This is a genomic window from Stackebrandtia albiflava (assembly GCF_007994225.1).
Lineage (GTDB): Bacteria > Actinomycetota > Actinomycetes > Mycobacteriales > Micromonosporaceae > Stackebrandtia > Stackebrandtia albiflava.
In genome coordinates, this window is record NZ_VLLL01000006.1 from 1079338 (window position 1) to 1192959 (window position 113622).

The window sequence follows — 113622 nt, forward strand, 5'->3', positions numbered from 1 at the left end:
AATTGGGGCATTCCGTCACCCCGTGCCTGGAAGATCGCAGGGCCGTTTTGGTCGCCGCCCCTCTGGCTGATATTGTCCGTCCCGAAATGACAGGTAACCGGAAGCCCCAGCCCAGAGGTGCTTCTGGTGCTGATCAAGGCTGGGCCGTCATCGGTTACCTCCTCGCGGGAATGCTCGTGTGGGGTGGTCTCGGATGGCTGCTCGACGAATGGCTAGGTATCCCCAAGCACCTCGGCACCTTTGTCGGCGTCGTCATCGGCGCCGCCGCGGGCCTGTACCTGGTGATCAAGAGATTCGGCCAAATCGAGAACCCAAACGACAACCAAGGTGAAGGGCGAAAACGGTGACCGGAGCTCCCGTAATACGCGCGGAGGGATTTCCCCCGGGTATCGAGAACTTCAATTACCGCGACTGGATCCCGGCGCTGCCCGATCATTTCCTGACCACGATCACCTTCTCGGTGTTCCTCGCGGTCGGTATCCTGATCTGCTTTTTCCTGGTCTCCTACCGCAACCCCCAGTTGGTGCCGACCAAGAAGCAGTGGATCGCCGAGTCGATCTACGGGTTCGTCCGCGACGGCATCGCCCGTGACATCGTGGGACCCGAGGGGATCAGGTTCGCCCCCTACTTCACCACGCTGTTCTGCTTCATCGCGCTGACCAACGTCTTCGCGATCGTGCCGTTCATCCAGATTTCACCGAACGCGCACATCGCGTTCCCCGCCGTGCTGGGCATCCTGTCCTGGCTGATCTACAACGTCGTCGGCATCCGCAAGCACGGCCTGTGGGGCTACGTCAAGATGAACTCCGTGCCCTCGGGTACGCCCATCGCGCTGTACCCGATCATCATCCCGATCGAGTTCGTGTCGAACCTCATCCTGCGGCCGATCACCCTCTCGGTGCGGTTGTTCGCCAACATGTTCGCCGGCCACATGATCCTGCTGGTGTTCATCCTCGGCGGTGTGGCGCTCATCGAAGCCGGTGGCTGGTTCATGGCCGCCTCCCCGCTGGCGTTCATCATGGCGATCGTCATGACCTTCTTCGAGTTCTTCATCCAGTTGCTGCAGGCGTACGTGTTCGTCCTGCTGACGGCCGTGTACGTCCAGGGATCACTGGCCGAAGAACACTAAGACCCCTGGTCGGGCTCGGCTCGGCCATGGACGACCGTGCGCGTGACGGACACGCCACGCAATCAATGAGGAGATAGAAACAACATGACTGGAAGCCTGAGCGTCATCGGCTTCGGCCTCTCCGCCATCGGCGGCGCCATCGGTGTGGGTCTGATCTTCGCCGCGTGGATCAGCGCCACCGCCCGCCAGCCGGAGTCGGCCGGTCTGACCCGCCCGATGATGTTCGTCGGTGCCGCCCTCGCCGAGGCCCTCGCGCTGTTCGGCCTGCTGCTCGCCTTCATCTACAGCGGCGGCTGAAAGCGGCCATGCCGGTTCGCTTGACACTCTTAGGGAGCACCCATGTACATGGCAGCAGGAGATGGCACCGGGATCATCATCCCGGTCTGGCAGGAACTCGTCGTCGGAATCATCGCCTTCGGGCTGCTGTGCTTCGTGCTGATGAAGTTCGTCTTCCCCCGCATGGAGGAGATGTACCAGAAGCGCGTGGACGCCATCGAAGGTGGACTGCGCCGCGCCGAGGAAGCACAGAACGAGGCCAACGCGCTGCTGGAGCAGTACCGCCAGCAGCTGGCCGAGGCCCGTACCGAGGCCGCCGGCATCCGTGACGAGGCCCGTGCCGAGGCGATCGCCATCAAGGACGACATCCTCACCGAGGCACGCACCGAATCCGACCGGATCATCGCCGCCGGCCGGGACTCGCTGGCCGCGTCGCGGCAGCAGCTCCTCACCGAGCTGCGTGGTGAGGTCGGCAGCATCGCCGTCGACCTGGCCGGCCGTATCGTGGGCGAGTCGCTGGCAGACGAGGCCCGCCGCGCGGGCACCGTCGACCGGTTCCTGGCCGAACTCGACGAGGGTCGCAGCGCCGACGCGGCGGGAGCACGCTGATGGCGTTCGCCGGACAGGAATCGTTGCAGGCCGGTCAGGACGCGCTCGCCGCCTACGCGAAGCGCGTGAAGACCGACACCCTGTTGAAGGTCGCCGGTGAGATCCTCTCCGTCCGCGACGTGTTCGCCTCCGAACCCCGGCTGCGCCGGGCGTTGACCGACCCCGGCCGGGAGGGCGCCGACCGCGCCTCCCTGGCCGAGCAGGTGTTGACGGGCAAGGTGACACCCGGGACGTTGAAGATCGTGCTGGCACTGGTCAAGGGCCGGTGGGGCACTCCGGGCGAGTTGCTCGACGGGCTCGAGACGGTCGGCGTGGACGCCATGCTGACCGCGGGTTCCGCCGACGACGTCCTGTCCGACGTGGAGGACGAGCTCTTCCGCTTCCGGCGCCTCGTCGACGGTGACTTCGAGTTGGCGGGTGTGATCGGCAACACCAGCGCGGATCCCGCCGGCCGGGCCGAACTGGTGAACTCGCTGCTGTCCGGCAGGGCCAACCCCATCACGGTGCGACTGGCGGAACTGGCGGTGCGCGGATACGGCGGGCGCGGGTTCGACGCCGGCCTCGCCGCGTTGATCGACCGCACGGCCGCCAAGCGCGACCTTCAGGTCGCCTACATCACGGTGGCGGCCCCGCTACCGCAGGACCAGGAGAACCAGCTGGTAGAACGGCTGTCCCGGATTCAGGGACGCCGGCTGTCGGCGAAGGTGACCGTGGATCCGGAGATCGTGGGCGGCATTCGTGTCCAGATCGGACACGACCTCTACGACGGCACCGTTGCCCGGCGCCTGACCGAAGCCCGAAAGGCGCTGGCCGGCGGTCGCTGACCCGACCGGTACCAGCTGATCCAACGAGAAACCGAGGGACTGAACTTAAGATGGCTGAGCTGACCATCTCCTCAGACGAGATCCGTAGCGCGCTCGACGCCTACGTTTCGTCGTACCGGCCGGAGATCTCCCGAGAGGAGGTCGGTGTCGTCACCGAGGCCGGCGACGGTATCGCCATCGTGGAGGGCCTGCCCTCGACGATGTTCAACGAGATTCTGGAATTCGCCGACGGCACCATCGGTATCGCGCAGAACCTGAACCCGCGCGACATCGGTGTGGTCGTCCTGGGTGACTACGCCGGTATCGAGGAAGGCCAGCAGGTCAAGCGGACCGGCCAGGTCCTCTCCGTGCCGGTGGGCGACAAGTTCCTGGGCCGCGTCGTCGACGCGCTCGGGAACCCGATCGACGACCTGGGCGACATCGAGGCCGAGGGCCGCCGTGAGTTGGAGCTGCAGGCTCCCAACGTCATGGCCCGGCAGAGCGTCTTCGAGCCGCTCGAGACCGGGATCAAGGCCATCGACTCGATGACCGCGATCGGCCGTGGCCAGCGTCAGTTGATCATCGGCGACCGCAAGACCGGCAAGACGCAGGTCTGCATCGACACGATCATCAACCAGAAGAAGAACTGGGAGTCGGGCGACCCGAAGAAGCAGCTCCGCTGCATCTACGTGGCGATCGGCCAGAAGGCGTCCACCATCGCGAGCGTCAAGGGCATGCTCGAAGCCCACGGCGCCATGGAGTACACCACGATCGTGGCCGCTCCCGCGTCGGACCCGGCGGGCCTGAAGTACCTCGCCCCCTACACCGGTTCCTCCATCGGCCAGCACTGGATGTACAACGGCAAGCACGTGCTGATCGTGTTCGACGACCTCTCCAAGCAGGCCGAGGCGTACCGCGCGATCTCGCTGCTGCTGCGTCGCCCGCCGGGCCGTGAGGCGTTCCCCGGTGACGTGTTCTACCTGCACTCGCGTCTGCTGGAGCGTTGCGCGAAGCTGTCGGACGAGATGGGCGGCGGCTCGATGACGGGTCTGCCGATCATCGAGACCAAGGCCGGCGACATCTCGCAGTTCATCCCGACCAACGTGATCTCCATCACCGACGGTCAGGTCTTCCTGGAGGAGGGCCTGTTCAACTCGGGTGTCCGCCCCGCCATCAACGTCGGTACCTCGGTGTCGCGTGTCGGTGGTGCCGCGCAGCCCAAGGGCATGCGCAAGGTCGCGGGCTCGCTGCGGCTGGACCTGGCGCAGTTCCGTGAGCTGGAGGCGTTCTCCGCCTTCGCCTCGGACCTCGACGCCGCGTCCCGTGCGCAGCTCGACCGCGGTCAGCGACTCGTGGAACTGCTGAAGCAGGGTGTGGCGCAGCCCTACCCGATGGAGGAGGAGATCGTCTCGATCTGGTCGGGAACCACCGGCCGTATCGACGACATCCCCGTCGGTGAGGTGCGCCGCTTCGAGAACGAGTTCCTGGCCTACCTGCGCCACCAGCACAAGGACGTCCTGGCCGCCATCGCGGATTCCGGCAAGCTGGAGGACGACACCGTGGCCGCGCTGGAGAGCGCCATCGGCAAGTTCAAGGCCGGCTTCCTGGCCGCGGACGACACCGTGACGGTCAACGAGGCTCCCGCCGAGGCAATGGAAGGCGACGTGGAGGGCACCTCCGTGCAGCGCGTCGTCCCGAAGAAGGGCTAGTTCATGGGTGCGCAGCTACGTGTGCTGCGGCGGCGGATCAAATCCACTCAGTCCATCAAGAAGATCACCAAGGCGATGGAGCTGGTGGCCACCAGCCGGGTCGGCAAGGCGCAGACCCGGGTGGCGGCGTCGATGCCGTACGCCAACGCGATCACCGGTGTGATGACGGCGCTGGCGTCGACGGCGAACATCGACCATCCGTTGCTTCAGCCGCGCAAGACGGTCCGCCGTTCCGGCGTCCTGGTCGTGACCAGCGACAAGGGTCAGTGCGGTGGTTACAACACCAACGTGATCCGCACCGCCGAGCAGCTCATCTCCCGGCTCAACGAGGAGGGCAAGTCGACCGCCCTGTACGTCTCCGGACGTAAGGGCATCGGCTACTACACCTTCCGCAGTCGTCAACTGGCCGGCCAGTGGTCGGGTTTCTCGGACAAGCCGTCGGTGACGGACGCGGCCGAGATCACCAAGACGCTGCTGGCGGCGTTCGTCAACGGCGCCGACGACGAGGGTGACGCCCCCGGCGCCGACGGTATCCTCGGAGTGGACGAGCTCTACATCGTGCACACCAAGTTCGTCTCGCTGCTGACCCAGGCCCCTCAGGCGAGGCAGCTCGCGCCGATGGAGGTCGAGGACGTCGAGACCGGCGTGCTCCCGGCGTACGAGTTCGAACCGGAGCCGGACGCCCTGCTGGACGCGTTGTTGCCGAAGTACCTGACCACTCGGGTGTACGCGGCGCTCATCGACGCCTCGGCCGCGGAGTCGGCGGCACGGCGGCGCGCGATGAAGAGCGCCACGGACAATGCGGAAGAACTGATCAAGACCCTGACGCGGGAGCGCAACGCGGCACGTCAGGCCGAGATCACCCAAGAGATCAGCGAGATCGTCGGCGGCGCGAGCGCGCTGGCCGCGGCGGGAAGTGAGTAAAGGAATGTCGACCGCGGTAAGCAACGGAACGGGACGTGTCGTCCGGGTCATCGGCCCGGTCGTCGACGTGGAGTTTCCGCGCAACGCGATACCCGAGATCTACTTCGCCCTCAAGGTGGACGTGGAACTGTCCGAGGGCAAGAAGACCCTCACGATGGAGGTCGCGCAGCACCTGGGCGACAACACGGTGCGTGCGATCTGCATGCAGCCCACCGACGGCATGGTGCGTGGCACCGAGGTCCGCAACACCGGCGCGCCGATCAAGGTGCCGGTGGGCGACGGCATCAAGGGCCACGTCTTCAACACCATCGGTGAGTGCCTGAACCTGAAGCCGGGCGAGGAGATCCAGGCCGACGACTACTGGCAGATCCACCGCAAGCCGCCGGCGTTCGCGTCCCTGGAGCCCAAGACCGAGATGCTGGAGACCGGCATCAAGGTGCTCGACCTGCTCGCCCCCTACGTCAAGGGTGGCAAGATCGGTCTGTTCGGTGGTGCCGGTGTCGGTAAGACCGTTCTGATCCAGGAGATGGTCATCCGGGTGGCGAACAACTTCGGTGGTTCGTCGGTGTTCGCCGGTGTCGGTGAGCGCACCCGTGAGGGCAACGACATGATCGCCGAGATGGAGGAGTCCGGCGTTCTGGAGAAGACGGCCCTGGTGTACGGCCAGATGGACGAGCCGCCGGGCACCCGTCTGCGGGTGGCGCTGTCGGCGCTGACCATGGCGGAGTACTTCCGTGACGTGCAGAACCAGGAGGTGCTGTTGTTCATCGACAACATCTTCCGGTTCACGCAGGCCGGTTCGGAGGTTTCGACGCTGCTGGGCCGTATGCCGTCCGCGGTGGGTTACCAGCCGACCCTGGCCGACGAGATGGGTGAGCTGCAGGAGCGGATCACCTCCGTCCGGGGTAAGGCGATCACCTCGATGCAGGCGATCTACGTCCCCGCCGACGACTACACCGACCCCGCGCCGCACACCGCGTTCACCCACCTGGACGCGACCACGAACCTGGAGCGGAAGGTGTCCGACAAGGGCATCTACCCGGCGGTGGACCCGCTGGCCTCGTCCTCCCGGATCCTGGAGGCCGAGATCGTCGGTGACGAGCACTACCGGGTCGCCACCGAGGTGAAGCGGATCCTGCAGAAGTACAACGAGCTGCAGGACATCATCGCCATCCTCGGTATGGACGAGCTGTCCGAAGAGGACAAGCTCACGGTCGGCCGGGCTCGCCGGATCGAGCGGTTCCTGTCGCAGAACACCTACGCGGCCAAGCAGTTCACCGGCGTCGAGGGCTCGTTCGTCCCGGTGAAGGAGACCGTCGAGGCGTTCGACAAGATCGCCAAGGGCGAGTACGACCACTTCCCCGAGCAGGCGTTCTTCATGTGCGGTGGTCTCGAAGACCTGCACCGCAAGGAAGAGGAACTGCGCGCCTCGACCAGGTAGTCGGCACGTACGTCAGATGCCCCCGCCCGGATTCCCGGACGGGGGCATCGCCGTGTCCGGGGTGGGGACGATGCTACCGGTGGTAGCATGATCTCATGGCACCTCATGATGATTCCGACGCGATCTCCGTCGTTCGTAGTCGGCTCGGGCTCGCCGAGAACTCCCCGTTGCTCGGTAAGAACTCTGAGAAGTTGAGCATCTCGCTGCCCGCGGCGTTGGCGGAGTCGCTGCGCGACGAGCTGGACAAGGGCGAGATCAGCTCCTTCGTCGCTGAGGCGGTGGCTCTGCGGCTGGAGTGGAAACTCCTGGAGGACCTCGATCGCGAGATCGATGCACGCAGGGGCACTCCGATTCCTTCGGAGTACCTCGAGGAGGCGGAGACGGCATGGCCGGACGTCGACTGAACGCCGGCGGCACATTGTTCCTCGACTCTGAGGGCCTGGTGAAACTCGCGCGCGACGACGCGCGTGCGCAGGCGTACCTGCGTCGGGCACGAGCGCGGGCCGCTTCCGTGTGTCTCAGTGCCGTCACGTTGACCGAGACCCTGCGCGGACATCCTCGCGATGCCGAACTGCATCGAGTGCTACGCCGGATCAACGTCCTGTCGGTTAGTCCGGCGATCGCACGTGCCGCAGGGGAGCTTCTGGGGCACACCGGCTTGTCGGGGCACCGTTGTGCGATCGACGCGATCGTCGCCGCGACCGCCATGGCTTGTCTACGCCCGGTCGTCATACTCACCAGTGATCATGGTGATCTGGCCAAATTGGTTCAGGAGCCATCGGTGGCACGGGCGGAGGCCGTGGTGGTGCAGCGGATCTGAACTGCGCGTGGTGTGCGTTGTGGACGGTGGTGCTGTTCCCGGGAGGCGCGGCCGTTCGGCCGGTGACGGAAGGGACTCTCCGAGGCCGTCTTCGATCCTGCTGTTCTGCTGCGCGTCGCCCGGTCGGCGCCTCGCGGCGTTGTCGAAGGCAATGCTGCTGAGGCGTCCTGCGTACAACACCGGTACGCAGGACGCCCTTCGCCTTGCGAAGGCACTCGACCGGACACCGCTCGCGACGAATGAGGACCGAAGACGGCCTCTAAGGTGGAGTCCCACCGGCGAGGAGGTCCAGATGGCATCGGGTAACGACAGGGGCGACGACACCGACGATCTGGTCAGGCGCTGGGCGTCGGTGGTTCCCGGGATCGATCCGCGCGTGGAGGGCGTGGTGGACCGGCTGTTGATCTGCGCGCGTTACCTGGACCGGCTCGCCGCTACCCTGGCGGCGGAACACGACATCCAGTTCTCCGACTACGAGATCCTGGCGCGGCTGTTCTGGGTGGGGGAGCCGCACCGGTTGCGGCCCAGCCAGTTGGCGGCCGGGACCATGACGGCGGCGACCACGATCACCAGCCGCCTGGACCGGTTGCAGCGGCGGGGGTTGATCAGCCGGGTACCCGATCCCACCGACCGGCGGGCGATGGCCGCCGAGTTGACCGACGAGGGCGGGGAACTGTTCACGCGCATCGTGGAACGGCAGGCGGAGGCGGAGCGGCGGATCTTCGGGGACGTGAGCCCGGCCCGCCTGGACCGGTTGGCGGGCCTGCTCAGTGAGACGTTGACGGTTCTGGAACGCCACCTCGGACCGCCACCGCGTCGCGTCCGGCTGGCGTTGTCCGAGGACTGACGGCGACACCGGGACGTCACCGAGTGCGGATACGCCGGGCATCGGAGGGGCGGCGTGCCGGCTATGTGAGCGACGGGTAGTCGGTGTAACCGGTGGCGTCGCCCCCGTACATGGACACGTCCCGTCTGACCGGATTCAGTGGGGCGCCGGTCCGCAGCCGCGCGACCAGATCGGGGTTGGCCAGGAACGGACGCCCGAAGGAGATCAGGTCGGCGCCCGCCGCCAGCAGCTCCGCGGCGGCGCTCGTTCCACCATCGGCGGGAAGCGGCAGTCGGCGGCCGAGCACGGGATTGGCGATGAGGGGTGCGGGCCAGCGCCGCCGGAGTTCCCCGAACAGCGGTGCCGCCGGGTCGGCGTAGCCGACGTGGAGGTACGCCGGGCCGACGGGCGCGAGCGCGTCGAGCAACGCGGGGAAGAGCCGGTCGGCGTCGTCCATGGCGATCCCGTTGATGAGGTTGTCCGGTGAGATGCGCAGGCCGGTCCGGCCCGATCGCATCGGCCACCGCCTCGACCACTTCGACGACGAACCTGATGCGGCGCGGGACCGATCCGCCGTAGGCGTCGGTGCGGTGGTTGGTACTCGTGGCGAGGAACTGGTTGAGCAGGTATCCGTTGGCGGAGTGGACCTCGACCCCGGCGGCTCCCGCCCGGACGGCGAGCCGCGCCGCGGCGGCGAAGTCCGCCACCGTCTCGCGGATGTCGTCGGTGGTCATCTCGCGTGGCACCGGGGCGTCGCGTTGCCCACTCGGCGTCTGGACGGTGCCCGGCAGTGCGATCGGAGAGGGCGCCACCGGCACGAGCCCGCTGTTGTCGGGATGGCCGATGCGGCCCCCGTGTTCCATCTGCAGAAAGATCCGGCCGCCGGCGGCGGTGACCGCCTCGGCGACGTGACGCCACCCGGCGGTCTGGGCCTCGGTGAACAGGCCGGGGATGCCGGGATAGGTGTATCCGACCTGGTTCGGGGTACTCGCCTCGGCGATGATGAGCCCGGCGGTGGCGCGCTGCGCGTAGTACTCCGCCATGATCGGTGTGGGTACCCCGTCGGCGGTGGCACGGTGGCGGCTCATCGGTGCCATGACCAGCCGGTTCGGCAGGTCGAGTGAACCGAGGCGTGTGGGTGCGAAGAGGGGCGCTGTGGTGGAGGTGTCCGTCACGCGACTACCGTAGAACTTCACATCGGCGTCAGGTTCAAGGAAATGTGAGGCAGCCCATGCGTATCGGTGAGCTCGCTCGGCGGACCGGAGTGAGCACCCGTTCGTTGCGCTATTACGAGCAGCGTGGGCTGCTGGAATCCGCGCGCACGCCCGGCGGGCACCGCCAGTACGCGGAGTGGACGGTGGACCGGGTGATCCGCATTCAGACGTTGTTCGCGGCGGGGCTCCACAGCGACGTCATCGCCGGCCTCCTGCCGTGCATGCACGACCACGACGGCACTCCGAACGAACGGGCCACCCACACCCTGGCCGAGGAGCTGTCCGCCGAAGCCGAACGCATCGACCGTGCGATTGCCGACCTGACCCGTAGCCGGGCCGTCCTGGACGAGGTCATGACGACCGCCCGGCTCGGTCGCGACGACGGATCGTGAGGGCGGGACCTTGAGCGACGGCCGCACCTCCCGCCGGGACCCGGCGGCGGTGTTCCTCAAGTGGCCTTGCGGTTCGGCGCCCGGTGTCGCCGGTGTGGACGCCCGGTGCATCGCCGGCGAGTACATGGACGTGGACCGCCGGTTCGCCACCCACATGCCGCAGGTCACGGGGTTATCCACAATCCCCACGTCATCCACAGGCGTGCGGCTACGGGGATGACACCACCCTGGATCCGGTTCTACGCTCGAAGTATGGGGCGGAGGTTGGAGGCCCCCTGAGTCCAGCGGAGTTGCGGGGCGGGGACGGTGTGGGCGCTCGCTCCTACGGCCTTCTGATCGGGTCGGTGCCGATCGCCTGCCGCCTGCCCGTGCCGCCGCTTCGGCTGTCTGGTGCACCGGTGATGGTGACGGCGAACGGTCTTCTGTGACGTGTCGGCCGTCCGTCTCTGTCGGTGTGAACGCGGTGTTCCTTTGTCGTGCAACGAGAGCGCGTCGTCGGCCGCTCCATTACTACGATTTCGGATAGTACGAAATCGTGGTAACTTAATCCACGTTCGTCAATATATGGCTTCGTGCGCCCGGCCCACCCGAGTCGGGGCCGGCGATCCGGTAGCCCACCGACCGAGCCGACAAGGAGCGAGAATGACACGCACCCGAATACTGCGGCGGATCACCGCCGTCCCGATCATCCTGGCCGCGTTGTTCGCCGGCCTACTCGTATCGGCCTCCCCGGCACACGCCGACGCATACGCGACGGTGGGTAACACCGACGGCGACGGCCTGAACGTCCGGCAGGGTCCGAACACCTCCAGTGCGGTGGTGGGTTCGGTGGACACCGGTGACGCGGTGTGGATCGCCTGCCAGGCGTACGGCGAGTACGTGACGAACACGTACGGTTTCACCTCCAACATCTGGGACTACTCGACCGCGCTGGGCGGCTACCTCGCCGACGCGTACATGGCGACCGGCCACGACGGCCGCATCCCCGGCGTCCCACTCTGCGACGACGATCCGCCCTCCGACGGTGACATCGTTCCGATCCGGCAGAACCAGGGACAGTGGACCCAGTGGGAGGACTGCGGGCCGACCAGTGTGGTCACCGCGCTGCTCGCGATCGGCGTGACCCCGCACGGGTACAGCGCCGGGTACCCCGTCGAGGCGATCCACCGCGCCCGCGAGGACATGGGCCTGCAACGCGACGTCCGCACCGGCGGTACCAACGAGAACCAGGTCAACACGGCCTTCGCCTCCTACGGGCTCAGCAGCTACACGAGTTGGAACTTCGACAACTCCCTGGCGCACGTGCGAAACGGCGGTGCGGCCGTGATGGCCGGTAACACCCGTGGCCTGAACTGGCCGGTGAACGTCGCCGACCCGAACGGGGTGCCGCACTTCCTGACCGTCGCCGGATACGACTCCGGTTCGGGCTTGTACATCGTGCTCGACCCGATCGCGGTCAACAACACCGTCAAGTACGCCAGCGCGGCGACCCTGTGGGCGTACTGGGACAACTACCTGGGACGCGCGGCCGTCCTGGTCTGACCTTCCCCCTCGCCGGCGGCGCACCGTGCCGGGTGCGCCGCCGCCCCTGTCCCTTCGCGCCTGCGATCTCCGGCGGCCCGAGACCTTCCCGCGACGTCCCGGGACGAATAGCATCGGGTGGGCAAGGAGATCGCATCATGACCTCGATTGACCCCCTGGTGCCCCGAGTCGGGCTCATGCGCCGGATCCGCCGGATCCTCGCCGAGCGCCACCGCGTGGTGGTGTGCGGTCCCGCGGGCGTCGGCAAGTCGGTGATCCTGGAACAGACCGTGCCGCCGGGCGAGACCGCGCTGCGGGCGTTCCCCTCCGCGGACTCCGTACCGCTGGCGGGACTGGCGGAGCTGTTCGCCACCGTCGCCCCCGAACGGATCGCGGCCCTTCCGCCGCCTCGCAGGAACGCCGTAGAGGTGCTGCTGCGGACGCGCGACGGCGACTCGGATCCGACGGCGCTGCGGCTGGGCCTGCGTGACCTGTTGACCGGTCTGAGCGCCGACCGTCCCGTGTGGCTGGTCGTCGATGCGGCGGACCACTGCGACCCCGGGACGGTGGACTCGCTGTCGCAGCTACTCAGGCACCTGCCGCCGGAACGGGTCCGGGCGGTGTTCGCCGGTCGTGAACCCGGTCTGGCGCACCGCTTCGGCCTCCCCGCCGACCAGGAGGTCACCGTGCCGTTCTGGTCGCTGGCCGAGACCAGTGAACTGCTGGCCCGGTTCCGCCTTCCGAGCCGGATCGTCGCCGAGACACACCGCGCCAGCGGTGGGCTGCCGGGTTCGGCCCTGCGGATGACGACCGCCTCGACCGGGAACGTCGAGGCCGCCCCGCCGGCGTACCTCGCGGAGGAACAGTTGGCGACCCTGTCGCAACGCACCCGGTACACGCTGCTGACCGCCGCGTCGGCCCTCGATCCGACCGTGGAGTTGTTGCAGCGCGCCGGACGCACGCACGCACGCCGGGATCTGGTGGCCGCCGAACGTCTCGGGCTCGTCCACGTCGACGCGGCCGGCCGGATCGTCTTCCACGCCGAGGCCACGGTGGAGACGCTGCGCGACGGCGCGTCGACGCGCACGGCGTCGCGCGCGCATCGGGCGCTCGCGGGCGTCGTCGCCGACTCGGTGGCGGCGGTCCGGCATCTGGCCCTGGCGGGCGACGACGCGGTGTCGGCGGCCCGCCTGGACGAGGCCGCGTCGGAGGCGATCGGGCGGGGCGACCCGCTGCTGGCGGCCGAGTTGGCCTTGTTGGCGGCGGACCGTACCCCGGCCTCCGAGGACGCAGCGGTGGTCGCGCGGTTGTTGGTCGCGGCGCGGCACGCCAGTGCGGCCGGGCGACTGGGACTGGTGGAGCGGGCCGCGAAGTCGGTGTGCCGCAGGGCCACCGTCCCCGCGCAGCGGATGGAGGCGCTGCTGGCGATGATCAACGCCGTGGGTCAGCACTTCGACGGTGCGCAGTGGGCGTTCGCCGCGGCGGCGTTGGAGACCGAGACGGAACCGGCGTTGCGGGCCGAACTGCTGATGTGGCAGTGCTGGCGTGCGTACATAAGGGACGGTGACGTGGCGGGCGCGCTCGCCCTCGCCGAGCAGGCGTCGCGCGTGTGCGGTGACGCGGGAGAACCGCAGCAGCGCATGCAGATCCTTACCATGAAGGGCAGGATGCAGCGGTCGCTGGGGGACGTCGCCGCCGCCGAGTCGACCCTTTCGGAGGCACTGGAGGCGTCGGACGGCCCCGGTACCGAGATCGCGGCCTCGGCGCAGTTCGCGATCGCGCGGCACCGGTTGTTCGACGACCGGCTGACCGAGGCCCGCGATGACTTCACCGTGTTGCTGTCGGAGGCGCGGCGGGCGGGCGAGTTCAAGGGCCGCATCGAGGTGCTGCGCGGCCTCGCCGAGGTGGAGGCGCGACTCGGTGACTGCCGGGACGCGCGGGCGCACCTCGACGAGGCGTTGACCCTGCTGGCCGACGGCGACCTGTCGCCCGCGCCGGTGTGGTACCTGTCGGCCCTGGTGGACGTCGCGGCGGGCGACTTCGAGTCGGCGGTACGCGCCGCCGGGCGGGGGCTGCGGTCCGCCCGTGAGGAGCGGGACGTGCTGTTCACCGCGCGCGGGCTGTTCGCCACGGGAGTGGCGTTGTCGCGAGGCGGCGACCCGGCCGCGGCGGTGCCGCCGCTGCGGGAGGCGGGGGAGATCGAGACCGGAACCGGGACCGTCGATCCGTCGATCCTGTTGTGGCGGCCGGAACTGGTGGAGGCGTTGGCCGGCAGCGGTGAGGTGGAGCAGGCGCGGCGGGAGCTGTCGCGGGTCCGGGAGCTGGTGGCCCGGATGGGGCTGTCCAATGTGATACCGCGACTCGACGTGGCGGAGGCGGCGTGTCTGGCCGCCTCCGGTGAGACGGTGTCGGCCGTCGACCGGCTCGCCGTCGCCACGGAGGGTTTCGCCCGGTACGGCCTGCGGATCGACGTGGGCCGGTCCCTGTTGGCCGCCGCCCGGTTGGAGCGGCGCCGGCGCCGCAGGGCCGTGGCGCGCCGGCTGCTGGCCGAGGCGCGTCGGGCGTTCGAGGAGTGCGGCGCCGAGGGCTGGGCGGCGGTCGTCGACTCGGAACGGGACCGGGTGGATGCGGTATCCGGTGACCGGGTGGACGGGTTGACGCCGGGGGAGGCGCGGCTGGCGGAGCTGGTCGCCGACGGGGCGTCGAACCAACAGGCGGCCACGGCCCTGGGAGTGAGCGTGAAGACGGTGGAGGCGACGCTGACCAGGATCTACCGGAAGTTGGGCGTGCAGGCGCGGGTCCAGTTGGCGGGTCTGCGCGGCCGGCGCACCCGGGTGTAGGCGGCGGCCGTGGGGGGTGGCGCAAGGGTTTTCCCCACTAGCAGGCGTACACGGCGTTCTCGTAGCGTCGCGGCCACCAACCAGTTAACTGAGGCATTCAGATGTCTGACTGTCTCGGTCTTCGCCCGGAAGGTACCGATGACACCTCTACGCCCCCTCGCCGCGCTCGGCGCGCTGGCGGTCGGCACGGCACTGGCCGTGGCCACCGCCCCGGCGGCACACGCCGAACCCGCCACCGGCCCGATCCTCATGGCCGACGCCCCCGACCGCATCCCCGACGTGTACCTCGTCGACCTCGCCGACGACGCCGCCGTCGCCACCCGCGCATCCGTCACCGCGACCGCCGACCGGTTGACCGACGCCTACGGCGGGCAGCTGCGCTTCACCTACCACGCGGCGATGACCGGTTTCTCGCTGGAACTCGACGAGGCCGCCGCGAAACGGCTCGCCGCCGACCCGGCCGTGGAGTCGGTCGAGGCGGTCGGCATGGCCACGCTCGACGGCACCCAGACCGACGCGCCCTGGGGCCTCGACCGCGTCGACCAACGCGACCTGCCCCTGAACCAGACCTACGAGTACCCCGACAGCGCCGGAGAGGGCGTCACCGTCTACGTGCTGGACACCGGCAACCGGTTCAGCCACCGCGACTTCGGTGGCCGCGCCTCCGCCGGCCCCGACTTCATCACACCGGGCGGCGGTTCGACCGACTGCCACGGCCACGGCACCCACGTCGCCTCCACGGCGGTCGGCACCACGTACGGCGTCGCCAAGCGCGCCGAGACGGTGGCGCTGCGGGTCCTCGACTGTGGCGGCTCCGGCCCCTGGGACGGCATCATCGGGGCGGTCGACTGGGTGACCGACAACGGCGTCACACCGTCGGTGGTCAACATGAGCCTGGGCGGCAACGGACAGCAGCCCGCCCTGGAGCAGGCCGTCCGCAACTCCATCGCCGCCGGTTACCAGTACTCGCTGGCCGCCGGGAACGACAACGCCAACGCCTGCAACTTCACCCCGGCCAGGGTCGGGGAGGCGATCACCGTCGGCGCCACCTCCAGCAACGACGGCCGCGCGAGCTTCAGCAACTACGGCAGTTGCCTGGACGTCTTCGCGCCCGGCAACCAGATCACCGCGGCCTCTCACCGCGGTGACACCCTGACGACGACCATGAGCGGCACGTCGATGGCGGCGCCGCACGTCGCCGGGATCGCCGCGCTGTACCTGGCGGAGAACCCGTCGGCCTCGCCCGCGCAGGTCCGCAACGCCCTGGTGAACAACGGCAGCACCGGCAAGGTCGGCAATCCCGGATCCGGTTCCCCGAACGTGCTGGGCTACACCGGTTTCATCGACGGCGGCCCGCCGCCCACCGACGACTTCTCGGTCTCGTTGTCGCCCGCCTCGGGCGAGGTGGCACCGGGCGGCTCGGTCGGTGCGGACGTGTCGATGTCGGTGACCTCCGGTGCCGTACAGGACGTGACCCTGTCGGCGTCCGGCCTGCCTTCGGGAGCCACCGCCACCTTCGACCCCGCCGAGACCACCAGCGACGGCGACGCCCGGCTGACCATCGCGACCTCGACGGGCACGCCCGAGGGCGCCTACACCGTGACGGTGACCGCCACCGGCACCGAGGCCACCCGCACCGCGACCTTCCGGCTCCAGGTGGGCGACGGCGGCGGTGACGGCCCGACGGCCGCGTTCACGGTGAACTGCTTCCAGGGCATCGCGATCTGCATGTTCGACGCCGCAGGCTCGCAGGGCGACATCGCCTCCTACCGCTGGGCGTTCGGTGACGGGGCCACCGGCCAGGGCGTCTTCACGCACCACTGGTACGGGGCCGCCGGAACCTACCGGGTGACGTTGACCGTCACCGACACCTCCGGTGCCACACACACCACCACCCGCACCGTCACCGCCGGTTGACGGGGCGAAGGTGGCGGCCCCGGCTCCGTGCCGGGGCCGCCACGTGTTCGTGGACACTGGTTATCCTTTGAGAATGGCTGAATCCACCCCCATCGACCCGACGAGGCTGCGGGTCTCCGACGCCGACCGGGAGGCCGTCGTGGCCCGGCTGCAGGCCGCCGCGTCGGAGGGCAGGCTGACCCTGGGAGAGTTCAGCGAACGCGCCGACCAGGTCTACCAGTCCCGTACCCGGGGCGAGCTCGACCGGCTCACCGTGGACCTTCCCTCGGCCGCCGGTCCGGTGGCCGAGACCCACACCGGGTTCGGCCGTGGTGCCGAGGTGGCCCGCTCCGAGGAGAGCCGGGTGGTCCGCGCCATCATGGGCGACAACGAGGACCGGCTCGTCGGGCGGATCCCGGAACGGCTCCGCGTGCTGGCCGTCATGGGTGACGTGACCCTGGACCTGCGCGAGGCGGTGTTGACCGGCGGCGAGGTCGAGGTGACCGGGCACGTCGTCATGGGCAGTGTGCGGGTCATCGTCCCGAACGGGATCGAGGTCCGGCAGCACGGGTCCAATGTGATGGGTGACGTCCGGACCCGCCTGAGCCACAACGGAGGCGGCGCCGCGCCGGTGGTGCGCATCAAGCTGGTCAACGTGATGGGCGAGGTCAAGATCGTCGACGACGCGCACCACAAGCCGCTGCGGCGGCGACTGTCCCAGTGGTGGGGCCACGACTAGTTCCGAGGCGGATATCGCGTGGTCACCCGCCCGCCCGCCTGACACGATCTGACGATGGCCACGTTGTTCCTCATGGTCGGCCTGCCCGGTGCGGGCAAGACCACGCGCGCCCGGCGGATCGCCGCCGAGCACGGTGCGCTCCGCCTGACGCCCGACGATTGGATGATCCCGCTGTTCGGTGTACCCGAGCCGGAGGGGAGGCGGGACGTGCTGGAGGGGCGGATGCTGTGGCTCGCCCTGGAGGCCGTCCGGCTGGGTACCGACGTGGTGGTCGACTACGGCTGCTGGTCCCGCGACGAGCGGTCCGCCGTCCGGTGGCTCGCCGAGGCCGAGGGCGCGCGGTTCCACATGGTGTATCTGCCGGTGGACGCCGCCACCCAGCGTGCCCGGATCGCGCATCGCCAGGCGACGACCCCCGAGGAGACCCTGCCGATGACCGAGGCCGACATCCTGTCCGGGCGGGCGTCGTTCGAGGAGCCGGCCGGCGCGGAACTCGACGGGCTGCCGGTGGGCGGTCCGCCTGCCGGGTGGCCGGACTGGCGGGCCTGGGCGGCCGACCGGTGGCCGTCGTTCGGGTGACCGACTCGCCCGGTTCAGGGCGAGCGGCCGCGCCGGTCAGGGGGAGATGGCCTTTCGCAGGCTCGCCAGGCACTGGGTCAGCGCCTCGTGGCTGGAGGCGCCGTGCGACCTGCGGTACTCCCACCCGGCGTACAACATCGACCACAGTAGATTCGAGACCCATTCGGCCGTCATCGATCCGTCGATCTCGCCGTCCCGGATGCCGCGCCGGATCAGTTCCAGGATCTTCAGGTCGGACTCGGTGTCCTCGCTCCACGCGGGGTCGTTGATCAGTTCCGGATTGTTGAACAGCAGCATGAAGCCGTCGCTGAGCGCGAACCACTCCTGGCACACCCGGCCCAGTGCCTCCACGGCGGAACCCTCGTCGATGCGGGCCCGGTCCACGGCGTTGTGGACCTTCTCCAGCAGGTCGGCCGCGATGGCGTTGATCAGGTCGGAGCGCTCGGCGAAGTACCGGTGAACCGTCGTGCGCCCCACGCCGGCGGCCACGGCGATGTCGCCGACGGACGCGGTGGAGTCCCTGGCCAGGACCGCCACGGCGGCGTCGAGGATGGCGCGACGGGTACGGGAGCGGGTGTTCGATTCGGCGGGCACGGTCACGCTCCCATTGTACTGTGACTCGACCCATAACGGTATATCGCTTGTTAAAAATGGAACAATGATGTTCACTTGCGGAATAGCCGAGTTTCAGGAGGAATCATGACGGCACCGCAAGAGTCCCGAGAGAAGTCGCCCATCACATGGGAACGGTTGAGACTGCTGTGGACTTTCGCCAGACCCTTCAAGGGCAGCCTCGTGCTCGGCCTGGTCCTGGCGCTCGCCGGTTCCGCGATGAGCCTGGCGACCCCGATGGTCACCAAGTGGGTACTCGACTCGCTCGGGGCGTCGGCATCGCTGACCGGTCCGGTCATCGCCCTGGTGGTCCTGCTGGTGTTCGGGGCACTCATCTGGACGTGGCAGTGGATCCTGCTGGGGTCGGTGGGGGAGAAGGTGGTCCTGTCGGCCCGCACCTCGATGGTGCGCAGGCTGTTCGGCGCGAAGATCCCCGCCGTGACCGGCCGCTCCACCGGTGAACTCGTCGCACGGGTCACCTCCGACACCGTGCTGCTCCGAGAGGCCGCCGCCGCCAGCATCATCGGACTGCTCAACGGTGCGGTGATGCTAGTCGGCACCCTCGTGCTCATGGCGGTGCTGGACCTCGTCCTGCTCGCCACCACCGTCGCCGCCGTCGTGCTGGTCGGCGTGGCGTTCGCGATCCTCATGCCGCCGATCGCCAAGGCACAGGAACAGGCGCAGGAGCACGTCGGGCGGCTCGCGGGCGCCCTCGAATCGGCGATGCGGGCGATCCGCACCATCAAGGTCAGCCGTGCCGAGCGGCGGCAGGGCGACCGGATCATCGCCGAGGCGCGGGAGTCCACCCGCTACAGCATTGCCGCGGTGCGCCGTGAGGCGCTGGCCTGGACGATCTCCTGGTCGGGCATCCAACTGGCCATCATCATGATCCTCGGCATCGGCGCGTGGCGGGTCGGTGAGGGATGGCTCGCCGTGTCGAGCCTCATCGCGTTCCTGTTGTACGCGTTCCAGCTCATGGAACCGATCATGGAGTTGAGCCAGAACCTGACCGCCCTGCAGTCGGGGGTCGCCGCGGCGGGTCGCATCCGCGACGTGGAACGGATCCCGGTGGAGGACGACACGACCGCGCGGCGCGGGCGCGTCACACCGCCCGCGCCCGAGTCGCCGGTGCTGCGGTTGCGTGACGTCACCGCCTCGTACGGACCCGGACTGGAACCGGCGGTCCGGGAGGTGAACCTGGACGTCCCCCGGCGCGGGCACCTGGCGGTCGTGGGGCCGTCGGGCGCCGGGAAGACCACGCTGTTCTCACTGATCCTGCGGTTCCTCGAACCGCAGTCCGGGACCCTGGAACTGGACGGTCGTGAGTACCGCGATTACCGGCACGGCGAGGTGCGCGAACGGCTGGCCTATGTGGAGCAGGAGACGCCGGTGGTGCCCGGGACCATCCGGGAGAACCTGCTGCTGACCCATCCCGACGCCACCCCCGAGGAGATCGCGGTGGCACTGGAGGAGGTCAAGCTCACCGAGCTGGTCGCCGGGCTGCCCGACGGACTCGACACCTCGCTGACCTCCACGTCGGTGTCGGGCGGGCAGCGGCAGCGGATCGCGCTGGCCCGCGCCGTCCTGCGCACCCCGGAGGTGTTGCTGCTCGACGAGGCGACCGCGCAGGTCGACGGCATCACCGAGGCGGCCATCGCCGACTGCATCGCACGCCGATCCCGGCAGGGCGCGGTCGTGACGATCGCCCACCGGCTGTCCACCGTCATCGACGCCGACAGCATCGTCGTCATGGAGAACGGCCGGATCCGCCGCCAGGGCGACCACCACACCCTGCTGCGCCAGGACTCGCTGTACCGGGAACTGGTGGAGGCGTTGCGCATCGCCGAATCCGAACCGGTCACCGCCGAGCCCTGATCCGTTCCCTTCCCCGCTTGGTCCCCGCCCCGTTCCGCTTGGTCCCCGCAAGATTAAGACGAACGGCGCAGAAAGGCATATATCAGGCAAGTTCCGCCCCGGGGGGGCCACCGGGCGGGGACCAAGTGGTGGAGAGTGGTCACCGGGCGGGGACCAGGCGGCCGAACGTGGCGGCCGCAGTATCACCCGGTGGGCCACGGCATCACGGTGAGGCTCGGCCATTCCCGCCGCCACCGGGCCGCCTTGGTCCGGTAGACCTCCTCGGTCGCCAGTACCGGGTTGGGACGCACCACGAGGTTGAACACGTCGGACAGCCCGTGTGGGGCGTAGACCCGCCACGACCCGTCCGCCCTCAACCGCACCCCGAGGCAGCAGGTCGTCGCGGCGAAGCTGTCGATGGCGGCCTCGCTGGAGGTGTAGGGGGCCGCCGGAACGCCGAACCTCTCCTCGTACCAGAGGTGGACGCGCGCCTCGTTGCGGATCTCCACGGTCAGCCCCAGGTCGGCGCAGGCGGACTCGCCGGCCTTGATCACGCGGTCCTCCGCCTCCCACGACAGGTCGGTGTCGTCGAAGTAGAACACGTCGTAGTCGCGGATCCCGGCGGCGGGTTCCCGTCCCGTCGCGACGTTCCAGACGGTCTGGAACAGGCAGCCGGCCGTGAGGTACCAGCCCGGCAGATCCATTCCGGCCAGTCGGTCGAGTAGCGCGGGGATCGCGGGGTTGCGGCACAGTGTCTCGCGCAGCGCCGGCAGTTGCTCGTCGAGCGGAAGTCGTCCGATCACCTCGACTGCCTACCACGCGGACGCCGCCGGTGCGCCACGACCTCGGCAGCCGGCCGGCGGCGGGCACGCATACGGCTCCGCCCCCACTCGGGTGCCAGGGCCAGTAGTGGGGGCGGAGCCGTATGGGGAGCCGTGCGACTCAGGTCATGAACATCTTGGCGTTGGCGCTCTCGGTGGACACGTAGTCCTGCTTGGCGAGCCCCACGGTCTGGCCGATCTTGTTCAGCAGCATGTTGAGGTCGCGAACCGCGGTGTCCCACTCGGTGCGCTGCTGGAAGTAGGCGGCCTGGTCGCCACCGGTCCACTGCATGGCGTCGAGGCGCGCACGCAGGGTGTCGAGGATGGAGTCGAGTTCGGCCGAGGAGGACTGGATCTTGCCGGAGAACGCCTCGAGCTCGGCGGGCGACACCTTCAGTACGTCCATGAATTCACCTTCTTGATAAACGATGGGGAGGGGCGGATGTCGGTCAGGCGCTGCCGGTCAGCATGCCCATGAGGCTGTTCATGTTGCGGCCCTGCATCTCCTCGTTGTTCACGTGGTTGGCGGACGACTTGTCCACCAGCAGGGCGATGGTGTCCAGGACACCCTGGAGCTTGTTGGCCTTGGTGTCGTACTCGGTCATGAGGGTTCCGAAGGACGCGGCGGCCGAGCCGGACCAGAAGGCTGAAGACGCGGCGACCTCGCCCCGGATCTTGCTGAGCTGCGACCGGACCTGCTCGATCGAGTCGCGCATGTCGGCGGTCCCTTTGGCAAGGGACGCTTGATCGACGTGAAGGGGCACAACGGACATGTGTCGACCTTTCTTCTGCGAAAGATAGGAATACCCCTATATCCACATGCTCAGATACAGTAGAACCGGGTATACCTACTGTGGTAGTGCCGACACTAGCAAACCGTTTTGCAACTATCAATACCCCAGCACACGGATTATTTCCCGCCTCCCGGAACGCGAACGCGCCGCCCCCGACGGGGACGGCGCGTCACGGCGGCCGGGTATCACACCAACGGCGGCGCCCACGCGGTCTGGACCAACTCGTTTCCGCTGCGCCGCACCAGCATCCCCCGGCCCGGCGGGCGCGGGGTGGCGCGGACGTCGCCCAGCAGCAGGCCCTCCTCCTTGTTGCCCGACATCAACAGACCCGGCGACTGCAACTCACGCAACCGCTGGATCACCGGCTCGTACATCGCCCGCGACGCCCCACCCATCCTGCGGGTCAGGATCAGGTGCAGACCGACGTCCCGCGCCTGCGCCAGCAGGTCCAGGATCTCGCTGACCGGGTTGACCGAACCACCCGACACGATGTCGTAGTCGTCGACCAGGACGTACAGTTCCGGTCCCTGCCACCAACTCCGGGCCCGAAGCTGCTCCGGTGTGACCTCGGAACCGGGCAGCCGGGTGCGGATCGCCTCGTCGGCGTCCTTCAGCAGCTTCCGGCCGTCGGCCGCTCCGGCCGCGTACCCGGCCAGGTGGGATTCGGGGATCTCGCCCAGCAGACTGCGCCGGTAGTCCACCACCAGCAGCCTCGCCTGGTCGGGCGTGTAACGCCGCGCGATCTGCCGCGCGATCATCCGCAGCAGGTTCGACTTGCCGGACTCCACGTCACCGAAAGCCAGGAAGTGCGGTTCGGCCGTGAAGTCCAGGCCCACCGGCGCCAGGTGGCTCTCGTTCAGGCCGATCGGCACCACGTGCGAGGTCGGCTGCGGCGGCACCTGCGCGAGTTCCACGTTGTCGGGCAGCAGCCGCACCGGTGGCGCCACCGGGCCGCGCCAGGACTCGGCGACGGCCCCGACCAGCCGGGTCACGCCCTCGGTCAGGTCGTCCACGGTGCTGCGGTCGTCGATGCGGGGCAACGCGACCAGCATCTGCATGGCGTCGGGGGAGATGCCCCGTCCCGGTGCCCGTTCGGGGACGTTCTTGGCGGCCCGCCGGTTGATCTCCGACTCCGACGGGTCACCCAGCCGCAGCTCCAACCTGGTTCCCATGAGGTCCCGCAGCGCCGCCCGCATGTCCGTCCACCGGTTCGTGGCCAGCATCAGGTGCACGCCGAAGGCGAGTCCACGTTGCGCGATCGCCTGGATGTCGTCTTCGAGGTCCTCGAACTCGTTGCGGATCGTGGGCCAGCCGTCGATGACCAGGAACGCGTCACCGAACGGGTCGTCGGCGAACTCGCCGGCCGCCTTCCGACGCCGGTAACTGGCCATGTTGTCGATGCCGGCGGCGGCGAACCTGGCCTCGCGCTCGTCGAGCAGCGTCGACATCTCCGCGACCGTCCGCCGCACCTCGTCGACCTGCTTACGGCCGACGACGCCGCCCACGTGGGGCAGACCGGCGAGACCTCGCAGGCTGCCGCCTCCGAAGTCCAGGCAGTACATCTGGACCTCCACGGGCGTGTGGCTGATCGCCAGCGAACACATCACGGTCCGCAGCGTGTTGCTCTTGCCGGACTGGGTGCCGCCGACGACCAGGACGTTGCCGCCCGCGCCCGACAGGTCCAGTTCCAGCGAGTCGCGTCGCTGCTCGTAGGGCTTGTCGACGATGCCGGCCCGGACCTTCAACTTCCCGGGGCCGTTCCAGCCCATGGGGCGCAGGCCCCACTGGGCGTCGGCCAGCAGTCCCGGGTACAGGGTGGACAGAGCCGGGGAGTCCCCCAGCGGCGGCAGCCACACCTGGTGTGCCGGCGGTCCCTGGTTCTCCAGTCTGCGGGTCAGCACCGCCATCAGCGAGTTGTTGATGTCGTCGAGGGTCTCGGCCTCGCTCGACTGCTTCACCGGGGCGGCCGGGCGCGCCGGCGCGGGAAGGTACCCGGCCTGGAACGGCAGCATCCGGTCCCGCTGCACGACCTGGCCGTCGGCGTTGGTGCGCTGCCGGTACGGCCCCGACACGTAGGCGCTGCGGAACCGCAGCATCGTGGTCGTGTCGATCTTCAGGTACGCGTGGCCGGGCGAGTTGGGCAGTTCGTACGCGTCCGGAACACCCAGCACGACCCGGCTCTCCATGGCGGAGAACGTCCGCAGACCGATGCGGTACGACAGGTGGGTGTCGAGGCCGCGCAGCTTGCCCTCCTCCAGGCGTTGCGAGGCCAGCAGCAGGTGGACGCCCAGTGACCGGCCGAGCCGTCCGATCATGACGAACAACTCGATGAACTCCGGTTGCGCGCTGAGCAGTTCGGAGAACTCGTCGCAGATCACCAGGAGACTCGGCAGCGGATTCAACTCCGCCCCGGCGCGGCGCGCCTTCTCGTAGTCGCGCTGGGACACGAAGTTCCCCGACGCGCGCAGCAGTTCCTGCCGCCGCGTCATCTCGCCGCTGATGGCGTCCGCCATCCGGTCCACCAGGTGGAGCTCGTCCTCCAGGTTGGTGATGACGGCGCTGGTGTGGGGGAGGCGGTCGAGGGTGGCGAAGGTGGCGCCGCCCTTGAAGTCGACGAGGACGAAGTTCAACTCCTCCGAGGAGTGGGTGATGGCGAGACCCGTGACGATGGTGCGCAGCAGTTCGGACTTGCCGGAGCCGGTGGCGCCGATGATGAGGCCGTGCGGCCCCATCCCGCCCTGCGCGGACTCCTTGATGTCCAGGATGATCTTGCCGCCCTGCGGATCCAGGCCCAACGGGATGCTCAGCTTGTCGGCGGTGGGCCGGTTCGGCCGCCACACGTCGTGCGGGTTGAAGTGGGCGACGTCGCCGATCGCCAGCAGGTCCGGCAGTTCCGCGGACACAGCCATGGGTTCGCTGGCGCTGGTGACGGTCGCCGGCCGGTACCGGGCCATGCGGCGGGCGAACGAGGCGGCCTCCTCGGTGGAGAGCCGGTCGGGCGTTCCCAGCGGCGACCGGCGACCGCTCAACGTCATCGTGAGGGTGTCCTCCAGCGGGTCGGTCTCCAGTTGCAGCAGCCATTCCCGGGGGTAACGCGGCACGGTCCCGGACAGATCCAGGACGGTGACACCGGACAGGCCGGAACCGGCCAGGTCGCAGTCGGCGTCCACGTCTCCACCGTCCACTATCACCAGCACGTGCGGGCGGTCGTTGAACATGCCCTGTTCGTCGATGTTGCGGGACCGCTTCGCCAACTCGTCCGACAGCAGTCCCTCCAGCTCCGTCATGTCGGACAGGACGAGCCGCCGCGCGCCCAGGGCGTCGGTGTGCCGGTCGTGGCTGGCGTGCGGCAGCCACTTCAGCCAGTCCCAGTGCGGGAGCGTGTGATCGGCGACGACGGCCGCGACCAGCAGGTCGTCGGGGGAGTGGAAGGCCGCCGCCTGGCACAGCATCGCCCGGGCGAGCGCGCGGTTGGCGTCCTCGTCACCGGTGAACACCAGGCGCCGGAAGCCCCGCAGTTGCAGGGCCATCGGCATGTTCGGCAGGTTGGAGTGGGCGCGGACGAACCGGCGCAACGCCAGGGCGCTCATCGGTTCCAGGTCCTCGACGGGCTTGGTCTCGGGCGTGACCATCTTGACGGCGAGGCGCTGCCGTCCGACCGACACCCGGATCTCGCAGAAGTCCCGGTCGGTGTACCGGCGTTCCCACAACCTGGTGGAGCCGACTAGCGTCCACAGTGTCGCGGGCGCCGGGTGACGCCACTGCATCGCGGAACGCTGCTGACCGGCGGCGCGGCGCACCTGCCGCCGGGTCTGCGACAGGTAACGCATGTAGTCGCGGCGGGCGATGGTCTGTTCGCCCTTCTGGTCGCTGCCGCTGCTGGCGAACGTGCCGATGAACATTCCCAGCATCGCGACGCCGAACAGACCGCCGATGACCATGGTCATGACACCGCCGCCGCGACCGGCGTACATGAACACCATCGCGCCGACCATCGCGAGCATCGGCAGCATCATCAGAAGCTGCGCCATGCTGCGCTGACCGGGGATCGGCAGGTCGGGGGGCGGTTCGAGCATCAGGTCGCCGCCGGGCATCGACGGGCCCTTTCGGCGTGGTGGCCGGGTGAAGATGATCCTGCTCATGAGAGGGGTTCCTAGCGTGAGGGCCGACCGCTGCATCATATGCAAGACGATTTGGTACTAGATTGTCTGCAACGAAGAAATTTCGATTCGTCGTTGTCGTGATCGCGCCGGCCCGAGGAGAACCCACCCCCATGAGCGTCACCGACAGACTGTGCCGGGTCACGGTCGTGGCCCCCAACACCAGGATGGACGTCGCGCTGCCCGACCACGTCCGGCTGTGTGAACTCCAATCCGACCTGCTGCAGCACGCCGCCGACGGACCCGGCGGCGAAGACGTCGTCGAGGACGGCGCCAGCAACGGCGGCTGGGTCCTCACCCGGCTCGGCGGCGCGCCCCTGGACCCGAACCTCACCCCGGCGCAACACCACATCATGGACGGCGAGGAACTGTACTTCTCGCCCGTCGCCCAGGTGGGGCCGGAGGCGGTGTTCGACGACGTCATCGACGCCATGGCCACCGCCAGCGGCGATCGGGGCGGCAAGTGGCAGACCGCCACCAGCCAGGTTTTCGGCACCGTCGTCGGTACCGTCCTGCTGCTCGGCGCCGCCGCCGCGATCCTGTTCACCGGGACCGAGGCGGCCATGTGGACCGGGTACGGGATCGCCGCCGCGCTGCTGGCGGCCTCGGTCGTGTTCGCCCGGGCACTCGGCCGGATCGGTGAGGCCACCGTCGTCGGCCTGCTGTCGGTCGTGTACGGCTGGGTCGGCGGGGCGTTGTCGCTCGGGGAACTCCCGGCGATGGCGGACCTCAACGCGCCCCGGCTGATGGTGGCGGGGGCCGCCGCGGCGGTGTTCGCGGTCGTCGCCGGAATCGGCATCCCCATCTCGGCGCCGGTGTTCTCCTCCGCCGCGCTCGCGGCCGCCGGACTCACCGGGGCGGCCGCGTTGTGCACCTTCGTGGGCGCGACCCCCGCCGAGTCGGGCGCGGTGGTCTCCACCGTGTTCGTCGGACTCATCCCCGCGATGCCGATGTTGTCGTTCCGGGTGGCGCGGCTTCCCATGCCCACGATCCCCCGGTCACCGCAGCAACTCCGCTCCGACACGCTCAAAGTGGACAGTGAACTGGCGTTGCGGCGCAGCGAACGCGCCGACCAGCACCTCACCGGGATGCTCGCGGCGGCGGCGATCGTGACCGCCGGTTCCCTGGTGTTCCTGGCGATGGCGCCGAGCTGGCCGACCGTGCTCATGACGATCCTGTTGACCCTGCTGGTGCTGATGCGGGCCAGGATCTTCCTGACCGTGCGACAGCGGATGCCGTTCCTGCTGGCCGGTGTCGTCGGTATCGCCTCGCTCGCGACGTCGATGTGGGTGCACGCCGATCCCGCCGACCGGTTCCTGTACGTGGTAGCGGTGCTGGTGGGCCTGGCGGTGATCGCGCTCAGCTTCGTCCTGGGCATCGCCGGGAAGCGGGTCTCGCCGATCTGGGCGCGGATGGTGGACATCGTGGAGGTCATCCTGTTCATCACGATCGTGCCGCTGACCCTGTGGGTCTGGAACGCCTACTGGTGGGTCCGCACTGTCAACGGCTGACCCGGCCCCTCTGTTTCGCGGCTTGGTTGGCCGTACGACGATCGACATACCTCGAATAGGCCCGGATGTCCGATTTTTCACCGTCATATGACCAACCAAGCCGGCATTCTGACCAACCAAGCCGACAGGGGGATACCGCCCACCTCGATCCGGTGCGATGCTCGGCCTCCCGTTCACCGTCCGAAGGGGTACGTGGTGGAACACTCCACGCCGACGCGCCGAATCGGTGCGGCCCTGGCCGCCTGCCTCGCCGCAGTGTCGCTGACCGCCTGTGGCGCGGATCCGTCGGAGTCCGTACACGCACTGTCCTGGGCGTCGGAGGACACGTACTACTACCTGGACCGGCCCATCCTATGGGAACCCGGGTACCGGACGATCGAGGCCACGCCGGAGCTGTACCTCGCCTCGCCCGACGATCCCCGGCAGCCCGTGGACGACACCCTCGGCATACCGTGTGGACCGTCCAGTACGGTCCAGGTGTTGTCCGGTGACACGGTGTTCGTCTCCGGCTGGTGCTCATACCTGGAGAGCGACCGTTTCATCACCGCGCGCCTGGATGTGACGACCGGCCGCGCGGTACCGGTGTTCGACTGGGAGTACCGATACCGGGTGGTCACGACGTGGACCGGCGGCGACGGCGACGGCTGGGTGTCGTACGGCGAGGAGGACGGCTGCGCCGGTGTCGCCCGCGTCGAGGACGGCCGACTCGTCCCCTGGCACTGGGCCGGCGACCCGGACATGGTGGTCGCGGAGGAGCCCGGCACCGGTGAGTACGGCTGCTGGTACGGCGTCCGCGTCGGAGACGTCGCGGCCTCACACGACGGCACGGATGTCGTGTTCCTGGCCGAATCCGGGCTGTTGCACGCCGATGGAGCGCCCGACTCGGACGAGTGGTCGCTGTACCTCATAAGCGGAGACCTGGCCACGATCGAGTGGCCGCTCGGTGCGGTGTCCCCGTACGATCCGATGTGGTGCGACGACGTGGTGTTCATGATCGTTCGAGACGACACGGGGGAGTCCGCGCTGTGGCGACTGGACCCGGCCACCGGTGCGTTCGCGCGGTTCCGGGACGATGTCGGCTCGGCCGCGTGTTCCCCCTCCGGTGAACGGATCGCCGTGCAACCGGAGTCCGGTTCCATCGAGATCTTGTCGCTCACCGGCGAGTGAACGTGTCCGCCGACGTGCCCGCCCGTCCGAGTACCGGGAGACGACCTTGACCCGTCTCGTCCTGCCGTCGATCTGGTTCCTCGCCTCGTTCATCGTGCTCGTGCTTCAGGTATCGGTGTGGCTGCCTCGGCATTGGAACGGTGAACGGCGCGGTATGGACCTGCGGTTCCACCGCTACGATCGCGGGCCCGACGTCTTCGCCGCGGTGCGACGCCTCATGCCGTGCTCGGTACTGTCGGTCGTCGCGTCCCTGTCGTGGTCTGCGGCGGCGGTGTGGTCGGCCGCGCGCGGTGCGGGGGCCGGTGTCGACGTGGTGTCCGTCGCGCTGTGGATGGCCGGTTTCCTGGTGTTCATCGTGTTCTCCCTGTCCGCCTTGGCGGTGTTCTGTTTCAACCAGCCGAAATGGATGGTCGCTCCGAGTCATCGAGGGGATCGCGGTGTCCTCCAGGGTTGAGACCGGCGGTGGAGACGTCGACGGGACGCTCCGCCGGGCCGTCACCGTCCTCGCGGCCCGGCCGGGTGTCCGCCACCACCGGGACGTCATCGCCCCGGACGGGTTCCGGGACACGTTCTCGGGCGGCGGCTTGGAGGCGATCGTGATCTGGCAGCCCGGCCGGTGGCTGGGCCTGGACCTGTCGATACGGCTGCCCGGTGAACCGGTCGCGTACTACTGGATCGACACCGACCTGTACGACGTGTCCAAGCCCGAACAGGCCGACTTCCTGCGGGAGGTGGCAGCTGACATCGTGGCCCTGTTGGGGATGATCGCGCGCCGCACGCTGCCGGTCGGCCGGTGGCGGGGAAGACCCGCGTTCGTCGTACCCGACGGGGAGCGTTTCCGCCGGGTGGTGCGAGGCCGTATCGGTTGTGCGGCGGCCGGTTTCGACACCATGGCGGACGCCCTCGCCGGAGGGGACTGGTTCTGCCCCGACCTGTCGTCCCGAGGAGTGCGCCGATGACCCGCCGAGACGACATGAGGCGAGGGATCCCGGTGTTCCTGGCCGCGACCGGAACCGTCGTGGGCCTCAACCTCCTGGTCCTGTGCGCACTCGCACCCGGGCACGTCGCCTGGAACATCGTGCTGACCGCAGCGGTTCTGTTCGCGTTCCTTCCGGGCCGGCCGTTCGAGTCGTGGTGGGTGTCGCTGTGCCGACTGTCCGCGGTGGCGGGAGCGGCGATCGTCGCCACGAGCCTCATGAACGGCGCCACCACGTTCTACGGGGAACTCTTCGCGGGGCTCATGCTGAGTCCGTGTCTCGCGGTGGCGTGCCGGGAGATCAGGGCGATCCTCGAACGATCCGGCCGGCCCCGGGGCGGCGTCCTGCACTCGCTGCTTCGTCCGTCGCGCGAACCGAGATCCGGTGGCGGGAAAGGATTCGTCCGAAGGGTGTCGGCGCATCCCGACGACGAATGAGGCGGCCGGTCCTTCCACATCCCGTCCACAGGCGGGCGCGACACCGTATGGCGTGCTTATGGCCGTCGCCCAGACCATGAGGCCCCCGAATGAGGAAGGCCCGACATGAACCCGATGAGCAGGAGACGCGCCCTGGCGTTGGCCGGTGGTGCCGTACTCGGAGCCGCCGGACTCGCCGGAACCGCGGCGGCGACCGACTGGAAACGCCTCGTCGTGATAACCGCCAACATCGGCCGGAACAACCCAGGCCAACGGGAACGCGCGATCCGCGACGTCCGCCACGCCGTCAAGATCGACGGCAGGCTCACCAAGCCGCTCGTCGGGTGGCAGGAGATCCAGGGCGCCGACCCCGACGCGATGGAACCCCGCTGGATCAACCAGTACTTCGGTTCCTCCTACCGGAACATCTTCGAACATCACGACTCGCCCGCCCGGCAGATCCCCATATCGGTGCCGAAGGACTACGACGTCCTGGAGACCCGGGTGACGTTCTGCCACGGCGGGAAGGCGAAGGTGTCGCCGTCCCGGTACATCACACAGGCCTTGCTGGCCCACGCGAACGACCCGCGTCTGCGGTTCGTGTTCGCCAACACCCACTACGTCTCGGGCGCCTGGAACGGAAAGCAGGACTCGTACGAGCAGTGGCGGGTGGACAGTTGGCGCACCCACTTCCGCAAGCACCGTGACAACGTCCTCGCGTACTGGCGGGGCCGTGGCCTGCCGGTGATCTGGACCGGCGACGTCAACCGCAACCCGATGCCGCTGCTACTGCCGAACCACGAGAAGCGGGCGTTCGCACGGGGAATCGACCAGATCGGGTGGGTGCCCGGCAGCAACGGGACGCAGATCCGGTTGCGGTGGACCAAGACGGTGCCCATGTACGTCGACGGCCACGACGCCCGGGTCGCCGTCCTCCAGGTGCGCCGCGTCTGACCGGCCCGGCGGCGCCGGGGATCGCACCGGCGCCGCCCCGGGGTTCCGGTGGTCGCGTATTCCGGCGGGCCGTCGGCTGCGCGGGGACCGTTGCCGCTTCGGGGCGGGTCGGGTACCTTTCGAAAGCCAATGATCATCCCGGCACGGTGATCGCCGTGTGGAGTCCACCGTGTGTGGACTCGGTCGCTTCCGGGAATGACGATGTGCCCACCTCATGCCCCGCCAGTGCGTGGAGCCACGGCCCGATGTGCGATCGCGCGACCGGTCGTGCGGGCCACGGTGGCGCTACTCGCGGCATTGCTGGTCCTCACAGGCTGCCTCATCCCGGGTGAGAAGTTCTATCCCGTGGGTCTGGCGAAGGTGGGTGGCGTGTATGTGCTGTTCGCACCCATGTGCGAGGGCGAATCCCTGACCGAGATCGTCATCTCCTCGAACGTGGGGAACCCGGAGAATCCTTCCGAACCACGCGAGATCGACTGGTGGTCCGGCAACCGCCCCGCCGACGAGTCCACAGAGCGCGGCTGGGTGGTTCTGGGGGACGACAGCCGGTTCCTCGAAAGCGGCGGAAACGACGACGTGTCCGAATGGCCACGCGACCTGCGTGTGGAACTGGGGCACGACAGCCCGGGAGGCGGATTCCGGTCGATCACGGGCGCGATCCGAATCGACGACACCGTACCCGGATACGCCCCGGACGCCGACATCGAGGAGATCGAATACCTGTTCGGTGATCCAAGGACGGACGACCCGCTCGAACTGTGGACCCCGAACCGGATGCGCCTCGAAACCGGGTGCGCCGGCCAGTACCTGTGAGGAGGAACGGCGGTGGACGTATCGACATGCCGGCGCGGTTCGAGGCGATGCGCTCCGCGCCGACCCCGATCCGGACGCGCAGGTGGTGACCCGTCCGAGCTGGTTCGCGATCCTGTTCCCCACCTGAGAGGTTGTTTTTGATCCTGCTGTTCTGCTGCGCGTCGCCCGGTCGGCGCCTCGCGGCGTTGTCGAAGGGTCCTGCATACAACACCGGTATGCAGGACCTCCTCCGCCTTGCGAATGCACTCGACCGGAACACCGCTCGCGACGAACGAGGATCAAAGGCAGCCTCTTACGCTCCTGACGTTCGTCGCCGTCATCGTCATCATCGAGAACCGTTGACGGGCAACGCCAAGGCGGGTGTTCGGCGTGACTGAGAGCCCCCTTGCGGACTTGATCCTCAGTGCGTTCTGCTTCGTCGCGGGCTTCGTCGGCCTGGTCCTACTCATTTGTATTGTGGTCCCTCGGCACTGGGATGGCCGTGGGAAACACCACGACGACCATTGGGATGATCCTGACCGCTCCGTCGAGGTGGCTAACGCCATCAAGCGGCTCGTGCCGTTGTGGATTCCGGCGACCGTGTCGTTCGAGTTCCTCGCGACGGCCATGGTGTGGAGCAGTACTCGGGGCATCGACCTCGGCGAGGACGACGTGTCCGGCTTCCTCATGTTCCTGTCTCTCACGTTCCTGGCGCTGTTCACCGGCTTCGCCTGGCCGGTCTTCTATCTGAACCGGCCGAAGTTGGTCGTGGCGCCGCATTACCGGGAGCAACCCGGCGTCTTCCAGGCCCGGTGGCGGGAACGCCGCTTCTTCAAGTTCTTCGAGACCTTGGAATGGTTGGGCTGGACGGTGCTGTCGCTCGCGCTCGTCGGCATTCCCTTTCTGTATCTCGCGAAAGTGCTGGAGCTCCTATGACCACGAAGCAGGCGGAACGAGGCCGAAGACGCCGATCGATTCCGGTCGGTCTGGTGTGCGCCGTAGTCGCCGTGGTGCTGGCCCTCAATCTGGTCCTCGAGACGGTGTCGGGGCCGGAACCGGTCTTTCAGGCGGCGATCTCGGTCGGGTTGCTCACCCTGGTGTTTCCGGTGCGGGGCTTCACGTCTTGGCCGGTATCCGTGGTGCGTTGCGGTGCGGTGCTGGGATTGGCCGTCGTCGCGGTGGACCTGACTCTGGCGGCGGTGAGTCTCGGGGAAGGACTGTGCGCCGGCGCCGTCACAGGACTCGCCTGCGGCGCGGCATGGCGTGAGTTCACCGCCATTCGCGACCGATCCACGGCATGACGTCGACGGCCCGCATTCGTAGCGAACTACGCGATACGGACTCAGGGCGACGGAGTGTTGACGCCGTGAAACCGATCGGGTACCTTTCAGAGCCCATGATCATTCCGGCACGGTGATCACCACACGGGAGTGTCCACAGAAGTAGGACGCCGCCGTGTCCTGCCCACCGAGCTTCGGCTCCCCTCGCCCACGGGAATGACCATGCCCTCACCTCATGCGCCGCCCCCGACCCCCCGTCTCGCCCGCCGGACCACGGGCGTGCTGACGAGCCTGCTGCTGTCCGCCGGGCTCGTACTGACGCCGACGAGTGCGGTACACGCCGACCCGCTGGAACGGCCGAACCCGCCCGTCATCTCCTCCACCGACTACCCCGAGTGCACGACCGAGTCCTGTGAGGCAGCGGGCGGGACCGGCGTAGCCGGCACGTTCGTTCTCCAGGCGATGGACGACGACGTCGTCGCCTTCGACCACGGCTGGTCGGGGCCGCCGATCAACCGCGTCCCGGCGGTGAACGGGACCGCCACCCTCGAACTCACGCCACCTGGCTACGGTGGCTGGAGTCTGTACGCCCGCGCCGTCGATGCGGACGGGAATGTCAGCAGTACCGTCTACTACTCATTCGTCGTGGACCGCCTGTCGCCGCCTGTCGCCGGCTGGGATCTGGAATCCGGACCACACTCCGTGCCGCTTGCGAACATCGTGCCGAACGGCCCGGCACTGGTCCCCGGTGGTGAGACCGGCTGGGCGGCGGACGCCCGGCTGATCGGCGTGGACACCGCGGACCTCGACGGTGCGGGGCACTTCACCGCCGGTACCGGAGTGGTGGACACGACACGCTCGTTCAGCGTCGCCGCATGGGTGAACCTGTCGGACAAGAGCACGGACGGCAACGTCATCGGGGTCGACGGCGAGAACATGAGCGCCCTGTACGTCGGCTACCTCGCCGCACTCGACCGGTGGGTGCTGGGTGTTCCCCACACTGACACGCAACGGCACAGGTGGTCGTACGCCATCGCGCCGGAGGCGGTGACGGTCGGCCAATGGACCCACCTGACGGCATCGGTCGATCGGGAGACGGACACGGCCTCCCTCTACGTGAACGGCGAACTGTCCGCCCAGACGGCACTTCCCGAGGCGTGGGCCGCGACCGGCGAGTTCAGGGTCGGCAACGCGCTCTACCGTGGTGAACTCACCGCTCATTGGAACGGACGACTCGCCGCGGTGCGGGTCTACGACCGCGCTCTGATCGCGGAAGACATCGTGCGAGGCCGCGATGACAACAGGCCGCTCATGTGGCCCGCCTTGACGGGTCATTGGAACTTCGACAACGACTGTTGCGGCGAAGCCATCGACCTCAGTGGTTGGGACCGATGGCTCGCACTGCACAACGGCACATCCTTCGACGTGGGCCACGACTGGTCGGGCTACGGAATGGTCTTCGACGGAGTCGACGACTACGCGGCCACCGCCGGGCAGGTGCTCCGCACCGACAACTCGTTCACACTGTCGGCGTGGGCGCGCGTCGACGCGGACACCGACTTCGGTGTACTCGGCATCGAGGGGGCCGAACAATCGGCGATCTCAGTGGATTACGACGCCTAGACACGGCAATGGCGTGCCGTGATGTCGAGCGTCGACGGCGCCGAGCAGGTCGCGGCAGCGGCGACGGCACCGGTCGTCGGGGAGTGGTACCACCTGGCCGTCGTGTATGACGCACCGCAGAACACGCTTCGGCTCTACGTCGGCGGGAGTGCCGCCGCGACGGTCACGGGGCCACAGCAGCCGTGGCACGCGGACGGCCGACTCCTGGTGGGAGTGACCGGTGCCGACGCGCAGAACCGGACGTATGGACCCGGCGGCGTGGACGACGTCTTCGTGTACCACGGCGCGTTCGGACAGGAGCAGATCACCGACCTCGCGAGCGGAGTACTGCCGCATCCCCGGTGAGTCTCACTGACCGGTATGGCCGGGACCGCACCGTCGTCCCGGCCATACCGGTGCCCCTTCGTCAGAGATGAGGATCGTCGTGGACACGAGGAACCGAGTCGTCATCGACTTCGCCCGCCCGCCCGTCCTAGGCATCGCGGTGAAGGTCTTGGTCGCACTCGGCCTCTTCACGGTCGGTTGAGGGAGGAGGTGGTCATGTCCTCGGTGAAGAGAAGCAGATCGGGTGCCATCGGCATGGCGATCGGTCTGGTGACGTTCCTGTTGCTGACTTCGGCGTGCGGACGGTACTTCCCGACTCGGCACGTGCCGCCGGAGAGCCTCGGTGCGGAATCGGTCTGGGGTGTGTGGAGCGGGCCGGCCGGAGAACGCATGGAGTTCGAGCGGGACGGCACCTTCACCACGAACGGTTTCGACGACGACACCGGTGACCTCGTGGACGGCACTGGAACCTGGGACGTCTTCTATTCGACCGCTCCCAGCGGAGACCACATCCGGCTCCACTATGGCGATGAGCAGGCTCGTGACGACTTCGAGAAGCTCAATGTGGGAACCGATGACGAGGGTCTGTATCTCAATCTCATTGACGACCCCGACGCCGATGGCCTAGTGATTCTGCGGCAGGCGTGACGATGGCCCGGAACACCGAACCGACGCGATCGAGAGGGCGGCGCTCCGTCGAGGACCCCAGCCTGGACGCATTGCGCCGCCATCGCGGGTATCGGTTGATGTTGATCGGGGCGCGCATGGCCTTCGTGTCCATCGGATCGGTGATGACGACGGTGGCGATCTTCGGTGAGCCGTCGGCGCAGTACTTGTGGGTGCTGCGCATGACCGTGATGCTCCCGGCCGCCGGCGGCGTATTGATGCTGTACGGGGGATACATCGCGCACGATCTTTTCATGCGCCAGATCGGGGCACTCAGCGATCTCTATGTCGGGAGTCAGGAAGGGTCTCGCTTCTACGGCTTCATCGCCCAGTTCTGGAAGGACTTCCTGACATACCGGTGGAAGAAGGAAGGGCGGTGGGGCGAATGAAGAGTGAAGGAATCGCCGTGCGGCGTATCCGGGCGGCGTGGCGGGAAATCACCGATTCGTTCCTGTATCGATTCAGGGTGGCGCTGAGCATAGGATCATGCATCGCCTTGCTGGCGTTCGTGTCGCTTCCCTGGTGGGCATGTCTACTCGTATGGAACGGTGCCGCAGTCCTGCTCGTGCTGCTGCGTGTGATTCGCATCCTGTTCACGGCTCTGGTGCTGGGACAGGAGATGGAGATATCCGATGAAGCAACGTAGCGCGTCGAATGAACGTTTCACGGAATCGTATGGATGGCCGCACATTCTCTGGGCGGTTCGCTCATTCGTGTTCTTCCCGGTGTTGTACTGGGCGGGATTCGAGTATGTGGTGCCCACCGAACTCGATGGCGGACCTGCCGTCTTCGTCGGCGTCAACCTTCTCAACGTGTTGTGCGGATCGATCTCCGCAGTCCTGGGCGTCCGGCAATCGGGGCGCGATATACGTGACGGCTTCCGCCGGCGGGTCGGTCAATCCAGTCGCGGGAAGGCGGTCTGGTGGCTCATCGGCCTTCTTCTGAAAGGCGCGATCTTCGACTGGAGGCCGCCGACCGAGCCGGGCGAACCACTGTGGAAGCGACGTGATCACCGATGATCCGATCGTTCTGTATCACGCGGAAAGGGATGCGGCGACGTGGGAAGTAAACCGTTCTCGCCGGGAACCAAGCGCAAAGCGACCTTTCGCCGGTGGATGAACGTTGTTGCAGTCGTACCAGCCGGGCTGTTCGGAATGATGTTCGTCGCGGCTGGCATCGGCACTGCCAGCACACATGGAGTCGGCCCAGACGAAGTCGCCTTTTCACTGCTTGGGCTCATGGTCTTGCAGATTGCGTGGTTGGCGTTGTGGCGGCCCTCGTTCGTGGTGGCGCGTGAGGGGGTGGTGCTTCGGTGGTCGTTCGGCCGGGTGGAGATTCCGTATGCGCGGGTTCGGCGCTTGGTGTTGCCGCCTGAGTCCGCCGGACTGGAGATCGAATCGAACGACGGAGACCAGTCGCGGGTCTCGGGCTTCGGTTCTTCCATGATCTCGCGGTGGTTGGGTAGCCGGCAGGAGAAGCGCATCTTGGCGAGGTTCGAGGCGATGCGGGCAGAGGCCGATTCGTCGTCTAGTGCGCCGGTGGTCAAGCGTTTGAACTGGTTCGCGATCCTGCTCCCGATCGCCACATTGCTCACGTTCGTCGTGTGCGTAGTGATAGTGGAGAACCGGTGACGGGCCGGGGCGTGAAATGCCGGGCTGCGCCGGTGTACCGCTACCAGGACCCGTTCGGGAACCGGCGTGGCGGCACGGTGGCGTGCCCGGGTGAGCGTGGGTTCGTCGGTGGGACGAGTGATCCGACCGGTGTGACGCACCTGGGTGCGCGGGAGTACGACCCGAGCCTGGGCGTCTCTCGCGCAGTACAGGTCCATTAGGGAATGGTGATGAAGCAGCGAACCTATAGACGTCCAGCTAATGTCGGAGCCACAGTCTTCTCTGTGGGGTTCGGCCTATTGTTGGCGATGCCCACAGTCAGCACCTTTGGACAGGGCTTCGGTGTTGACCAGCTTTTCGGCCTCACCCTGGTCTTGATGGTTTTTCAGGTTGGCTGGTTGGCCGCCTGGCGGCCCGCGCTCGTCTTGAAGTCGGATGGGGTTATTCTGCGTTGGTCATTTGGAACGGTGAGCATCCCGTACGGGAAGATAAGACGGCTTGTGCTTCCGCCGGAGTCTCCGGGTTTGGAGATAGAACTGGATGACGGTGCTCAATCTCGTGTCTCTGGGTTCGGCTCTTCGATGATTTCGCGGTGGCTGGGTAACCGGCAGGAGAAGCGCATATCGGCGCGGTTCGATGAGATACGTGCTCGTGCCGACCCGTCGCGGGAGGGCGAGGTGGTGAAGCGGTTGAATTGGTTCGCCATCATATTCCCCATTGTGACGGTAACGGCGTTCTTCATATCTTTTGCTTAAAGTTTCAAATGGGACTGTGGCTGCGGTCTAGGTGACCGGCGCCCTCAGTCCTTGGCAGGATAGCGACAGTGCTGGGCCTAATAAGGAATTGGTGAGCGTGAACGTAACTTATCGTCGATGGATGAATCTAGTTGGCGTGCTCCCAGCTTTGGCTTTCGGGTTGTTTATCGTTCTGCTCGGGTTCGCAGCGAGCCACAAAGGTTTCGGTGTCAATGAGCTCTGGGCTGTACTTTTGGGCATTCTGGTAATGCAATTGGGCTGGTTGGTGATGTGGCGCCCGGCTTTCGTGGTGGGTCGCGAACGAGTGGTGCTTCAGTGGGCATTCGGAAGGGTAGACATCCCATACGCACGGGTGCGTCGACTGGTGTTGCCTCCAGAGACCGCTGGCTTGGAAATAGAGTTGGACGATGGTAAGCAGTCGCGCGTATCGGGATTCGGTTCTTCGATGATCTCGCGTTGGCGGGGAAACCGGCAGGAGCATCGGATCCTAGTCAGGTTCGAGGCGATGCGGGCCAAGGCTGACCTGTCGGCCGAGGATCAAGTCGAGAAGCGATTGAACTGGTTTGCCATCATCTTTCCGGCAAGTACGTTTCTAGCGTTTGTAGCTTGCACGGTTATAGCTCAATACGACTAAGGGGGCGTATTTTGAGCTCAGGTGCTTCCATCTGTTGATCATGAGGAGATGACGGTTGTCCTATCTGGCGGCCGGTGCAGCCTTGCTGCTGCTCGGTGTTGTGTTGCTGGGTTTCCAGGTGTTCTGGCAGTTGCCGCGACATTGGGACGGGCGGGCGAAGGAAAGGGAGGCATCGGCGTATCGGTATCTTCCGTACTCGGAGGAGTTCCGATCCGGGCTGAGGCGGCAAATGCCAGTCACCATTTTGGTGCCATTCGTGCTTTTTGTGGTATCTGTGGCGATGATAATTAACGATATATTCGGGCGCCGTGAATCGATGGTAATTTTGTTGGTTCTAGCGGGTATATCGATTGCCTGTCTGCTGGCGTTTTTTCTGGGTTCCTACCTTGTCATATATCGCAATCGTCCCAAGTGTGTCGTGGCTCCTCACTATCGGAACGAACCTGGCGTAGTACAAGTCCGACGCGAATCGGGGCGCCTGGTCAGCTCACGGCGACGCCTGCTGTGGGAAGTCTGCATCTGGGCTGCCGTCGCTGCCCTAGGCATGTGGGTGCTCCTCCGGATGTCAAGGCCGTGAGCCTGCAACGATGGCATGTCAGCGAAAGCGAAGCATCGCCAGATGTTTTCCCGGCGTTGGCTGACGGATACCGCGACTTGGCAGGTGCGCTGAGATCGTGAGCCGCTGTAGGAATGTGACAGACATGTGGCGGTTCAGGAAGTACAGCCGGTTCAACCACCTAACCCTGTTTCTAATTGCAAGGCGCCAAGTAGGGTGGGTGAAAGTTCGGCGAGGGAGATGGCTGAAGTGAAAACTGCTTTCAGAACGAGCTGGAGACGCGAGGAGATAGACATGTCATCTTTGGCTGTGCTTAACGGTGGCACCTCTTATGGTTCGGATGGGTGTATAGGTGGGTGATCGTGTCGTTGCGTTCAGTTAGAGCTACTGTTGCCATGTTTCTCTTGATGGTCCTTGGTGGCTGTATCCAAGAGCCAGTCGTTAAATGGACCGACTTGCAGCCTGAAGACTTGTTCGGCACCTGGCGTAGTGCAGAAGGAACGATGATCATCTTCAGCGAAACCATGGAATTTGAGGTCGAAGACGTCCAACAGGGCTGGCGTTCCGAGATCCGTGAAGGCGTGGGCTCTTGGGCGATTGTTGAGCCAAGCGAACAGGTGTACTTCGAGTATGGTGAAGACGTCGACTTCGCCTTCTTGATTAGCTCTATGAACGACGACGGCGAGCTCAAACTCTACCTGCTTCAGGGGGATCCGGACGTGGGGGACCGAATGGTCTTCGCCTCGGAGCCGTAATCGAGGTATGCGAGTTCCAGTTTAGACGGTTAATGTTCGGCATCTGATGCTGGGAGGTGGCGGTTGAATTCATCGTGGCCGCCACCACCCATCAAGCCTCCTGCTCTAGCGCATAGCGTCTAGGAGGGCGGTGAAGTCGGTGGGGGAGACGGCTAGGGTGCCGAGGTGGGGGGCCTTGCTGTCGCGGAGTTCCACCGGGCCGGTGAGGCGGACCTCTACGCAGTTCCCGCCGGTGGGGTTGCTGTGACTCGATGCGCGCCACAGTCGGGCTTCCACACAGTTTCCGCCGGCGGCGTTGCTGCGACTCGATTTGCGCCAGTTTCCAGCGATCATGTCAGGTACTCCTCCAGTGGGACTGCGGATTTCCATACGGCGGAGAACGTCCACTCGAACTCAGAGACTACGTGCCGCTCCTCGACGTATCGGCAACCGTCTAGGGACTCCAGGAACACGAACGGGTCGTCCAAGAGGTCGTCGGCGGTCATGATGGTGAATGCGCCTGTCATCGCGGCATGGATGCCGGTCATCACCCTAATCTCCACACCCGGGGTGGAAGCGACCTCCCGGAGCCGGGCTACCTGCCCGCGCTTGACCTCTGGTAGCCCGTTCAGGTACAGCAGCGCGGATTGGCCGAACACGAGCCGTATCTCGGGAACAGGATGCCGGAACACGATCGCCTGCCGCTTCTTCCAGACGTCGTGGACCTTGGCGGCGTCGGCTTCGGACAGCTTCAGGTGAGACTGCGCGGCCGACAGGTACTCGGGTGTCTGAACCAGGCCCGGAATGTAATCCATCTCAAGCGACCGGATGAGATTCGCGGTGCCCTCGGCCTCATAGAGAGCGCGAAGTTCTGCCGGTACCTCGGCGGATTCCCAGATGCCCCGTTCGGCAGATCTGGTGGCGAGTGTCTTCATGCGTGATATCTCGGCATCGGTGGCCCGGTACAGGTTGCCCAACGCGATGATGTTTCCGCCGTTGGGTGCGGTGATTCCACGTTCCCAGCGTTGCAGCGTGGTCCTGTCGAGTCCGATATGGTCGGCGGCGTCGTTGACCTTGATCCCGGCGGTCTCGCGCAACAGCCGCAGCTTTCGGCCGAGTGTTCGTCGCCGGAGTGTGGAAGCGGTCGCCATTATCCCCCCTGCACTTGTGCAGATTATCGGTGCGTCAATGCACACCGGGTCGTTACTTCCCATTGTGTCACCGGGCGCTTACCGTCGTTGCTGTGGGTGGCGGACGCCGAACGGATCGGTCGAGTGTGGGCCTCTTCGGAAATCCGGTCGCCCACACGGAGAGAGCCGGGTGCGCACCAATCGCACCCGGCTCGGGACGTACATCCATTGTGATTGGAGATCAGCGAATGGATGCGATCAGCATACGGAAACGATCAGTGCCGGTCCACAGATCCGGTGCGCTCACGGCGGACCGTCCTGCCGGGAGCACCCGGTGCCGGTTCTGTGGGCGCCCGTGGCGGTGCGGCACCGTTCCGCCGCCCGGTGAGACCAGCCGCGCCCGCGCCGGCTCGGCCGATCCGACAGCACCTCCGGTGCGAACGGCACCCAGCGAAGCGGATCGCACGGCCGAAGACGTGCCGGACGAGACGGCGACCCGGTACCGGCACCGCACCAGCGACCCGGAGCGGGGGCCGCGATGACCGTCTACGGCAGTTACTTCGCGCCGTTGGCGCAGCAGACACTCACGGTCTCGGCGGGCGACCGGCCCGATTCGCTACAGGTGACCGCACCCTGGCGGGACACGATCACCGTGTTGTGCCGCATCTGCGACCTGTCACGGCTCCCGAACGTGCGCTGGGCTCACGGCTGGGTGGACAACCCGCCGGAATGGCGCAGCCAGATCTCCCACGGCGCCCTACAGGTGTACCGGCAGTGGGCCGCCGACCATCTCCGGGAGTGTGACCAGTGACCGCACCCGAACCGGCACCGGACGACCCGCACCGTGACCAAGACACTGCGCCCATGCGGAATGCCGTGCCGACCGGCGACCATAGTGGACGACCGGCGGAGCACCGTGCTCGCGCGGTGGTCGCGGCGTGCCGCACCGTCTCGGCCGCACTGACCCGTGGACAGGTCGAACAGTCGGCAGAGCGCCAATCCGGACCGGCCGCCGACATCCGCGCCGCGCTAGCCGACCTCGACGCCCGGATGACCGCGCTGTGGGCCGACTGGGACGACGAACACCGGCCGCATCCGTCCCGACGCTGAACCTGCGCGGGCGGCCACGCCGTCCGTGCCCGCGTGCCCGCCACCCACGGGCACGCCCACACCGGGGCCGTCTCGACCTCCCGCGAGACGGCCCCACCCCACCCGAGTCTGTCGCTCCCGCGGTCAGTGGAGGGTGTCTGTCGCGATGCGGGTGGCGTCGGCGATGAGGGCGTCGGAGGGTTCGGCGTCGGGGTCGGCGCGGACGGACATGATCGCCATGACGATCGGGGCACCGTCCTCCGGCCACACCACGGCGATGTCGTTGCGACCGCCGTAGCCGCCCGCGCCGCTCTTGTCGGCGACGCGCCAGCCGTCCGGCACACCCGCCGACACCAGGTGCGCCCCCGTCGCGTTGCCGGTCATCCACTCCGTCAACAGTTCGCGTTCGGCCGCGTGGAGCACGTCACCCAGCAGGAACGCCGCCAGGTCCGTCGCGAACGCCCGGGGTGACGTGGTGTCGCGGGTCTCGCCGGGACCGACGTCGTTGAGGGCGGTCTCGTACCGGTCCATCTCGGTGACCTCGTCGCCGAGTCCGACCAGGACCTCCTGCAACCCGTCCGGTCCGCCGAGGGCGTCGAACATGAGGTTCGCGGCGGTGTTGTCGCTCAACCGCACCGCCGCTTCGCAGATCGCCTCCAAGGTCATGCCGTCATCGACGTGTTTGCCGGTCTCGGGGGAGTGCGGCACCAGATCGTCGGCGGTGTAACGGATCCGCCGGTCCAGGCCGTCGACGCCGTACTCCGCGAGGATCGCCCCCGCCGCCAACGCCTTGAACGTCGAGGCGTACCCGAACCGCTCGTCGGCGCGGAACGTCACCTCCTCATCGGTGCCGGTGTCCCGGGCGTACACGCCCAACCTGGCGTCGTAGGAGTCCTCCAGTGCCTCGAACCGGTCTTCCGGTGTCACGGAAGCGGTCGGGCCGGCCTCGACCGGCGCGGCACCTCCGCACCCGGCGGTCACCAGGACGAGCGCCACCACACCCGCGCGTACCCGTCTGCCGGTTATGGAGCCGTTCATGGGAAACCTCCTGCCCGCCTCGCTGACGGGACGACTGTGCCACCGCCGGCCCGGTTCATGTCGCAGGCCGGGAACCGGCGTGTCCCGTCCCACCTCCCGCCCGCCGTCTCGGATCACCGCCTGAACGACCCGGCGAGCCGGTTGACCGGGGGCGTTACGGTGTGTCCACACGGATACGCCCGGAAGCCGTCGTCGCGACGGGGAACGCGACCACCGCCCGGGAGCGACACCCCGGAGGAACCCTGTTGTCCCGAGAACTCACGCCCGAATCCACTCCGACCGAGCAATCCGATCCCGTACACGACAAGGCATCGGCCGAGCCGGTCGTGCCGGCGCCGCGGGGCGGGGACGGCCAGTCCGCTGCCGAATCGCCCGGCGCGCGGGACACCGCACCCGAGACCGGTGACGCCACACCGGAACCCGGCCCGGTCGCTCCGGCCGACTCGCCGGCATCGGAGCCGGACGACGCTCCCGCCGGACAAGCGACCGACACCGCGCCGACCGTCGCACCCGCCGACCCGTCCCAGCCCGACCCAGCCGAGTCCGGCCAGGCCAAGCGGAAGACCGGACCGGCGAAGCCGCCCGCCACGACGGCCGATCCGCCGTGGTTCACCGTGTCCGGGCTGTCCCTGTTCGCGGGTGTCGTGGCCGTGATCGTCCTCGGCGGCGTCATCTGGTCGATAGTGGATCAGGAGCCGGAGGAGGTCGTCGCGGCGTTCTTCGACGCGATCCACGACGGCGACGTGGACGAGGCGCTGAGCCACGTCAGCGGTTACGGCTTCGGCGTCCCGGTCGGGGAGCAGGCGACGTTCCTGCACCCCGACGCGATCGACGACGACTGGGAGGTCCTGGAGATCGGTGAGATGCGGGGCGACTTCGACAAGGTCGTTCCCGTGACCATCGGCGACTCCGAGAACCGTGAGACCGGTCTGATCGGCGTGGTCGAGCACGACGGGGTCTGGTATCTGAAGGACCCGTTCGTGGAGGTCGAGTTCGTCACCCCGGAGCTGACGTACCTGCACGTCAACGACAGGGTCGTGGAGTTGGCGGAGTTGTACGCGCACGACGTGGAGGCGATCGGCCTGGACACCTACCTGCTGTTCCCCGGCAGGTACGACTTCCTCGGCGACCTGCCGGTGGCCGGTGACCCCGCGCCGCACCTGCTGATGCCCGAACCGGAACCAGAGTCGCCGCAGGTGACCGTCTCACTGGGCCCCGTCACGCCGGGGCCGGAGGCCGAGGCGTCGCTCAACGCCTCATTGGCGGTGCTCGTGGAGCGTTGCGCCACCGTCGAATACGGCTACGTACCGGGCTGCCCGATGGCACTGGTCACCGACGCCCTCCCCGACGACGTGTACGTCGACGCGTACCGGGACGTGCGGTGGGAGGTCGCGCGGATGCCGACCGTCACCTTCGGTGAGAGCGCCAAGGACTCCGGTTTCGCGGTGGAGGTGACCGATCCGGGCGAGATCACCGTGACGGCGGCCGGGGTCGGCTTCTCCACCGAGTACGACGTCACCGCCGCCTGCGGGATTGACCCGAGCGTGCTGCGGGCGCAACTGAACGCGGACGGCTCGGTCCTGCTGCACCAGTCGGCCGTGCCCGCCCCTGGCATCGCCGCGTTCTTCCCCACATACGGAAGCTGCCACGACATCGACGCGACGGCGAGGTGACCACGTGCCCCTTTCACCCAGACGCACCCGTATCCGCCGCCGCCTGTTCGTCACGGTCGTGGCGGTGCCGGTCCTCGCTGCGGCCACCGCGCTAGTCGTCGCGTGGTGGCCGACGGGCGACCCGGAGGACGTCGTCACCGGCTACCTCGACGCGATCCGCTCCGGCGACTTCGCGGCCACCGCCGAGTACACCGCGCAGGCCCCCGGCGAGCCGGACACCTCGGACGAACTGCTCACCGAGGCCGCCATGCCGACCGGTTGGGAGTTCGACGACGTCCGGACCGTCGGTGAGCCCTTCGAGGACTCGGCCACCGTGGACTTCACCGTCGCGGCGGACGGGCGGGAACGCGACGGCAGGTTCCGGCTCGACCTCGTCGACGGCGAGTGGGTCATCGCCGACCCCTATGTCACGGTCGACGCGTCCCGGTCGCCGATGGGGTACGTCGAGTTCAACGGTGTGACGGTGGAGGCCGACCGGGTCCGGGTGTTCCCCGGGGTGTACCGGGTGTTCGAGTCGGATCGGGAGTTGTTCGATCTTCCGGACTACATCGCGGTGCCCGGCGGGGGCACCGGTTACCGGCCGTCGGTGCCGGTCACCGACGCGCTCACCGGACTCGTGGAGACCCGGGTCACCGAGTGGATCGACTCCTGTGTGGCGGCCGCGACCGATCCTTTCCCGGACGGCTGCCCCTTCCGCGCGGACTGGGGCGGCGGCGAATACGTGTTCACCAATGGACACATCTACGACGACCCGACCGGGACGTGGCGGGTCGCGGAGTACCCGAAGGTGTGGGTCTCCCAGGACCTCCAGGGCTTTCGGCTGCGACAGGTGGCGCCGGGCGAGGTGGTGTTCACCGGCACGGGAATGCGTGGCGACGCGCTCGGCGACATCGCACTCGACTGCCGGTTCGCGGTCGACCGGTTGACGTTCCGGCTCGGGCCCGACGGTGAGGTGCCGCTGTCCCGCGAGATCGGCGACACCTGTTGACCGGTGTGGCCGGGCGGCACACGCGCCCGGCCACACCGTCCTCATTCACCGATGACGGGGGGTGGCGCGTCCTCGTCGGCCTGCCACGGGTTGTCGCCGACGTCGCGCCAGGATGCGTGGTCGGCGATCTCGACCGGCCGGGGCGCGCCCTCGGTGACCACGGCCTCGCCGGTGTCGGAGTCGTCACGGCCGGCGCCGGAGTCGGGCCTGCCCGAGTCGCCGCCGGGCGGAGCGGCGTCGGGCACCGGATCGGGGACGGGCGTGAAGTCGGGCACTGGGTTGGCCACGCCGGGCAGTGAAGTGTCGCTTGTGGTCATGTCGGAATCACCTGTACCGGGTTGTTGAGCGGTCACCACAGTCCTCCACTGATCGCCGAGGCGTAGGCGGCGGGGCCCTGTACCCCGTCGCACCGCCGCAGCCGGACGTGATGCTTTCGTGCCAGGTCGGACAGTTCCTGGCAGATGTCTTCGAGGGTGTCGGCCTCGGCGGCGAGCCGGATGAGGCAGCTGACCATCTGGCGGTACTCGTTCGGCCGGTCGCTCGCGGGTCGCACGGCGATGGAGAAGGCGCAGAAGTCGGCGGGCAGTGACACCGTTCCCTGCCAGAACTTCTCGGCGGTGTCGGCGTCACGGGGCCGGCCGTGCCAGCTGAACGTCGCCTGTTCGAGTTCCCCGTGCCGCCACGCGCCCCAGCGTTCGGTGACGGGTTCGTCGGTCGTGAATCCGCCGTCGAGCGAGAACCGCAGCGCGTCGCGCAGCTCCTCGGCGTCCAACGGCTGCATGCCGACGCCGATCCTGGTGGCGCCCTTCATGAGTCGTCCGACGGTGCCCGACAGCGCGCGGTGTACGCCGACGGCGCCGCCGCCCCGGTCGGCGGCGACCGGCACGGCGTTGCGGACGTCGATCCGCACGATGAACCAGCTCGACTTGCGCGGCGGCGTGGTGGTGGCGACGCTGTGGGTGACCAGCTGCACGGAGGTGATCGGGTTCCCCTGGTAGCGCAGGAGATCGGTGAGGGCGGCGAACACCGCGTGCGGTGGCGCGTCGGTGGCGACGCTGAGCCCGGCGAACCAGCCGGTGCCGTCGTAGGCGACGCCGAGGCTGGTGCCGCGTTCGTTGATGGTGTCGAGGTGCGGTGCCGGGCCGGGCGCGAGCTTCTCGGCCTCGGCGTGCCGGTCGGCGCGCTGCCGGTGGCGCAGCCGCACCCACCGGGCCAGTTCGACGAGCCAGAGTTGACCGCGGTGGAATCCGAAGGCCACCACCAGGACGGCGAACATGATGCCGCCGATCCACCACAGTGGTAGGCCGGGCACGAACAGCAGGGTGGCGAGTACGACTTCGACGGCGATGACGTGGGCGAGCGTCACCAGTCCGACGTGGCCACGTCGTCGCGTGGAGGGTACCGGGGGCGTCGTCATGGTCGGTTCCTTCGGCCGGGCGAGCGGGTGAGGCGTTCTGTCATGCTAAACCAAATCGATTTGCCGGTAGACTCTCCGCGACCCGGTCCGACGGTTCCCCGGCCGTGGACCCGGACCGCCCAGGCGGTGCGACGGTGAGTCCCCCGCGTACGACCCCGGTACGTGGCGGACGCTCCGCGTCGTCCGGCGGTCCACCGGTACGCCCTCCCGATCAGACGCCAATGATCCAGGAACTCCGAAGGAGCTCGTGGCAATGCGAACCAGACGTGAACAGGTCCAGGCACATCGCTTCATCGTGCGGCGCATCATCTCGGCGATGCTGTCGGGTGAACCCGAGACGCTCGACCTACCGATGCGGCGGCTCGCGATCGCCGCGGTGGCCAGTACCGCCATCGCCGCGTTGGTGTTCGCCGGTTTCTGGGTGGTGGGTCTGGTGTGGCCGGGCGGTGCCGAGTCCTGGAAGGTCGACGGCGCCATCATCGTGGAGGAGGAGACCGGCGCCAGGTTCGTGTACTGGGACGGGCTGCTGCACCCGGTGCAGAACTACGCCTCGGCGCTGCTGATCACCTCCAGCGGCGACCGGACCGTGTTCACCGTTCACCAGAGTTCGCTCGCCGACACCCCGCGCGGCGGGATGCTGGGCATCCCGGGCGCGCCCGACGCGCTGCCGGAGAACGACCGGTTCGTGGGGATGCCGCTGCTGACCTGCTCGGCCCCCAACCGGCTCGACGCGCTCAAGCGGGACAGCCACGTGGTCGTCGGGATGATGCCCGGCGGCGGGGAGTCGTTGGGGGACAAGGGACTGCTGCTGGAGTCCGACGGCGACTACCACCTGGTCATCGGTGACACGAAGTTCCTGGTGCCCGGTGAGAAGACGCTTCCGGCGCTGGGCGCCGACGTCGAACAGGTCGTGTCGGTGGACCGGGTGCTGATCAACGCGCTGTTCACCGGTCCCGAGCTGGTGGTGCCGGTGCCCGACGCGGGCGACCCGGGCCGGGAACTCGACGGCGAGGACTACGAGATCGGTGAACTCTTCATAAACAACGACCGCTACTACGTGTTGCTGGACGACGGCCTGGCCCCGATCGGTGAACTGGCGGCCGAGCTGATCGGCACCCCGCGTACCGAGATCTCCACGGCGGCGGTCAGCGAGAACCAGTCCGACTCCACGGTGGAGCCCGCCGGGTTCCCGACCGACCGGCCCGAGATCGTGTCGGGGCTGCGAGCCGACGTGTCGGCGGTGTGCGGTGTGTACGAGGACGGGGAGCTGCGGGTCGAGTACTTCCCGACGAGTCCGTCCGAGCTGCAGGAGAACACGATGCTGGCGCCGGACGGCACCGCCGACGAGGTGACCACCGCGGACCACGTCCTGCTGCCGGGCGGGTACGGCGCACTGTTCCGCGCCGAGATCACCCCCGGCGCGGCCGGCGGGACGGTGTTCCTGTTGACCGACCAGGGTTGGAAGTTCGGGATGACCGACGAGACCCTGGAGGCGTTCGGTTACAAGGGCGTGGAACCGGTCCCGGTTCCGGCGTCCCTTCTGGACCTCGTACCCACCGGACCGGAGCTGAGTCAGGCCTCGGCGCTCGGATTCACCCAATGATCCGGCCCGGGCATATTCACATTTCTCGAATTTGTACTAAGCTGGCCTAATCCGGTCGCAAAACGCTTTGCATAACCTGTTTGGAGGAACCGATGCCGCCCCCATCATCAGCCGACGGCCGCATCGACGTCGACGTCGACGCCATCGAGGACTTTCAGCCGACCTTCAATCGGCTCGACGCCCGGGTCGGGACGGCCAGCGCCAAGATCGGTCCGGCCTCCGCCCAAGGGCTCGGGCACTTCACCGACGCCGTTTCGGTGATCACCGACCACGACCGGCTCCGCGCGCAGTACCTGGAACGCCTCGCACTGCTGCGGGCAGCCGTCATCGCGGCCAACCAGAAGACCACCCAGCTCATCCGCAACTACCGCAAGACCGAGACGGCACACGTCGGCAACATGACCGAACTGCTGGTGCCGCTCGCCAACGTGATCAAAGACCTGCGAAAGGACTAGGTCCATGCCATCCTTCGGACTGTCCTTCGGCCAGCTGAGCGCCTACTTCCACGGCATCAACCCCGGCCCCTCCGCGACCAGCGCCCAATCGAACTGGCTCGCCGGTGCCGCCGAAGCCCAGCAACTGGCCGACGAGCTGATGAAGAACGTCCAGATTCTCCAGCAGCTCTGGTCCGGCCCCGCCGCCACCCAGTACTACAAGGCGATGAACGCCATCGCCGAGTTCGCCTACAACCTGGCCAACGACATGACGAACATGGCCAACGGCCTGTCGTCCATGTCCACCCAGGCGTCCTCGATCAAACCGCAGGCGATCGCGCTCATCAACGCCGCCCGCAGCAACCCGTACAGCCGGGCGGCGGCGATCGCCCCCCTGACCGCCATGCTCAACCAACTCGGCGGTTCCTACCTGCAGAACCGCAGCACCTACTGGAAGGAGCCGTCACAGGCGCCCGCGCAGCTCCCCAAGGCGGGCAACGAGACCGAGTCGCAGCCGCAGGACGTCGGCGACCCCGGTTTCATCCGGCCCGCCGAATGGCTGGAGCGGCTGCAGGACCTCCGTGAAGTCGTCGAGATGGGAGAGTTCATCTACGACGCCTTCAACCCGGACGACTTCCCGTCCGGCGTGACCGGCGAACTCCCACCGCCGCACGGCGTCCCCGGCGGCCCCGGCGGCGGCGTGCCCGGCTGGGACGGCACCGGCCCGTTGCCGTCGCCCGACCACCCGGACTACCAGCCGCTTCCGGTGCCCGACGCCGACCTGACCGACCCCGACACCGAACCCGAGACCAGCCTGGCCAGCGCCGCACCGACTGTGCCCGGCGCCAGCCCGGCCCTGTCGCTGGCCACCGGCGGCGGGCCCGGAATGGGCGGCGGCATGGGCGCGGTGCCGATGGCCGGCATGGGCGTCGGCATGGGAGCGGCGGGAGCCAGCGCCCGCAGCGCCCCGGCCGCCCGGCCCGGCACCACCCCGGCGGGCGGCATGTTCGCCCCCGGGATGATGGGCGCCGGCATGCGCCGGGGTGAAGAGGAGGAGGACTCCGGCCACCGCACGTGGCTGACCGAGGACGACATGGCCTGGGACGGCGAACCCGCCCCCTCCGGCGTCGTCGGTGGCTCACGCTGACCTCGGCGTCGGCCGCGAGCCCGCAGGGTACCGGTGAGGGTGACCTGCGGGCTCGCGGCGTACCTCCACTACCGCTTCCGTCCATAGTGACCGGAGACTCGGAGGCGGACGGTGACGGTGACCGGCCGCTCGTGATGGGCGGCCGGCCCGTGCACGAACTCCTCGACGCCCGCAAACGCGAGCTCGCGGACCACCTCGTCGCCGGGTTCACCGAGGCCATCCCGGTGTACCGGCACCTCGGCGGCGGCGAACTCGCCGACGTCGCGTGGATCATCGTCCACAACCTCGAACTCGCCGCCCGCATCTTCGAGCACCGCCGCTACCCCGACGACTCCGAACTCGAACCGATCCGGGCCGGTGCCGCCCGTCGCGCCCAGGAGGGCGTGCCGCTGGAGGCGCTGTTGACCGCCTACCACCAGGGCGCCGGCCGGGTGTGGGACGTCCTGTTCGCCGCCGCGGACCCGGAGGACTTCCGGGACGTCGTCATCGCCAGCCGCCTGATCCTGGGCTGGACGCAGGCCGTCACGGTCGCCGTCTGCGACGCCTACATCGCCGAGCGGGAGAGCATGCTCAGCCAGGAACAGCAGGCCAGGCACGCCGTGGTGTCGGCCCTGCTGGGCGGTGGCTCCGCCGAGACCGCCAGCGCGCTCGCCGGTGTGCGGCTGTCGGCGCGTTACCTGGTCCTGAACCTGGAGATCGGCCGGGACGCCGACGAGCGCGGCCCCGGATCGGGGGCCGTCGTCGCGGGGCGGCGCAAACTCCACCGGATCCGGGCGGTACTGGAGGACTTCGCGACCGAACCGATCCTGTCGCTCATGGAGGTCGGCGGCGGGCTCGTGCTGGTGCCCATACCGGACGAACCACTCGACTGGCCGGTCGCGGTCCGGCTCGTCGAGGACGTCACCGCCGCGGCGGGCGCCAGACTGTGGGCGGCGGGCCAGACCGCCGGACCCGACGAGATAGCCGAGGCCACCCGCACCAACGTGGAGGTGCTGGACGTGGTGCGCACCTTCGGCTACCCGCCCGCGCTGTACCGGCTCTCCGACGTGTTGCTGGAGTACCAGCTCACCCGGCCGTCCGAGGCGATGACCGAGTTGGCCTCGCTGCTGGACCCGTTGCGGGACAACCCGGACCTGCTGCGCACCATCGAGGTGCACCTGGAGACCGGGCTGGACCGCCGGCAGACGGCGGCCCGGCTGCACGTCCACCCCAACACCGTGGACTACCGCCTCCGGCGGATCGTGACCCTCACCGGGCTGGACCCGGTCGAGCCCGCGCACCTCCAGCGGATCGGCGCGGCGCTGGCCGCCCGGCGCCGCCTGGCCTCCGACTGACCCGTCCTTTCCTCCACCCTCCCGCCTTGTCGCCTTGTCGCCTTGGGTGGCCGGGGGCCGATCGACATGCCTCGAATAGGGCGGTATGTCCCATTTCGGCCGGGCCCCAGACCACCCAAGGCGGGCCCCAGACCACCCAGGGCGCGGAAGGGGGAGGGAGGCGTCGGCCCGGATTTCCGGCCTCCGTGCCACTGGAACTCCGGGCCGACGCGGTCCTGTGCCCGGCGTCGCGCGTCGCGACGGCTTCCCACCGTTCGGGCGAACCCGTCGCGCCACCGGGACCGGGGTTCGGGCCACCGGGACCGGGGAGCGGCCGCCGGGTGCGGCGGTACTGCCCCCACCACCGCACCCGGCGCCGGACGGCTCTCGCGCGAGCCGGGTACGCGCAGCCGTCCGTTCTCGGGCCGACCGGGCCGGGCACTCGGTCATGCCGTCCGGGTACCGCTTCCGGGGCCGACCGGGCCGCCCCGGAAGCTCAGTGCCGGAACGGCCCGGTCACCTCGTAGGTCACGCCGTCGGTGCCCGCGCTGAATCCGCTCGCGCCGCGTTGCGAGGAGAAGTACAGCCGTGTGCCGTCGGGGGAGAACGCCGGGCCGGTGATCTCCGATTCGTCGTGGCCCTCCACCCGCAGCACCGGCGCCGTCACGCCGTCCGGGGTGATGATGTTGATCTCCATGTCACCGCCGTCCTCGGCGACGTACAGGTCGCCGCCGGCGGTTCCGGTGATGTTGTCGACGCCTTCGAGTGTCCCGCCGCCGTCGTAGACGGGCGTGACGGTCTCGTCGACGGCGTCGTACGCCCACACCTTCCCGTCGCCCTTGGCGGTGAAGTAGCAGACGCCCGCGGCGTAGTGGCAGCCTTCACCGCCGTCGAAGTGCCGGGCGGCGTCCACCTGTTCGCGGGTCTGGGTGTCGAAGACACCCGGTTGCGGGTCGGGGACCGGCTGCCAGGTGACCGTCGTGGTGTCCTCGCTGCCGCACAACACCTCCAGGGTGCCGCGTGACAGGTCGCCCCAGGTGTCGGGCCGGAACCGGTAGAAGCAGCCGTCTGACTCGTCCTCGGTGAGGTAGACGACGCCGCGGTCCGGGTCGCAGGCGGCGGCCTCGTGCTTGAACCGGCCCAGGGCGTCGCGCCGGACCGCCTCGCCGCCGCCGAACGGGTCGGTCTCGTAGACGCGGCCCCGGAAGATCTCCTCGCACGACAGCCACGTGTTCCAGGGCGTGGCGCCGCCCGCGCAGTTGAGGCTGGTGCCGCGCAGGATCGGGTAGGCGCGGTCGATGGTGCCGTCGGCGTGGAACCGGATGGCGGAGGCCCCGCCGATCAACGGCACCTCCGAATTGGACACGTACACCCAGCCGTCGCCGTCGGGGAAGCAGGCGCCGCCGTCGGGCGCCAGGTGCCACACGAGGTCCTTCACCGGGCGCCCGGAACGGGCGACGACGCGGCTGGTGAACCCCTCGGGCAGGGCGAGCCCGTTGGCGTCGGGGGCTCGGAGGGGGCCGTAGGGGCTGCCCGGCAGTACCCGGGCGGCCGGTTGCGCCGCGGCCGTCTGCCACAGCGTGCCCGTCACTGCGACAGCACCGCCGGCGGTGACGACGCGGATGAAGGTGCGGCGATCCATGCGGGACTCCTGCGTGCGATATGGCCTGCCACCCATCATGAAAGACCCGGCGGGATAAGTAAATTGGACGCGATGGCAAACCTGCCGGGATAATTCTGTGACGGCTCACAACGTTCCCCACCTGGGAACCCGTCGAGATCATGTCATCCGGCCTATGGGACCGGCCGGTTTGTGGCCTGGTCACAATGGCCCGGCGTCCGGCTTGGAAGCGGTTCCAAGAACCGCCGCCGTCCCCCGCGACGCGAAGCCGCCGCGACACCCGCGCGGCCGGGCCGGGGCGACCACGGTGAGGCCGGTCGGCGCCGCATAGGGTGGCGGGATGAACACCGAACAACCGTCGCAGTTGGAGCCGTTCCCGGAGGACGGCTGGTCCCGGGTGCTCGCCGTCGTCGCGCACCCCGACGACCTGGAGTACGGTGCCGCGGGCGCGATCGCCCGGTGGACGGGCATGGGCCGGTGGGTCGGGTACCTGCTGGCGAGCCGGGGCGAGGCCGGCATGGACGACGTGCCGCCGGAGGAGGCGGGGCCGCTGCGGGTGGCCGAGCAGCTGGAATCGGCGCGGATCGTCGGCGTATCCGATGTGGAGTTCCTCGACCATCCGGACGGCGTCATCGAGGAGTCGACGGCGTTGCGTCGTGACATCGCGCTGGCGATCCGGCGTCACCGGCCGGAGGTGGTGGTGACCATCAACCACCACCGTTGGTGGGGGCCCGGGATGATGAACCAGGCGGACCACCGCAACGTGGGGAACGCGGTGCTGGACGCGGTTCCGGCGGCGGCGAACCGCTGGCTGTTCCGGGACGGCGGGGTGGAGCCGTGGCGGGGCGTGCGGCTGGTGGCGGTGGCGGGTTCACCGCAGCCGACGCACGCCGTCGACGTGTCGGAGACCCTGGAGACGTCGATCGCGTCCCTGGCGGCGCACCGCCGGTATCTGGAGTCGCTGGGGGACCATCCGATGGCGGATCCCGACGACATGCTTCGCGGCATGGCGTTGCAGACGGCGCAGCGGTTCGGTGGCCGGCCCGCGACGGCGTTCGAGGTGTTGCGGATGTGAACACGTGCCGGGGCGCCGCCGTCTGCGCGCGTGGGAACGCTCCCGCCGGCCGGGCTCTGTCGGGTGCTGTTCGGACGGTGGCGGGAGGTCGTGGCGACGGGCCGCCGCCGGTCCGGTCGGCGCGTCCGCTCGGCGGGGCGTGGCGGACCCTTTCGGGTGAGTGGCCTTGCGCACGTTTCCCGCCGGTAACATGGCCGGTCGTGAAGCGGCCCCCTCGCGGCACCGGGTGCAGTCGGCCGGTCACCGCGCCGAGCACATTCGCCGGAGTCGGAACACGCCGACTACGTTGAGCTGCCGATACGTCGGTTCCGGCCGGAAACCTTCCATCTCAAGTAGACGGTTCTCGGTGGAGGCCCGAACGGATTCTTCCCGCGGCAATGAGAACAAGGAAATCGGTGGATGCCGATTTATCGTGTGAAGCTCAGGGTGGTTGACAAACCCCTGGACAAATCCGGTAGGTTCGATCACCGATGGCGCCCCGCTGACCAAACCGTCTCCACCCCCAATACACCGAGCCGCATGACCCGTCGCCCGACCCGGCAGAGTCGGTTGATGCCGACGCGATGCGCGCTTCGGAGACTCTTTGGAGTGGACGTCATCGCCGTGTCCGCATCGCGTGGGAGATTTATCTGGTGCGGCGACGGCCGACAGGCTTGATTCACACACGCAGACCCCAGCGGTCTTCGCAAATGGAAGGAGGCGCGTGTGCTGACGGCAGGCATTGATCACGCGCGCGACCTCGACCGGTGCCGACCGGTCGCTGAACAGGTGACAGTAGATCCGGCCGCCACGACGGAGATGGTGCGAGCCTCGTGAGGATTACCCAGAAGCTGGGTGTACTGGTGGCGGTCCCGCTCGTCGCGGTGGTCGCCTTCGCGGCCCTCGCGGTGTTCACCACCGGGAACGAGGCGCTCCAGGCGGAGCGACTCCGGAACCTGGTGCTCACCAGTGCCTCGGCAGGAGAACTGATACAGCAGCTGCGGGCCGAACGGTCCGCGGCCGTGACCGCGCTGACCAGCGGTGGTGACGAACTGGTCCTGGCGTACCAGAACCAGACGCTGGAGAGCGACTCCGCGATCGACGCCTACCGGGACGCCAGGGCGGAACTCACCGAGGTCCCCCCGTCGACGGCCCAACTGCTGGCGCGCATCGACACCCAACTGGACGGCCTGGAGACGCTGCGCGACGCGGTCGGCTCCGGCGAACAGACCACCTCGGCGGCGGCGTTCTCGTACCGCATCACCATCGCCGCCCTACTGGAGTACCGCGACTCGGTGGCTCAGGCCGGTGGTGCGCCCGCCGAGGTCGCCGACCGGCTCCGTGGCGCCGCGGCGCTGACCCGGGCCTCGGAGTACCTGGGCATCGAACAGGTCGCGGTACTGCGATCGATCTCCGCCGGGACCATGACCGCCAGCGCCTATCAGGACATCACCGCCGCCCGCACCGCCAGTGTCGAGGCCATGATCACGTTCAACACCCTGGCGACGCCCACGTGGCGGGCCTGGGTCGAGGAGTCCCTGGCCGCCGACGAGCTGACCGACGCGCAGCGGCTGGAGGACGCCGTCGGGCGGATCACGCCCGGCGAGGACATCGACATCGAACCGGACCAGTGGAACGCCGCGATCGGCAACCGGGGCGACGCGCTCCTGGACGCGCAGAACAAGATCGACGCCGACATCGTCGAGGAGGTCACCGCGCTGCGGGACTCGCAGCGTGACCTCACGATCCTCCAGACCGTCGCCGTGGCGGTGACGGTGGCCGTGGCGGTCAGCCTCGCGGTGTGGCTGGGACGTCCGGTCGTGCAGGGGCTCGGCCGGCTGCGCGACACCGCGCGCCGAGTCGCCAAACAGGACCTTCCCGCCGCGGTGGCGCGGTTCGATGACCACGAGGTGCTGGGCGAGTTGACGCCCGAGCAGTTCGCCGACGACATGCCCGCTCCGGTGGAGGTCACCGGCAGCGACGAGATCGCCGAGGTCGGTACCGCCTTCAACGAGGTCCACCGCGAGGCGGTCAGGGTCGCCGCGCAGCAGGCGCTGCTGCGGCTCCACATCGGCGCGATCTTCGTCAACCTGGCCCGTCGCGGTCACTCCCTGACCGGTCGGCTCACCGCCGCCCTGGACGAGGCCGAACGGACCGAGCTCGACCCCGAGCGCCTGGACCGTCTGTTCTCACTGGACCACCTGGTGACCCTGTTGGCCCGGTCCAACGACTCGCTCCTGGTGCTGGGCGGCGCCTCGCCCGCCAAGGTGCGCACAGTGGACGAACCGGTCGGCGACGTCCTGACCGCCGCCGCGGCCCAGATCGAGCAGTACACCAGGATCGACGTCGGCGTCGTCGACGACAACGTCGCGGTCCGCGCCGACGCCGTCGACGACGTGGTGAAGCTGCTGGCCGAGTTGATGGACAACGCCACCCGGTACTCCAAGCCCCAGGTGCGGGTGTCGGCCAGGTCGCTGGCCGACCGGCTCATCATCCAGGTCGCCGACGAGGGCATCGGCATGCCGCACGACCAGCTCGACAAGGTCAACACGCGGCTCGCCACCCGCCCACCGCTCGACCTCGAAGCCGTACGCGCCATGGGTTTGACCGTGGTGGGGCATATCGCGGCGCGCCGCGGCATCCGGGTCGAACTGCGCAACGGGCAGACCGGCGGCATGATCGCCGAGGTGACCGTGCCGCTGATGCTGCTGGCCACCGAGACGCCGTCGCGGGCGGAACTGGCGGCGCGCCCCAAGCCCGCTCCGCTGTTCCAGGCCAAGCGTTCGGGGGCCCGCCGCCGCAGGCCGCGCCCGGCCCCCGAGATCGACCGTCCCGCGACCCGGGACTCGGTCGACATGGACGAGACCATGGAGATGCCGGTCGTACACTTCGACTGGACCTCCACCGGCGACCCGACGACGGGGCTTCCGCGCCGCCGCCGGGGCGACGGCAGGCCGCCGTCGCCGGTCCGTGAGCCGGCACCGGTCCCCGCCGCGCCGCCCGTGCCCGGTCCCGGCCAGAACGCGCAACTTCCGCAGCGAGTTCCGATGGCGCAGTTGGTGAGCGACGAGCTCGTCAGCTCCGCGCCGCAGACCGGCGGTGAGTACCGAGACCCGGACGCCGTGGGAGCCACCTACGCCGCGTACGCCCGTGGTCTCGCCGCCAAACGTGTCCCAGCCTCCCACGACTCAGACAGATCGAGAGCATCACTGTGACCGACCTTGACCTTGATTTCCTGCTCAATGACTTCGTAGAACGCGTGCCCCACGTGACCCACGTGATCGCGGTGGCGGCCGACGGTCTGCTGGTGGCCCGCAATGATGAGCTGGACGTCGATGACGCGGACCGGCTGGCGGCGATCGCCTCGGGCCTGGTCAGTCTGCTCGGCGGGGCCGCGCGTTCGCTGCAGGCCGACCCGGTGGTCAGCAACCTGACCGAGATGCGGGGCGGCTACATGTTCTCCATGGCCGTCTCCAGTGGAGCCAGCCTGCTCGCGCTGGCCGCACACGGCTGTGACATCGGGCAGGTGGGCCACGAGCTGGCCGACCTGATCAACAAGGTGGGGCCCGCGCTCACCCCACGGCCCCGGACCGGTCAGACCGCCCGGAACTGACCGGCACCTGGATGTCCCTCCACCCCCCTCTTGGAGAAATGATGAAACACCGATTGCCCCGGCGGGCTCTGCTGTTGGGAACCGCCGCCGGTCTCGTCCTCACCGGTTGCACGGCAGACGACGGTGCGTCCGCCGACACCGTCAAGATCGGCCTGATCGTGCCCCAGACCGGTGTGTACGAAGAGGTCGGCAACGACATGCGCGCCGGCTTCGAGCTGTACCTGGAGACCCACAACAACGAGCTCGGCGGCCGCAAGGTCGAGCTGTTGGTGGGCGACGAGGGCGACGGCCCCGCCACCTCCTACGACGTGGCGAGCCGTTTCGTGCAACAGGACGAGGTCGTGGCGTTGACCGGTATCGCCAGCGGCGCGTCCTACGCCGAGATCTCGGTGTTCGCCCAGGAGCAGGGTGTCCCGCTGATCGGCTCCGGTGGGCGCCCGACGCTGGACCCGGACCAGCTCGAGGGCCTGTGGCACACCAGCTGGATCTCCGAGGAGAACGGCACCGCCATCGCGCCGTACATGGCGGAGAACCTCGACGGCCCGGTGTACGCGATCGGCCCGGACTACCAGGGCGGCCACGACCAGTTGCGCGGCTTCACGGAGAACTTCCTGGAGGCGGGCGGCACGCTCGCCAACCCCACCGGTGAGACGACCTGGACGAAGTTCCCCGACACCGACAACTTCCTGCCGTACTTCACCGAGATCGCCCAGACCGACGCCGCGGCGATCTACACGTTCTACGCGGGTGCGGCGGCGGTGAACTTCGTGCAGCAGTGGGCGCAGTCCGACGCCAAGGACATCCCGCTGTACGGCGCCTTCCTGACCGAGGGCTCCGCGCTGACGGCGCAGGGCGACGCCGCCGAGGGCGTCTACACCGTCATGAACTACTCGGCCGACCTGGACAACGCCGCCAACCGCGAGTTCGTGTCGGAGTGGACCGCGGCGGGACTGACCGGTCAGCCGTCGCTGTACGCGATGTGCTCGTGGGACGCCGCCAGCGTCCTGGACCAGGCGATCGCGTCGATCCCCGCCGGTGAGGAGGTCACCTCGGAGGCCATCAACGCGGCCGTCGCCGAGCTCGGTGAGATCGACAGCCCGCGCGGCCCCTGGCGGTTCAGCGACACGCACGCCCCGGTGCAGCGCTGGTACCTGCGTCAGGTGCAGCTGGACGGCCAGCAGCTGTCCAACGTGGTCATCCAGGAACTGGCCACCCTGGGCGACTGACCCGGTGACCCGGCGGACGGATCGCGTCCGCCGGGTTCGTCGTACCCCCGTGCCCCCTCAGCCCGACAAGGAGTCCCGGCGAAGTGGATCTGCTGGACGCCTATCTGCCCCATGTCATCGGCGGCGTCACCTACGGCCTGCTGCTGTTCACCGTCGCCAGTGGACTGACGTTGGCGTTCGGAGTCGCCGACGTCCTCAACCTGGCCCACGGCACCGTCTTCATGGTCGGCGGTTACGCCGCGTACCTGGTCACCGACGGCAGTTGGTGGGGCCTGGTGCTGGCCGCCCTGGCCGGAACCGCCGCCGGAGCCGTGTTCGGCGGTGCCCTGTCGGGGGCGATAATGCCGCTGGCCGGGCGCGGCCACATGATGCAGGCACTGCTCACCTTCGGAGTGTCCATGGTGGTCGGGAACCTGCTCGTGCAGGTCTTCGGCTCCGCCGAACTGCGCCCCGACCTCCCCGACGTGCTGGAACAACCCGTGGTGTTCCTGGGACACAACTACCCCGCCTACCACCTGCTGTTCATCGGCGCGGCCGGACTGCTCGCCGCCGCCGGATGGCTCGTCGTCACCCGCAGCCGCGTCGGCGCGCTCGTGCGCGCGATGGTCGACGACCAGGACATGGTCGCCGCGCTCGGCGTCAACCCCAAGCTCGTCCTGGCCGGAGTGCTCGCGGTGGCCGGTGCCCTGGCGGGCCTCGCCGGAGCCCTCGGCGCACCGATCCTCGGCCCCAGCCTGCACGCCGCCAACACCGTGCTGCTGCAGTCCCTCGTGATCGTCGTCGTCGGTGGGCTCGGCTCGATCGGCGGCGCGTTCGTCGCCGCGCTGCTCGTCGGACAGGTCCACACGCTCGGTGTGGCCCTCGCCCCCGAATGGTCCCCGTACCTGCTGTTCGCGGCCATGGCGGTCGCGCTGCTGGTGCGCCGTCCCCCGCAACTCCTGGTGGGAGGGAGGACGACGTGACCCGGCTGCTCCTCGACACCCGCGTCTGGACGGCCCTGGCCGTCGCCGCGCTGGCCGCCCTGCCGTTCGCCGTCGACGCCTACACGCTCTCGTCGCTGTCGGGCATCATCTCGCTGGGCCTGTTGGCCGTCAGCGTCGCGGTCCTCACCGGGACCGCGGGCCTGCCCAGCCTCGGACAGGTGGCGCCCTACGCGTTCGGCATGTACACGACGGTCGTGCTGATCCGCGCCGGTGTCACCGAGGCACCGGTCCTACTACTGGCGTCGGGCGCCGCCGCCGCGGTGTTCTGCGCCGTCATCGGCCCCGCCGTCGTCCGCACCCGCGGCGTCGTGTTCCTCATGCTGACCCTGGCGGTCGGTGAGTTGACCGCGCAGGCCGCGCAACAGTGGAAGGCCGTCAGCGGCGGCACCGACGGCAGCGGCAGGCTCGACCCGACGGTGCCGTTCTGGGGCCTGGAACCACTCGTGGACGAACCGGCGGTCTACTGGTACTGCCTCGCGGTCGCGGTCGTGGTGACGGCGCTGGCCGGTTGGGCGGCGCGCTCCACACCGGGTTCCCTGGTGCGAGGCGTACGGGACAACGAGGCGCGGATGCGCGCCGACGGCCACCGGGTGGGCGCCTACCTGCTCGGGGTCTTCGTGTTCGCCGGGATGATCGCCGGAATCGGCGGTTCGCTGCTGGTGACCAGTCAACGCATGGTGTTCCCCTCCGACGTCAGCTTCAGCATCTCGGCCCTGGTCCTGATGGCCGTGGTGATCGGGGGCGCCGCCTCGCTCGGCGGTGCGCTCGTAGGCGCGGGCGCCGTCATCCTGTTGCGGGACTGGACCGCCGCGTACCTGCCCGGACAGGGACCGCTGGTGCTGGGCGCCCTGTTCATCGCCGCCGTGTACCTGATGCCCGGCGGGCTCGCGGGCGTACTGGAACGGATCGGGCTGCGACGACGGAAGGAGGCGACATGACGGACCTGCTCACCATCACCGGACTGCGACGCGACTTCGGGAGCCTGCGCGCCGTGGACGGTTTCGACCTCACCCTGGCCGAGGGCGACAGGCACGCCCTCATCGGCTGCAACGGCGCCGGGAAGTCCACAGTGCTGCACATGGTCGCCGGCGCGGTGCGGCCCACCGGTGGCCGGATCGCCTTCGCCGGGACCGACGTGACCCGTAAACCCGCCCACCGGCGTTCCCGGCTCGGCATCGCCCGCACCTTCCAGACCCCGGCGCCGCTCGACAGCTTCACGTGCCTGGAGAACCTGACACTCGCCGCCCGGCCGCACGACGCCACGTCACGCTGGCGGCCGTCGCGGCGGCGCGCCGCACTCGCAGAACGCGCCACCGCGCAGTTGGCGGCCCTCAACCTCGCCGACCGCGCCGACACCCCGGCGTCCGCGCTCTCACACGGGCAGCGCCGGCTGCTGGAGATCGCGATGGCGCTCATGGCGGGTCCCCGGTTGCTGCTGCTGGACGAACCGGCGGCGGGGCTCACCGACGCCGACATGGCGCGGCTCCTGGAATGCCTGGGTTCACTGCCCGCCGAACTGACGGTCCTGCTGGTGGAACACCATCAGGACGTGGTGACGGCGATCGCCGACACGGTCACCGTCCTCCACAACGGACGTACCCTCACCAGTGGGACCCCCGCAGAGATCGCCGCCGACCCGCAGGTGGCCGAGGTGTACCTGGGGACGGCGGCATGAGCCTGTTGGAACTGTCGGGACTGACCGCCGGATACCACGGCGGGACGGTACTGCACGGCGTGGACCTGACCGTCGAACCCGGCGGCGTCACCGCCGTCGTCGGCCACAACGGGGCCGGCAAGACGACACTGTGCCAGGCCGTCGCCGGTCTGCTGCCGGCCTCTGGCGGCGCGGTCCGCTGGGACGGCGAGGACGTCACGTCGCGCCCCACCCACCGCCGCACCCGGATGGGCATCGGCTACGTGCCGCAGGGCCGCCGCGTCTTCGGGTCGGTGTCCGTCGCCGAACACCTGGCCATCGCGCGGCGCCGCGACTCCGCATGGACCGTCGACGACATGTGGGAGATGTTCCCGCAACTGGCGGCGCGGCGCCGACACCACGGCGGCCTGCTGTCCGGCGGCGAGCAGCAGATGCTCGCGATCGCCCGGGCACTGCTCACCGGCCCGCGCCTCCTCGTGCTCGACGAACCCACCGAGGGCCTCGCGCCGGTCATCGTGGAACAGATCCGCTCCACGGTCGGCCGGCTCGCCGAGTCCGGGATGGCGGTCCTGCTGGCGGCACCGCAACCACAGTGGCCGATCGCGACCGCGGACCGGTTGTGCGTGCTCGACGCCGGACGGGTCACCGGCCGGTTCACCGGCACCGAGGTCCGCGAGGACCCGAAGCCGCTGATCGAGATGCTGGAACTGTGACCGCGACCGGTTCGGAATCCGGCCGCAGCCGGTGAACCCGGTGGACGGCACCGTCCGTGGCCGGTAGGCTGCCCGCCGTGTCCGGCCACGATCCCCGACCGCCGCGCCGCCTCCTCCGGCCGCCCACCGGTCCGTTGCGGCACCGGGGTTTCCGCTACTTCCTGGCCGCCCGCTTCAGTTCCGTACTCGGCAACGCCATCGCGCCCATCGCGGTGGCGTTCGCCGTCCTGGACCTGACCGACTCCCCGCTCGCGCTGGGTTTCGTGCTCGCGGCCCGGACCGTCCCCAACGTCACGCTGATCCTGTTCGGAGGCGTCGCCGCCGACCGGTTCCGTCGCGAGACCGTGCTGCTGGCGTCGAACACGTTGTGCGCGTTGACTCAGGCCGCCGCCGCGACCCTCCTGATCACCGGCGCCGCGGACGTCTGGCACATCGCCGCCATCGAGGCCGTCAACGGCGTCGCCGCGGCCTTCACCATGCCCGCGATGGCGAGCATGGTGCCGCAACTGGTGAACCGGGACGAACTGCGCCCCGCCAACGCGCTGTCCGGTCTGACCCGCAACGCCGCGATGGTCGGCGGCGGCACGCTCGCCGGAGTGGTCGTCGGCTTCGCCGGTTCCGGCTGGGGGCTCGCCGTCAACGCCGCGGCCTTCGCGGTCGCGGCGCTGTTCGTGGCCCGGCTCCGGTTGCCCGCCCGCGAACACGGCGGCGTCCGGCCCTCCACGGTCCGGGAACTGCGGGAGGGTTGGCGGGAGTTCGTGTCCCGGCGCTGGGTGTGGGTGGTCGTGGTCGCGTTCTGCGTCATCAACGCCGTGTACGCGGGCGGGTTCGGCACCCTGGGGCCGTTGGTGGCCGACGAGGCACTGGGGCGGGTCGCGTGGGGCGCGTTGGCGTCGGCACAGGCGGTCGGCCTGATCCTGGGCGCGCTGCTGATGCTGCGGTGGCGGCCCGACCGGCCGCTGGTGGCGGGGATGGCGGCGATACTGTGCGACGTCCCGATGCTGGTGGCGCTCGGCGCGTTCCCGCATTTCGGCGTGCTGATGGTGGTGTTCGTGTTGTCCGGCCTGGGGCACAGCGTGTTCGGCATCAACTGGGAGTCGACGTTGCAGGCCCACATCCCGCCCGACCGGTTGTCCCGGGTCGTCTCCTACGACATGCTCGGCTCGTTCGTGGCGCTTCCCGTGGGGCAGTTGGCGGCCGGGCCGTTGGCGGCGCGGTTCGGTCCCGAGGAGGTGTTGGTCGCGGGTGGGTTCATCGTCGCGGTGTTCGGGCTCGCGGTGCTCCTGGAACCCTCGGTGCGGCGGGTGCGCGGACCCGAGTCCCGCGCACCGGAGACGGTGTGAGCCTGGTCGTCACTCCAGGGCGAGTCGGGTCCAGTCGGTCAGCAGCCGCATCATCGTCAACCGTCCGCGCATGACGGCCGCGCCGTCGGTGTACGTCCCGTAGTGGGAGGAGCCGACCCGCCCGCCCGACAACAGTCGCTCCACCATGCGCGGGGCCAGCCAGCAGTACTTGGCGGCGCCGCAGATCGCAACCGCGCGCCGGACCGCGTCGGTGTCGCCGGGGAACCCGCCGTCCCGCAGCCCGGCGATGTAGCCGTCGGTCGCGGCCTCGGCGAAGTCGGGCAGCAGATCGGCGTCCATGAGTCCGTCGGCCACGGTGTCGGGGATGAGGTTCCCGATGTCCTCACCGACGGCGCCCCGGCCCACGAAGGACCAGTCGAGCATGACGGTGTCGTCGCCCCGGCCGATCAGGTTCATGGGCCACACGTCCAGGTGGCACAGTGTCGACGGCAGCGCCTCGGCGAGGTCGAACAACCGATGCCTGCGGTGCCACAGTTCGGCGACGCCCCGCACCACGTCCTCGGGCCAGACGGCGGTCACCCGGTCGTCGTCCCAGTCGGGTTCCCTTGTCACACCCCACCGGCCGGCGTAGGCCCGGAGCCAGCCGACCGAGGTCCACTCGGGATGGTCGGCGGGATCGGTCCAGCGTGCCTGCACGGTACCCAGGTCACGGGCGAACCGGCCGAGCCGCTCGGCGTCCCAGTCGGTGGCAGGTCGCCCGGACACGTCTTCGAGCCACAGCTCCACCGAGCCGTCGTCGCGTTCGGCCTCGGCGAGCAGCCGGGGAGCGCGCAACGGGGAGTCGGCGAGGTACCGCGCGGTGAACCCGGTCCGGTAGGCCAGTGCCTCGCGCGCCCAGTAGTTCCAGTGGCGCGGGTCCCGGCCCGGCGCCCAGCCGCCTCCCGTTCCGGTGGCGTCGCCGGGCGTGGCGATCTTGAGGACGGCCGTTCCGGTGGTGCCGGTGACGCGCCAGATGCCGCCGGTGGCCTGGTTTCCGGCGTTGTGGGTGAGTGCGTGGAACTCGACCGGATCGCCGACCGGCCGCGCGACCACTCGTGGCGGCTCGGGGCGTGCGGCCGTGTTGGTGGTGTCGGGTGACGGGGTGGTGGGCGCGGCGGTCTCGGCGGTCTCGGCCCGTCCGATGGAATCCCCGTGCGCGGTCTGACTCTCAGGCACCCACCGATCCTCCCACCCCTGTTCCGCTTGGTCCCCGCCCCGTGGCCACCGCGTGCCCGATATGATACGTACTGTACCGAAATGTCTGGTTCTGGCTGGTTCTGGCGGGGACCAAGCGCGATCCGGCGGGGACCAAGCGCGCCACGGCGAGGACCAAGCGGATTCGGAGGTGAGGGGCGGTTGGAGGTGGTTCAGCGTTGGCGGCCCCGCGGCTTCAGTGGCAGATCCGGAAGCGGTGGCGCCGCGAGCCGTCGGCCCGCGTACCCGGTGACCACGTCGAACCGTTCCCCGTTCTCCCAGTCGTCCCGGTACCGGCGGATCTCGTCGCCGGTGCGGCCGATGAAGTTCCACCACATCACGATCTTCTCCTCGAACGGCTCGCCGCCCAGCAGCATGACGGCGCCGGCGTGTTCGGCCGAGATCGACAGCCGGTCACGGCCGCATCCCAGGTACAGCAGTGAACCCGGTTCGACCGGGACACCGTCCACATCGACGCGGCCGTGCATCGCCAGGGCGGCGTACTCGAAGTCCGGTTCGACGGGGAGGGTCGTGGCGGCGCCGGCGGAGATGTCGAGCTGCGCGCCCACCAGCGGGCTGAAGACCGCCCCCGGCGACACGAGCCCGGCCAGTTCCCCCAACACGATGCGGATCGTGACACCGCCGCCGGACTCCACCGGCAGATCGGTGTGGTGGTCCCAGCCCGGTGCGGTGTGGCGGTGTTCCTCCGGCAACGCCACCCACAGTTGTGCCCCGTGCAGGACGTCTCCGTGCGAGGCGGGCGACTGCTCCGAGTGTGCGATCCCGGCTCCCGACGTCATCAGCCCGAGGGAGCCGGGACGCAGTACCTGCCGGCTGCCGATGCTGTCCCGGTGCAGGATCTCGCCGTCGCGCAGCCAGCTCACCGTCTGCAGTCCGGTGTGCGGGTGCGGCGGGACCTGCATCCCGGGTTCGTCGGCGACGTCATCGGGTCCATAGTGGTCGACGAAGCACCACGCGCCGATCATGCGGCGCCCCAGACTCGGCAGCAGTCGCCGCACGACGGTGCTCTCCCCGAGAGGGACGCGCCGCCCCGGCAGTAGTTCCCGCACCGGCCGCCCGCCGACGCCTTCACGGCCGCCGCACTCGCGCAACGGCGGGGAGATGTCGAGATCGCTCATCCGTGCAGGCTATGTCATGGTCGCGGGAGTCGCCGGGTGGCCGCGCGCGACGATGATCTTCGATTCATTGCGGCGGCACGGTTCCCCGGACGGTCACGACACGCGCGTCGTCCGGCGCGGCCTACCGTGGGTAACCGGGATCTGCCCGTACGCTTCCACCGCGAAACCAACACCGGTCGATCGAGACCCCGAACGACCGGCCCTTCTTTCCCAAACACACGAGTGGGGGCAAAGTGCCTGCGACCAACACCGCCGTCGAGCAAGAGCGCCGTAGTCAGAGTCTGTCGACCGCCGCGGCCCGGAACCTGGCCACGACGACCAAGTCCGTTCCCCAGATGCAGGGGATCTCGTCCCGGTGGCTGCTGAAGATCCTTCCGTGGGTGCAGACGGCCGGCGGCGTGTACCGGGTCAACCGGCGGCTCAGCTACACAGTCGGCGACGGCCGCGTGACGTTCACCAACGTCGGCAGCGAGGTGCGGGTGGTACCGCAGGAGCTGCGGGAGTTGCCGTTGCTGCGCGACTTCGGTGACGAGGAGGTGCTCGCCGAGCTGGCGGGCCGCTTCGTCCAGCAGGAGTTCGAGCCGGGGGCGGTCATCGCCGAGACCGGTGGCGACACCGACGACCTGTACCTGATGGCGCACGGCAAGGCCAAGAAGATCGGTGACGGCAAGTACGGTCACCCGACCGAACTGGGTGTGATCGCCGACGGCGACTACTTCGGTGAGGACGGCCTGGTCGAGGCCGACGCCAAGTGGCGTTACACCGTCAAGGCCGACACCGCGTGCACCGTCATGATGATCACGCGCCAGTCCTTCCTGGACCTGTTGGACCGTTCCGAGACGCTGCGCGACCACGTCGAGGCGTTCCGAGCCGGATCCGGTGCGCCGCAGGACCAGTACGGTGAGGCCGCGATCGAGACGGCCGCCGGTCACGAGGGTGAACCGGACCTTCCCGGTACCTTCGTCGACTACGACCTCAGCCCTCGCGAGTACGAGCTCAGCGTCGCCCAGACGGTCCTGCGGGTCCACAGCCGGGTCGCCGACCTCTACAACGAGCCGATGGACCAGATCGAGCAGCAGTTGCGGTTGACCATCGAGGCCCTGCGGGAACGGCAGGAGCACGAGATGATCAACAACCGCGCCTTCGGCCTGCTGCACAACGCCGACTTCAAGCAGCGCATCTCGACCCGCACCGGTCCGCCGACCCCCGACGACCTCGACGAGTTGCTGACCCGCCGCCGCAACGCGCAGTTCCTGCTGGCGCACCCGCACACGATCGCCGCCATCGGCCGCGAGTGCAACAAGCGCGGCCTGTACCCGCAGAGCGTCGAGTTCAACGGGAACCTGATCCCGACCTGGCGCGGTGTCCCGTTGCTGCCGTGCAACAAGATCCCGATCACCGAGAGCCGCACCAGCTCCATCCTGTGTCTGCGTGTCGGTGAGGACAACGAGGGCGTCATCGGCCTCCACCAGACGGGGCTGCCCGACGAGTACCAGCCGGGCCTGTCGGTGCGGTTCATGGGCATCAACGAGAAGGCGATCATCTCGTACCTGGTGAGCGCCTACTACTCGGTGGCGGTCCTGGTCCCGGACGCGCTGGGTGTGCTGGAGAACGTCGAGATCGGACGGCACGAGTCCTGATCCCCACACGGTGCCGGGCGGGCCGCAGCCGCCGCCCGGCACCACGTGTCGCGTCCGGTCACGGGACCGGACGCGCCCGTCGCACGGCTGCCCACCGCGTCATGCCCGCCCGCCCGACCCTTGAAGGGGGCACACCGTACATGGAAACCGTCCAAGCCGGCCGTACGCGTACCGCAGCCGAGGTCATCGACCACGCCAGGCGACTGGTGGATCCGGCGCTGCGCGGCGCCGTGGACACCCTGGGGCCGTCGATGCGCCGGATCGCCGGATACCACCTCGGGTGGTGGGACGCCGACGGCACGCCGGTCCGCGAGTCCGGCGGCAAGGCGATCCGACCGGCGCTGACCGTGTTGTGCGCCGAGGCGGTCGGGGCCACCGGCGGTGCGGCGGTCCCGGTGGCCGTCGCGGTGGAACTGGTCCACAACTTCTCGCTGTTGCACGACGACGTCATCGACCGTGACACGACCCGCCGCCACCGGCCCACCGCGTGGACGGTCTTCGGCCGGGGTGACGCCATCCTGGCGGGCGACGCACTGTCCACACTGGCGGTCGACGTGGTCGCCGGAAGCGGTCACCCGCACGCCCTGGAGGCGGTGCGGATGGTCAACGCCACCGTGCAGGAGCTGATCGACGGTCAGAGCGTCGACATGGCCTTCGAGTCCCGTGACGATGTGGGCGTGGCCGAGTGCCGGGCGATGGCCGAGTCCAAGACGGGCGCGTTGCTGAGCTGCGCGTGCGCCCTGGGGGCGTTGTACGGCGGCGGCGACCGGGCGCGCGTGGCGGCGCTCGCGGAGTTCGGCGGCCTGCTCGGCCTGGCGTTCCAGTTCGTCGACGACCTGTTGGGCATCTGGGGCGACCCGGCGTTGACCGGCAAACCGGCGCACTCGGACCTGGGGAACCGGAAGAAGTCGCTTCCGGTGGTGGCGGCACTGAACTCGCGGTCGCCGCAGGCGGTGGAGCTGGCGGAGTTGTACCACGGCGGCGGTGAGTTGGACCGCGACGATCAGGCGCGGGCGGCGCGGCTGATCGAGGAGGCCGGCGGCCGGGCGTGGAGCACCGGCCAGGCGGACTCGCTGCTGGACCTCGCGATGGACCGGTTGGCGGTCGCGGAGTTGCCCGACGGACCGACCGCCGAGCTGGCCGCCCTGGCGCGGCTGGTGACCCGGCGGGACCACTGAGGAGAGGCCCGGCTGAACATGGATGTGCGTACTGTCCTGTTGGCGTCCCCCCGGTCGTTCTGCGCCGGGGTGGAACGCGCGATCGAGATCGTCGAGTTGGCGTTGCGGCAACGCGGCGCCCCCGTGTACGTGCGGCGGCAGATCGTCCACAACACACACGTGGTGGCCGACCTGGAGGCGCGGGGTGCCGTCTTCGTGTCCGAACTGGACGCGGTGCCGGACGGCGCGTGTGTGGTGTTCGCCGCGCACGGCGTGTCGCCGGTGGTGCGTGAGGCGGCCGCGGCGCGCGACCTCGACGTCATCGACGCCACGTGTCCGCTGGTGGCGAAGGTGCATCAGGAGGCGCGCCGGTTCGCCGGGCGCGGTGACACCGTGGTGTTGATCGGCCACTCCGGTCACGAGGAGGTCGAGGGCACGCTCGGCGAGGTGCCGGGCGGCATCGTGCTGGTGGAGTCGGAGGCGGACGTCGCGACGGTGAAGGTGCCGGATCCGCGGCGGGTGTCGTACCTGACGCAGACGACGTTGTCGGTGTCGGAGACCGGCCGCATCGTCGCGGCGTTGCGGGAGCGGTTCCCGGCGTTGCGTGGTCCGGCGGTGGAGGACATCTGTTACGCGACGTCCAACCGTCAGGCGGCGTTGACCGAGATCGCGGGCCGGGCGGAGCTGGTGCTGGTCCTGGGTTCGGCGAACTCGTCGAACTCGCGGCGGCTCGTGGAGTTGGCGGCGGAGGGCGGGACGCCGGCCCACCTGATCGAGGACGTGGGGGAGCTGCGGCCCGAGTGGTTGTCGGGCGTGTCGGTGGTCGGCGTGACGGCTGGCGCCTCGGCGCCGCCCCGCCTGGTGGACGAGGTCCTGGCGCACCTGCGGGGCCTCGGGCCGGTCGAGGTGGTGGAGGAGCCGGTCGCGGTGGAGAACGTGACGTTCACGCTGCCGTTGGCGGTCCGGCCCGGGGCGTGACCGGCGCGGTTCGTACTACTTGACAGTGACTGTCAAGTAGTTGGTAGGCTGTCTCGCGTGAGCACCGAACGACACGTCGCACTGGTGGACGACCTGCGCCGCCTGATGCGGACCCGCCTGCTCGACCCGCTGGAGATCCTGCTGGGCGAGGCCGACACCGGCGACACCACGGCCGTACTGGAGGCCGCCCTGCGCATCCAGTGCGAGGCGTGGGCGGCCCGGCTACTCGACGGCACCGACGCAGCCGCGCGCGCCACCGCCGCGCGACTCGTCTCCGCCCTGTACCCCGGGGACGACGCCTTCGACCCACCCCGCGAATGGTGGTCCACCCCGCTGGGCCGGGCGGTCGCCGCCCGCGCCGGACACCCCACCGCCGAATCGGTCTCCTACGCGACCGCCGGAGCGATGCTCGGCATCACCCGGCAGGGAGTCGCCGACCTGCTCACCCGCGGCAAGCTCGACCGCCACCCCGACGGCGGCGTCAGCGCCGCCTCGGTGTCCGCCCGGCTCTCACGACCCGGCACCCGCCCCACCGGCTCCACTCGGTGAAGCCGTCCCCTCCACGACAGGAGTACCCATGACCGAACCACGCGAGATCACCGTCGAGGGCGACGGCGTCCCCGTCGCGGTGCTCGACCACGGCGGCACCGGACCGGACCTGGTGCTGCTGCACGGCGGCGGTGGCAGCGCCGACGGGCTCCGGCCGTTGATCCCGCAGCTGACCGGCCGGTTCCGGGTCGTCACGCCGGAACTGCGCGGCCACGGCCGTTCCGGCGACGGCCCGATGGAACTGGCCGGATTCCTCGCCGACCTCACCGCCGTCGCCGGGAGTCTGGGACTCGACCGGTTCGCGGTCGCCGGGCACTCGCTGGGCGGCATGCTGGCCGCGCACTGGGCGTCGGCCGACGCCCGGATCGTCGCGGGGGTGAGCCTGGACGGTCACCGCTCGGCCGAGACCGATCCCGGCCACTACCGGGGAATGCCGACCGACCGGCGCGACGCCGACCTCGCCGCGCTGCGGGAGATGTTCGACGCCCAGCCCGCGGCGCTGGCGTTGCCGCTGCCGCCCGGGGTCGCCGACGCGCTCGGCCCCCGCACGGTGGTGGAACGCGACGGGGACCGCTACACCCGGTTCGGGCGCGCCGACGCCGAGGCGCTCCGCGACCTCGACTGGTTCCGCGACGGTGTTCCGGCCCTCGCCGAGGTCACCGTGCCGTTCCTGGTCGTACTCGCGACCGAGGACCCGCCAGGGGCGCCGCACCGGTTCGCGGCCCTGATGGCGGCCTACCGCCGGGGCCTGCGTGAGGACCTCGACGCCGCGACGCGCCGCAACCCGCTGCTGCGGGTGCAGGAGATCGCGTCGGCCTCACACGGCATGGTCACCCAGCGGCCCGGCGAGGTGGTACGCCTCATCACCGACTTCCTCACCACCGTGGAGGCACTCGACTCCACCCGCCTCTGACCCCGGCGTCGGCGCCGATCACCCCGGACCGGTTGACAGCCGGGGCGGATCGCGGTTCAATTAATTCATCACCTGATGAATTGGGAGCCCGACATGACCCCACAGGAGACCGAGGTCATCGTGGTCGGCGCCGGCCCCACCGGCCTGATGCTCGCCGGAGACCTCGCCGAGAGCGGCGTCCACGTCACCGTCCTGGAGAAACGCGGCGGCGAATCCAACCTCACCCGCGCCTTCGCCGTCCACGCCCGCACCCTCGAAATGCTCGACGCCCGCGGAATCGCCGACGACCTGATCGCCACCGGCACCACCCAACCCCGACTCCAACTCCTCGGCCGCGTCGACCTCGACCTGTCCCGCCTACCGTCGCGTTACCCCTTCGTACTGATCACGCCGCAGTACCACACCGAACGGATCCTGCGGGACCGCGCCGAACGCGCCGGCGCCGTCATCGTCCACGAGGCCGAACTCACCGCCCTCGCCCACGACGACACCGGGGTCACCGCCACCACCACCGCCGGACGGTACCGCGGCCGATACCTCGTCGGCACCGACGGCGCCCACAGCGCCGTACGACGCCTCCTCGCCCTGCCGTTCCCCGGCCGGTTCGCGGTCGAACGGGTCACCCTCGCCGACGTCACCCTGACCCGCCCACCCGCCCGACCCGTCACCCTCGTCGCCGGACCCGCCGGATTCGGTTTCACCGCCCCGTTCGGCGACGGCCGCCACCGGTTCCTCGGCCGCCGCACCCGGACACCCCGAACCGACGCGCCACCCACCCTCGACGAGGTCCGGTCCCTCATCATCGACGTCTTCGGCGCCGACCTCGGCCTGACCGAGCTGCACTGGTCGTCCCGGTTCGACTCCGAGGAACGCCAGGTGCCCCACTACCGCGTCGGCCGTGTCCTACTGGCCGGCGACGCCGCGCACGTCCACTCACCCGCCGGCGGCCAGGGCATGAACCTCGGAATCCAGGACGCCGCCAACCTGAGCTGGAAACTCGCGGCCGTGGTCGGCGGGTGGGCACCCGACCGGCTGCTGGACTCTTACCACGCCGAACGACACCCCGTCGGCCGCACCGTCCTCATGACCACCGGGGTCATACTCCGCCTCGCGCTGCTGCGTTCCCCCGTCGTCCGGCGCCTCCGCGACACCGCCGCCACCACCGCCCTGCGCACCGCCACCGTGTCCGGCCGCGTCACCGGGATGGTCAGCGGCCTCGCGGTGCGCTACCCCGCCCCGCCCGGCGCCCACCGCCGGGTCGGCGAACGGGTACCCGACCTGGCCGTGGAGACCCGCGACGGCCCCGCCGCACTGTACCGGCGGACGGCGGGACGCCGGTTCGTCCTCGTCAGCCCCACCGCCACGACACCGGCCTGGCCGCCACCCGAACACCTCGACGTGGTCGCGCCCGCCGCCGACACGGGGAGGGCGATCCTCGTGCGACCCGACGGACACCTCGCCTGGGTGGGCCACCCCGACGAGGCGCCCACCTGGGCCTACCGGGCCGGATGAACACCCGGCCGCGCCCCGGCGTGACCCGCGGAGTCGTCCGATCGTCCGGTTAAACCGTCCGAAAGGCCGCCACTCACATCGACGGATATGTCCGTATTGCACCCGAATGACGGATATCGAGACCCGGCGGGACCGGAATCCACTGTCTAACATCACTGACGAACCACCGAGCACTGTCGAGCGATCGCCTGTCTGCTATGGATATCGCGGGGGATCGTCGGGTTCAGGGGAGGGGAATCGTGACCGAGGTGATCTGGGAGACCACCGTGGAGGTGGCGCGGAACGAGCCGGGTGGGACGATCGGGCGGGTGGTCCAGGCGGTCGCCCGAGGCCGTGCCGGGCCGCTGTTCCCACCCCTGGAGACCGTCATCGACGAAGACGGCACCACTCAGGACTCCGAACCCGCCGGCGAGGCCGCGGCCGGGTTCGTCGCGGCCGTGCTCCGCATGGAACGGTTCCGTCCGCTCCGCGACACCTTCGAGACCGTCGCCGCCTGGTGCGAACGGATGGCCGCGCTCTACCGGGACACCGTCGCCCACGGCGTCCTGTCACCCGACAACGGACACCTGTTCGGGCCGCTCGTCGTCGAGGCGTTCACCGCCTGCGCCGCCGACGCCCTGCCCGACGTCGCCAAACACGTCGCCACGCGCCGCCACCAGTACCTGCGGTCCCTGGAACTCTTCCTGTACCGGTTCAGCCGTGACGCGGTGGCCGGTTGGCCCGCCGACCGGCGCTTCACCGGAACCGTCGTCCACCTGTCGGTCCCCGACGGGCACAGCCACAACGGCGGCCAACGACTCATCCGGGTGCGCCTCGACGGCGGCGGCGTGATCGCCTACCGGCCGCAGCCGGTACACGGACCGGACCGGTTCCTCGCCGTCGCCGAGCCCGAGGAACCGCCCGCCTCGGTGTTCGACATGCTCAACCGGTTGCCCGCCGCCTCCGGGCCGGTCAGGCTCCCCACCGTCCGCAGCTGGGTCGGCGGCGGAGACGACGCCGACTGCTACAGCTGGCACGAATGGCTCGGCGGCGGCCCGAGCCCCGCCACCGCCGTCACCGGACCCGGGTACTGGCGGCGCGCGGGCGCGTTGACGGCCGCCTGCGGCGCACTCGGCATCACCGGATGGACGTCCGAACGCCCCGGCGGACGCCACGGCCGGTACCAGTGCATGTCGATGGGACTGGAACACGTGCTGCGCGCCGAGGCCGGCGAGGTGTACCGGATGGTCACGGCGGCGGGATGGGAACACGGCGCCGGACCGACCGGAGCCCCCGTCCGGTTGCGGCGCGCGGGAACCCGGTGGTGGCTCATCCGGGTGCCCGGCCGGATGCGACCCCTCCGCGGCCCCGGCGACATCGACCGGCATCGACAACTGCCCGACTTCCTCACCGGGATGTTCGACGCGTGGACGCTCATCTGCCGCGAGCACGACCGCATCGCGGACTTCCTCGCCGACGGCCCCGTCCTGTTGAGCAGGGTCTCGTTGCGGCCCGACGTGGAGTACCGCCAGGTGCTGTGGCACCGGATCACGACCGGGGCCGAGCCGCCGAACTGGTCACCGCACCCCGCCGAGCGGGAACAGCTCGAACGCGGCGACGTCCCCTACTTCGTCGCCGAGCCCGGTGACCCCGACCTGTGGGCGTTGTGGGCACCGCCGCGAAGCTCGGGACGGATCAAGGTCAGCCCCACCATCGCGCTCGCCGGTTCCGGCGGGATGCCGTCCCAGCCCCGGCTGCAACGCCTGGTCCGGCTCGGGGAGTTGCTGCGCGACGCGGTGGTCGCGGCCAAACAGCCCGCCGCCCGCGCCGGGCACGTCCTGGCCGGGATGGAGACGCTTCCGGAACTGAGCTTCGACCGCGCGGCGACCTGACGACGCCGCCCGGCGGGCCGCGCCCGGTTGGGTAGCGTGGACCGCTATGACCGACGACACCCACATCGGGTCGCAGGAACGCCGGGTGGCCATGCTGGCCGAGGAGATCCTCGCCGAGGCCCACAACGGACTGTTCTACGACGCCGACGACGCCGACGAGGCGCGCTTCACCCGGCTGCGGCGGATCGGCGCGGGCGTGTTGGCGGAGGTGGACCGGCGCGACACCGAGACCATCCTCGCCGGGCTACCCGCCACCGACCGGTTGTGGACGCCGCTGCTCGCGGTGGTGCTCATCCTCAGCCACCAGCGTGACGGTGTACTGCTGACGGTGGCGGACGACGGACACGCGGCCATGCCGCACGGGTTCGTCCCCGTCTCGCAGGACCCGGAGGCCGCCGTACGGGAACTCGCCCGGCGCGTCATGCCGGGGGAGGAGGTCGTACCCGTGCCGCACGGCATCTGCGACAGCATCTCGGCGGGACTCATGCAGCGTCACACCTACCACCTGACGTACGTCGTCGACGTGACCTTCGTGCCCGAGGAGTCCTTCGCGGTGCCGTTGTGCCCGGCGGAGACGGCGACCGTGACGGATCCCCTCACCGGGTACATCCTCGCCGGGGCCGAGCGGGACGTCCTGGAGTCCCCGTTCCGCATCAACTCGACGATCCGCGAACTGTTGGCCGAATCGGTCGAGATCGCCGACAGCGGACGGGACTCCACCACCGACCCGTGGAACCGGGAACGGTACCGGCGGGTCGGCGACACCGCGCGGGCGGTACTGGCCGCCGACGCGATCGGACACGAGTACCGGCCACGCGACTTCGGACCGCTCGATATCGCCACACCCGTCACCGCCGCCGAGATGCTGATCTTGGGACACGACGGCAGGATCCTGCTGCTCGAACGGTTCGACACCGGCCAATGGGCGATGCCGGGCGGCGGCTGCGAGGTCGGCGAGACCTCCGCGGCCACCGCGGTGCGCGAGTGCAGGGAGGAACTGGGGGTCGAGGTGTCCGTCGAAGGTCTCGCCGGCGTTTACGACAACCGGGTCATCCAGGCGGCCGACCCCGGCGAGTGGGTGTGCTTCGTCTACGTCGGACACCTCGACGGCGACTCACCAGAGCCCTCCCGGACCGTGGAGGCGACCGACTTCGGCTGGTACCGGCCGGACGAGCTGTCCACCCTCGACATGTACAACAGTCACGACGTGAAGATCGAACGCACGTTGAAGCTGCTGGCGGGATGACCGTGGACGGGACGGGCCGTTTGCCGTGTGTGGCCGGGGTTCCGGGCGCTTCCGTGATGGGCGGGGCGTGCGGCGTTGCGGCCTGGCTCAGGACCCGGCTCCGTTGGTTGGGTTTCCGACCCGGCTCCGCCGGGTTAACGCTGATTCAGCCGGATTGTCCGAATGCTGCCTGAATAGTGGATTCATCTCGTCCGTTCGGTGGATGCCGGAGGGGAGGTCGTGTGATTGAATCCACAGAGACCGGATCGCTTCCCCCGTGGCGATCCGGTCTTTTGCGTTCGGGGGACTGGAATCGCGGGGGCGCCGCCGTGATCGGCAGGGCTGCGCCCACTGTGGATGATCGTGCCGGCGGGTCGTCGCCGCACGCGGCGGGTGGCGTCGAGCCACCCGGCACGGGGCCGCCCGGCGGCGTTGTCCACAACCGGTGGGTTATCCACAGCCGGGTCCGAGCGCCCTCGACACCGCCCCCGACCAGCACATAGGCTGAAGCCACGGGGAGGAGGAGTGGTGGCCCCCGCGCACTGCGGGCGAGCGGGGGCGCTCCCGGTCAGCCGCCCGCGACCTCGGTGGACGGCCGCCAGACATAGGGGACGGTGGTCGCGACCGGGACCATGCCAAGTCGTTCCAGGATCGGGGCGCTGTCCGGTGAGGAGTCCACCTGGAGCATGCCGAACCCGCGCGCCAACGCCAGTTGCGCCCGCCGCGCCACGACGGCGCGGTACACGCCACGGCCCCGCCACTCCGGCATCGTGGAGCCGCCCCACAGGCCGGCGAACTCGGTTCCGTTGTGGAACCGTATCCACGCCGCGCAGACCAGGTCCTCACCGTGTTCCGCGGCGATGACGACGACGGGGTCGGTGTCGGAACTGATCTCGGCAGCCAGGGCCTCCGGCAGCCAGCCGTGGTCGGTGTTCCACACCGCCTCCTCCAGCAACCGCACCCGTTCCAGGTCGGCGGGGGCGGATATCTCCCGTAGTGTCGCGCCCTCGGGCGTCCGTGGCGCGATGGCCAGGTCGGCCGCCTCGCCGAGTGCGAGGGTCTCGGGCTGTTCGGCGACGAATCCGGCGGCGGTGAGCCGTTCCGGCAGGTCCTCGGGGAGGTCGTAGCTGTGGTACTTCCACTCGACCGAGGCGCCGATCGCCGCGTAGTGGTCGCGCTGCGCGGCGATGAACGAGTCGAGGTCGTCTCCGGAGAGACCGTCGAGGTCACGGTATGTGATGTAGCCGCGGGCGCCCGCCACCGTCTTGCGCCGGATCGGGCCGACCGTCTCGACCGTCTCGCGTTCGGGGTCGTGGACGGTCATGCGGGTGCGTATCTGGGCGTCGTACGCGGCGCGCAGCGCCACCGCGCGCCCGGCTTCCTGGGTCGTCACGTCGTTCATTGAACCGCACCCGGTGCGGCGGGTCGGCGCAGGTCGGCGTGGTTGCCGGCGGCGTCACGGTACCGATCGCCCCGGCGGCCGGCGCATTCATGCCTCTCGATCCGTGAAACGGTGATATCGGCGGCCTCCCCGTTCTAGGCTGGCGGCATGGCGGACGATCGGACCGACGTCACCATCGGAGGTCGGCACCTGACCCTGACGAACCTGGGCAAGGTGATGTATCCGGGTGACGGATTCACCAAGGGCGAGGTGATCGACTACTACGTCAAGATCGCCGACGTGCTGCTCCCGCACCTGGCCGAGCGCTGCGTGACCCGTATCCGCTACCCCGACGGCATCGGTGACCTGCGGTTCTACGAGAAGAACGCGCCTAAGGGGACACCGGACTGGGTGCACACCGAGAACATCCCCACCCCGGGTTCGTCCAAGGGGCGTGACTCGCTCGACTTCGTCATGGTCGACGACGTCGCCACCCTCGCCTGGCTGGGCAACCTCGCCGCCCTGGAGCTGCACCCGTTCCAGTGGAAGCTCACCGCCCGGGACGACGAACGCCGTCCGGACCGGCTCGTCGCCGACCTCGACCCGGGCGAGGGTGCGGGGATGCCGGAGTGTGTGGAGGTGGCCGGGATCCTCCGCGACCGGCTGGCGGAGGACGGCTTGACCGCGTACCCGAAGAGTTCCGGCAAGAAGGGCATCCACCTGTGCTGCCCGATCTCCGCCGAGCAGACCGACGAGGAGGTGTCGGGCTACGCGCGCCGCATCGCGTACGAACTCGCCGAGTCCCATGAGGACCTGATCACCGCCAACATGCGCAAGACCCACCGGACCGGTCGCGTGTTCATCGACTGGAGCCAGAACAACGCCGCCAAGACCACCGTCGCCCCCTACTCGCTGCGCAACCAGCCGAACCCGACCGTGTCGACGCCGGTGACGTGGGACGAGTTGGAACCGGGCTTCAACGGCGGGTTCAGCCCCGAGCAGGTGTTGGAACGGATCGAACGCCACGGCGACCTGTGGGAACCGGTGTTCGCCACCGGCCCCCGAGTCCCCGACGCCTGACCCGGTTCACCGCCGCCCTCTGTTCCGCTTGGTCCCCGCCCGGTCGTGCTTGGTCCCCGCCCGACGGTGGCCCCGTGCCCGGTTCATGTCTATATGTCTGGAATGTGCCCGTTTGGCGAGGACCGAGTGCGCAATGGCGAGGACCAAGCCGGCGGGGACCAAGCGCAAGGGGAGCGGGAGGCGCAAGCGGGAAGCGGAGGCCGGGAGGCCGGGGGCCGGGAAAGTGGGGCGCGGGACGGGCGGGTGCGCCAGGATGGGGCCATGCAGCTGCCCGTGATGCCGCCGGTCAAACCCATGTTGGCGAAGCCCGTCGCGAAGATCCCGACCGAAGGGCACCTGTTCGAGCCCAAATGGGACGGATTCCGGTCCATCGTGTTCCGCGACGGCGACGAGGTCGAGATCGGCAGCCGCAACGAACGCCCGATGACCCGGTACTTCCCGGAGCTGGTGACGGCGTTCAAGGCCGAACTGCCGCCCCGGTGCGTGGTCGACGGGGAGATCGTGCTCATCGCCGACGGCGGCCACCGGCTCGACTTCGAGGCGCTGCAACAACGCATCCACCCGGCGCAGTCCCGGGTGGACCTGCTGTCCCGGGAGACTCCCGCGTCGTTCGTGGCCTTCGACCTGCTCGCCCTCGACGACACCGACCTCACCGCCGAACCGTTCGCCGCCCGTCGTGACGCGCTGCGGAAGGCGTTGCGCGCCGCGAAGGCACCGGTGTACCTGACCCCGGTCACCGACGACCCGGAGGTCGCGGCCCGCTGGTTCTCGCAGTTCGAGGGCGCCGGCCTGGACGGTGTGATCGCCAAACCCGCGACCGTCACCTACCAACCCGACAAGCGGGTCATGTGGAAGCTCAAGCACACCCGGACGGCGGACTGCGTCGTCGCCGGATACCGCACCCACAAGTCGGGCGACGACCGCATCGGGTCGCTGCTGCTCGGCCTGTACGACGACAACGGCGACCTGGTCAGCGTCGGGGTGATCGGGGCGTTCTCCGCCGCCCGCCGCGCCGAACTGTTCCAGGAACTGCAACCCCTGGTCACCACCTTCGACGACCATCCCTGGGCGTGGGAACGCCAGGAGGAGGGTAAACGGACGCCTCGCAACGCCGAGGGCAGCCGGTGGGCGGCAGGCAAGGACCTGGCGTTCACGCCGTTGCGGCCGGAACGGGTCGTGGAGGTGAAGTACGACCACATGGAGGGGATCCGGTTCCGGCACACCGCCCAGTTCGTCCGGTGGCGGCCCGACCGGGAACCCCGTTCCTGTACGTACGCGCAGCTCGACGAGGCGGTCGACTTCGACCTCGCCGACATCCTCACCGGCAACACCTGACCCCGGCGGCGGTGGACCCGGCCGCACGGCCGAGCCCACCGGCTCGCGCTCAGTCGGTGAGTCGCGCGCTCAGCAGGCACAGCGGCTTGCCCGCCGCGCCCGGCAGGTCCGCCACCAGCCGCGCGGCGGCGGCCTCCACGTCGTCGTCCTGCGCGGCCGTCAGCAGCGCCGCCAGGACCCGTGGCAGTGTCGCGCCCTCCACTGTCAGCAGACTCTCCGAGTACAGCAGCACCTTGCTGCCGGGGGCCAGTTCGACGGTGTTCGACTGGTACTCGATGCCGTCGGCGGCGCCGAGCGCGAGACTCAGCGCTCCGGAACGCAGCCGTGCCCGGCCGTCCGTGCCGACCACGACGGGGGCGTTGCGACCGGCGGCCGCCCAGTGCAGCCGGTTCTCCTTGACGTCCACGAGCGCGGTGGAGACGGCGGCGGTCTCGGCGCCGTCGAGCCGGCAGCACAGTGTGTTGAGGCTGGTCAGGATCGCCTCCGGTGCGAAACCGGCGATCGCGTACGCCACCGCGGCGTGCCGAAGCCGCTGTACGGTCGCCGCGACCGCCTCGCCCGACGCCTCTCCGACGACGAGCATGAGGCGGGCGTCGGACAGTTTCACCGTGTCGTACCAGCACGGTGACACGTCGCCGGTGTCGACGTCGATCGCGCGGCAGACGAGCTGTTCCAGACAGTCGGACGCGGCGGGGGCGGTGAGTTCGGCGACACGCCGGGCCGCCTCGGTCACGCGGGCCCGGCCCGCCGCGGCGGCCACCGCGCCGTGCCCGTCGCGGGGCGTGCCCAGCGCCTTGAGGTCCTGCGCCACGACGGTGAACCCGGGCGGTTGTTCCCGGGCCAGCACCGTCAGCTGGAACTCGCGGCCGGCGAAGGCTTCGGCGCCACGCACCCGCTTCCCGACGGGGCGCCCGGGGGGCGCGTCCTGCAGGTCGTTCATGAGTTCGGCGAGGTCGTCGGAGTGCAGCAGTCGCGTCAGCCGTTCCGGGGCCGGCGGGTCGTCGTGGGGTTCCAGGCCCAGGAGGGCGAGCGCCCCGTTGCTCCATTCGGCGTGCCCGGTTCCGGGGTCGACGTGCACGGAGCCGCAGTGCGCGAGCCGTTCGGCGGTGAGCAGTTGCGGCCACAGCCGTTCGGCCTCGGTCACCACCCGCCACGTGAGCAGGACCCGGTCCCACATCCTGATGGCCCGGAGGCTCAACCGGTAGTCGCGGCTGGTGCCCTCCTGTCGCGCGTCGAGGCGGACGTCGTCGAGGTGTTCGGCCTCGCCGGTGTGCAGCACCCGTTGCAGCACCGGCAGCAGCAGGCTGCTGCCGGCGTGGGGCAGGGTGGTGAGCAGGGTGCCGCGCTGCTCGTTCATCTCCTCGGACCTGGCCATCCGCCGGGCCGCGGGTGACGCCAGTTCGATGTGGAAGTCGACAGCCTGGTCGTCCTGCCACACGGGACTCAGCAGCACGGCGGGTTCTAGCAACGCCTCCATGAACAGCGACAGCTGGTTCGTGTCGAGGCTCAGGCCGTAGTCGCCCTCGTCGGCGGTGTCGTCCAGGTCGGCGGCCAGGTCGGCGCTGCGACGGCTGCACGATTCGAGGACCGCGTGCAGCCGGGACGCGATCACGGTGGCCTCGGTCAGCGGGCGGGGCCAGGTCACCTCCAGGACGCCCACGACGCTGTCGTCGAGGATGAGCGGCATCGCGATAAGGGCCTCGTGGGGGCGGTCGGCGACGACGGGGAACTGCCGGGATATCGCCTCCGGGTCCGACAGCAGCACGGACGCCCGGTTGTTGACGGCGGTGAACAGCGGCAGGTCGTCGATGGGCGGGACGCGGTCCCACTGGCTGCGCACCGTGGTGGACAGTCCGGCGGCGCCCACGAGCCGCAACGCGCCGTCGGCCTCGCGCAGCAGCAGGAGGACGTTGCTGGGTTTGGGCCAGCATTCGGTGATCTCCGCGATGGCGCGCGTGATCTCGTCGAACGACTGCGCGGCGAGGACGCGGGCGTTGAGTAGTTGGAGTTTGGCCTGTGCGCTGCCGAGTTCGGTGCTGGCCTCCATCGACAGTTCCGCGAGGTCGTCGGTGGACGCCCTTCGTTCCGGTGGTGGAGCCGTCACGACCTCCGCGGAGGGTTCCGGTTCGGGGGCCTGCCTGGCGACGAGGGCGGCCGCCAGTTCCACCACCTTGACGTTCGACCGGCTCGACAACTCCACCAGCTTCTTGAACGCCTGGTCGGGGGTGATGGTGAGCCGTTCGACGAGCATGCCCTTGGCCTGTTCGATGACGGCGCGGTTGCGCATGGCGCGGCGGAGTCCGTCGCGTTCCTGCCGCAACTGGGTGACCGCGGCGGACAACGCCTCGATCGAATCGGGATCGGGCGCGGTGGAGTGGGTCATGGGTCAAGATGATCAGATCGGCGACGGTTTGTCCACACGCGGGTCCGCGTACGTAGTGTTCTTCACGGACGGACCTCGGTGGACGTCGGGGCAGGTCGAGGCGGTGGTACCTCAGACGACCCACTGGTGCTTTACAGTTTCGTGACCTTGGGGTAGAGTCGACCGTGACGGCCGAACACCGCGGGTCCAAACCCGGCTCGCGGACACCGTCATCACGATCCGTGGATCGCGTCGATCAGCGGCGCTCGATCCGGATCGTTCAGGCGCTCAAGCAACGGGCCCGAAGACACCAGACCGCTATCGGCTGTGCGCTGTTGCCTGTGCACGCCGAAGTACCCGTCGGAGTCGAATCATGACGAACGTTGCACACACCCTCGCCACCCGTACCTCCGCTATCGACACCACCGCTCCCAGCCTCGACGCACGGTTGCGTCCCGCGTTGGACATGCTGGCCGACGCCTCCGGCGACGACCGGGAGCGGGAGGCGCTGCGGCACGACATCATCGAGCACGCGATGCCGTTGGCGGACCGGCTGGCCCGCCGCTTCGACCACCGGGGCGTCCCGTTGGAGGATCTGACCCAGGTGGCCAGGCTCGGCCTGGTCAAGGCGGTGGACGGGTTCACCACCCGACGCGGAACGGCGTTCAGCCGCTTCGCCATCCCGACCATCCTCGGCGAACTGAAGCGGCACTTCCGCGACAAGGGCTGGATCATCCGGGTGCCCAGGCGGCTCCAGGAGACCCGGCTCGCCATCAACGAGGCCACCTCGTACCTGCATCAACGGCTGGGCCGCACGCCCACCGTCGACGACTACGCCACGCACCTGGGCATTCCGGCCGAGCAGGTGCGGGCGGGAATGGCCTGTGTCCACGCCTACGACGCGATCTCCCTGCAGTCTCCTGCTCATCCCGGCTCGGAGGAGGAGCTGTCGGAGTTCATCGGCGGTGAGGACCCCGCCATGACGACCGCCGAGACCCGTACCGCACTCGGACCGATCATCGCGCAGCTTCCCGAACGGGAACGGCGGATCCTCGCCATGCGGTACGCCGACGACCTCACGCAGGCGCAGATCGCCGACCGCGTGAAGCTCTCCCAGATGCACGTGTCGCGGCTGCTGCGGCAGACGTTGGCGAAGCTCCGGGAGGGGCTGCGGGCGCGCGGCGAGTACGGCCGGACGGGTGCGGCGGCCCGCGGTTAGGAACACGTTCCGACACGGAGGAGGCGATCGTCGATGACGCAGCGCGTCAGCGAGGTCATGACACCGGATCCGGTGTGCGTCACGCCCGACACGACACTGGCGGGCACGGCACGCCGGATGAGGGATCACGACATCGGTGCGGTGCTGGTCGTGGACGACGGGCAACTGCTCGGCATCGTCACCGACCGCGACCTGGTGGTGCGTGGTCTGGCCGGGGAACTCGACCCGGCGACCAGCGAGGTCGGGGAGCTGACCACTCCGGCGGTCGCGGTGCTGGATGTGAACTCGCCCAGCAGCCACGCCGTCCGCGTCATGCGGCAACAGCGCATCCGGCGCCTGCCGGTGTGTGACGAGACGGGCCGACCGGTGGGAATCGTGTCGCTGGGCGACCTCGCCGAACACCACGACCCCGGGTCGGCGCTGGCCGACATCTCCGCCGCCGAACCGAACTGACACCGTCTCGGTGGCCGCCGGGGAAGGGCGGCCACCGAGGCGGCGTTCGCGTGTGGGCCGGGTGAGGAGCCGTGTGCGGGCCGGTTCCACGGCCACTTCTTGACCACGGAACGTTGCCTCGGCCGCGGGACCCGGGTGCCCCGGGCGGGGCCCCGTCACCCGGCGGGGGGTGGTGGGGGAACGGCCGGGCGGGGGTCGCCTCGACCGCCGCACCGCTCCGGCCGCCGCCTGTCAGTCCCGCCCGACTGCGCGTTCGAGCTGCGCCTTGTTCATCTTCGAGCGGCCACTGATGTTCTTCTTACGTGCCTCGTTGTAGAGCTGGTCCCTGGTGCGGCCCTTCGCGCCGGAGTGGGAGCGTTGCCCGCCTCGCTTGTAGGAGGACATGTCGTCCAGGGAGCTGCGGCTGGCGGTCTTCGACTCTCCGGAGCGTGCCCGTGCCTTGTTCACGGTGCGGGCGGCGATCTCCTCGGCGCGGTCCTCGGACCGTCCCTGCTCACGTTCGCTGTCCTTGATGTGCTCGTACTGGCGTTCGCGTTTCTTGTTCCAGGCTTGTTGTGGCATGGTCATCCCTCCTCGTGGTGCGCCACTTCATGTGGGAGCCGGCCGGCCTCGTCGTGCGCCGCCGCCGGCGGTGTCGCTCCGGTACCGCCGGGTGGGCCGGTCACCGTCGTGGACGGTGCTCCTCGTGCCGGTGCCGGGTCATCTTGTACCGCTGCCAGCCCAGGTCCAGCACCATCAGTACGGCCACGGCGGTCAACAAGACCGCCAACCACGTGATGCCGGCGGCCCAGGCGAGGATCGCGAGACCTCCGTTGATCACCAGGGCGATCAACGCGAACAACGCCTTCGCCTTGGGGGGCAGCGGTTTGGCCTTCATCGGCTCGCTGCCGTCACGCCGCGAGTCACGCTTGGCGTGATCCAGGGCGTGGAACTCGGTGGAACCGAAGTACATCGTCATCACCCCTTCGGACGGGGATGGTTTACCCGCCGGAAGGGGCCCGCAAACCCGGGTTCACAGGGCCGGAAGCACCTCGGCGCGGTAGCGGTGCAGGAGTTCCCGCTGGTGGGGGCCGACGTTGTCGATGTGGACGGCGGTGTAGCCCTGGTCGCGGAACCGGCGGAGTCCGGTGAGGTGTGCCGACAGGTCCGGCCCGCACAGGACCTCGTCACCGTCGCGGCGTTCCGCGGCGATGGTGGCCGCTTCGGCGGTGTCGGGCGCCCAGCACACGGTCATGGACCCGATGAGCGGTTTCGGTCCGTCACCCAGTTCCCGGAAGGTGTCCCGCAGCGCCGGGTCGGGGGCTGCGGTGACCAGTCCGTCCGCGTGGCGGGCGGCGAGCGCGGCGGCCTGCGGTTCCGCGGCCGTCACCCACACCGGTGGTGGTGTCGGCGGCGGGTCGGCCAGTGTCGTCCCCTCGACGGTGTAGTGGGCGCCGTGGTGGTCGACGGGTTCGCCCCGCCACATGCGGCGCATGATGTGCAGTGCCTCGGTGAGCCTGTCGAGTCGTTGCCGGTACGGCGGGTCGTCGGCGGTGGGGCCGCCGGGGTTGAGGGCCAACCGGATCCGGCCGGGGTGGAGGGCGGCGCAGGTCGCGGCGGCCTGGGCGATCCCGGCCGGGTGGAGGCGCGCGGTGGACAGGCCGATCTCGGCGGTGACCGGCACCGACAGTCGTTGGCCGAGGGCGCCCGCCATCGACCAGGTGAACGGTTCGGCGCCGAGCCGGGACCGGCAGCCCTCGGTGAGCCAGACTCCCGTGAATCCGGCCCGTTCGGCGGTGTCGGCGTGAGCGAGCAGTTCGGGTGGGCTGAACTCGTCACAGGGCAGTAGGTATTCGATTCGCATGTCGTCTCCGTGGGAGCGGGACGTGCCGAGGTGGGTTCCGCGTGGGGCGGTACGCGTGGCCACGGTGTCCCGGCGGCTGGCCGGTGCGGAGCCGGTTCGAGGCGTGACCCGTCGAAGCGGCCACCGGTTCCCCACGGTGGCCGTCGTCGTCGCTCAACGCCATTGCGCACTGATACCCGGGGGTTGATCAGGCGAAACCGCGCCCCGGCACCCCGTCGTGGGGCAGGGTTGACTCAGGGGGCCGCAGGGTAACAGACGATCCAGCCGAGCCGAGGAGGCGACGATGACGACCACCGACACCGTGCAGGCGATCGATCGAGACCACCAGACACTCGTCGGGTTGTGTGAGGAGGTGGCCCGCGCGGGCGGGCGCCCCGGACCGGAGTTGCGCGAACTGCGGATGCGGCTGCGGGCGCACTGCGCCGCCGAGGCGGTCCACATCCTTCCTTATCTTCCCGGGGCGATGTCGCGGCATCGCGGCTCGGAGCTGCCCCGGTTGCTCGACCACGCGATCGACGCCGCCGGCGGCTCCGACTTCGCCGCCGCGTGGGAACGGTTCACCGAGGCGCTTCACGCGCACGTGACCCACCGGCCCGACTTCACGGCGCTCGATCGGAGGGGTTCGGGGCGGCGGCTGGCCCGCCGGTTCGAGCTGCGCCGGGTCGCGGAGTTGCAGGCCGCGATGAGCCGCCGGGAGGCGACGGCATGAGCGCGGCCGGGACGGGTACGGCGACGGCGGCGCCGGTCGACGCGGTCCCGGAGCGGCACCGCGACGTCAGTCTTCCGTTGTGGTGGTACGGGTACCGGTTCATCTCCCGCCGGATGGACCGGTTGCGGGCGACCGCGTTCCAGGCGAGGCTGCTCGGTTCGCCGACGGTCTTCCTGCGGGGACGGTCGGCGGCGCAACTGTTCTACGACAACACCAAGTTCACCCGGGTGGGCGCCATCCCGGGACCGATCAAGTCGACGTTGTTCGGTAGGGACACCGTGCACGGGCTCGACGGGCACGCCCACCATCACCGCAAGGCGATGTTCCTGGGGTTGTTGGACGACGACGCGGTCGAGCAGGTGACCGACATCGCGGCCCTGCACTGGCACGAACGGCTCACCGGGCGCGGACCGCGCCGCCGGATCGTGTTGTTCCACGAGGCGGTGCAGGTGATCGCCGCGGCCGTGTGCGACTGGGCGGGCATGGCGACGCGGCACCCGGAGTTCCCGGGGATCGCCACGGAGCTGGCGCGGATCGTCGACGGTTTCGGCAGCGCCGGGATGCGTCACGTGCGTGCCAGGGTGGCGCGGCTGCGGTGCCGCCGCTGGGCCAGGGGGTACGTGTCGGCGGTGCGGGACGGCCGGTTGCATCCGCCGCCGCACCGGGCGGTGGCGGTGGTGGCGAGGCACCGTGACGAGCGTGGCCGGCTGCTTCCGCTGGACGTGGCCGCCGACGAGTTGGTGAACGTGATCCGTCCGACGGTGGCGGTGGCGTGGTTGATCACGTTCGCGGGCCTGGCCCTGCACCGCGAGCCCGGGTGGGCGGAGCGGATCGCCGGGGGTGACCGGGCGGCGTTGACGGCGTTCTGTCAGGAGGTCAGGCGCTACTATCCGTTCGCGCCGTTCCTGGCGGCGCGGGCGCGCAAGGACTTCCAGTGGCAGGGGCATCGGTTCACCCGGGGCGGCAGGGTGGTGCTCGACCTGTACGGCACCGACCACGATCCCCGGTTGTGGGATCGTCCGGAGGAGTTCGATCCGGGGCGGTTCCTGGCGTGGCGGTTCGATCCGTTCTCGCTCATCCCGCAGGGCGGCGGCGACGCGGCCTCGGGGCATCGGTGTCCGGGGGAGGCGTTGACGATGGGGTTGCTGGAGCAGGCGACGCTGCTGTTGGCCCGGGGCCGGGCGGAGGTGCCGCGCCAGAACCTGTCGTTCTCACTGTCGCGGATCCCCAGTCGGGTCACCAGCGGCGTGGTGCTGGTGCCACGCGGTTAGCCGTTCGGGCGTGATGAACTCGTCGAAGACCAGTTCCATCGCGCCGACCAGGGGGCCGCGTACGCCGAGGTCGGCGGGCAACACCGGTGGCGGGTCGTCGAGGTGGTATCGCATCAGGGCGGCCCGGTACCCGGCGGTGACGGTGTCGCGGGCGCGGTGGAGCAGGTCCACGCCGATCCCGGACAGGGTGACGGCGGCGGGATCGTGGGCGTTGACGAGGCCGCCGATTCCGCGTCCCAGTGAGTCGGCGGTGGCGTCGAGGACCGCGACGGCCTCGGGTTCGCCGTCGGCGGCGTTGCGCAGCAGCCGGGCGAGTGCGGCGCGGCCCTGCCGGTAGTCGGCGGCCACGCCGTACCGTCGCAGCATCGGTACGGCGCCGACCTCGCCTCCCCAGCAGCCCTCTGCGCCGCAGTCGCAGGGCCGGGTGGAGCCGGTCAGTCGCATGTGTCCGTACTCCCCGGCGATGCCGCGCGCGCCGGTCAACGGCCGGCCCTCGTCCATGAGGCAGCCGCCGACTCCGAAGTCGACGTGGATGTGCAGGGCGGTGGACAGGCCGCGCAGTTTGCCCCGGCGGGCCTCGGCGAGCGCCGCGAGGGTGGCGTCGTTGGCGATCCGTACCGGGATGCCGGCGGTGCCGAGCCAGCCGGACACGTCCAGTTCCTCCCAGCGCAGGTGGGTGACGTGCAGGAGGTTGCCGTTGACGACGGGCCCGGCGACGGAGACGGCGGCGCCGACGAGGCGGTGGCCGAGTCGTTCGCGGTGGGCGGCGATGCGGTCGGCGATCTCGGGGAACACCCGGGACGGTTCGCCCTGATGTGTCTCCTCCTCCAGGACGGACAGTTCGCCGCCGATGGTGCCGGTGGCGAGCTGCCAGCCGTCCTCCCTGAGGTGGATGGTGAGGGCGACGGGGCCTTCGGCGTGTGGCCCGGGGACGTGGCTGGGCCTGCCACGGCTGGGTGGTTCGGCGGGTGATTCGGTGATCAGTCCGGCGTCGGAGAGTTCGGCGACCAGGACGGAGGCGGTTCCGCGTGCCATGCCGAGCCGGTCGGTCAGTTGGGCGCGGGTCAGGGCGGCGCCGGTGTCGTGGACGGCGCGCAGTAGTCGGGCACGATTGTGGGCTCGCAGTTCTTCACTGGTTCGAACCGGTGGTGACATGCCGCTCATTGTGACAGCACCGGCGATCGTTTATGCTCGTGGCGAAAACATAAAGGAGCGTCAATGCTGTTCCGGTTCGCGCCGCGCGCGGCTCCCCGGCTGCGCCGGGCGAGACTGGGAGTCTTCGGCTACTTCGCCGTCTCGGGCCTCACCATGGGCTGTTGGGCGGCGGGCCTGCCCGCCCTGGACGAACGCCTCTCCCTGGGGCCGGGGCGCCTGGGGAACGTGCTGCTGCTCATCGCGGCCGGCGCACTGGTCAGCATGTTGTTCACCGGCCGTGCCTGCGACCGGTTCACCAGCCGCGCGATCACCCGGTTCGCGGGGCCGGTCAACGCGCTGGCGCTGATCGCACCGGTGCTGGCGGACTCGTACGGGGCGCTCGCGGTCGCGGCCTTCGGCTATGGGCTCACACTCGGCGCCATAGAGATAGCCATGAACGTCAACTCCATCGAGGTGGAGTCGAGTTACGGGCGCCCGATCGTGTCGGCGTTCCACGGCCTGTGGAGTCTCGGCGGCGCCGTGGGTGGCGGGCTCACCGCCTTGGGCAACCACCTCGGTGCCGACCCGCAGGCGTTGCTGGTGACGGTCGCGGTCCTGTCGGCCGGCCTGTTCCTCTACTTCGGAATCATGTTGTTGCCACCGCCGGCGGCTCCCGCGGCGGTGACCCCCGAGGGCGCCGCCCGCGCCCGCACCGGTGGACTCCGCTGGGGCGTGGTGATCCTGTTGGGCGTCGTCGCCTTCTCCGGCTACGTCAGCGAGGGCGCCGCGATCGACTGGGCGTCGGTTCACGCCCGCCGCGTCCTGGACGCCGACCTGGCGGTCGCGCCCATCGCCTACACCGTGTTCGGTGCCGCGATGACGATCGTGCGGCTGCTGGGCGACCCGATCCGGGGGCGCCTGGGATCGGCGAAGACCCTGGCCCTGGCGGGCGCGATGGCCGCCGCCGGATACACACTCGTGCTCGTCTCGCCCTGGGCGGGCGGCGCGGCGGTCGCGGTGGCCTGCCTGGGCTGGCTGCTCACCGGTTCCGGCCTGGCGACCGTGGTGCCCGTCGTGTTCAGCGCCGTGGGTGCCAACGGCGGATCGGTCGGCAAGGCGCTGTCCACGGTCACCGCGTTCGGCAGCGCCGGGCTGCTGATCGGCCCCGGTGTCATCGGGCAACTGGCCGAGGCCACGAGCCTCCCGACCGCGCTGATGGTCCCGGCGGGGCTCGCGGTCGTCGTCGCGGTCTTCGGTCCACCGGCGATCCGGGCGCTCACCGGCGGAAGGTCCGACGCGATCCGGCCCGGCGCCACGACACCCGATAAACCGGTCGGAGAACCGGTCGCCTGACGGCCGCGGCGAAGCACCGGTGGACCGGACGGGCGGACGGCCAGGGCCTCGTCGGTGGGGGAGCCGGTGGGGGCCTCACCGACCACCTCCACGGTGAACTCCTCGTCCGGGCAGTCCGAGACCAGCCTGCGCAGCGCGGTCTGCTCGGTCTCGTCGATCGTCAGGCCCCACCGGGTCTTCACCGCGACCCACTCGGTGACGTAACGGCAGACGACGTCGGCGACCCCGGGAAGCCACTCGGCCGGGTCCTGATCGGACTTCTCGCCGTTGGAGTCGCCGGTGACGGCCACCAGCGCCCGGTCGTCTCCGAGGTCGTTGGCGAAGTCCCGGCGTTTCTCGGTGGTCCAGGCGTGTGCCCCGGAGTCCCACGCCTCGGCCAACGGGATGAAGTGGTCGATCTCGATGTCCCGGTGGGAGTCCAGGGTGACGCCGTCGTAGTAGGAGTCCCATTCGCCGCCGGTGAGGCGGCAGTCGGTGCCGACGTCGGGTGCCTCGACGGCTTCGGCGATCAGGACCTCGTACCGGGTGTTGCAGTCGTCGCCGTCGGCGTCGATCCAGTGGGGGAAGAGATCGCGGTCGTAGCCGTCGCGTCGTTCGTCGGCCACCGGCAGTGCTTCGACCGCCGCGGCGAGCCCGGTGGACACCGATTCGCCCGGTGGTCCGTCCCACACCTCGCAACCGGCGGTCACCGCCGCGCAGGACAGGACCACGGCGAGGACACGGACCGGGGAGGAGGGGGACATCGTGGACTCTCCAATCGGAGGGGAGCCGGCCGGAACTCCAGCTTGGCACACCGCGCGCCGCAGGGGAAACGGCGAAGGGTCCCGGTCGTCGCCGCACCGCCGTGCCGACGACCGGGACCCGAGAGTCGTCCCCGGACCCGCCGCGTGTTGCCGGGGACGGGGACGATCCGTTTACAGGCCGATACTCCAGGAGTCGATGGTCCCGGTACCGCCGGACGCGTAGTCCTTCACCGACAGCGTCCAGGTGCCCGACCGGTCCTCGGCGGACAGGTCGACGCGGTACTCGGCGCGCACGTCCTCACCGGAGTCGCCGGTGCGTTTCAGGACGTGATGGTCGCCGTCGGGTGTGTAGAGCCAGATGGACAGGTCCCCGGCGTCGGGATGCGTGATGTCGACGGTGACGACACTGTCCGCCGAGGCCGTCCCCTCGCAGTCGGAGACGGTCACGGCGCTGGTGGCGATACCGGTGTCGGGAATCGTCACCGCCGTGGACTCGGAGAACGGGCCGCACGTCGCGGGCGGTGGCGTGGTGTCGCCGCCCTCGACGACCTCGACGGTCAACTCCTCGTTCGGGCAGTCCGCCGCCAGATCCGTCAGTGCCGACTTCTCGGCCTGGTCGACGGTCAGGCTCCACCGCAGCTTCACCGCGACCCACTCGCCGACGTAACGGCAGGTCTGCGACGTGTTCTCCGGCAGCCACTCGGCCGGATCACGGTCGCCCTTGGAGGAGTTGGAGCTGATCGTCACCGCCGCCAGCGCCCGGTCGTCTCCGAGGTCGTTGGCGAAGTCCCGGCGTTTCTCGGTGGTCCAGGCGTGCGCTCCGGAGTCCCACGCCTCGGCCAGCGGAACGAAGTGATCGACGCTGATGTCCGACGGGGAGTCGGCGGTCACGTCGTCGAACCACGAGTACCACTCGCCGCCGGTGAGGCGGCAGTCGGTGCCGACGTCGGGGGTCTTGACGGCTTCGGCGATCAGGACCTCGTACCGGGTGTTGCAGTCGTCGCCGTCGGCGTCGATCCAGTGGGGGAACAGGTCGCGGTCGTAGCCGTCGCGTTGCTCGTCGGCCACCGGGAGATCGGTGACCGCGGTGCGCAGTGGAACCGTGATGGTCTCGGCGGATGCCGGGCCGGCCGAGACTCCGGTGAGGACTGCTGCGGCGGCGATACCGGTGATCGCCGCCGCGGTGATATGGGATCGGGTTCGTGTCATGTCGACTCCGCTCGTCGGGGGGCGGGCGGTGCGCCGGGCCGATTCCGGTCGTACCCGGCGGTCACCCCACAGTGAACTGCCATGCCCGGAAGTCCGGACATGCCATCATGATCGATTCGTCCGTTCCGCGTGTCAATAGCGCGGTTGTTCGGGGTCACCCGTTGTGGTGACTTCAGAGGCCGTCTTCTGTGGATTCCCGTGGGGCGATCGGCCCGATGAACGGCTTTCCCGGAGGGTGCCATTACGGGCGGGGTTCGGCAACATGGCCTCATGAGTAAGAGAAGACATGGCGGAGTCGCGACGCTGCTGGAAGCGGTTCGTGGTTTCGGTGTCACTGTTCTGGCTTTCGCCCTGACCTTCGCGGGAACCGTACTCTTCGTACACCGATTGGCGACGAACGAGGCTCCGGAAGAATCGCCGATGCGAACCGAACTGTGGCTCATCCTCGCATTCTCAGCCGTGGTCGCCGCCGGCATTCTTTTCATGGCCCTCCGGCACTTGCAGAGCAGGAGCGTCGCACCACCGCGTCCGATCGACGTCCGCCTTCAGGAGGCGCTCGACGAGGTGAAGTCCTCGATGGGGTACGCGAGTGAACTCATGGCGGAGTTGCAACGGGAGATGGACGCCCAGACGGCGGCCAGGGACGCTCTGGTGGCGCAGGCGGAGGAGAACAGGCGGCTCGCCGAGATCGACCGGGAGCAGGCGGAAAGGATTCGAGGGATCCTGTTCGCCGAAACGAAGGCCGAGGCCCGGCGTCGGAAGCGAGCACAGTGGGCTTTCTTCCTGGCCGGTGTACTGATATCGATCCCGGTCGGTATCGCCATCAACCTGTTGACGAACTGAACGAGAGTGGGTCACGGCGGTCGCGGCGCGCCGCCATGTGGCGTCGTCCCGGCCGGCGGATGAAGCCCCGACCGCCGCAGACGCCACAGGTAGCGGGTGTCGAAGCCGGCCGCGGGTCGGCGGTTCCGCCCGATTCCTCCGCCAGCACGCTGGCGCCTACGCAGCGTGGGCAGCGGGTCGTCACCGGTTCCACGGTGGTCATCGTCGCCCCCGGTGGTCGCCGCGCCGCCGGAACTCGTCCCACACCCGCATGGCGGCGGCCTCGCGCGCCCCGCGCCACTCCTTCGAACGTTCCACGTACGGGGCGCCCCACGAACCGCGCACCACGTTGAGGTACCGCGACACCGTCGCCACCAGCATTCCCCGCGAGTAGATCCGCACCATGTCCGGCACCGAGCTCGTCGTCACGTACCAGCGTGACCCGTCGAGGTCGAAGTGGCCGAGGTCGATCGGTTCATGCGACATCCGCGCGGACCTCCCGCCAGGCGTCCCGCAGCCGCAACGCCTCGTCGCGGACCGACGCCTTCCACCGTTCCCGCCGCAGCCAGTGGCCGCCGTGCCAGGCCGCCGACACCCGGCCGGGCTCCCACTCGTGCAGTACGACGACGGGGCTGCGCACGTAGCTCGGCGGCGCGTCCACAGTCACCCGGACCTGTGAGGTGCCGGGAACCCCCGACGCCACGAACCGGTCCTCGCCGATCGTGAACCGTCCGAAGTCGACCGGTTCAGCGTTCATTCCCGGCCTCCCGTCGCACTCACTCACACGGGAACCGGACGCCGAACCGAAGCCCGATCCGCTCACTACACGCACGACACCGCATGTCATGACGGCCGTAGGGTTCGTGATCATTGCGCTTCTCGTACTTCTGCTTCATGGTCGCCCTCTAATTTTCCATTGTCATTCCGACCTTTGAGGGAAAGGTAGATCCGGGAAGGTGCGAACACAATGGATCATTACGGGCATGCTGCCAGCGCGATGCGGCCCACTTCGTAGTCCGTATCGGACTGGCGACTTTCACCGTGCGGACTCGCGATGTACAGGTTCACTGAGGCAGAATCTGCTACGTGGCTGGATTGTCATTCGTACACACGCATCTCGGAATTCGACTCAGGGCATTGCGCGAATTCGCCGGCCGCAGTCCATATGACGTCGCGCGCACGCCCAACATCGGTTCACGCAGCGCGCTTCTGCGATTGGAGGGCGGCGAGACCCGTGACGTGCTCATGCCCGTGGTGGACCACCTGTGCAGGTACTACGGGGCTGATCGCGACCTGCGCCATGAGCTGAACAGAATGGCGATCGCCTGCAGCGATTCTGGCACCGATGCCTGGTGGGAACCTGTGGGAACGCCGACGTGGGCAGGTCTTCTGTTCGAACTCGAGCCGAAGGCGACGACGATCAGCACGTATGAGACTGAGAGTGTGGCGGGGTTGCTTCAAACCGAGCGGACCATTCGGGCCTTGCTCGTCGCCAATCCCCGCTTGACGGCGCAGGACGTCGATGACCTCACCAGGAAAAGACTTGCGCGGCAGTCGCGTGTTCTGTCGGATGCCGCCGCACATTCGCCCATGTGTCATTTCGTGCTGAGTGAGGCGGCCTTGCGACGTCGGGTCGGCGGTACGGACGTACATGCCGAGCAGATGAAACATCTGAAGGAACTGGACCGATGTCCCACGGTGTCGGTATCCATTGTGCGGTTTGATGTCGGCGCGACACCGGGGACCGCTCATCCCTTCGTGTTGTTGGACTTTCCGAAGGATTACGCCCGCACCGTCGTGTATTCCGAATCGGCTCTCGGCGCAACGTACAGCGATGCCTTGGACGAGGTCACCACCCGCAAGGGTATGTTCAAGAGCATCAGGGCCGTGTCTGTACCGATCGGAGATTTCGTGTTATGGCGGTGAAGTGGCGCAAGTCGAGCCGTTCTGGTGGCAATCAGGGCAACTGCGTGGAGGCCAGGGCGAACGGTTACGGCTATGAGGTCCGCGACTCCAAGACCCCGGCTCTCGGTGCCCTCGCGGTGTCGGCCGCCGACTGGCGGGCGTTCCTGACGTCGGTGCGGTGATGACTGAGACGATCGAAACGGCCCCGGGTGACCGGGGCCGTTTTTTTCGCGTCGGAGATCCGCCCTGATCGGACCGCATGGGCGCTGTCAGTCGGCTTGGTTGGTCGAAATGCCGGCTTGGTTGGTCATACGACGGCGGAAAATCGGACATTCGGGCTTATTCGAGGCATGTCGATCGTCGTGCGGCCAACCAAGCCGCGATTTGCGAGCTGTTGGCGGCGGTCTGTCGTTGGGTTCGACGCCGTGCCGGCCCGGAATCCGGCCTAATCGGACCAGAGGTCGGTGCGGCGGGTGAGGGCCGCGGTGACGGCCTCGGTGTCGTCGACGGAGGCGTCGTCGCTCCACGCGGGGGTGACGTCCACTCCGGCGGCGTCCCGCGTGACCACGGTCGTCGCGCAGAACGGGCAGCGGCGGGGCGCGTCCGCCCGGAAACGACCGCCGCAGTCGCACGGCCGCAGCCGTTCCGCGACGACCGACATCAACTTCGCGTGTTCGGCTCCCGGGTGGGCGTGCCGGATCTCGGCGTACCCGGCGTCGCCGTGACCGACCTCGGCCATGCGGGGGCAGCCGTCGCAGTACAGCAGGTGGAAGTCCTCGAACGGAGAGTGATCGATCCGGTGCAGTCGCCGCCCGCACTCGGGGCAGGGGAACTCGGCGGCGTTCCGCAGGTCGGCGTCGTCTCTCACGGCGTGCATGTCCGACAGCATGGCACCCTGGTACGACACCCGCCCGCGCGGCTCCGGGGTGTGGTTTTCCACAGCACATCCGGGTGGTGGGCCGCAGCCGTGTGTGCGCTCGTCCCCATGGTCGCCGGTCCCGGTAGTTTTTAGAGTGGTGCCCGGCAATGCCAGACACGCTCCGTCTCCTGCGGCCGCCGCGTTCTCGACGCGGAACCGCCGGTCCGGGTCGCCGGCCCGCGGGGCCGCCGGAAAGGAGCGACGACAGTGAGGAATCCACCAGATGTCGAGCACTGAAGGAGTGCTGTCGAGCGTCACCGAGTGGGCGGTCGGTTTGATGGAGACGATGGGTGGCCCCGGGGCGGGGCTGGCCATCGCGTTGGAGAACCTGTTCCCGCCGCTGCCCAGTGAGGTGATCCTGCCGTTGGCGGGGTTCACCGCGAGCCAGGGGAAGATGAACCTGTTCGCGGCGATCGCGTGGACCACCGTGGGTTCGCTGGTCGGGGCGATCGTGCTCTATTACATAGGCGCGGTGTTCGGCCGCAGACGCATCTACGCCATCGCGGCCAAGCTGCCGTTGGTCAAGACCAGCGACATCACCAAGGCCGAACTGTGGTTCAACAAGCACGGGGCGAAGGCGGTGTTCTTCGGCCGGATGATCCCGATCTTCCGGAGTTTCATATCGGTGCCCGCGGGCGTCGAACGGATGTCCCTACCGAAGTTCCTGCTGTTCACCACGGCGGGGAGCCTCATCTGGAACACCCTGTTCGTGGTCGCGGGGTACATGCTGGGCGAGAACTGGACGCTCGTAGAGGAGTACGTGGGCGTCTACTCCAAGGCGATCCTCGGCCTGGTCGCGGTGGCGCTCGCGGTGTTCCTGGTGCTTCGCATCCGGTCGATGCGCCGCGACCGGGACGACGACTCCGACTCGGACTCGCCGATCCCGCCGCCGCTGCCCGGCGACGGCGGATCCGGATCGCGGCGGCACCCCGGAGACGGGGGCGCTGCGTACCGCACCGCGGACCCGGGGGCCGGGTACGGCTGGGACGTCGAACCGGCCCCGACGGCCGGCGCGCCCGGCCCCTTCCACGACCGGCGGCGGAGCGAGATGCCGTACGTGCGGGGTCCCGGTCTGGAACCCGGGCACCCGCACGCCTCGGCGCAGCGTCCGCCGACGCCGGAGAGCCACGGGGACGGGTACTACCGCTCCAGGAACGACCGGGGTTGACGGCCGGGAGAAAAAAGTTCGGCGGGGTTGTCGATTCGGTCGATCCGAGTTCGTCGTAGGGGTGTTCGCACACTCGAGCACTGGAAAACAGGAGCCCCGAAATGACCTCGTCGACCGTTTCCCCCGCCGTCACCGCCTCCCTCGTCTCCCCGTCGCCGCGCGTCGCGACCCGGCGGCTGCTCGCCGCCGGGGTGATCGCCGGACCGCTCTACGCCGTCGTCGGGTTCGCCCAGGCGTTCACCCGGCCCGAGTTCGACGTGACGCGCCACCCGCTGAGCCTGCTGTCCCTCGGCGACCTGGGATGGATCCAGATCGCCAACTTCGTGATCACCGGTGTGCTGCTGTCGGCCATGGCGGCCGGGCTGCGCAGGGTGCCGGTTCCGGCGCGGCGGGGCATCGCCCGGCCGTGGTCGATCGGCCTGTTCGGGTTCGGGATGGCCGCGGCGGGCGTGTTCGTCGCCGATTCCGGCACCACGATGACGTGGCACGGGATGGGCCACATGTTCGCCGGCCTGATCGGTTTCACGTCGTTGATCGCGGGTTGTCTCGCGGTGGCGGTGCGGGCGTTCCGGGACGGGGCGCGCGGTTGGGCGGTGTTCAGCGGAATCACCGGCGTGGCGTACCTGGTGGGGTTCGGCGGGATCTCGGTGACCGCCGGTCACCCGGTGGGTGTCATGGCCTTCACCGGCGCGACCCTGATCGGTTGGGCGTGGATCGCGGTGGCGGCGCGGCGGGCGGCGGCCCACGTCGCGTAAGGGTCGGGAACGGCCGGTGCCTCGGGGCACCGGCCGTTCCCGTGTGGTCGTGCGGTGGCGACCGGAGAACGCTCATTGGGACCGGTTCAGAACAACCGATTGCGGCCAATGCCAGGTTAGGCTAACCTCACTGCACCCCCGTGAGGTCAGGAGCACCCCATGACACTCGACGCACCGACGACGCCGTTCTCCGCGGCGCTTCGCCAGGCCACCTGGGCGCGCCACGAAGGCGTCGTCCCCTCCGAAGGCGAGTCCGAACCGGACGGTCCCGGTGTGCTGGCGGCGCTGTTGGCGGGCGAACTCCACCTCGACGACTACACCGCGCTGCACGCGCAGCAGTTCTTCGTGTACGACGTCCTCGACGAGGCGTCGCGGGCGATGGCCGGCGACCCGGTGGCGGGACCGTTCTGCGTTCCGGAACTGTCCCGTGCCGCCGCCTTCGACGCCGACCTGTCCATGTTGATCGGCGCCGACTGGCGGGACCGGATAACGCCGCTGGCGGCGACGACCCGTTACGTCGACCGTCTCAGGCGGGTGTGCTTCGACTGGCCGGGCGGTTTCGTCGCGCACCACTACACGCGGTTCCTCGGGGACCTCTCCGGAGGCCAGGCGTTCCGCGCGGCGGCCAACGACTCCTACGGCTTCGGTGACGGACCCGGCGTGAGCTTCTACGTCTTCGACGGCATCGGAGACCTCACCGAGTTCAAACAGGGCTATCGCGCCAGATTGGACGCCGCCGGTTTCGGGCCGGAGGAACGGCGACGGGTGATCGCCGAGGTGCTCGACGCGTACGACTACAACGAGGCCCTGTTGGCCGAGCTGGCCCGTGGGATGCGGAGGTCGGTGTGAACCCGTTCGAGGACTCGGTGATCGAGGCGATCACCCGGCACATGAACCGCGACCACACGGCGGACACCCTGGTCATCTGCCGGGGGGTCGGTGGCCACGACCGGGCGACCGCCGCCCGGATGGACACCTTCGACGCCACCGGGGCGGAGTTCACCACCACGGTGGACGGAGTGGCGACCCCGCTGCGCATCGCGTGGTCGAAGCCGTTGAGCACCCGGGCCGAGGTGCGCCCGGAGATCGTGCGGATGTACCACGAGTCACGTGCCAGGCTGGGGCTCGCCGAAGCCTGAACGGGTGCCCGCCCCCGGCGTCCCGCGCTCCCGCGCGGTGCCCTTTACGCGCCGAAGTCGGGGAACGTCGACGGGTCATGGGCTGCGGTGGGCCGGACGATCGTGGACGCGGAGCGGCCCCGGTCTAGGCCCGCAGTCCGGCGGGCGGGCGGCGGCCCGGCAGCAGCGCGAGGGCGGCGAGCAGGATGACGGCCAGTGACAGGCCGGCCTGGGCCGCGACGGGCAGGCCGAACATCCCGCCGGTGCCGGAGTCGGCGGTGCCCTCGTCGTCCTGCGGGTCGCCCGGTGAGGGCGCGGGCGAGGTCCCCGACGACGAGCCGCCACTGGGCGTGGCCGTCGGCGTGGGCTCGTACGGCGGGTTCGGGGAGCCGTCGTCGACCGTGTCGTCCACCAGGATCATCGCCGGCGGACTCGTCTCCCCTGAAGACTCCACAATGGTGGGGAACGTGACGATCGCCAAGGCCAGTGCGGTCAGCGAGATGCGCGCCACGGCCCCACTTCGCGCGATTATCCGGCGTCGCGACCGAGGCGCGTGCAACATCGGCCGCGCGCTCCCCCTCACGCCATAGATGTTAGCCATCGACGTTCGTCTTAGCGACAAGTATCACGATCCCGTCACGGTGAATCCTACTTCGACAAAAAGTAGAACATCTGGCATACTGCTGGGCTATGGAATTGATTCACCTGATCCTGCGCTACCTCCACCTGATCGGATTCGGATTGCTCATCGGTGGCTGGCTCACCGCCTACCTGAGTCGGCGCCTGAAGGTGAACCCGGCGATGCTGTGGGGTGCGGTCGTCCAGGTGGTCACCGGGATCCTGTTGTCCGCGCCGCTCGACCGCGCCGAGGACGCCATGCCCGACGGCATGAAGCTCGGTGTCAAGGCACTCCTGGCGATCCTCATCTTCGTCATGGTGTGGGTACCCCATTGGAAGAAGCGGGAATCCTCGTCCAAGGGGCACTTCCTGGCCATCGGCGGCCTGATCCTGGTCACCGCCGGGGTCGGCGTCTTCTGGACCTGACGGACCTGACCGACATGACGGCACGCGGCGCCGGTCGCCCTCCCGCCCGGCGCCGCACGTCGTGGAATCCCCGGATCCGGCCACAATGGTCGACCGATGCGGTAGACCTGAGACATGTCACGACGGGTCCGCACTGCCTTGACGTCCCTGGTGGCCCTGGGAGCGGTCACCCTCACCGCGTGCGGTGAGGCCCCCGACGAGTCCGGCTCCGACGGTGGTGACTTCCAGGCGTGCATGATCACCGACACCGGTGGCGTGGACGACCGCTCGTTCAACCAGTCGGTGTGGCAGGGCCTCAACGACGCCGCCGAGTCGAACGGCGACATCGAACCCTCATACCTCACCTCGGCCTCCGAGGCCGACTACGAACCCAACCTGTCGCAGGCGGTGAGCAAGGGCTGTGAGGTCGTCGTCGCCGTCGGCGGCGTGATGACCGACGCCACCCGCGCCGCCGCCGAGGCCAACCCCGACGTCTTCTTCGTCATGGTCGACGGGCTCATCGACCTCCCCAACGTGTACTCGGTGCAGTTCGACACCGCCCAACCGGCCTTCCTGGCCGGTTACCTGGCCGCCGGGACCAGCGAGACCGGGAAGGTCGCCACCTTCGGCGGCATGAAGATCCCGCCGGTGACGATCTTCATGGACGGTTTCGCCGAAGGCGTCGCCCACTACAACCGGGAGAAGGACGCCGACGTCCAGGTGCTGGGCTGGAACCCCGAGACCCAGGAGGGCAGCTTCGCCGACAGCTTCACCGACCAGTCGGCGGGCCGCAGCCTCACCCAGAACTTCCTGTCCCAGGACGCCGACGTGATCCTGCCCGTCGCGGGCAACGCGGCCCTGGGCGCGCCGTCCGCCGCCGAGGGGACCGAGGGCGCCAAGGTCATCTGGGTCGACTTCGACGGCTGCGAGGCGGCCGAACAGTACTGCGCGCTCTTCCTCACCAGCGTCATGAAGAACATCCCGCCGGTCGTCGCCGACACGGTCACCGAGGCGCAGGCGGGGGAGAACCGCACCGGTTCCTTCATCGGCACCCTGGAGAACGACGGGGTCGGGCTCGCGCCGTACCACGAACTCGAATCCGAGGTGCCCGCCGGACTCGCCGACGAGGTGTCCGCGCTGCGGGAACAGATCATCGATGGAACGATCACCGTCGATTCCCCGGCGTCACCGTGACGGCCTGCCCCGACCCGGTGAACCCGCTGGTTGTGACCCTGGTCGCGGTGCCGGGATCGTATGGGTGACGCGGGATTACGTCTTAGTAACAACGCACTACAACTTGGCGACGACTCCTTCTCTTTCGGTGAATGCCGTACTAGTGTGCGTTCCCGATACGCCGCGAATCCGCGGTGCCCCGGGAAGGAGACAATCTTGCGCACCGTGCGTGGGAAGAGAATGGCCGCCATCGGCGTGACCGGCGCCGTAGCGCTGTTCGTCGCGGCTTGTGGCGAGGCGCCCGACAGCGCCAACGAAGGCGGCGACGCCGTCGCCAAGGACTTCAAGGCATGCATGGTCACCGACACCGGTGGTGTCGAGGACCGCTCGTTCAACGCCTCTGCCTGGCAGGGCATGAACGCCGCCGTGGAGGCCGAGCCGGCAGTGGAGGTCCACGTCAAGGAGTCCGGCAGTGAAGCCGACTACGAGACAAACCTCACCGGTTTCATCAACGAGGGCTGCGACCTGATCGTGGCCGTCGGTGGCCTGATGGGTGAGGCGCTGACCACGGTCGCCGCCGACTACCCCGACCAGCGGTTCGCGATCGTCGACGCCTACCTGCCCGACTCCCCGAACGTGTTCTCCATGGAGTTCAACACCGCCCAGTCCTCCTTCTTGGCCGGTTACCTGGCCGCCGGACACAGCAAGACCGGGAAGGTCGCCACCTACGGCGGCCTCAAGATCCCGCCGGTGACCATCTTCATGGACGGCTTCGCCGAGGGCGTCGCCTACTACAACGAGACCAAGGACGCCGACGTCGAGGTCCTGGGCTGGAACCCCGAGACCCAGAACGGCTCCTTCGCCGACAGCTTCGAGGACTCCGGCAAGGGCAAGTCCCTGACCGAGAACTTCGTCTCGCAGGGCGCCGACATCATCTTCCCCGTCGCGGGCAAGACCGGCATGGGCACGCCCACCGTGACCCAGGGCGACGACGCCCTGGACAGCATCTGGGTCGACCTGGACGGCTGCGAGTCGGCCGCCGAGTACTGCGAGGAGTTCCTCACCACCTCGGAGAAGAACATCCCCGACGCGGTCTCCGAGGCCATCCTCGCCGCCCGTGACGGCGGCCCGACCGACGGCCACACCGTCGGCACCCTGGAGAACGGCGGCGTCTCGCTGTCCACGCTGCGCGAGGACATCGACCCCGAACTGGCCGCCGAGATCGAGACCGTCAAGGAGGCCATCATCTCCGGCGACATCGAGATCAAGTCCGAGGTTCAGCCGGTCGCCTCCTGACCGGAGGGCCCGACGGCTTCACCCCGCCACCGCCGGACGCCGGCGGTGCCTCCACGGGACGTGTGCGGTGATCCGCCCACGTCCCGTCCGGGAGGGTGAGAGCCTACGGTGGCGTGACGGCGTGACCACCCGCTTCGGCGGTATCCACGCCCGGGACCTAGGCTCGCGGACAACGCATGAGCGGGTGGCCCCCGACCAGGGGGCCACCCGCCGCGCGATAGGCAACGACCGGCGCAAAGGAGCGCGACGCTGAGACTGCAACTGCGTGGTCTGACCAAGAGGTTCGGCAGCCTCGTGGCCAACGACCACATCGACCTCACCGTGGAACCCGGCGAGATCCACGCGCTGCTGGGGGAGAACGGCGCCGGTAAGTCCACTCTCATGAACATGCTCTACGGGCTCATCACGCCCGACGAGGGCGAGATCGTCATCGGGCGCCCCGACGCCGCCGACCCCGACGGGGAGCTCGTCGACACGGTCCACCGGTTCCAGTCCCCGGGCGACGCCCTCGACGCGGGGCTCGGAATGGTCCACCAGCACTTCATGCTCGTGCCGGTGTTCACCGTCGCCGAGAACGTCATCCTCGGCCGGGAGACCTCCAAGGGCCGCACCGGCCTGCTCGACCGCGACAGCGCGCGCGCCGCCGTCCGCGAGGTGTCGGAGCGGTACGGCCTGTGGGTCGACCCCGACGCCCTGGTCGAGGAACTGCCGGTCGGTGTGCAGCAGCGCGTCGAGATCATCAAGGCGCTGATCAGCGACTGCGAGCTGCTGATCCTCGACGAGCCGACCGCGGTGCTCACCCCGCAGGAGATCAACGAACTGCTCGACATCATGCGCCAACTGCGTGACGACGGCAAGTCGATCGTGTTCATCAGCCACAAGCTCAAAGAGGTCAAGGCGATCGCCGACCGGATCACCGTGATCCGCCGCGGCAAGGTCGTCGGCGAGACCTCACCCACCGCCTCGGAGTCCGAGCTCGCCGCCATGATGGTCGGCCGCGACGTGCGGCTCACCGTGGAGAAGGAACCGGCGAGCCCCGACACACCGGTCCTGGAGATCAGCGACCTCACCGTCGCCGACGACCGCGGCACCCACGCCGTGGACGGGTTGTCGCTCACCGTCCGCTCCGGCGAGATCGTCGGTGTGGCGGGCGTGCAGGGCAACGGCCAGACCGAACTGGCCGAGGCGATCATGGCGCTCGCCCCCACCATCGGCGGCACCATCCGCATCGCCGGTGACGACATGGCCCACGCCAAGACCCACGAGATCATCGAGGCGGGCGTCGGCTACATCCCCGAGGACCGCAGCCTCGACGGCCTGGTACGCGACTTCACCATCGCAGAGAACCTGATCCTCAACCGCTACAACCGGCCGCCCTACGCCAGGCGCGGCGTGTTGAACGCCGCCGAGATCCAGCGCCGCGCCGCCGACAACATCGAGACCTTCGACGTGCGCACGCAGTCCGCCGACCACACCGCCGCCAGCCTGTCCGGCGGCAACCAGCAGAAGGTCATCGTCGCGCGGGAGTTCTCCCGCCCGTTGAAGCTGCTGATCGCCGCGCAGCCCACCCGGGGCGTGGACGTGGGCGCCATGGAGTTCATCCACTCCCGCATCGTCGCCGAACGCGACTCCGGTGCGGGCGTGCTGGTCATCTCGTCCGAACTCGACGAGGTGCTCGCCCTGGCCGACCGGGTCGCCGTGATGTACGACGGCAAGATCATCGCGGAGGTGTCACCCGACACGCCGCGCGACGAGATCGGTCTGCTGATGGCCGGGTCCACCGGCGACGACGAGGAGGCGGCTGGTGACTGAGCCGAAACCGGCCGAGAAGCCGGAGCCCGACGACACCGCACCGGTGACCCCGGCGCCCGAGACGGCGCCCGAACGGCCCGCCGAGGAACCCGCCGACCAGGAGCGCCGCCCCGGTTTCGGGAGCCTGTTCCTGCGGTACGTCACCACCGCCAACACGGTCATGGTGACGCTGTACTCGTTCCTGCTGGCCATGGTCATCGGCGCGGTGCTCATCATCGTGTCCGACCCCGCCGTACGCGGCACGTTCACGTACTTCTTCTCCCGGCCCACCGACGCGCTCAGCGCCTCCTGGACCGCGGTGTCGGACGCCTACGCCGGACTGTTCGCCGGCGCGATCGTCAACTTCACGACCCTGGCGGAGTTCCAGGCCGGTGAGGCCACCATCGGGCGGCTCCTGTCGCCGATCTCGGAGACGCTGACCTACGCCGCGCCGCTGATCCTGGCGGGTCTGGCTGTGGGACTGGCGTTCCAGGCCGGCCTGTTCAACATCGGCGCCCAGGGCCAGGTCATCATGGGCACCGTCGGCGCGGCCCTCATCGGGTTCGGCCTCCACCTGCCCGCCTACCTGCACCTGCCGCTCGCCCTGCTGGGCGGCGCGATCGCCGGTGGCCTGTTCGGGGCGATCCCCGGTGTCCTCAAGGCGTGGAGCGGCGCGCACGAGGTCATCACGTCCATCATGCTCAACTACGTCGCGTTGAGCGCCCTCGGCTGGATCATCACCAACGAGTTCGTGAAGGACCCCGACCCGAACAAGCAGTACGCGATCTCCAAGCCCGCCGACGAGTCGTCGTTGCTGCCGCGACTGGCCGGAATGCTCGGCATCGACGCGCCCGGGCTGCGCGCCAACCTCGGCATCATCGTCGCCATCGCGGCGGCCGCCCTGGTCGCGTGGCTGCTGGCCAAGTCGACGCTCGGTTTCCGGATGCGCGCGGTCGGCCTGAACGCGCACGCGTCCCGCACCGCGGGCATGTCGGTGCCCAACACGTACATCACCTCGATGGGCGGCGCGGGCGCGCTGGCGGGACTCGCGGGCGCCACCCTGGTGCTCGGTATCAGCCCCCACGCGTTGACGCACGGCGTCGCCGGCGAGGTCGGTTTCGACGGGATCACCGTGGCGCTCCTCGGGCGCGCCAAACCGTGGGGCGTCGTCGCGGCCGGTCTGCTGTTCGGGGCGTTGCGCGCCGGCGCCAACACCATGCAGTCGACGTTGCCGCTCGACATGGTGACCCTGCTGCAGGCGCTGATCGTCATCTTCATCGCCGCCCCGGCCCTGGTCAAGGCGATGCTGCATCTGAAGGTTCCGGCCGGCGGGCTGGCCACCACCACTGCGAAGGGCTGGTAGCCATGACGACGATCGACGTGGCGGAATCCGCCGAGTCCACCGCACTGCACGGATTCTGGACCCGTTCCCGCAAGGTCGGCACCGTGCTGGCCGTGCTGGGCATCGCGGTGTTCCTCATCGGCCTGACCATGACCGCCGGCGCCGAGGCGTCGGTCCGGTTCAACCTGACGCTTCCCGAGGCGGCCGCGGCCTTCCCCGCCAAGCCCGTCGTACTCACCCTGGGCGCCGTGGCCGTGCTGCTGGGCGCGTTGCTGCTCACCGGCCGAGTCCACCTCCCCTTCGGGTTGACGGTCGGAGTCGCGGTGGCGGCCGTGGTGCTGGCACTGCTCATCTGGGCGATCGCCCGCCCCGGCAACACACTCCAGATCGACACGGTCCTCAAGGGGACCATGCTGCTGGCGCTGCCGTTGATCTTCGGGTCGTTGTCGGGTGTGCTGTGCGAACGCTCCGGAATCATCAACGTCGGCATCGAGGGCCAGTTCCTCGCCGGTGCCTTCACCGGCGCGTTGGCCGGGACCGTCACCGGCAGCCCGTGGGTGGGCATCCTGGCGGCGACGGTCGCCGGCGCGCTCGTGACGTTCGTCCTGGCGGCGCTCGCGATCAGGTACGTCGTCGACCAGGTGGTCCTGGGCGTCGTCCTCAACCTGCTGGTGCTGGGCCTGACCGGCTTCCTGTTCGACAGGATCATGAAGGACAACGAGTCCGCGACGAACCTGGCGATGCGGGTACCGGAGTGGCAGATCCCGATCCTCAGCGACATCCCGGCGATCGGCCCGGCGCTGTTCGGGCAGAACGTGTTCGTCTACCTGGCGCTGGTCCTGGTCGCCCTGGTATACGTGATGCTGTTCCACACCCGGTGGGGCCTGCGCACCCGCGCCGTGGGTGAGCACCCCGTCGCCGCCGACACAGTCGGGATCAAGGTCAACTCGCTGCGGTTCCGCAACGTGCTGATCGCCGGACTCGTGTCGGGCCTCGGCGGCGCGTTCCTCACCATCGGCGAGGCGCTGCCGTTCAGCGAGAACATGACCGACGGCAAGGGCTTCATCGCGCTGGCCGTGCTCATCGTGGGCCGCTGGAACCCGATCGGCGGCCTGCTCGGGGCGTTGCTGTTCGGCTTCGCGATGCAGATCGAACAGTTCCTCAGTTCGGTGCCCGGCGGGTCGCCGGTGCCCTCCGAGTTCCTGGCGATGCTGCCCTACCTGGTGACGATCGTGGCCGTCGCCGGACTGATCGGCCGGGTCCGGGCGCCCGCGGCCGACGGAAAGCCCTACACCAAGGCGTGACCGACGCCGTGCCACCGGTGACCCACCGGTGGCACGGCCGTGTCCGGGGTTCACACGGGAGGAACAGACATGACGGGGAGACTGGACGAGACGCAGTGGCGTGCCCTGCGGGAGGCCGCGGTCGAGGTGATGCGCCAGGCTTACGTGCCGTACTCGCGGTACCCGGTCGGGGCGGCGGCACTGACCGACTCCGGCCGGATCGTCTCGGGGTGCAACGTCGAGAACGCCTCGTACGGGTTGACGCTGTGCGCGGAGTGCGGCCTGGTGTCGCGCCTGGCCGCGACCGGTGGCGGCAGGCTCGTCGCGATGGCCTGCGTGGACGGTGACGGGCGGCCGTTGACACCGTGCGGCCGCTGCCGCCAACTGCTGTTCGAACACGGCGGCCCCGACTGCCTCATCGACGCCGAACCCGAACCGGTGCCGCTGTCATACCTGCTGCCCGACGCCTTCGGCCCCGACCACCTGACCTGACCCCGGGGTCCACGACGTGACCGCCGTTCTCGACGGGGAGGAACGACGCCGGACATCGGCGCGACAACGAGAGGAACCAGCCACGTGATCAACGCAGTAGACGTCATCCGCGCCAAGCGGGACGGCCGTGCCCTGACCACCGCGCAGATCGAGTGGGTGATCGCCGCCTACACCGACGGCACCGTCGCCGACGAACAGATGTCGGCGCTGGCCATGGCCATCCTCCTCAACGGTGCGGACGACCGCGAGATCGCCGACTGGACGAAGGCCATGATCGACTCCGGCGACCGGCTCGACCTGTCGCGCGTCGGCCGGCCCACCGTGGACAAACACTCCACCGGCGGCGTCGGGGACAAGATCACCCTCCCGCTCGCGCCGCTGGTGGCGTCGTTCGGGGTGGCGGTGCCGCAACTGTCCGGGCGGGGCCTGGGCCACACCGGCGGCACCCTCGACAAGTTGGAGACCATCCCCGGATTCCGCACCGCCCTGTCCAACGAGGAGTTCATCGACCGGCTCGCCGACCCCGGCGCCGTGGTGTGCGCCGCCGGTGACCGCCTCGCCCCCGCCGACCGCAGGCTGTACGCGCTGCGCGACGTCACCGGCACCGTCGAGTCGATCCCGCTCATCGCGTCGTCCATCATGAGCAAGAAGATCGCCGAGGGCACCGACGCGCTGGTACTGGACGTGAAGGTCGGTTCCGGTGCCTTCATGAAGGAGGTCGACGCCGCGCGGCGGCTCGCCGCCACGATGGTCAGGCTCGGCGAGGCCCACGGGGTCCGCTGCACGGCGTTGCTGACCGACATGTCCACACCGCTGGGCCGCACCGCCGGGAACGCGCTGGAGGTGACCGAGTCCGTGGAGGTGCTGGCGGGCGGCGGACCCGCCGACGTGGTCGCGTTGACCCTCGCACTCGCCCGCGAGATGCTGGACCTCGCCGGCATGCCCGACGCCGACCCGGCGGCGGCACTGGCCGACGGCCGGGCGATGGACGCCTGGCGCGCGATGGTGACGGCGCAGGGCGGCGACCCCGACGCGACCCTGCCGACCGCGCCCGAGACCGACGACGTGCTCGCCGAGACCGACGGCGTCGTGACCGCCATGGACGCCTACGACGTCGGCGTAGCCGCGTGGCGGTTGGGCGCGGGCCGGGCCCGGCAGGGCGACCCGGTCTCGGCCGGTGCGGGCGTGGAGATCCTGGCCGCGGTGGGAGAGCCGGTCAAGGCCGGTCAGCCCGTACTGCGGCTGCACGCCGACGACCCCGGACGGTTCGAGGCCGCCAGGCAGGTGTTGGCCGGTGCGATCGAGATCGGCTCCGTGGCACCGGAACGACGTCTCGTCATCGACCGGATCGGCTGAAGTCCCGGTCCATAATCCGGCCATTACCACCCGGTCGGCGGCTGGTTTTTCGCTGTGACGGCAATTACCTTGAACGCGGGGTGAGGGGTAGAGTGCATTTTAAGAGCCCTTAAGTCAGTGCTGTCGGCCTGAGAGGAACGACGGCGGTCGGCGGCGTCCCTCGTCGTCCCAGACGGGCAAGCCCGGCCCGGGACGTCACGCCGTTCGCGACCCGCCGACGCCTCCTCCACAGTCGACGACGGTGACAGCGGTGCTCAAGCCACGCAACCGATAGGCGAGGCCGCCAGTGACGCCACTACTGTTCGACCCCCGGCAGATCCGCGCACGCACCTGCGACGACCTCGCACAACTGGGACTGCCGGTCCGCCCCGACTACCTTCCGTCGATCTTCGGCTCGGACGACTCGGTGACGATGCGGTCCCAGCGCGACATCGAGGCGCGCGCCGTCATCCTGAACATCGTGCAGGCCCGGGTGTTCGACATGCCGCCGCAGATGGCGATGCGGTGGCTGCTCGACGCGCGGGTCCTGGAGGAGCTGACCCGCGACGAGTGGCAGTTCATCGCCACCGGCAACGGCGACTCCCGGCGCTACTCCGAGCAACTGGAGTCGCTGTACACGCTGGCGTGGATTCTCGGCCTGGTGTCGCATCTGGACCCGTCCCAGTACTGCACCGACGGCCTGCCGTCCCTCATGCCCGATCTGCGCACCGGTGAACCGATGTCGGCGTGGCGCGGCCGCGCCCGGCCCGACGTGCGCGACGCCCGCGAGGTCGCCGAGATGCTCGACCTCTACTCCTGTCTGGACTGGCTGTTCACCGACGCGCAGCGCCGCGGCGGCCACGTCAACTCACCGGTGGACCCGTCGCTGGTGTGGCATCGCAGGTGGGCGCTCGAATGGGGCCTCGTCCTCACCGGCCGGGGCAGGCCCGGCCCCACCCCGTGGGACCGCGTGCAGCTCTAGAACGACCGCCGTCCGGCCCCGGATCACCACAAGCGATGCCGATATCACCGGGCGTATCCTTTCCGGATGACCTTGTCCATAGAAGAGATCCGGCAGGCTCCCAAGGCCCTGCTGCACGACCACCTCGACGGTGGACTACGACCGGCGACCGTGGTGGAGCTGGCCGACGCGATCGGCCACCCGCTGCCGACCACGGACGTCTCCGGCCTGGGCGACTGGTTCCACGCCGCCGCCGACTCCGGTTCCCTGGAGCGATACCTGGAGACCTTCTCCCACACGGTCGCGGTCATGCAGACCGAGGAGAACCTCCGCCGGGTCGCCCGGGAGTGCGCCGAGGACCTGGCCGACGACGGTGTCGTGTACGCCGAGGTCCGGTTCGCGCCGGAACTGCACACCGAGGGCGGACTGGGGCTCGACGCCGTGGTCGAGGCGGTGCTGGCCGGGTTCGCCGAAGGCGCCCGCACGGCCGCCGAGAACGGCCGCCCCATCCGGATCGGGGCGCTGCTGACCGCGATGCGGCACGCCGCCCGTTCCATGGAGATCGCCGAACTGGCGGTGCGATACCGCGACACCGGCGTCGTCGGATTCGACATCGCCGGCGCCGAGGCCGGCTTCCCACCCACCCGCCACCTCGACGCCTTCGAGTACCTGCAGCGGGAGAACGCCCGGTTCACCATCCACGCCGGTGAGGCGTTCGGCCTGCCGTCGATCTGGCAGGCCATCCAGTGGTGCGGCGCGCACCGGCTCGGTCACGGGGTGCGGATCGTCGACGACGTCACCACCGGCGCCGACGGCGAACCGGTGCTGGGACGGCTCGCCGCCTACGTCCGGGACACCCGGCTGCCGTTGGAGCTGTGCCCCTCGTCGAACCTGCAGACAGGTGCCGCGGCGTCGATATCGGAGCACCCGATCGGGCTGCTCGCGAAGCTGAGGTTCCGGGTCACCGTCAACACCGACAACCGGTTGATGAGTGCTACGAGCGTGTCCCGCGAGATGGCGTTGCTGTCGGAGGCGTTCGGGTTCGGGTGGCCGGAACTGCGTTGGCTGACGGTCAACGCGATGAAGAGCGCGTTCATCGACTTCGACGAACGCCTCGCGCTCATCGACGACGTCGTCAAACCCGCCTACGCCAAACTCATCGCCGGCTGACACCGGACGTGGAGCGGGCCGGACCCCGGGGGAGGAGGTCCGGCCCGCGGTGGCCGTGCCCGGTGCGTCGGGCACGGCGGGTCACCAGGGTGTCTCGTCGGCGTCCTGCCGTTCCCAGTCGCCGGCTTCCCGAGGCCGTGGCGGCGTGAACGGCCTCGGCCGTTCCCGCAGCCGCATCGCGGCGCTCAGGGTGGGCCGGCGGCCGGGATTGCCGGGCGCGTCCGGTTCGGGTTGCGCCACGTCGGCCGCCGACCAGAAGGCCGGTTCGGCGGGCGCGGCGGCCACGGGTTCGGCGTGACGTGGTGTCCGGTGCGTACCGGTCTCGGACCGGCTCGCCCGGCGCGTCACGGCCGCGACCGCGTCCTCGGCGTCGTCCTTCCCGCCGAGGACACCCACGATCAACGTCACCAGGACGACGGTGGCCAGCAGCAGGATGGGGACCATCAGGATCAGCGGATCGACGCCCGGGACCCGGTCGAGGCCCCGGTTGACGATCTCGACCGAGACGGCACCCATGCCCGTGTAGTGCATGCCGCAGACCGCGGCGGCCATGATGAGCGACGCCGCCGCCAGCGAGCCGCGGCCCGCGACCCAGGTCGTGAAGAACAGGGCGACGGTCGCGGCGACCAGTGCGATGGCCACCGAGGCGGCCACCCACAGCGGGTCGTAGTGGATCGTGCCGGAGATGTTCACCGCGGCCATGCCCGTGTAGTGCATCGCCACGACCCCCATCCCGGTGAGCGGGCCGCCGACCAGCACCTTGCCGACCGTGGGCCTGCCGAGGCCGACCACGAAGAGGCCGAAGGCCACCGAGATGATCGATATGACCAGGCTCAGCGCGGTGATCGACAGGTCGTACCGGACGTCGCCGCCGGTGACGCTGAAGCCGATCATGGCGATGAAGTGCATCATCCAGATGCCCGTGCCGCCGATGGCCAGCGAACCGAGGAACAGCCAGCGCACCCGGGCCCGGCCGGCCGGTTGCCGGCGGGCCAGCATCATGCACGTCAGGCCGAGGTAGGAGCCCGCGAGGGCGAATCCGAAGCCCATGAGCGGGTTGACCCACCCGTAGGCGAAGTGTGCGTGTGTCACGTGTCCGGGCCCCCAAAGGAGTGTCGGTCGTTGTGATGTCGCCGGGTCACGGCCGCGGCGTGTGACGCCGCGCGCCGGGACTTCGGCGACCTGTGTCGTTTACCTTCGTTACTTTGCCGTGATGCGGCTGGACAGTGTCGCACAGCGAGTACGTCTCCGTCCGTGCTGAATGAGCCGGAATATCGTCGCATACGCCGAATGTCCGTATTAAATTCCCCGAAAATGTCCTTAATCGGCGGCAATCGTCACAGCATCGGACACATTGGCCGAAAGCGGGGTGATATGCCAGGTGACCATGTCGGTAAAGCGTTATGGACACGCCTGGCCGTCACTCTTTCGAATGATTTCGTGACGGTGTGTGGCCGTAAAACGGACGGTGCGGCCGGGGCGGAGAAAGGCCGCATCCGGTGCCGCATACACTTTCGGAGGCGGCGTCGTTCGATCTTCACCGGATCCGCGCCGTATGATGTGACCGATAAGCGCGACACCCCCGCGACCAGCACCCCTCTGGAGCACCACCACGGCGATCACCGGTCGGTTCACCGCTCGTGACGGCCCTGTCGGGCCGTCGGCCGGAACGCCGGTCAAGGTGTGCGGTCGAGTCGACACACAATAGTCAGCAGTTCGATATGTCCGAATTGCCGCCCGTAGGAAGCCCTCGATTTGCCCTGCACTTCCATTTCCACGCCGCGCATGGTGAAATCGCGAGGGCTCTTGCGAGATGCGGCTGCCCGAGATATGCATGGCGTCGGAACCTCAGACGACCAGAAATGAAACCCCAGGAGGGTTCGAAACGGTGAGCAAGCGCAGCACGACGGAGGCGACCGTCGCCCCGCCGCGGCGCAAGTTCGGCCTGCCCAGGCTGGCCGATATGCGCATTCGCTCCAAACTGGGGCTCATTCTGCTCCTTCCGATCACGGTGTTGGCCGGTATGGCGGGCATCCGGCTGTACGAGTCCAGCAACCAGGCGTTGACCTCCGGTGACGCCGCCGCGCTCGTGGAGTTCAACGCGCTCGCCAACGAGTTGCTGTACGGACTGCAGTCCGAGCGCGCCGAGGCGGCCATCCAGATCAACAAGGACAACGTCGACCTGGAGGCGGAGGCCGAGGCGATCGCCCGCTTCGAGGGCGCCGTCGGCACCTCCGACGGCCTGATCGAGGACTACCGCGCCGGTCGTGCGGACCTGCCCGAGGAGAGCCCCGAGTTCCGCCAGACGCTGGACGACATCGAACAGACCCTCGCCGGGCTGTCCGCGGTCCGGACGAAGGTGATGGACGGAGAGGCCAAGAACGGCGACCTCAGCGAGTACGGCGCCCTCATCGCGTGGCTGCAGTACATCAACGACTACACCGTGGACGTCAGCACCGACCTGGACCTGACCCGCGACCTGCGCGTCAGTGGTCTGGTCACCGAGGCCAACGAGAACTCCGAGCGCGCCCGCCTGATCGCGTACCGGATGCCCGCGGGCGAGCCGGTCGGCCCGCGCAACTACACCGAACTGCTCCAGTTGCTGATGGCACGCGAGCAGGCGCTGAAGGACCTGGCCGAGACCAGCACCCCCGAGCAGAACCAGGCGTTGAACAACGCCGAGACCGGCCTGGGGTCCAGCACGAGCCGCAACGCCAACACCTTCGAGACCTTCATCCTCAACGGCACCCCCGAGACCGTGCCGCAGTTCAGCCACGCCGACCTGACCGCCGCCTACGACGA

112 protein-coding genes and 3 pseudogenes (1 of these 115 only partly in view) are annotated in these 113622 nt (G+C 69.3%); 88 read left to right on the forward strand and 27 right to left on the reverse strand.

The genetic code is table 11. The annotated features are described in order from the left end of the window. The first annotated feature begins 86 nt into the window (after positions 1 to 86). From LX16_RS15860 to LX16_RS26660, 11 genes are all read left to right on the forward strand, one after another. Complete coding sequence (locus LX16_RS15860; protein WP_147139605.1) at positions 87 to 347, forward strand: AtpZ/AtpI family protein; 261 nt, start codon at positions 87 to 89, stop codon at positions 345 to 347. Continuing rightward, the gene (gene atpB, locus LX16_RS15865; protein WP_147139608.1) at positions 344 to 1129 is read left to right on the forward strand and encodes a F0F1 ATP synthase subunit A; all 786 of its coding nucleotides are present in this window, start codon (positions 344 to 346) and stop codon (positions 1127 to 1129) included. The genes LX16_RS15860 and atpB overlap by 4 nt, the downstream gene beginning before the upstream one ends. 84 nt (positions 1130 to 1213) lie before the next feature. After that, complete coding sequence (gene atpE / locus LX16_RS15870) at positions 1214 to 1426, forward strand: ATP synthase F0 subunit C (protein ID WP_147139609.1); 213 nt, start codon at positions 1214 to 1216, stop codon at positions 1424 to 1426. A gap of 42 nt (positions 1427 to 1468) precedes the next feature. Further along, positions 1469 to 2014: a F0F1 ATP synthase subunit B gene (locus tag LX16_RS15875; protein ID WP_147139611.1), complete on the forward strand. Its 546-nt coding sequence runs from the start codon at positions 1469 to 1471 to the stop codon at positions 2012 to 2014. Next, entirely contained in the window at positions 2014 to 2838 is an 825-nt protein-coding gene (locus tag LX16_RS15880) for a F0F1 ATP synthase subunit delta (protein WP_147139614.1), read from the forward strand. The genes LX16_RS15875 and LX16_RS15880 overlap by 1 nt, the downstream gene beginning before the upstream one ends. A 50-nt stretch (positions 2839 to 2888) precedes the next feature. After that, complete coding sequence (gene atpA / locus LX16_RS15885) at positions 2889 to 4526, forward strand: F0F1 ATP synthase subunit alpha (protein WP_147139616.1); 1638 nt, start codon at positions 2889 to 2891, stop codon at positions 4524 to 4526. Positions 4527 to 4529: 3 nt separating this feature from the next. Next, positions 4530 to 5450 (forward strand): F0F1 ATP synthase subunit gamma, encoded by a 921-nt coding sequence (locus LX16_RS15890; RefSeq protein ID WP_147139618.1) that lies wholly within the window; start codon positions 4530 to 4532, stop codon positions 5448 to 5450. A gap of 4 nt (positions 5451 to 5454) precedes the next feature. Then, entirely contained in the window at positions 5455 to 6891 is a 1437-nt protein-coding gene (atpD, locus tag LX16_RS15895; protein WP_147139620.1) for a F0F1 ATP synthase subunit beta, read from the forward strand. Between the two features lie 95 nt (positions 6892 to 6986). Next, positions 6987 to 7295, forward strand: coding sequence for a hypothetical protein (locus LX16_RS15900; protein ID WP_147139622.1), 309 nt, complete (start codon positions 6987 to 6989; stop codon positions 7293 to 7295). Further along, entirely contained in the window at positions 7277 to 7711 is a 435-nt protein-coding gene (locus LX16_RS15905) for a type II toxin-antitoxin system VapC family toxin (RefSeq protein WP_147139624.1), read from the forward strand. The genes LX16_RS15900 and LX16_RS15905 overlap by 19 nt, the downstream gene beginning before the upstream one ends. Positions 7712 to 8003: 292 nt before the next feature. Continuing rightward, entirely contained in the window at positions 8004 to 8558 is a 555-nt protein-coding gene (locus LX16_RS26660; protein ID WP_158645624.1) for a MarR family winged helix-turn-helix transcriptional regulator, read from the forward strand. Positions 8559 to 8619: 61 nt separating this feature from the next. Here the strand turns inward: LX16_RS26660 and LX16_RS28265 are convergent. Continuing rightward, positions 8620 to 9712, reverse strand: a pseudogene (locus tag LX16_RS28265) (oxidoreductase). Between the two features lie 56 nt (positions 9713 to 9768). On the opposite strand from LX16_RS28265, the gene LX16_RS15920 reads away from it, so the two are divergent. The 6 genes from LX16_RS15920 (at position 9769) to LX16_RS15945 (ending at position 17718) form a co-directional block, all read left to right on the forward strand. Beyond that, positions 9769 to 10143, forward strand: coding sequence for a MerR family transcriptional regulator (locus LX16_RS15920; RefSeq protein ID WP_147139627.1), 375 nt, complete (start codon positions 9769 to 9771; stop codon positions 10141 to 10143). 642 nt (positions 10144 to 10785) lie between these two features. Continuing rightward, complete coding sequence (locus LX16_RS15925; RefSeq protein WP_147139629.1) at positions 10786 to 11685, forward strand: hypothetical protein; 900 nt, start codon at positions 10786 to 10788, stop codon at positions 11683 to 11685. Between the two features lie 137 nt (positions 11686 to 11822). Beyond that, on the forward strand, positions 11823 to 14504 hold the full coding sequence (locus LX16_RS27980) for a helix-turn-helix transcriptional regulator (protein WP_147139631.1): 2682 nt from the start codon (positions 11823 to 11825) through the stop codon (positions 14502 to 14504). A gap of 138 nt (positions 14505 to 14642) precedes the next feature. Continuing rightward, entirely contained in the window at positions 14643 to 16421 is a 1779-nt protein-coding gene (locus LX16_RS15935) for a S8 family serine peptidase (RefSeq protein WP_147139633.1), read from the forward strand. Positions 16422 to 16494: 73 nt separating this feature from the next. Next, positions 16495 to 17139, forward strand: a complete 645-nt coding sequence (locus LX16_RS15940; protein WP_211354526.1) for a DUF1707 SHOCT-like domain-containing protein — start codon at positions 16495 to 16497, stop codon at positions 17137 to 17139. Positions 17140 to 17193: 54 nt separating this feature from the next. Continuing rightward, positions 17194 to 17718, forward strand: coding sequence for a P-loop nucleotide/nucleoside kinase family protein (locus LX16_RS15945; RefSeq protein ID WP_147139635.1), 525 nt, complete (start codon positions 17194 to 17196; stop codon positions 17716 to 17718). Between the two features lie 36 nt (positions 17719 to 17754). Here LX16_RS15945 and LX16_RS15950 read toward each other — a convergent pair whose 3' ends face one another. Further along, on the reverse strand, positions 17755 to 18318 hold the full coding sequence (locus LX16_RS15950) for a TetR/AcrR family transcriptional regulator (RefSeq protein ID WP_147139638.1): 564 nt from the start codon (positions 18316 to 18318) through the stop codon (positions 17755 to 17757). Between the two features lie 99 nt (positions 18319 to 18417). Between LX16_RS15950 and LX16_RS15955 the strand changes: the two genes are divergently transcribed. Continuing rightward, positions 18418 to 20205, forward strand: a complete 1788-nt coding sequence (locus tag LX16_RS15955) for an ABC transporter ATP-binding protein (RefSeq protein WP_211354527.1) — start codon at positions 18418 to 18420, stop codon at positions 20203 to 20205. Between the two features lie 182 nt (positions 20206 to 20387). Here the strand turns inward: LX16_RS15955 and LX16_RS15960 are convergent, their stop codons facing one another. The 4 genes from LX16_RS15960 to eccCa form a co-directional block, all read right to left on the reverse strand. Further along, positions 20388 to 20987: a nucleotidyltransferase family protein gene (locus LX16_RS15960; protein WP_147139640.1), complete on the reverse strand. Its 600-nt coding sequence runs from the start codon at positions 20985 to 20987 to the stop codon at positions 20388 to 20390. Positions 20988 to 21126: 139 nt separating this feature from the next. Next, positions 21127 to 21411 (reverse strand): WXG100 family type VII secretion target, encoded by a 285-nt coding sequence (locus LX16_RS15965; protein WP_147139642.1) that lies wholly within the window; start codon positions 21409 to 21411, stop codon positions 21127 to 21129. 43 nt (positions 21412 to 21454) lie between these two features. Next, positions 21455 to 21778, reverse strand: coding sequence for a WXG100 family type VII secretion target (locus LX16_RS15970; RefSeq protein ID WP_147139644.1), 324 nt, complete (start codon positions 21776 to 21778; stop codon positions 21455 to 21457). Positions 21779 to 21984: 206 nt separating this feature from the next. Continuing rightward, a complete protein-coding gene (eccCa, locus tag LX16_RS15975; RefSeq protein WP_147139645.1) occupies positions 21985 to 25941 on the reverse strand; it encodes a type VII secretion protein EccCa in 3957 nt (1318 codons plus the stop codon). Between the two features lie 131 nt (positions 25942 to 26072). Between eccCa and eccD the strand changes: the two genes are divergently transcribed. The 20 genes from eccD (at position 26073) to LX16_RS16075 (ending at position 39979) form a co-directional block, all read left to right on the forward strand. Further along, complete coding sequence (gene eccD, locus LX16_RS15980) at positions 26073 to 27470, forward strand: type VII secretion integral membrane protein EccD (protein ID WP_147139647.1); 1398 nt, start codon at positions 26073 to 26075, stop codon at positions 27468 to 27470. A gap of 195 nt (positions 27471 to 27665) precedes the next feature. Continuing rightward, positions 27666 to 28637, forward strand: a complete 972-nt coding sequence (locus tag LX16_RS15985; protein WP_147139649.1) for a hypothetical protein — start codon at positions 27666 to 27668, stop codon at positions 28635 to 28637. A gap of 46 nt (positions 28638 to 28683) precedes the next feature. Further along, on the forward strand, positions 28684 to 29091 hold the full coding sequence (locus LX16_RS15990) for a hypothetical protein (protein ID WP_147139651.1): 408 nt from the start codon (positions 28684 to 28686) through the stop codon (positions 29089 to 29091). After that, entirely contained in the window at positions 29075 to 29596 is a 522-nt protein-coding gene (locus LX16_RS15995) for a hypothetical protein (RefSeq protein ID WP_147139653.1), read from the forward strand. The genes LX16_RS15990 and LX16_RS15995 overlap by 17 nt, the downstream gene beginning before the upstream one ends. Continuing rightward, positions 29593 to 30051, forward strand: a complete 459-nt coding sequence (locus LX16_RS16000) for a hypothetical protein (protein WP_147139655.1) — start codon at positions 29593 to 29595, stop codon at positions 30049 to 30051. The genes LX16_RS15995 and LX16_RS16000 overlap by 4 nt, the downstream gene beginning before the upstream one ends. A 105-nt stretch (positions 30052 to 30156) precedes the next feature. After that, positions 30157 to 30984: a hypothetical protein gene (locus LX16_RS16005; protein ID WP_147139657.1), complete on the forward strand. Its 828-nt coding sequence runs from the start codon at positions 30157 to 30159 to the stop codon at positions 30982 to 30984. A gap of 369 nt (positions 30985 to 31353) precedes the next feature. Next, entirely contained in the window at positions 31354 to 31797 is a 444-nt protein-coding gene (locus LX16_RS16010; RefSeq protein WP_147139659.1) for a hypothetical protein, read from the forward strand. A 369-nt stretch (positions 31798 to 32166) separates the two neighbouring features. Next, a complete protein-coding gene (locus LX16_RS16015) occupies positions 32167 to 32712 on the forward strand; it encodes a hypothetical protein (RefSeq protein WP_147139661.1) in 546 nt (181 codons plus the stop codon). Then, positions 32709 to 33077, forward strand: coding sequence for a hypothetical protein (locus LX16_RS16020; RefSeq protein WP_147139662.1), 369 nt, complete (start codon positions 32709 to 32711; stop codon positions 33075 to 33077). The genes LX16_RS16015 and LX16_RS16020 overlap by 4 nt, the downstream gene beginning before the upstream one ends. A 201-nt stretch (positions 33078 to 33278) precedes the next feature. Next, positions 33279 to 34679, forward strand: coding sequence for a LamG domain-containing protein (locus LX16_RS16025; protein ID WP_158645626.1), 1401 nt, complete (start codon positions 33279 to 33281; stop codon positions 34677 to 34679). Positions 34680 to 34697: 18 nt separating this feature from the next. Next, positions 34698 to 35024, forward strand: a complete 327-nt coding sequence (locus LX16_RS16030; protein WP_280176810.1) for a LamG-like jellyroll fold domain-containing protein — start codon at positions 34698 to 34700, stop codon at positions 35022 to 35024. 195 nt (positions 35025 to 35219) lie between these two features. After that, positions 35220 to 35651: a hypothetical protein gene (locus LX16_RS16035; RefSeq protein WP_147139669.1), complete on the forward strand. Its 432-nt coding sequence runs from the start codon at positions 35220 to 35222 to the stop codon at positions 35649 to 35651. Between the two features lie 2 nt (positions 35652 to 35653). Continuing rightward, positions 35654 to 36058 carry a hypothetical protein gene (locus LX16_RS16040; RefSeq protein ID WP_147139671.1) on the forward strand — a complete coding sequence of 135 codons (405 nt, stop codon included), beginning with the start codon at positions 35654 to 35656 and terminating at the stop codon, positions 36056 to 36058. Then, complete coding sequence (locus LX16_RS16045) at positions 36055 to 36315, forward strand: hypothetical protein (RefSeq protein WP_147139673.1); 261 nt, start codon at positions 36055 to 36057, stop codon at positions 36313 to 36315. Before LX16_RS16040 ends, LX16_RS16045 begins: the two co-directional genes overlap by 4 nt. Next, positions 36302 to 36688 carry a hypothetical protein gene (locus LX16_RS16050; RefSeq protein ID WP_147139675.1) on the forward strand — a complete coding sequence of 129 codons (387 nt, stop codon included), beginning with the start codon at positions 36302 to 36304 and terminating at the stop codon, positions 36686 to 36688. The genes LX16_RS16045 and LX16_RS16050 overlap by 14 nt, the downstream gene beginning before the upstream one ends. A 39-nt stretch (positions 36689 to 36727) precedes the next feature. Next, positions 36728 to 37300: a hypothetical protein gene (locus LX16_RS16055; RefSeq protein ID WP_147139677.1), complete on the forward strand. Its 573-nt coding sequence runs from the start codon at positions 36728 to 36730 to the stop codon at positions 37298 to 37300. A 209-nt stretch (positions 37301 to 37509) separates the two neighbouring features. Next, positions 37510 to 38034, forward strand: coding sequence for a PH domain-containing protein (locus LX16_RS16060; RefSeq protein ID WP_158645627.1), 525 nt, complete (start codon positions 37510 to 37512; stop codon positions 38032 to 38034). Between the two features lie 121 nt (positions 38035 to 38155). Next, a complete protein-coding gene (locus LX16_RS16065; RefSeq protein WP_147139681.1) occupies positions 38156 to 38668 on the forward strand; it encodes a hypothetical protein in 513 nt (170 codons plus the stop codon). Between the two features lie 55 nt (positions 38669 to 38723). Beyond that, entirely contained in the window at positions 38724 to 39245 is a 522-nt protein-coding gene (locus LX16_RS16070) for a hypothetical protein (RefSeq protein WP_147139683.1), read from the forward strand. A 341-nt stretch (positions 39246 to 39586) separates the two neighbouring features. Next, the gene (locus LX16_RS16075) at positions 39587 to 39979 is read left to right on the forward strand and encodes a hypothetical protein (protein WP_147139685.1); all 393 of its coding nucleotides are present in this window, start codon (positions 39587 to 39589) and stop codon (positions 39977 to 39979) included. A gap of 105 nt (positions 39980 to 40084) precedes the next feature. Here the strand turns inward: LX16_RS16075 and LX16_RS16080 are convergent, their stop codons facing one another. Next, a complete protein-coding gene (locus tag LX16_RS16080; RefSeq protein ID WP_147139688.1) occupies positions 40085 to 40312 on the reverse strand; it encodes a DUF397 domain-containing protein in 228 nt (75 codons plus the stop codon). After that, complete coding sequence (locus LX16_RS16085) at positions 40309 to 41109, reverse strand: helix-turn-helix domain-containing protein (RefSeq protein WP_158645628.1); 801 nt, start codon at positions 41107 to 41109, stop codon at positions 40309 to 40311. Before LX16_RS16085 ends, LX16_RS16080 begins: the two co-directional genes overlap by 4 nt. A gap of 517 nt (positions 41110 to 41626) precedes the next feature. Here LX16_RS16085 and LX16_RS16090 point away from each other — a divergent pair. Together LX16_RS16090 and LX16_RS16095 are read left to right on the forward strand one after the other, a co-directional pair. Next, positions 41627 to 41899, forward strand: coding sequence for a hypothetical protein (locus LX16_RS16090; RefSeq protein ID WP_147139692.1), 273 nt, complete (start codon positions 41627 to 41629; stop codon positions 41897 to 41899). 53 nt (positions 41900 to 41952) lie between these two features. Continuing rightward, complete coding sequence (locus LX16_RS16095) at positions 41953 to 42198, forward strand: hypothetical protein (protein WP_147139694.1); 246 nt, start codon at positions 41953 to 41955, stop codon at positions 42196 to 42198. Positions 42199 to 42321: 123 nt separating this feature from the next. Here LX16_RS16095 and bla read toward each other — a convergent pair whose 3' ends face one another. After that, on the reverse strand, positions 42322 to 43215 hold the full coding sequence (gene bla, locus LX16_RS16100; protein ID WP_147139696.1) for a class A beta-lactamase: 894 nt from the start codon (positions 43213 to 43215) through the stop codon (positions 42322 to 42324). 245 nt (positions 43216 to 43460) lie between these two features. Here bla and LX16_RS16110 point away from each other — a divergent pair, with 245 nt between their 5' ends. Continuing rightward, positions 43461 to 44888, forward strand: coding sequence for a hypothetical protein (locus LX16_RS16110; RefSeq protein WP_158645629.1), 1428 nt, complete (start codon positions 43461 to 43463; stop codon positions 44886 to 44888). Positions 44889 to 44892: 4 nt separating this feature from the next. Further along, complete coding sequence (locus LX16_RS16115; RefSeq protein WP_147139702.1) at positions 44893 to 45876, forward strand: hypothetical protein; 984 nt, start codon at positions 44893 to 44895, stop codon at positions 45874 to 45876. A gap of 41 nt (positions 45877 to 45917) precedes the next feature. Here LX16_RS16115 and LX16_RS16120 read toward each other — a convergent pair whose 3' ends face one another. Then, positions 45918 to 46193 carry a hypothetical protein gene (locus LX16_RS16120; RefSeq protein WP_147139704.1) on the reverse strand — a complete coding sequence of 92 codons (276 nt, stop codon included), beginning with the start codon at positions 46191 to 46193 and terminating at the stop codon, positions 45918 to 45920. A gap of 32 nt (positions 46194 to 46225) precedes the next feature. Beyond that, a complete protein-coding gene (locus tag LX16_RS16125) occupies positions 46226 to 47293 on the reverse strand; it encodes a type VII secretion protein EccE (RefSeq protein WP_147139705.1) in 1068 nt (355 codons plus the stop codon). Positions 47294 to 47546: 253 nt separating this feature from the next. On the opposite strand from LX16_RS16125, the gene eccB reads away from it, so the two are divergent. The 4 genes from eccB to LX16_RS16145 all read left to right on the forward strand — a co-directional run bounded on the left by eccB (position 47547) and on the right by LX16_RS16145 (position 51811). Then, complete coding sequence (gene eccB / locus LX16_RS16130; protein ID WP_147139708.1) at positions 47547 to 48896, forward strand: type VII secretion protein EccB; 1350 nt, start codon at positions 47547 to 47549, stop codon at positions 48894 to 48896. 92 nt (positions 48897 to 48988) lie between these two features. Next, positions 48989 to 49351, forward strand: coding sequence for a hypothetical protein (locus LX16_RS16135; RefSeq protein WP_147139710.1), 363 nt, complete (start codon positions 48989 to 48991; stop codon positions 49349 to 49351). A 4-nt stretch (positions 49352 to 49355) separates the two neighbouring features. Further along, positions 49356 to 50477, forward strand: coding sequence for a WXG100 family type VII secretion target (locus LX16_RS16140; protein ID WP_147139713.1), 1122 nt, complete (start codon positions 49356 to 49358; stop codon positions 50475 to 50477). Between the two features lie 86 nt (positions 50478 to 50563). After that, entirely contained in the window at positions 50564 to 51811 is a 1248-nt protein-coding gene (locus tag LX16_RS16145; protein WP_147139714.1) for a PucR family transcriptional regulator, read from the forward strand. A gap of 475 nt (positions 51812 to 52286) precedes the next feature. Here LX16_RS16145 and LX16_RS16150 read toward each other — a convergent pair whose 3' ends face one another. Further along, positions 52287 to 53432: an alkaline phosphatase PhoX gene (locus tag LX16_RS16150; protein WP_147139717.1), complete on the reverse strand. Its 1146-nt coding sequence runs from the start codon at positions 53430 to 53432 to the stop codon at positions 52287 to 52289. 319 nt (positions 53433 to 53751) lie between these two features. On the opposite strand from LX16_RS16150, the gene LX16_RS16155 reads away from it, so the two are divergent. The 9 genes from LX16_RS16155 (at position 53752) to LX16_RS16190 (ending at position 63997) form a co-directional block, all read left to right on the forward strand. Continuing rightward, positions 53752 to 54486, forward strand: a complete 735-nt coding sequence (locus tag LX16_RS16155; RefSeq protein ID WP_147139718.1) for a PIG-L deacetylase family protein — start codon at positions 53752 to 53754, stop codon at positions 54484 to 54486. An 812-nt stretch (positions 54487 to 55298) separates the two neighbouring features. After that, the gene (locus LX16_RS16160; RefSeq protein ID WP_147139720.1) at positions 55299 to 57680 is read left to right on the forward strand and encodes a sensor histidine kinase; all 2382 of its coding nucleotides are present in this window, start codon (positions 55299 to 55301) and stop codon (positions 57678 to 57680) included. Next, entirely contained in the window at positions 57677 to 58078 is a 402-nt protein-coding gene (locus LX16_RS16165) for a roadblock/LC7 domain-containing protein (protein ID WP_147139722.1), read from the forward strand. Before LX16_RS16160 ends, LX16_RS16165 begins: the two co-directional genes overlap by 4 nt. A 41-nt stretch (positions 58079 to 58119) precedes the next feature. Then, entirely contained in the window at positions 58120 to 59304 is a 1185-nt protein-coding gene (locus LX16_RS16170; RefSeq protein ID WP_147139723.1) for an ABC transporter substrate-binding protein, read from the forward strand. An 83-nt stretch (positions 59305 to 59387) separates the two neighbouring features. Then, a complete protein-coding gene (locus LX16_RS27180) occupies positions 59388 to 60266 on the forward strand; it encodes a branched-chain amino acid ABC transporter permease (RefSeq protein ID WP_244615845.1) in 879 nt (292 codons plus the stop codon). Then, the gene (locus LX16_RS27185; RefSeq protein WP_211354528.1) at positions 60263 to 61225 is read left to right on the forward strand and encodes a branched-chain amino acid ABC transporter permease; all 963 of its coding nucleotides are present in this window, start codon (positions 60263 to 60265) and stop codon (positions 61223 to 61225) included. Before LX16_RS27180 ends, LX16_RS27185 begins: the two co-directional genes overlap by 4 nt. After that, the gene (locus tag LX16_RS16180; RefSeq protein WP_147139725.1) at positions 61222 to 61962 is read left to right on the forward strand and encodes an ABC transporter ATP-binding protein; all 741 of its coding nucleotides are present in this window, start codon (positions 61222 to 61224) and stop codon (positions 61960 to 61962) included. Before LX16_RS27185 ends, LX16_RS16180 begins: the two co-directional genes overlap by 4 nt. A gap of 2 nt (positions 61963 to 61964) precedes the next feature. Then, positions 61965 to 62654, forward strand: a complete 690-nt coding sequence (locus LX16_RS16185; protein ID WP_147140822.1) for an ATP-binding cassette domain-containing protein — start codon at positions 61965 to 61967, stop codon at positions 62652 to 62654. Between the two features lie 77 nt (positions 62655 to 62731). Next, positions 62732 to 63997, forward strand: a complete 1266-nt coding sequence (locus LX16_RS16190) for an MFS transporter (RefSeq protein WP_158645630.1) — start codon at positions 62732 to 62734, stop codon at positions 63995 to 63997. Positions 63998 to 64006: 9 nt separating this feature from the next. Here LX16_RS16190 and LX16_RS16195 read toward each other — a convergent pair whose 3' ends face one another. Then, the gene (locus tag LX16_RS16195) at positions 64007 to 65173 is read right to left on the reverse strand and encodes an aminoglycoside phosphotransferase/kinase family protein (RefSeq protein ID WP_147139730.1); all 1167 of its coding nucleotides are present in this window, start codon (positions 65171 to 65173) and stop codon (positions 64007 to 64009) included. A 191-nt stretch (positions 65174 to 65364) separates the two neighbouring features. After that, on the reverse strand, positions 65365 to 66330 hold the full coding sequence (locus LX16_RS16200; protein WP_147139732.1) for a pirin family protein: 966 nt from the start codon (positions 66328 to 66330) through the stop codon (positions 65365 to 65367). Between the two features lie 233 nt (positions 66331 to 66563). Here LX16_RS16200 and LX16_RS16205 point away from each other — a divergent pair, with 233 nt between their 5' ends. From LX16_RS16205 to LX16_RS16240, 8 genes are all read left to right on the forward strand, one after another. Further along, positions 66564 to 67970 carry a family 2B encapsulin nanocompartment shell protein gene (locus LX16_RS16205; protein WP_244615846.1) on the forward strand — a complete coding sequence of 469 codons (1407 nt, stop codon included), beginning with the start codon at positions 66564 to 66566 and terminating at the stop codon, positions 67968 to 67970. A 140-nt stretch (positions 67971 to 68110) separates the two neighbouring features. Next, entirely contained in the window at positions 68111 to 69148 is a 1038-nt protein-coding gene (locus tag LX16_RS16210; RefSeq protein ID WP_147139734.1) for a family 2 encapsulin nanocompartment cargo protein polyprenyl transferase, read from the forward strand. Positions 69149 to 69166: 18 nt separating this feature from the next. Continuing rightward, positions 69167 to 70105, forward strand: a complete 939-nt coding sequence (ispH, locus tag LX16_RS16215; RefSeq protein WP_147139736.1) for a 4-hydroxy-3-methylbut-2-enyl diphosphate reductase — start codon at positions 69167 to 69169, stop codon at positions 70103 to 70105. 57 nt (positions 70106 to 70162) lie between these two features. Continuing rightward, positions 70163 to 70654 (forward strand): hypothetical protein, encoded by a 492-nt coding sequence (locus tag LX16_RS16220; RefSeq protein WP_211354530.1) that lies wholly within the window; start codon positions 70163 to 70165, stop codon positions 70652 to 70654. Between the two features lie 28 nt (positions 70655 to 70682). Then, on the forward strand, positions 70683 to 71567 hold the full coding sequence (locus LX16_RS16225) for an alpha/beta fold hydrolase (protein WP_147139740.1): 885 nt from the start codon (positions 70683 to 70685) through the stop codon (positions 71565 to 71567). Between the two features lie 93 nt (positions 71568 to 71660). Continuing rightward, the gene (locus LX16_RS16230; protein ID WP_147139741.1) at positions 71661 to 73079 is read left to right on the forward strand and encodes an FAD-dependent monooxygenase; all 1419 of its coding nucleotides are present in this window, start codon (positions 71661 to 71663) and stop codon (positions 73077 to 73079) included. Between the two features lie 239 nt (positions 73080 to 73318). Next, positions 73319 to 74950: a glycoside hydrolase family protein gene (locus LX16_RS16235; protein ID WP_147139743.1), complete on the forward strand. Its 1632-nt coding sequence runs from the start codon at positions 73319 to 73321 to the stop codon at positions 74948 to 74950. Between the two features lie 46 nt (positions 74951 to 74996). Beyond that, positions 74997 to 76196 (forward strand): NUDIX hydrolase N-terminal domain-containing protein, encoded by a 1200-nt coding sequence (locus LX16_RS16240; RefSeq protein WP_147139745.1) that lies wholly within the window; start codon positions 74997 to 74999, stop codon positions 76194 to 76196. A gap of 547 nt (positions 76197 to 76743) precedes the next feature. Here the strand turns inward: LX16_RS16240 and LX16_RS16245 are convergent. After that, positions 76744 to 77577, reverse strand: coding sequence for a GNAT family N-acetyltransferase (locus tag LX16_RS16245; protein WP_147139747.1), 834 nt, complete (start codon positions 77575 to 77577; stop codon positions 76744 to 76746). 147 nt (positions 77578 to 77724) lie between these two features. On the opposite strand from LX16_RS16245, the gene ligD reads away from it, so the two are divergent. Continuing rightward, positions 77725 to 78636 carry a non-homologous end-joining DNA ligase gene (ligD, locus tag LX16_RS16250; protein ID WP_147139749.1) on the forward strand — a complete coding sequence of 304 codons (912 nt, stop codon included), beginning with the start codon at positions 77725 to 77727 and terminating at the stop codon, positions 78634 to 78636. 261 nt (positions 78637 to 78897) lie between these two features. Continuing rightward, a complete protein-coding gene (locus tag LX16_RS16255; RefSeq protein ID WP_147139751.1) occupies positions 78898 to 79971 on the forward strand; it encodes an ATP-dependent DNA ligase in 1074 nt (357 codons plus the stop codon). Between the two features lie 49 nt (positions 79972 to 80020). Here the strand turns inward: LX16_RS16255 and LX16_RS16260 are convergent, their stop codons facing one another. After that, entirely contained in the window at positions 80021 to 82354 is a 2334-nt protein-coding gene (locus tag LX16_RS16260) for a SpoIIE family protein phosphatase (RefSeq protein ID WP_147139753.1), read from the reverse strand. A 352-nt stretch (positions 82355 to 82706) separates the two neighbouring features. On the opposite strand from LX16_RS16260, the gene LX16_RS16265 reads away from it, so the two are divergent. Next, the gene (locus LX16_RS16265) at positions 82707 to 83552 is read left to right on the forward strand and encodes a SigB/SigF/SigG family RNA polymerase sigma factor (RefSeq protein ID WP_170283863.1); all 846 of its coding nucleotides are present in this window, start codon (positions 82707 to 82709) and stop codon (positions 83550 to 83552) included. 33 nt (positions 83553 to 83585) lie between these two features. After that, the gene (locus LX16_RS16270; protein WP_147139755.1) at positions 83586 to 84005 is read left to right on the forward strand and encodes a CBS domain-containing protein; all 420 of its coding nucleotides are present in this window, start codon (positions 83586 to 83588) and stop codon (positions 84003 to 84005) included. A 231-nt stretch (positions 84006 to 84236) separates the two neighbouring features. Here the strand turns inward: LX16_RS16270 and LX16_RS16275 are convergent, their stop codons facing one another. The 3 genes from LX16_RS16275 to LX16_RS16285 form a co-directional block, all read right to left on the reverse strand. Beyond that, positions 84237 to 84566, reverse strand: coding sequence for a plasmid stabilization protein (locus tag LX16_RS16275; RefSeq protein WP_147139757.1), 330 nt, complete (start codon positions 84564 to 84566; stop codon positions 84237 to 84239). Positions 84567 to 84666: 100 nt separating this feature from the next. After that, on the reverse strand, positions 84667 to 84963 hold the full coding sequence (locus tag LX16_RS16280; protein WP_147139759.1) for a hypothetical protein: 297 nt from the start codon (positions 84961 to 84963) through the stop codon (positions 84667 to 84669). 54 nt (positions 84964 to 85017) lie between these two features. Beyond that, positions 85018 to 85848, reverse strand: coding sequence for an LLM class flavin-dependent oxidoreductase (locus tag LX16_RS16285; RefSeq protein WP_147139761.1), 831 nt, complete (start codon positions 85846 to 85848; stop codon positions 85018 to 85020). 283 nt (positions 85849 to 86131) lie between these two features. On the opposite strand from LX16_RS16285, the gene LX16_RS16290 reads away from it, so the two are divergent. Together LX16_RS16290 and LX16_RS16295 are read left to right on the forward strand one after the other, a co-directional pair. Next, positions 86132 to 86557, forward strand: a complete 426-nt coding sequence (locus LX16_RS16290; RefSeq protein WP_147139763.1) for a hypothetical protein — start codon at positions 86132 to 86134, stop codon at positions 86555 to 86557. Beyond that, positions 86554 to 87828, forward strand: a complete 1275-nt coding sequence (locus LX16_RS16295; protein WP_147139765.1) for a cytochrome P450 — start codon at positions 86554 to 86556, stop codon at positions 87826 to 87828. Before LX16_RS16290 ends, LX16_RS16295 begins: the two co-directional genes overlap by 4 nt. Here the strand turns inward: LX16_RS16295 and LX16_RS16300 are convergent. Beyond that, positions 87769 to 88983: an ROK family transcriptional regulator gene (locus LX16_RS16300; protein ID WP_244615847.1), complete on the reverse strand. Its 1215-nt coding sequence runs from the start codon at positions 88981 to 88983 to the stop codon at positions 87769 to 87771. The genes LX16_RS16295 and LX16_RS16300 overlap by 60 nt on opposite strands. 63 nt (positions 88984 to 89046) lie before the next feature. Between LX16_RS16300 and LX16_RS16305 the strand changes: the two genes are divergently transcribed. After that, positions 89047 to 90315, forward strand: a complete 1269-nt coding sequence (locus tag LX16_RS16305; RefSeq protein WP_147139769.1) for an MFS transporter — start codon at positions 89047 to 89049, stop codon at positions 90313 to 90315. Positions 90316 to 90452: 137 nt separating this feature from the next. On the opposite strand, the pseudogene LX16_RS28270 reads toward LX16_RS16305, so the two are convergent. Together LX16_RS28270 and LX16_RS16315 are read right to left on the reverse strand one after the other, a co-directional pair. Further along, positions 90453 to 91058: pseudogene (locus tag LX16_RS28270) on the reverse strand (HNH endonuclease family protein); the annotation flags it as partial. Between the two features lie 171 nt (positions 91059 to 91229). Continuing rightward, on the reverse strand, positions 91230 to 92267 hold the full coding sequence (locus LX16_RS16315) for a proprotein convertase P-domain-containing protein (protein WP_147139771.1): 1038 nt from the start codon (positions 92265 to 92267) through the stop codon (positions 91230 to 91232). 420 nt (positions 92268 to 92687) lie between these two features. Between LX16_RS16315 and LX16_RS16320 the strand changes: the two genes are divergently transcribed. After that, the gene (locus tag LX16_RS16320; RefSeq protein ID WP_147139772.1) at positions 92688 to 93110 is read left to right on the forward strand and encodes a hypothetical protein; all 423 of its coding nucleotides are present in this window, start codon (positions 92688 to 92690) and stop codon (positions 93108 to 93110) included. 198 nt (positions 93111 to 93308) lie between these two features. Here LX16_RS16320 and LX16_RS16325 read toward each other — a convergent pair whose 3' ends face one another. Further along, a complete protein-coding gene (locus LX16_RS16325; RefSeq protein ID WP_147139774.1) occupies positions 93309 to 93575 on the reverse strand; it encodes a hypothetical protein in 267 nt (88 codons plus the stop codon). Next, complete coding sequence (locus LX16_RS16330; protein ID WP_147139776.1) at positions 93565 to 93846, reverse strand: hypothetical protein; 282 nt, start codon at positions 93844 to 93846, stop codon at positions 93565 to 93567. The genes LX16_RS16325 and LX16_RS16330 overlap by 11 nt, the downstream gene beginning before the upstream one ends. Before the next feature lie 329 nt (positions 93847 to 94175). On the opposite strand from LX16_RS16330, the gene LX16_RS16335 reads away from it, so the two are divergent. Together LX16_RS16335 and LX16_RS16340 are read left to right on the forward strand one after the other, a co-directional pair. Next, the gene (locus LX16_RS16335) at positions 94176 to 95015 is read left to right on the forward strand and encodes a helix-turn-helix domain-containing protein (protein WP_158645631.1); all 840 of its coding nucleotides are present in this window, start codon (positions 94176 to 94178) and stop codon (positions 95013 to 95015) included. After that, positions 95006 to 95176 (forward strand): DUF397 domain-containing protein, encoded by a 171-nt coding sequence (locus tag LX16_RS16340; protein ID WP_147139780.1) that lies wholly within the window; start codon positions 95006 to 95008, stop codon positions 95174 to 95176. The genes LX16_RS16335 and LX16_RS16340 overlap by 10 nt, the downstream gene beginning before the upstream one ends. 263 nt (positions 95177 to 95439) lie before the next feature. Here the strand turns inward: LX16_RS16340 and LX16_RS16345 are convergent, their stop codons facing one another. Then, entirely contained in the window at positions 95440 to 95871 is a 432-nt protein-coding gene (locus tag LX16_RS16345; protein WP_147139782.1) for a hypothetical protein, read from the reverse strand. A gap of 265 nt (positions 95872 to 96136) precedes the next feature. Here LX16_RS16345 and LX16_RS16350 point away from each other — a divergent pair. The 4 genes and pseudogenes from LX16_RS16350 to LX16_RS16365 all read left to right on the forward strand — a co-directional run. After that, positions 96137 to 96766, forward strand: a pseudogene (locus tag LX16_RS16350) (DedA family protein); the annotation flags it as partial. A gap of 416 nt (positions 96767 to 97182) precedes the next feature. Continuing rightward, positions 97183 to 97836, forward strand: a complete 654-nt coding sequence (locus LX16_RS16355) for a DUF998 domain-containing protein (protein WP_147139784.1) — start codon at positions 97183 to 97185, stop codon at positions 97834 to 97836. 159 nt (positions 97837 to 97995) lie between these two features. After that, entirely contained in the window at positions 97996 to 98685 is a 690-nt protein-coding gene (locus tag LX16_RS16360; protein ID WP_147139786.1) for a biliverdin-producing heme oxygenase, read from the forward strand. Continuing rightward, entirely contained in the window at positions 98682 to 98975 is a 294-nt protein-coding gene (locus LX16_RS16365; RefSeq protein ID WP_244615848.1) for a DUF2470 domain-containing protein, read from the forward strand. Before LX16_RS16360 ends, LX16_RS16365 begins: the two co-directional genes overlap by 4 nt. Before the next feature lie 124 nt (positions 98976 to 99099). Here LX16_RS16365 and LX16_RS16370 read toward each other — a convergent pair whose 3' ends face one another. Next, positions 99100 to 99465, reverse strand: coding sequence for a hypothetical protein (locus LX16_RS16370; protein WP_147139789.1), 366 nt, complete (start codon positions 99463 to 99465; stop codon positions 99100 to 99102). 179 nt (positions 99466 to 99644) lie between these two features. Here LX16_RS16370 and LX16_RS16375 point away from each other — a divergent pair, with 179 nt between their 5' ends. From LX16_RS16375 to LX16_RS16420, 10 genes are all read left to right on the forward strand, one after another. Beyond that, the gene (locus LX16_RS16375) at positions 99645 to 99998 is read left to right on the forward strand and encodes a hypothetical protein (protein ID WP_147139791.1); all 354 of its coding nucleotides are present in this window, start codon (positions 99645 to 99647) and stop codon (positions 99996 to 99998) included. A gap of 114 nt (positions 99999 to 100112) precedes the next feature. Continuing rightward, positions 100113 to 101171 carry a BMP family lipoprotein gene (locus tag LX16_RS16380; RefSeq protein WP_147139794.1) on the forward strand — a complete coding sequence of 353 codons (1059 nt, stop codon included), beginning with the start codon at positions 100113 to 100115 and terminating at the stop codon, positions 101169 to 101171. Positions 101172 to 101390: 219 nt separating this feature from the next. Further along, positions 101391 to 102446 (forward strand): BMP family ABC transporter substrate-binding protein, encoded by a 1056-nt coding sequence (locus LX16_RS16385; RefSeq protein ID WP_158645657.1) that lies wholly within the window; start codon positions 101391 to 101393, stop codon positions 102444 to 102446. Positions 102447 to 102695: 249 nt separating this feature from the next. Beyond that, positions 102696 to 104258, forward strand: a complete 1563-nt coding sequence (locus tag LX16_RS16390) for an ATP-binding cassette domain-containing protein (protein ID WP_147139799.1) — start codon at positions 102696 to 102698, stop codon at positions 104256 to 104258. Next, the gene (locus LX16_RS16395; RefSeq protein ID WP_211354532.1) at positions 104251 to 105600 is read left to right on the forward strand and encodes an ABC transporter permease; all 1350 of its coding nucleotides are present in this window, start codon (positions 104251 to 104253) and stop codon (positions 105598 to 105600) included. The genes LX16_RS16390 and LX16_RS16395 overlap by 8 nt, the downstream gene beginning before the upstream one ends. Before the next feature lie 2 nt (positions 105601 to 105602). Continuing rightward, the gene (locus LX16_RS16400) at positions 105603 to 106883 is read left to right on the forward strand and encodes an ABC transporter permease (RefSeq protein ID WP_147139800.1); all 1281 of its coding nucleotides are present in this window, start codon (positions 105603 to 105605) and stop codon (positions 106881 to 106883) included. 69 nt (positions 106884 to 106952) lie between these two features. Further along, a complete protein-coding gene (locus tag LX16_RS16405) occupies positions 106953 to 107354 on the forward strand; it encodes a cytidine deaminase (RefSeq protein WP_147139802.1) in 402 nt (133 codons plus the stop codon). Positions 107355 to 107438: 84 nt separating this feature from the next. Next, complete coding sequence (locus tag LX16_RS16410; protein WP_147139804.1) at positions 107439 to 108710, forward strand: thymidine phosphorylase; 1272 nt, start codon at positions 107439 to 107441, stop codon at positions 108708 to 108710. Between the two features lie 286 nt (positions 108711 to 108996). After that, on the forward strand, positions 108997 to 109671 hold the full coding sequence (locus LX16_RS16415; RefSeq protein WP_147139806.1) for a DUF4272 domain-containing protein: 675 nt from the start codon (positions 108997 to 108999) through the stop codon (positions 109669 to 109671). Between the two features lie 66 nt (positions 109672 to 109737). Further along, entirely contained in the window at positions 109738 to 110820 is a 1083-nt protein-coding gene (locus LX16_RS16420) for an adenosine deaminase (protein ID WP_147139808.1), read from the forward strand. Positions 110821 to 110901: 81 nt separating this feature from the next. Here LX16_RS16420 and LX16_RS16425 read toward each other — a convergent pair whose 3' ends face one another. After that, the gene (locus tag LX16_RS16425) at positions 110902 to 111912 is read right to left on the reverse strand and encodes an MHYT domain-containing protein (protein WP_147139809.1); all 1011 of its coding nucleotides are present in this window, start codon (positions 111910 to 111912) and stop codon (positions 110902 to 110904) included. A gap of 796 nt (positions 111913 to 112708) precedes the next feature. On the opposite strand from LX16_RS16425, the gene LX16_RS16430 reads away from it, so the two are divergent. Then, positions 112709 to 113622, forward strand: partial view of a sensor histidine kinase gene (locus LX16_RS16430; RefSeq protein ID WP_158645632.1) — the 5' end (the start) only. Its footprint extends 2242 nt past the window's final position; the window shows 914 of its 3156 coding nt (coding positions 1-914); it begins with the start codon at positions 112709 to 112711; its stop codon lies off the right edge, out of view.

Excerpts from the sequence above, each read along its gene's own strand:
- LX16_RS15860 (WP_147139605.1), top strand. The coding sequence starts at position 87 with ATGACAGGTAACCGGAAGCCCCAGCCCAGAGGTGCTTCTGGTGCTGAT.
- atpE (WP_147139609.1), top strand. The coding sequence starts at position 1,214 with ATGACTGGAAGCCTGAGCGTCATCGGCTTCGGCCTCTCCGCCATCGGC.
- LX16_RS15875 (WP_147139611.1), top strand. The coding sequence starts at position 1,469 with ATGTACATGGCAGCAGGAGATGGCACCGGGATCATCATCCCGGTCTGG.
- LX16_RS15880 (WP_147139614.1), top strand. The coding sequence starts at position 2,014 with ATGGCGTTCGCCGGACAGGAATCGTTGCAGGCCGGTCAGGACGCGCTC.
- atpA (WP_147139616.1), top strand. The coding sequence starts at position 2,889 with ATGGCTGAGCTGACCATCTCCTCAGACGAGATCCGTAGCGCGCTCGAC.
- LX16_RS15890 (WP_147139618.1), top strand. The coding sequence starts at position 4,530 with ATGGGTGCGCAGCTACGTGTGCTGCGGCGGCGGATCAAATCCACTCAG.
- atpD (WP_147139620.1), top strand. The coding sequence starts at position 5,455 with ATGTCGACCGCGGTAAGCAACGGAACGGGACGTGTCGTCCGGGTCATC.
- LX16_RS15900 (WP_147139622.1), top strand. The coding sequence starts at position 6,987 with ATGGCACCTCATGATGATTCCGACGCGATCTCCGTCGTTCGTAGTCGG.
- LX16_RS15905 (WP_147139624.1), top strand. The coding sequence starts at position 7,277 with ATGGCCGGACGTCGACTGAACGCCGGCGGCACATTGTTCCTCGACTCT.
- LX16_RS26660 (WP_158645624.1), top strand. The coding sequence starts at position 8,004 with ATGGCATCGGGTAACGACAGGGGCGACGACACCGACGATCTGGTCAGG.
- LX16_RS15920 (WP_147139627.1), top strand. The coding sequence starts at position 9,769 with ATGCGTATCGGTGAGCTCGCTCGGCGGACCGGAGTGAGCACCCGTTCG.
- LX16_RS15925 (WP_147139629.1), top strand. The coding sequence starts at position 10,786 with ATGACACGCACCCGAATACTGCGGCGGATCACCGCCGTCCCGATCATC.
- LX16_RS27980 (WP_147139631.1), top strand. The coding sequence starts at position 11,823 with ATGACCTCGATTGACCCCCTGGTGCCCCGAGTCGGGCTCATGCGCCGG.
- LX16_RS15935 (WP_147139633.1), top strand. The coding sequence starts at position 14,643 with ATGACACCTCTACGCCCCCTCGCCGCGCTCGGCGCGCTGGCGGTCGGC.
- LX16_RS15940 (WP_211354526.1), top strand. The coding sequence starts at position 16,495 with ATGGCTGAATCCACCCCCATCGACCCGACGAGGCTGCGGGTCTCCGAC.
- LX16_RS15945 (WP_147139635.1), top strand. The coding sequence starts at position 17,194 with ATGGCCACGTTGTTCCTCATGGTCGGCCTGCCCGGTGCGGGCAAGACC.
- LX16_RS15955 (WP_211354527.1), top strand. The coding sequence starts at position 18,418 with ATGACGGCACCGCAAGAGTCCCGAGAGAAGTCGCCCATCACATGGGAA.
- LX16_RS15965 (WP_147139642.1), bottom strand. The coding sequence starts at position 21,411 with ATGGACGTACTGAAGGTGTCGCCCGCCGAGCTCGAGGCGTTCTCCGGC.
- LX16_RS15970 (WP_147139644.1), bottom strand. The coding sequence starts at position 21,778 with ATGTCCGTTGTGCCCCTTCACGTCGATCAAGCGTCCCTTGCCAAAGGG.
- eccCa (WP_147139645.1), bottom strand. The coding sequence starts at position 25,941 with ATGAGCAGGATCATCTTCACCCGGCCACCACGCCGAAAGGGCCCGTCG.
- eccD (WP_147139647.1), top strand. The coding sequence starts at position 26,073 with ATGAGCGTCACCGACAGACTGTGCCGGGTCACGGTCGTGGCCCCCAAC.
- LX16_RS16000 (WP_147139655.1), top strand. The coding sequence starts at position 29,593 with ATGACCCGCCGAGACGACATGAGGCGAGGGATCCCGGTGTTCCTGGCC.
- LX16_RS16005 (WP_147139657.1), top strand. The coding sequence starts at position 30,157 with ATGAACCCGATGAGCAGGAGACGCGCCCTGGCGTTGGCCGGTGGTGCC.
- LX16_RS16020 (WP_147139662.1), top strand. The coding sequence starts at position 32,709 with ATGACCACGAAGCAGGCGGAACGAGGCCGAAGACGCCGATCGATTCCG.
- LX16_RS16025 (WP_158645626.1), top strand. The coding sequence starts at position 33,279 with ATGCCCTCACCTCATGCGCCGCCCCCGACCCCCCGTCTCGCCCGCCGG.
- LX16_RS16035 (WP_147139669.1), top strand. The coding sequence starts at position 35,220 with ATGTCCTCGGTGAAGAGAAGCAGATCGGGTGCCATCGGCATGGCGATC.
- LX16_RS16040 (WP_147139671.1), top strand. The coding sequence starts at position 35,654 with ATGGCCCGGAACACCGAACCGACGCGATCGAGAGGGCGGCGCTCCGTC.
- LX16_RS16045 (WP_147139673.1), top strand. The coding sequence starts at position 36,055 with ATGAAGAGTGAAGGAATCGCCGTGCGGCGTATCCGGGCGGCGTGGCGG.
- LX16_RS16050 (WP_147139675.1), top strand. The coding sequence starts at position 36,302 with ATGAAGCAACGTAGCGCGTCGAATGAACGTTTCACGGAATCGTATGGA.
- LX16_RS16060 (WP_158645627.1), top strand. The coding sequence starts at position 37,510 with ATGAAGCAGCGAACCTATAGACGTCCAGCTAATGTCGGAGCCACAGTC.
- LX16_RS16065 (WP_147139681.1), top strand. The coding sequence starts at position 38,156 with ATGAATCTAGTTGGCGTGCTCCCAGCTTTGGCTTTCGGGTTGTTTATC.
- LX16_RS16080 (WP_147139688.1), bottom strand. The coding sequence starts at position 40,312 with ATGATCGCTGGAAACTGGCGCAAATCGAGTCGCAGCAACGCCGCCGGC.
- LX16_RS16085 (WP_158645628.1), bottom strand. The coding sequence starts at position 41,109 with ATGGCGACCGCTTCCACACTCCGGCGACGAACACTCGGCCGAAAGCTG.
- LX16_RS16090 (WP_147139692.1), top strand. The coding sequence starts at position 41,627 with ATGACCGTCTACGGCAGTTACTTCGCGCCGTTGGCGCAGCAGACACTC.
- LX16_RS16095 (WP_147139694.1), top strand. The coding sequence starts at position 41,953 with ATGCGGAATGCCGTGCCGACCGGCGACCATAGTGGACGACCGGCGGAG.
- bla (WP_147139696.1), bottom strand. The coding sequence starts at position 43,215 with ATGAACGGCTCCATAACCGGCAGACGGGTACGCGCGGGTGTGGTGGCG.
- LX16_RS16120 (WP_147139704.1), bottom strand. The coding sequence starts at position 46,193 with ATGACCACAAGCGACACTTCACTGCCCGGCGTGGCCAACCCAGTGCCC.
- LX16_RS16125 (WP_147139705.1), bottom strand. The coding sequence starts at position 47,293 with ATGACGACGCCCCCGGTACCCTCCACGCGACGACGTGGCCACGTCGGA.
- eccB (WP_147139708.1), top strand. The coding sequence starts at position 47,547 with ATGCGAACCAGACGTGAACAGGTCCAGGCACATCGCTTCATCGTGCGG.
- LX16_RS16135 (WP_147139710.1), top strand. The coding sequence starts at position 48,989 with ATGCCGCCCCCATCATCAGCCGACGGCCGCATCGACGTCGACGTCGAC.
- LX16_RS16140 (WP_147139713.1), top strand. The coding sequence starts at position 49,356 with ATGCCATCCTTCGGACTGTCCTTCGGCCAGCTGAGCGCCTACTTCCAC.
- LX16_RS16150 (WP_147139717.1), bottom strand. The coding sequence starts at position 53,432 with ATGGATCGCCGCACCTTCATCCGCGTCGTCACCGCCGGCGGTGCTGTC.
- LX16_RS16155 (WP_147139718.1), top strand. The coding sequence starts at position 53,752 with ATGAACACCGAACAACCGTCGCAGTTGGAGCCGTTCCCGGAGGACGGC.
- LX16_RS16170 (WP_147139723.1), top strand. The coding sequence starts at position 58,120 with ATGAAACACCGATTGCCCCGGCGGGCTCTGCTGTTGGGAACCGCCGCC.
- LX16_RS16180 (WP_147139725.1), top strand. The coding sequence starts at position 61,222 with ATGACGGACCTGCTCACCATCACCGGACTGCGACGCGACTTCGGGAGC.
- LX16_RS16200 (WP_147139732.1), bottom strand. The coding sequence starts at position 66,330 with ATGAGCGATCTCGACATCTCCCCGCCGTTGCGCGAGTGCGGCGGCCGT.
- LX16_RS16210 (WP_147139734.1), top strand. The coding sequence starts at position 68,111 with ATGGAAACCGTCCAAGCCGGCCGTACGCGTACCGCAGCCGAGGTCATC.
- ispH (WP_147139736.1), top strand. The coding sequence starts at position 69,167 with ATGGATGTGCGTACTGTCCTGTTGGCGTCCCCCCGGTCGTTCTGCGCC.
- LX16_RS16225 (WP_147139740.1), top strand. The coding sequence starts at position 70,683 with ATGACCGAACCACGCGAGATCACCGTCGAGGGCGACGGCGTCCCCGTC.
- LX16_RS16230 (WP_147139741.1), top strand. The coding sequence starts at position 71,661 with ATGACCCCACAGGAGACCGAGGTCATCGTGGTCGGCGCCGGCCCCACC.
- LX16_RS16240 (WP_147139745.1), top strand. The coding sequence starts at position 74,997 with ATGACCGACGACACCCACATCGGGTCGCAGGAACGCCGGGTGGCCATG.
- LX16_RS16245 (WP_147139747.1), bottom strand. The coding sequence starts at position 77,577 with ATGAACGACGTGACGACCCAGGAAGCCGGGCGCGCGGTGGCGCTGCGC.
- ligD (WP_147139749.1), top strand. The coding sequence starts at position 77,725 with ATGGCGGACGATCGGACCGACGTCACCATCGGAGGTCGGCACCTGACC.
- LX16_RS16255 (WP_147139751.1), top strand. The coding sequence starts at position 78,898 with ATGCAGCTGCCCGTGATGCCGCCGGTCAAACCCATGTTGGCGAAGCCC.
- LX16_RS16260 (WP_147139753.1), bottom strand. The coding sequence starts at position 82,354 with ATGACCCACTCCACCGCGCCCGATCCCGATTCGATCGAGGCGTTGTCC.
- LX16_RS16265 (WP_170283863.1), top strand. The coding sequence starts at position 82,707 with ATGACGAACGTTGCACACACCCTCGCCACCCGTACCTCCGCTATCGAC.
- LX16_RS16270 (WP_147139755.1), top strand. The coding sequence starts at position 83,586 with ATGACGCAGCGCGTCAGCGAGGTCATGACACCGGATCCGGTGTGCGTC.
- LX16_RS16275 (WP_147139757.1), bottom strand. The coding sequence starts at position 84,566 with ATGCCACAACAAGCCTGGAACAAGAAACGCGAACGCCAGTACGAGCAC.
- LX16_RS16280 (WP_147139759.1), bottom strand. The coding sequence starts at position 84,963 with ATGACGATGTACTTCGGTTCCACCGAGTTCCACGCCCTGGATCACGCC.
- LX16_RS16285 (WP_147139761.1), bottom strand. The coding sequence starts at position 85,848 with ATGCGAATCGAATACCTACTGCCCTGTGACGAGTTCAGCCCACCCGAA.
- LX16_RS16290 (WP_147139763.1), top strand. The coding sequence starts at position 86,132 with ATGACGACCACCGACACCGTGCAGGCGATCGATCGAGACCACCAGACA.
- LX16_RS16295 (WP_147139765.1), top strand. The coding sequence starts at position 86,554 with ATGAGCGCGGCCGGGACGGGTACGGCGACGGCGGCGCCGGTCGACGCG.
- LX16_RS16300 (WP_244615847.1), bottom strand. The coding sequence starts at position 88,983 with ATGTCACCACCGGTTCGAACCAGTGAAGAACTGCGAGCCCACAATCGT.
- LX16_RS16305 (WP_147139769.1), top strand. The coding sequence starts at position 89,047 with ATGCTGTTCCGGTTCGCGCCGCGCGCGGCTCCCCGGCTGCGCCGGGCG.
- LX16_RS16315 (WP_147139771.1), bottom strand. The coding sequence starts at position 92,267 with ATGACACGAACCCGATCCCATATCACCGCGGCGGCGATCACCGGTATC.
- LX16_RS16320 (WP_147139772.1), top strand. The coding sequence starts at position 92,688 with ATGCGAACCGAACTGTGGCTCATCCTCGCATTCTCAGCCGTGGTCGCC.
- LX16_RS16325 (WP_147139774.1), bottom strand. The coding sequence starts at position 93,575 with ATGTCGCATGAACCGATCGACCTCGGCCACTTCGACCTCGACGGGTCA.
- LX16_RS16330 (WP_147139776.1), bottom strand. The coding sequence starts at position 93,846 with ATGAACGCTGAACCGGTCGACTTCGGACGGTTCACGATCGGCGAGGAC.
- LX16_RS16340 (WP_147139780.1), top strand. The coding sequence starts at position 95,006 with ATGGCGGTGAAGTGGCGCAAGTCGAGCCGTTCTGGTGGCAATCAGGGC.
- LX16_RS16345 (WP_147139782.1), bottom strand. The coding sequence starts at position 95,871 with ATGCACGCCGTGAGAGACGACGCCGACCTGCGGAACGCCGCCGAGTTC.
- LX16_RS16355 (WP_147139784.1), top strand. The coding sequence starts at position 97,183 with ATGACCTCGTCGACCGTTTCCCCCGCCGTCACCGCCTCCCTCGTCTCC.
- LX16_RS16360 (WP_147139786.1), top strand. The coding sequence starts at position 97,996 with ATGACACTCGACGCACCGACGACGCCGTTCTCCGCGGCGCTTCGCCAG.
- LX16_RS16375 (WP_147139791.1), top strand. The coding sequence starts at position 99,645 with ATGGAATTGATTCACCTGATCCTGCGCTACCTCCACCTGATCGGATTC.
- LX16_RS16380 (WP_147139794.1), top strand. The coding sequence starts at position 100,113 with ATGTCACGACGGGTCCGCACTGCCTTGACGTCCCTGGTGGCCCTGGGA.
- LX16_RS16385 (WP_158645657.1), top strand. The coding sequence starts at position 101,391 with ATGGCCGCCATCGGCGTGACCGGCGCCGTAGCGCTGTTCGTCGCGGCT.
- LX16_RS16400 (WP_147139800.1), top strand. The coding sequence starts at position 105,603 with ATGACGACGATCGACGTGGCGGAATCCGCCGAGTCCACCGCACTGCAC.
- LX16_RS16405 (WP_147139802.1), top strand. The coding sequence starts at position 106,953 with ATGACGGGGAGACTGGACGAGACGCAGTGGCGTGCCCTGCGGGAGGCC.
- LX16_RS16420 (WP_147139808.1), top strand. The coding sequence starts at position 109,738 with ATGACCTTGTCCATAGAAGAGATCCGGCAGGCTCCCAAGGCCCTGCTG.